Below are 112223 nucleotides of genomic sequence, written 5' to 3' on the forward strand. Positions count from 1 at the left end.
GCCGCTTGAGCCGGGGCACCTCGCCGTCGATGTACAGCAGCGCGGGGTTGCGCCCACCCAGGACGCCGGTCAGCAGGCCGCCCACTCCCCCGGCGAGGTCGTGGACAGGGGTGCGCAGCTGGGCCGGCCCGAAAGGGGTGAGGTCGCGGCTGTCCCAGTAAATCCGTGCAGTCTCCCCGGCGCTCATCTTTCCATGCTAACCGTGAGCACACTGCCCCGTCCCCGGGAGTTGAACACGCACCAAGGCCAGGGGCTTGTCCCCGGCACCATATTCAGGAAGGGTGGCAAGCACCCTTATCAAGATGATTTCCGGCAAGGAGAAACCCATGCAGATCGACAAGAACCAGATCCTTGAACTCCTGCGTTCACAGGGAGACCAGGACAAAGCCGCGCAGGCAGAATCGGAACTTCCGGACCAGGTGGACACCGAACAGCACGTGGGCCTGCTCTCCAAACTTGGCATTAACCCGGCAGAACTGCTCTCCAGGCTTCCCGGCGGACTCGGCGACAAACTTCCCGGTGGCCTGGGCGACAAGCTCGGCGGGCTGGGGCTCTAAGAGCCGGGAGGTCAACTCCTGGCCATGAACCATTCGGTAAAGGCGGCGGCCCGGCCGGACCCGTCAAACCTGATAACCCACAGGTTGTCATACGTGGGCCGGCCGCCCGAGTAGGAGGTGACGCCCTGGACAAAGGCGGTGTTGCCGTCGCATCCAAGCAGCTCCCAGCTGAACGTCCAGTCCGCTGGCTCGTCGCGTGCGGCGAGCCAGCCGTCGACGATACCCTCCTGGCCCCGCCAGGGTTCCGGATCGTGGGGACGGGTTTCATACAGCGCATCAGGGGCGAAAAGGGCCCGGATGTCGTCGGCGCCGTTGCTGGTCCATGCCGCCTGGTACTTTTCCATCCAGGCGCGGACGTATTCCCTTGCTGAAGCAGGGTCCTTTGCTGAAGGTGGCTGAGTCATCTTTTGGTTGTACCCGCGCAATGGTCCGGGGGCAATGGCGTCACCCGCTGGCGGCGGCTATCCACACCCCGATTACCCAGGTGCTGGCGGCCAGGCACGCGAGCCCGAATTCAGCGAGCATTCCCAGGCCCGTGGCCTTCAGGGCGGCCCAACTGGACCTCGCCGCCGTCGTAAAATTCCGCGTGCGGAGGAACTCGCTGGCCAGCAGCCCCGCCGCGAACCCAACGAAGAGGCCCACCACCGGGATGATGAACATCCCCACCACACCGGCCACCAAAGCCACCACCACGCTGCGGCTGGGAATGGCGTGCTGCTTGAGTTTCCGGCCGGTAAGGACGGCACCGGCCGTCATTCCAGCGGCGACAAAGATCATGGCCACCGCGAACACCACCCAACCCGCAGTCCCGGCACCGCCCCAGATGGCCCACGCCAGCAGGCTTACACCGATCAGCACGCTCCCGGGCAGGACAGGAATGATCGTGCCGGCTACCCCCACCAGGATCGCCAGGCCGCACAGGATGGTCACCACGGTTTCGGAGCTCATGCTGCCCAGTCTAGGGGGCCGGATCAGCGCCTTAACGCCCGACGGCGGTGCCTCCTTCAGCAAAGGAGGCACCGCCGTCGTGGGTTCCGGAAGGAAGGAGCCCTACTCCGCTTCCACCGCTGCGGCGACCGCCGCGGTGACTGCCGGGGCCACGCGGGGGTCCAGCGGGCTGGGGACGATGTAGTCGGCCGACAGGTCCTCGGCGGCAAGCCCGGCAATGGCGCGCGCCGCGGCAAGCTTCATGGCAGGGGTGATGCGGCGGGCGCCGGCGTCGAGGGCCCCGCGGAAGATGCCGGGGAACGCCAGGACGTTGTTGATCTGGTTGGGGAAGTCGCTGCGGCCCGTGGCCACGACGGCGGCGTACTTCACGGCAACCTCGGGCAGGACTTCGGGGTCCGGGTTGGACAGCGCGAACACGATGGCGTCCTGGTTCATGGTGGCCAGGTGGGCCTCGTCCAGCTTGGAGGAGGAGACGCCGATGAAGACGTCGGCACCGGCCAGCGCTTCGGCGGGGCCACCCGTGATGCCGCGGGGGTTGCTGCGGCCGGCAATGTCAGCCTTCTTGCCCGCCGTGTCAGCGGCCAGGTCCGGGCGGCTGCTGTTGATGACGCCGCGGGAATCGAGCAGGACCACGTCGGTGATGCCGGCTGCGAGCAGGATTTCGGCGACGGCGATCCCCGCCGCACCGGCACCGGACACCACTACCTTCAGCCCCTCAAGCCCGCGGCCGGTCACCTTGGCCGCGTTTGTCAGTGCGGCGAGGGCAACCACGGCAGTGCCATGCTGGTCGTCGTGCATGACCGGGCAGTCCAGGGCTTCGATCAGCTTTTCCTCAAGCTCGAAGCAGCGGGGCGCCGAGATGTCTTCAAGGTTCACGGCACCGAAGCTGGGACGCAGGCGGACCAGGGTCTCCACGATCTCGTCCACGTCGGTGGTGTTGAGGACCAGGGGAATGGAGTCAAGGTCGCCAAAGGTCTTGAACAGGGCGGACTTGCCTTCCATGACGGGCAGCGAGGCGCTGGCGCCGATGTTGCCCAGACCCAGGACGGCGGTGCCATCGCTGACAACGACCACCAGGCGCTCGGCCCAGGTCAGTGTGCGGGCGAGTTCGGGCTTGGCATGGATGGCGCGGCTGACCTCGGCCACACCGGGCGTGTAGGCGATGGACAGATCCCGCTTGTTGGACAGCGGAACAGTGCTGGTGACGGACAGTTTGCCGCCCTGGTGGGCGCTGAAGATCTCGTCTTCGGTCAGGGCCGTGGCTGCTGAATTGTCGGTGGCGGTGATTGCGTCAATGGACACGTCGTTGTCTCCTGGTGCTTGCCGTGGGCGCACGGCACGTGGAGCTGGGGGCCAGCATGGAAAGTAGTGCGACAGGAAACCCAGGGGTGGCGGGTCCGTGGGAACGCCGGGGATGTTTCCGCCCTGCCGCTCCGGTGCCTCCATGGTAGGCAGCCTCAAGCAGGGCTGACGGCACCTCTTGACAAGCGTAAGCGTAGAAAAAACGTTTTGGCAGCGGGTTTTGTGGTCCGCATCACGCGATTATGGCGGATTTAATCCTGTTCTGGTCTAGACCAGTTACGCAGATCGACTCACTGTTAACCCGGACTCGGCGGCAGGCGAGAGCCGGCCGCAGGCCTTTTTAAGGTCTTCCTCTGCCTCGAAGAGGGAGAGGCGGCGGTTGCGAACGGACTGGACCAGACCAGTGACTGTCAGGAGGAGCACCCGCGCTCCCACCGCGTCACCGCACGCCCCGGCCACGAGCTTTTCACTGAGTGCGTCGATCTCGCGCAGGAGTTCCGTGGTGTCCTTTTCCGGCAGGTACACGCCACGGCTGAGGCACTGCTCCACCGCGGGCTGCATGACGCGCATATGGAAAATCTCCATCAGCAGGCTGGAGAGCGCCCGTCCCCGGAAGCGGGGGGACGAACCGCGGGAGCCCGCCTGCAGTTCGTCCAGCTGCTGCCGGTACAGTGCCAGCATCAAATGGGTGGGGGAGGGGAAATACCGGTAGAGGGTGCCGAGCGGTACGTCTGCTTTTTCCGCGACCTCGGAGAGCTCCACGGCGTCGAGTCCCGTGCGGGCGAACCCCGCAGCGGTGTCGAGGATCCGTGCGTAGCGGAGGCGCTGGCGTGGAGCGGACGGCCTGGCGGCCATGGGCGGATGGTCTGAAAAAGTCTCGGGCATCAGCATTCCGGGGTTGTGTCGTAGGGACTGCGGCCAGGAGCGCCCCCACTTCCGTACCGCCCTGCAGCCCGGTTCAACTATACGGCACGGGCACGCGCCATCATTAGTCAGCGGCCTTACCTTCAGGTGCCCCAGGGGTCAGTCGACGCCCCTGATTTTCACCACGAAGACGGCGCCCAGCAGGCCAATGACCGCTGCGGTGAGGAACAGCGTCCGGTAGCCGCCCCCGTAGTTCACGGCCAGCAGCGCAAGTGCCGGAGCGACCACCTGCGGCAGGGAGTTGGCCACGTTGATGACCCCCATGTCCTTGCCCCGGCTGGCGGCAAAGGGCAGGACCTGGGTCAGCAGCGCAAAGTCCACGGCCAGGTAGGCGCCGAACCCGATGCCCAGGACGGCGGCACCGGCCAGCGCCCCGGGCCACACAGGAAAGAACGCCATGATGGCACCGGCCATGGCGATGGTTGCCGAGGATCCGATGACGAAAGGCTTCCGCCTCCCCACCCGGTCACTCCACGGTCCTGCGGCTACGGCAGTGATCATCACCATCACGGCATAGATACCGGTCAAGACCAGTACACCGGTGGCCGGATCCTCGTGACCGATGACGTCCCGCAGGAAGAAGAGCAGGTAGACAATGGTCAGCTGGTTGCCCACGTTTACCAGGAAACGGGTCAGCCAGGCCCAGGCAAAGTCCGGGTACCGCCGGGGGCTGATCCAGAAACCGCGCAGGAAACCGCTCCAGCGGAACGTGCTGCGGGCATCCTTCGGAAGTGCGGGGTCGTTCCGGTGGAACAGGTACGGCAGCACGGACAAAAGCAGCGCCCCCGCGCAAAGCCAGTAGCCCACCATGAAATTCCCTGAAACCACGGCGCCGAAGACCGCCCCTGCGAGGATGCCGAGGGTCTGGCCCATTGCCGCGAGTCCGCCCACTCCCCCGCGCTGGACCACCGGCACACGGTCCGGGACTGCTGCGGTGATGGCAGCGTAGGCGGCGTTCGCGCCCAGCTGCACCAGGCACCAGAAGAGAACCATGAGCGCCACGGCACCCGAGAAGGACATGGCCAGCAGCGCCGCGGTGGCAAGCACTGCCCCGGCCAGCACCCACGGCGCCCGCCGCCCGAACCGTGACGTGGTCCGGTCCGACAGGGCACCGAAGAGGGGGTTGGCCACCAGCGACACGGCGGCGCCGCAGGCCGTAACCAGGGACAGGATGGCTTCCTTGGAAGGTGCATCGATACTGATGGCCTGCTGGCCGATGAAGACGTTGATGGGGCCGAAGAAGGCGGCGTTGATGCCCACGTTCACCAGCACCAGCCCGGTGACCCAGCGGGCGGTGACCCTTTCAACCGGCTCGGCGAGCGCCGCCGTCGGGGTTTTGCCTGCGAAGGTGCCGTCCGGCGCGGGCGTATCGGACAGACTCATGGCGTGCTCCCCCTGGTGCGGGCCGGTTGGCGGTGCGACCAGACTATCGTGGGCGGTAAACGCGCCGCCCTCCGCAAGGCGCCGCATGTGCATATTCCACCACTACGCGAGGAGAGCCCTGTGACCGCACCATCCACCCCAGCTGTTAACACCGCCGATCTCTATGACGAGCGCGACGACGAACTGGCATCAGTGTCCCTGCAGTTCCAGTCGCTGGGCGGCCGGTCCCACTTCAGTGGTCCGGTCCGGACCATCCGCTGCTTCCAGGACAACGCCCTGGTGAAGTCCATACTGGGCTCCCCGGGGAACGGGGCGGTACTGGTGGTGGACGGCGGCGGCTCGCTGGGCACTGCCCTGATGGGGGACATGATCGCCGAAAGCGCCGTGGCCAACGGCTGGGCCGGCGTCGTCATCAATGGCGCCATCCGCGACCGGCTGGCGATCGCTGCACTGGACCTCGGGGTCAAAGCCCTCGGGAGCAACCCCCGGAAGAGCCTGAAAGCGGGCGCCGGCGAGGTGGACGTGGACGTGGTGATCGACGGCGTGACGTTCCGTCCCGGAGCCACCGTCTGGTGCGACCCGGACGGCATCCTCGTGGAGCCGTAAAGGAAGGGCAAAAGGTACCGCAGCAAAAGAGGCAGGCCGGGGAACAAAAGAACCAGTAAGATAGTTACTGAAAGCAACTATCACTGCTTATATCCTTTTTCCTTCCCCTTGGAGCACCCATGTCCAAAACCACTGCCGCGCCAGGCGCCGGAGAAGCCCTGACGCAACGCCAGATCGTCACCGTAATGGTGGGCCTGATGCTGGGCATGTTCCTGGCATCCCTTGACCAGACCATCGTCTCCACGTCCATCTACACCATTGCCAACGACCTGGACGGGCTTTCCCTGCAGGCGTGGGCCACCACCGCGTACCTGATCACCTCGACGGTCAGCACCCCCCTCTACGGCAAGCTGAGCGACATCTTCGGCCGCCGCCCGCTGTACCTGGCCGCGATCGCCGTCTTCCTGGTGGGTTCGCTCTACGCGGGCTCAGTGCATTCGATGACCGAACTCGCCGTTGCCCGCGGCATCCAGGGCCTGGGCGCCGGCGGCCTGCTGGCCCTGGCGCTGACCATCATCGGCGACATCGTCTCGCTCAAGGACCGCGCCAAGTTCCAGGGCTACTTCATGTCCGTGTTCGGCATTTCCTCGGTCCTGGGTCCGGTGGTGGGCGGCGCGTTTGCAGGCTCCGCCAACATCCTGGGCTTTGACGGCTGGCGCTGGGTGTTCTTCATCAACCTCCCCATCGGGCTGGCGGCGTTGACCGTGGTGTTCCTGTTCCTCCACCTGCCCGCCAAGCACCTGAAGCAGAAGATCGATTACTGGGGCGCCGCAGCGATCACCGTAGCCATCGTTCCCCTCCTCCTGGTGGCCGAACAGGGCCGCACCTGGGGCTGGACCTCGCTGAACTCCTTCCTCTGCTACGGCCTGGGCGTGGTGGGCATCGCTTGGTTCCTGCTGGCGGAAAAACGCGCCGGCGACTACGCCCTGATCCCGCTGCGGCTCTTCCACAACGTCACGTTCGGCCTGTCCTCGCTGCTGAACTTCATCATCGGCATCGGCATGTTCGGCGCCATCGCAATGCTCCCCATGTACCTTCAGCTCGTGAAGGGCCTCACCCCCACCGAAGCCGGCCTGATGATGATCACCTTCACAGTGGGCATCCTGTTCGGATCCATCACCGCCGGCCGCACCATCTCCGCCTCCGGCACGTTCCGCATCTTCCCCATCATGGGTACCGGCATCCTGACCGCGGCCGCCCTGGTGATGGGCTTCTCGCTGCAGGTGGACACGGACCTGTGGGTGCCGGGCCTGATTGCGGTGTTCTTCGGCCTCGGCCTGGGCTTCTGCATGCAGCCGCTCACGCTGGCCATGCAGACTTCGGTACCGCCCCGGGACATGGGCGTGGGGACCTCTTCGGCAGCGTTCTTCCGCTCCATGGGCGGTGCCGTGGGAACCGCCGTCTTCATCTCCATGCTGTTCAGCCTGGCTGCCGGCCGGATTGCCGACAGCATGAAGGCTGCCGCCACGGACCCCGCCTACCTGGCCGTCCTGAAGGACCCAGCCGTGGCGTCGGACCCAGCCAACGCCAAGCTGTACGACTTCTTCAAGAACGGTGCGTCCAACGACTCGCTGAACGACACCAGCTGGCTGCACACCGCCAACAGCACCCTGACCAGGCCCATCACCGAAGGCTTCGCCACGTCCATTGACGCGGTGATGCTGACGGCGGCAGCCCTGACTGGCCTGGCGTTCCTCATCAGCTTCGCCCTCCCCCGGAAGAAGCTGACCGACCAGAAGGCATCCCCGCAGGACAGGGACAGCATGGAGATTCCGGCGCACTAGCCAGGTGCTCCAGCCCGGGAGCGCACTGAACGGACGACGACGGCGGCACGGCCCGCCGTCGTCGTCCGGCGTTTAAGGGGACAAGGGGCGCCAAGTGGAACCTGCGGCGGTGACGTGCCACACTGTGTAGCGCGTGTGCGCCGGCCCCTTTGGCCGGTACCGCAGCCGACGACGTCCGCACCGCATCCATAAACCCCCAAACCCAGGGAGAGCCATGCCCACTGCACAGGAGCAGACCAACACCGGGATACCGCGGCGGGTGATCTGGCTGGCACTTGCGGGGGCGGTGGGCGGATTCCTCTTCGGCTTCGATTCGTCCGTGGTCAACGGTGCCGTAGACGCCCTCAAGGAAGAATTCGCGCTCTCCGAGGCCGTGACGGGCTTCGCCGTGGCCGTCGCCCTGCTGGGCTGCGCGGCCGGCGCCTTCCTGGCAGGCAAGGTGGCGGACCGCCATGGCCGCATCCCCGCCATGAAGCTGGGCGCGCTGCTGTTCCTGGTCAGCGCCGTGGGCACCGGGTTCGCGTTCGGCGTCTGGGACCTGGTGTTCTGGCGCCTGGTGGGCGGGCTGGGCATCGGCCTGGCATCGGTCATTGCCCCGGCCTACATTTCCGAGATTTCACCGCGGCAGGTGCGCGGCCGCCTGGCATCGCTGCAGCAGCTGGCCATCACCACCGGTATCTTCGCCGCGCTGCTCTCCGACGCGCTCCTGGCCACCACCGCAGGCGGCGCGGACCAGCACTTCTGGCTGGGCATTGAGGCGTGGCGGTGGATGTTCCTGGCCGCCGCCGTTCCCGCCGTGGTTTACGGCTGGATAGCCTTCACCCTGCCGGAGTCCCCGCGGTTCCTGGTGTTCAAGGGCAAGGAAGAGGAGGCCCGGAAGGTCTTCGCCTCCATCGCACCCGCCGAGGACACCGACCGGCACATCCGTGAGATCCAGGAAGCCATCGAGGAAGACAAGGTGGCCGGCCAGAAGGGCTCGCTGCGCGGCAAGACCCTGGGCCTGCAGGCAGTGGTCTGGGTGGGCATCATCCTGTCAGTGCTGCAGCAGTTCGTGGGCATCAACGTGATCTTCTACTACTCCACCACCCTGTGGAAGGCTGTGGGCTTCCAGGAAAAGGACTCCCTGGCCATCTCGGTGGCCACGTCCATCACCAACATCCTGGTCACCCTGGTGGCCATTGCCCTGGTGGACCGGGTGGGCCGCCGGCCCATCCTGCTGGCCGGCTCCGTGGGAATGGCTGTGTCCCTGGGCGCCATGGCCCTGGCGTTCTCTTCCGCCACAGGTTCCGGCGAGGACATCACCCTCCCGGGCGCGTGGGGTCCGGTGGCCCTGGTGGCCGCCAACGTTTTCGTCATCAGCTTCGGCGCCTCGTGGGGACCGCTGGTGTGGGTGCTCCTGGGCGAGATCTTCCCGTCCCGGATCCGTGCCCGGGCCCTGGGCCTGGCCGCTGCCGCACAGTGGGTGGCGAACTTCGTGATCACCCTCAGCTTCCCGGTCATGGCGTCCGCGTCCCTGCCGCTGACCTACGCCATGTACGCCCTGTTCGCCGCCGCGTCCTTCTTCTTCGTGATGTTCAAGGTCCCGGAGACCAACGGCATGTCCCTGGAGCAGGCGGAGACGCTGTTCGTGCCGAAGGGTTCTGCGAAGGCCAACTAACGCCCCATCACATCCGGCAACCTTTCCGGCGACGCCCCATCAGCTTTCGCCCGAAAACAGCAAACCCTCCATCACCTGGCGTGATGGAGGGTTTGTTGTTTACTGCTTGAGGCGCGGTTACACGACGTGCGGTTCGTGCGAGGAAAGGTAGGCCCGGCCGCCGAAGGCGATCAGGATGGCGATCACCATGGCCACTGCCCCGGCGAAGAACGGGACCTGCGGGCCGAAGTGTTCGCCGAGCTGGGCCGCCGCGAACGGTGCCAGGGCGCCTCCCATCCAGCGGACGAAGTTGTAGCCGGAGGACGCCACGGGCCGGGGAGAATCGGAGACGCCCATGGCCAGTTCGGTGTAGATGGTGTTGTTGACGCCCAGGAGCGCACCGGCAACGATGACCAGGACGACGACGGCAGGAACCGAGTGCCCGGCCGCCAGTCCCAGGCCCGCAAGGTCCAGCATGAGCAGGAACAGAGTGCCCGTCAGGACCTTCACGGCGCCGAAGCGGGCCTGCAGGGGCGGGGCCACGAAAACGGAGAACACGGCGACGGCCACGCCCCAGCCGAAGAACACGCCACCGATGCCGTACGCGTCCATGCCCAGGATGAATGGGGTGAAAGCCAGGATGGTGAAGAAGCCGTAGTTGTAGAACAAGCCGCTGGCCGCCGACGTCCGCAGTCCCTTGTGGCCCAGTGCCAGCAGCGGATCGCGCAGGCGCACCTTGCGTTCGGGCAGCGGGGTCTTGGGCAGCAGTGCAATCAGCGCGATGAAGGCGGCAGCCATCAGGACGGCGGTGCCGAAGAACGGTGCGCGCCACTGCCAGCCGCCCAGGAGGGCGCCCAGGAGCGGGCCGAGTGAAATGCCCAGGCCCAGTGCGGCTTCGTAGAGGATGATGGCGGTACCGGCGCCGCCACTGGCCACACCCACGATCACGGCGAGTGCGGTGGCCACGAAGAGGGCGTTGCCCAGCCCCCACCCGGCACGGAAGCCCACCAGCTCACTAACACTGCCGGACAGGCCGGAAAGCGACGAAAAGACGACAATGACGGCCAGGCCGATCAGCAGGGTCCTCTTGCCACCGATACGGGAGGAGACAAAACCCGTGATCAGCATGGCCAGCGCAGTGACCAGGAAGTAGCTGGTGAAGAGCAGGGATACCTGGCTGGGGCTGGCGTCCAGGTTGGTGGCGATGGCCGGGAGGATGGGGTCCACCAGCCCGATGCCCATGAAAGCGAACACCGCGGCGAGGGCGGTGGCCCACACAGCCTTGGGCTGCTTCAGGAACGAGGCCTTTTCTGCCTGCAGGGTCGATTCTGGTGCCGGCAGGGTTTCTGCGAGCTGGCCGTCCATGGAGGGTACTCCTAAATTCGTGGCGTGTTTTGCTGGTTCAGTTCTGGAGGGAAGCGTTGATTTTGTCGATAACCGGCAGCGCGTCCGCCAGGGCCTTGCGGTCCTGCTCGGTGAGGGTGCTGAGGATGTCGGCCATGACTTGGTTGCGCCGCTTGTTCGCGGCGTCGACGGCGGCCCGGCCCTCGGGGGTGAGGATCACCCGGACGGCGCGGGAGTCTGCCGGGTCCGGCTCGCGGCGGGCCAGGCCGGCGCGTTCGAGCTTGATGATCTGTTCGGTGGCGCTGGGCACCCGGACACCGAGGTTCCGGGCGATCTCACCGACGCGCTGGCCTTCGCCGAGCAGCATCTTGAGGGTGCTGAGCTGGGCGGCGCTGAGTTCGCCGTCCGCGTCGAGGCGGCGGACCAGGTAGACACTGTGGCGGAGGGCTTCACGGAATCCGCTGGCGAGTTCCTGCAGCTTGGGATCATTGGTATTCATTGTTAGGTAGCCTAACATTTAGGGCACCTAACAGTCAAGGATTTACAGCGGCAGCTTCATGCCGACATGGCTGGCCTCGAAGCCCAACTGCTCATAGAACCGGTGGGCCGCGGCGCGGCTCTTGTGGGTGGTCAGCTGCATCAGGGTACAGCCGCGCTCGCGCGACTCCCCGACCGCCCAGCCCACCATCAGCTTGCCGATGCCCTTCCCACGAAGGTACGCCGCAACCCGCACGCCCTCGAGCTGCGAGCGCCAGGCACCCTGCCGGGAGATGCCGGGGAGGAAACTCAGCTGGAAAGTGGCCACCACAGGTCCGGCGGCTTCACCTGGCGGCACCTGTTCCCCCACCACCAGCAGGTGGTTTGGGTCTGCCGCAATCGCTTCGAAGGCGCGCCCGTACGGCTCCATGTCCTGCGAGGTTTCGCGGCCGGCACCCAGGGCGTCGTCAGCCAGCAGCCGCACCATGGCGGGCAGGTCGGCGCGGGTGGCGTGGCGGAGGCGGAACGTCCCGCCGTCGACGTCGGCCGTGAACAGAGCAGGAGCAGCATCTTCAGTAGGGACCACACGCCCAGCTTTGCACAGGAAACCCACGACGCCGGCACTCGCTTGAGTGCCGGCGTCGTGGTTTAGGCAGTACGTCGGTTAGCCGGAAAGGCGGCCCGGTCAGGCGGGAGTGCTGGCCAATTCCGCCTGCCGCTCCTCCACCAGGGTGGCAACGGCATTGAACAGCGGGTGGTCCGGTTCGAGCCCGGTGATCTTCGCCGTGGCGTCGGCGGGGCTGGCCGAGCCCAGGATGCCCGCCAGCTCGGTGGCTTCCGCATCCGCGGGATCGGTGAAGCGCAGGGCTGCGGCGATGGCACCCAGCAGGGCCTCCGGCACCACGCCCCGTTCCGCCAGTTCCGCGGCCGGGCCGATGAACCGCTCATGCCGGCTCAGCTTCCGCAGCGGGGCGCGGCCCACCCGGTTCACGGTGTCCGGCAGGTACTGGTTGGAGAACCGGACCAGGATTTTCTGGACATAGGCCTCCTGCTCGTCGTTGCTGAACCCATGCTTGGCCACCAGGAGTTGCTTGGTTTCCTCCAGCACGGCCCGCACGTCCTCGGCCACATCCTGGTCCGCCATGGCATCCGAAATCTTCTCCAGGCCCGCTTCGAAGCCGAGGTACGCGGCAGAGGCATGCCCGGTGTTCACGGTGAACAGCTTCCGCTCGATGTACGGCGAGAGGTCATCCACGAAGGTGGCGCCCGGGATCACTGGAGCGGAATCGCCGAAGGCCGTGCGGTCGATGACCCACTCGTAGAAGGTCTCCACCGTGACGTCCAGCCCCTGCCCGGCCTCCTGGTTGGGTACGATCCGGTCCACGGCGGTGTTGGCAAACACCGCCTTGCCATCCAGCACGGCCGCGGTGACTCCGGGCTGGGAGGCCACCTCCTTGGCCAGGACGTCCGTGGCATTGATGGCGTTCTCGCAGGCCATCACCTGCAGGGGGGCCAGCCCCGGTTCCCTGGCAACGATGCCCTTGGCGATCACGGGCGCCACGAACTTCAGGATGTGCGGGCCCACCGCCGTGGTGACGATGTCCGCCGTCGAGATTTCCCGGACCAGCTCAGCTTCCTGGGCGTTGGAGTTCAACGCCCGGAAGTTGTCCACGGTGCGCACGGCGGGATTCTCCCCTACCTCGTGCACCGCGTAGCTGTCCGCCTGCGAGAGCCGGGTGATGAGTTCTTCGGCCACGTCCGCGAACACCACCTCGTAGCCTGCATCGTGCAGGAGCAGGCCCACGAAGCCGCGGCCAATGTTTCCGGCACCGAAATGTACTGCCTTCACTATGCGTTGACCTTTCCGAAGAGCTCCAGGACTTCGTCCTCGGACGTGGCAGCCTCCAGCCGGGCCACCTGCTCCTTGCTGGTGAACACCTTGGCGATGGAGGACAGGATGTGCAGGTGCTCGTTGTTGATGCCTGCGACGCCCACCACGAACTTGACCTGCTTGCCGTTCCAGTCGATGCCCTCCGGGTAGCGGATGACGGACACGGCCGACTTTCGGATGTGGTCCTTGGCGGCGTTGGTGCCGTGCGGGATGGCCAGGAAGCTGCCCATGTAGGTGGACACGGATTCCTCGCGCTCGTGCATGGCGGCAATGTAGCCCTCATCCACCGCGCCCCGTGCCAGCAGGAGCCGGCCGGCCTCGTCGATGGCGGCATCGCGGGTGGTGGCCGAACCGGTCAGCACCACGCTCTCGCGGGCCAGGATCTCAGCGGAGCCGTTGGCAGCGGCAGCTGTGCCGCCTCCCGCAGCCGCGGCAGCGGGCGCTGCGTCCACGGGCACGTCCGCGGCGTGGGCACCGTGGGTGGTCCCGGCGTCGGCCGTTCCGCCCTCGGTGTTGCTGTCGCGGACCAGCTCGACAATTTCGTCATAGCGGGGGCTGTTCATGAAGTTGTCCACGGAGTAGTGGACGGCGCTGGAGGTGACCGGCTTGGCGCGTTCGGTGAGGTCCTGGTGGGTGACCACGACGTCGTAGGTGTCGCTGAGGTTGGCGATGGAGGCGTTGGTGACCTTGACGTCGGGAAAGCCCGCCGCCTTGATCTTGTTCCGCAGCACCGAGGCGCCCATTGCACTGGAGCCCATGCCGGCGTCGCACGCAAACACGATGTTCCGGACGGGACCGGCCAGCACGCCCACTCCGCCGCGGCCGGCGGCTGCGGCAGTCCCCGCACCGGCACCGGTCAGGGTGGAGGCTACCGAGCTCTTCTTGCCCTTCATGGCCTCCATGCGGGACGTGGCGTCGCCCAGGTCCGCCTCGTCGCTGTGCTTGGTGGTCTTCAGGATGACCGAGGACACCAGGAAGGAGACTGCGGCGGCGAGCACCACGGAGAGGATCACGCCGAAGTAGCTGTCGCGGGAGGTCTGCGCCAGGACGGCGAAGATGGAGCCAGGCGCGGCCGGCGCCACCAGGCCGGAGTTGGTGACGGCGAGGGTGGCGATGCCGGTCATGCCGCCGGCGATGGTACCCAGGATCAGCAGCGGGCGCATCAGGACGTACGGGAAGTAGATTTCGTGGATGCCGCCCAGGAACTGGATGATGGCTGCGCCGGGGGCCGAGGCCTTGGCGGCACCGCGGCCAAAGAACGCGTACGCGAGCAGGAGGCCCAGGCCGGGGCCGGGGTTGGCTTCCAGCAGGAACAGGATGGACTTGCCCTGCTCGAGGGACTGCTGCACGCCCAGCGGGGTAAGCACGCCGTGGTTGATGGCGTTGTTAAGGAACAGGACCTTGGCGGGTTCAATGAAGATGCTGGTCAGCGGCAGGAGGCCGTTTTGCACCAGGAACTCAACGAACTTGCCGGCCTGCTCGCTGAAGGCCGTGACAACCGGCGAGATGCCGTAGAAGCCCAGCAGCGCCAGGAGGGCGCCCCAGATGCCGGCCGAGAAATTGTTGACCAGCATTTCGAAGCCGGGGCGGATCTTGCCGTCCCAGATCGAGTCGATCTTCTTCATGGTCCAGCCGCCAAGGGGGCCCATGATCATGGCGCCGATGAACATCGGGATGCCGGCGCCCACGATCACGCCCATGGTGCCGATGGCTCCCACCACGCCGCCGCGGACGTCATAGACCATCTTGCCGCCGGTGTAGCCGATCAGCAGCGGCAGGAGGTAGGTGATCATGGGGCCTACCAGGCCGATGTTGGGCTTACCTCCGGTCTCGCCGAAACCACCGAGCTGCGGAACGGGCAGCCACCCCTTCTCGATGAAGAGGGCGGTGATGATGCCCCAGGCGATGAACGCGCCGATGTTGGGCATGATCATGCCGGACAGGAATGTCCCGAACTTTTGGACGTGCACGCGCGCGCTGGTGCGGGGTTTTGCAACTGTCTCTGTTGCCATGTGATTTCCTAACCGTCATTCCTGCTGCTCCGCAGGATTGGTCCGATGATTACGACGACGTACTGCTGGGTAATGCGGGGTTGTGGGGCTAACCTGCCGGGCTGGTGGAGATCCGGTGGAGCCATTCGAGGAAAAGCTTGAGTTCCGAGCTGGAAAGCTGGTCAGAGTGCGAGGCCTGAAGTGCGGCGTTCAGGGCGATCGCTGCCACCACCACCGAGGACTTCCCGGTGCCGCCCGGCGCCGGGCCGCTGGCGGGCTCGGTGGACACCGCGAAGATCATGGCGTCCCGGGTCATGGTGGACAGTTCGAGGTTGCGTTCGGTGGCGGGCTCCGCAATCAGCATCAGCGTCACGCCCACGTTGGCTGCCAGGATGGACCTGGCCGCTTCCCGGGGCTGGACGTTCAGCTGGCCCGCCGCCGCTGCCTTGTTCAGCATCTCCTCCATGAGCGCCTCGGCGTCGGCCACGATGGCCGGCCGGCTTTCCGGGCGGATGTTTCCGAACATCACCAGGTACAGCTCGGGCTGCTTCAGTCCGAACTGGACGTGGTTGTCCCACATTCTCCGGATGTCCTCAAGAGGCTGTCCGGACGGGGCGAAATCCCGTTCGCCCGCGACATATTCTTCAAACCCTGCGGCGACGACGGCGTCGAACAGACCTTCCTTGTCACCGAAGTGGTGGTACAGCGTGGGAGCCGAAACCGCCGCCAACTGGGTGATCTGGCGGGTGGAGACCGGAGCCCCCGCAGAATTGGCCAGCAGTTCCGCGGCAGCACGAAGCAGTCGCATTTTGGGGGGAAGCTGGCCATCCAAACTCATAACCGCTACCCTAGCACCTATAGCGTTGCTATATGAACTGAATCACATACAATTTTTTCAGGCACGTTTCCTGCCCCTGGATGTAGCAGTCCTCCGGCGGACCCGGCACGGCGCCGGAGAACTTGGCGGGCCTGTCTACCGGCAGAGAATGAGGACCTTCAGTGCAGAACTTCCCAGGAGTAGGCGTCAGCCCAGGCCGCGTCATCGGCACCATCCGCCAGATGCCCAAACCGATCAGTGAGCCTCCTGCCGGTGAACAGCTGGCAACCGACACCACTGCCGAGGAAGCCACCGCAGCCCTGAAGGCAGCCGCCCAGGCCGTGCACGACGAACTGAAGGAGCGCGCCGCGCATGCCATCGGTGACGGCAAGGCGGTCCTGGAGGCCACTGCACTGATGGCCAAGGACACCATGCTGATCAAGGGGGCGGCCAAGCTGGTGGCCCGGGGCGTCTCTGCCGAACGCGCCATCTGGGAATCCGGCTCGTCCGTGTCCGAGATGCTGCACAACCTGGGCGGCTACATGGCCGAACGCGCCACCGACGTCCTGGACGTCCGCGCCCGGATCGTCGCCGCGCTGCGGGGCGTGCCCGCGCCGGGCATCCCCGCCTCCAACACCCCGTTTGTCCTGGTGGCAGAGGACCTCGCTCCCGCGGACACCGCAACCCTTGACCCGAACAAGGTCCTGGCACTCGTCACCGCAGGCGGCGGCCCCCAGTCCCACACGGCGATCATCGCCCGGTCCCTGGGACTTCCCGCAGTAGTGGCCGCCGTGGGCGTCGACGAACTCCCGGATGGCACCGAGGTGTACGTGGACGGCGCTGCCGGCAGCATCACCGCCGAACCTGACGAGACTCTCCGCGCAACGGCGGAAGCCTGGGCAGCCACGGCATCGCTGCTGGCTGAGTTCACCGGCACGGGCACGACGGCGGACGGCCACGAGGTGCCGCTGCTCGCGAACGTGGGCGGCGGCAAGGACGCCGAGGCGGCCGCCAAGCTGGGCGCCCAGGGCGTTGGCCTGTTCCGCACCGAGTTCTGCTTCCTGGAACGGGACACCGAACCTTCCGTTGAGGAGCAGGCCGCGGCCTACAAGAGCGTGTTTGATGCCTTCCCCGGCAAGAAGGTGGTCCTGCGCACGCTCGACGCCGGCGCCGACAAGCCGCTGCCCTTCCTGACGGACTCCACCGAGCCAAACCCCGCGCTTGGTGTGCGCGGCTACCGCACCGACTTCACCACCCCCGGCGTCCTGGACCGGCAGCTGGAAGCCATCGCCCTGGCCGAGCAGCAGTCCGAGGCCGATGTCTGGGTCATGGCGCCCATGATCTCCACGGCGGAGGAAGCCTCGCGCTTTGCCTCCATGTGCGCCGACGCCGGCATCAAGACCCCGGGCGTCATGGTGGAGGTGCCCTCCGCGGCCCTGACCGCCGAGGCCATCCTCCGCGAAGTCAGCTTCGCCAGCCTGGGCACCAACGACCTCACGCAGTACGCCATGGCCGCCGACCGCCAGCTCGGTCCGCTGGCCAACCTGAACACGCCGTGGCAGCCGGCGGTCCTGCGCCTGGTGGGCCTGACGGTTGAAGGATCCCGGGCGGAAGGCCACAACAAGCCCGTGGGTGTTTGTGGCGAGGCTGCCGCGGACCCGGCCCTCGCCGTCGTCCTTACCGGACTTGGCGTCAGCACCCTTTCCATGACGGCCCGTTCGCTGGCCGCTGTTGCCGCAGTCCTGAAGACGGTGACCCTGTCCGAAGCGCAGGAGCTGGCCAAGCTGGCCCTGTCCGCGCCGAGCGCCGCCGAAGCCCGCGCCTGGGTCCGCGGGAAGCTGCCGGTCCTGGAGGAACTGGGGCTCTAACGCCTCGGCGGGCACGCCGGCCGCACGGGATAGGCTACGTCCATGGCACTGATAGCCCCCCGCGTTACGGCCGGCCTGCCCGCCGATGATGCCCGCGCGCTGATTCGCGCCCTCGAGGACAGCAACGACATCACCGTCTTCGTGGACGGCACGGTCCACCGGCTGCCCGGGCAGGCGAGGGACGCCGTCGTGGATCTCCTCGCCAGGCTGGGCCGCGGCGAAACCGTGACCGTGACCAGCGTGGAGGAGATGCTCACCACCTCCCAGGCGGCCGAACTTGCCGGCATCTCGCACACCTACCTGCGCAACATGACGGACCGTGGCGAGATCCCGGTGGAGTACCGCGGATCGCACCGCCGGATCAGGACGGCCGACATCATGATGTGGCTTGAGAAGCAAAAGCCTGCGGAACAAAAGCGCAAGCATGACAGGAACGCCGGGGGCGACGCCGGCACGGGCGCCTAGTGCGGACCCGAGTGGCTTGGCCGCGCCGCCGGAAGGACCCCTTGCTCCAGTCGGCCGATGTGGAAGCCCATGGACTGCAGGGCCGGATCCTGTGGGCGGACGGGACGCCGGCGCCGGGACGGGAAATCCCGGAGGCTTCCGCCACCCCCGCCTACGTCCTCATCCACGGCATCGGCGTCTCCCACCGCTACCTTCGGCGGCTCCACCTCAAACTGGCTGCGGACGCCCCCACCTATTCGCTGGACCTCCCGGGCTTCGCCGGCACGCCCAAACCCGGCCGGCAGCTGTCCGTCGAGGACTACGGCGCCTTCATCGCGCAGGCCCTGAAAGCCAGCGGCATCAATTCCTACGTCCTGGTGGGGCATTCCATGGGGGTGCAGTTCGCGATCGAGACGGCGCTCTATGCCCCCGGCCAGGCGCAGCGCCTGGTGCTGATGGGACCGGTGGTGGACTCCCGGCACCGCACCGTCCGCCGGCAGGCGCTGGCACTGTTCCTGGACTCCATGCTCCGCGAAAGCCCCTCCTCCAACTGGATTGTGTTCACCGACTACCTCCGCTGCGGCCCGCGCTGGTACTTCACCGAGCTGCCCGTGATGATGGACTACCCCACAGAGCTGCGCCTGGCCGGGATCACCGCGCCCGTCATGGTCCTTCGCGGCAGCCATGACCAGGTGGCCGGCCCCGAGTGGTCGCTCATGCTCTCGCAGGCCGTGTCCCAGGGAAGTTTCGTGGAGGTTCCCAGGGCAGGCCACGTGGTCCAGCACCTTCGCGCGCGCCAGGTAGCGGCGGCCATCAAATCCTGGGCCGCGCCGCCCACCGCCGCATCTTGAGGGCGGCATGCAGCTCCAACCGGGGCATTCCCTTCAGCGGGTCCACCCCCAGCAACTGCCGGATCCGCCCCAACCTGTTGTAAATACTGCTGCGGTGGAGGTGGAGCTTGGTGGCCACGTCCTGCACTGAGCCGTCATTGTCATAGAGCAGCTCCAGGACTGGAATGAGCTCGCCGTTGCGGTCGTGGTCCTCCAGCATCCGGAAGTACACCGACCCGGAGTCCGCCCAGGCCCCTACCCCTCCCCCGGCGGACGCGAGCAGCTGGTACACGCCGGTGGCCCTGCAGTCCACCAGCTCGCCTAACTGCGGATCCACCGCGGCCGCCTGGGCCGCCATCCGCGACTGGCGGTACGCCTCGGAGAGCTGGCGGGTCTTTGCGAAGCCTTCGCTGATCCCCAGGATGATCCGGTGCACGGGGCGCCCGGAGCGCTTGGCCAGCTCCAATTGGTAATGCACCAGGACCTGGGCATGGTTGGCCCGGCCGGTCGATTCGCGGAACAGCACCACCGAGTGCGTCTCCGTGCCGGCGCTGAACAGTGCGGCGTCCACCCCCACGGTGGCCTGGAGCGCGGTGGACCGGTGGATCAGGGTTGACGCGATGGGATCCGGGCCGCTGGCCCAGCCGTCCGCGTCCAGCACCGTGACCATCTGCCACGGCCCCCTGCCCTGGACTTCCTTCCAGCCGGCCACCGCGGCCACCGCGTTGGGTTCTCCCGCACAGGCGGCCAGGAACTCCCGCTCACGCCCCCTTCGGAATTCGGATTCGGCCGTGTTTGAGTCGAGCAGGAGCCCGGACAGCAGCTCAAGCTCATGGTTGACAGCCGGCAACTGGGTGAGGATTGCCGTCGGGCTTTCCTCCGCCGAGTCCTGCTGCACCCAGAGGTAGCCCACCCGGAAGCCACGCACCATCAGCGGGACACAGACCCTGCCCAGCATGCCCAGGTCCGGATTGGCCGGAACCACAACGGGCCGCACGGCGGTGGCGATGCCATGCGAGAGCTGCCACGCGCTCACGTCCGCGGGGACTTTCTTGCTCAAAAGGAAGTTCACCCGGACGCGGTCAGCGTGGGACTGGTTGGAACTGTAGGCGAGCAGCAGGCCGTCGAGGTCCTCAAGGGACAGGCCACGGCCCAGCTTCTGCGCCACCTGCTCCACGAGCTGTTCCACATCCTGCTGCTGCATGGGCCAACAGTACTGCCCCCGCGGCCCCGGGGACGAACGGACACGAGGCGACACTTGACGCTTCAGGGCTCGACACGTGTCGAGGTATGAGAACGGAAAACCGCGGAATCACGCGGCTGCAGTGCGCTGGCAGCGAGCCGGTTCATGTCGCGTGGCTCACAGCGGGATTTATCGTTGAAACACGAGAATCCTTCCGCCTTTCCGGCCTACCGGCCCCCAAAAACTGGAGCAGACGATGATCATCGGCGTCCCCAAAGAAATCAAGAACAACGAATTCCGCGTGGCCATCACCGCGGCCGGCGTCCACGAGTTCCTCACCCACGGCCACACCGTGCTGGTGGAGCGCGGGGCCGGCATGGGATCGGGCATCACCGACGAGGAATACTCGATCGCGGGTGCCGAGATCGTCAACGAGGCCGATGACGTGTGGGCCCGGGCCGACATGGTGATGAAGGTCAAGGAACCCATCAAGTCTGAGTACCACCGCTTCCGCAAGGGCCTGATCCTCTTCACCTACCTGCACCTGGCCGCCGAGCCCGAGCTCACCAAGGAGCTCATCAACTCCGGCGTCACCGCCATTGCCTACGAAACCGTGCAGGACGGCCGCAACCTGCCGCTGCTGGCACCGATGTCCGAAGTTGCCGGCCGCCTGTCCGTGCAGGTGGGTGCAACCTCGCTGATGGCCCCGGCCGGCGGCAAGGGCGTCCTGCTGGGCGGCGTGCCCGGCGTCCGCCCCGCAAAGGTGGTTGTCCTGGGCGCCGGTGTTGCCGGCACCAACGCCGCAGCCATGGCCCTGGGCCTGGGCGCCGACGTCACCATCCTGGACATCAACATCAACCGCCTGCGCGAACTGGACGCCCAGTACCAGGGCCGGCTGAAGACCGTTGCTTCCAACAAGTACGAGATCGAAAAGTCAGTGGTGGACGCCGACCTGGTGATCGGTTCCGTCCTGATCCCCGGCGCCAAGGCTCCCAAGCTGGTCACCAACGAGCTCGTGGCCCGGATGAAGCCCGGCTCGGTCCTGGTGGACATCGCCGTGGACCAGGGCGGCTGCTTCGAGGACACCCACCCCACCACGCACCAGGAACCCACGTACAAGGTGCACAACACCATCTTCTACTGCGTGGCCAACATGCCCGGCGCCGTGCCCAACACCTCCACGTACGCGCTGACCAACGTCACCCTGCGGTACGCCGTGTCCCTGGCCAACCTGGGCGTCAAGGCCGCCTTTGACCGCGACCCCGCCCTCGCCGCCGGCCTGAACATCGCCGCCGGCCACGTGGCACACCACTCCGTGTCCGAGGCCCACGGCCTGCCCCTCGTCGCCGACTGGCGAGAACTGGTTTCGGCCTAGTCCTCCCCATCGATTGCTCCGTACTTGTCGTTTTGAACGCTCAGAACGACATCTACGGAGCAATCGATGAGTCATTTAACCCAGTTCCCTCGCCCTCTCGATGATTTTCAGGACCTCCACCGCGTCCTCCGGATTTACCGGGAGGGGAAGGCTTGAGGCTGCACCGCCGTCGAGGATCCTGGCTGCCAGCAGGCGGTAGAACTCCGGGTAGTTCCCGCGTTCGGTAGGGAGCCGGTCAAGGTGGCCATCGCGGCCCAGGAGCCCGGCCCACTCGGGTGCCTCCACGCCGTAGTCCCCGTCCAGCGGGCTGCCACCTGCCGCGATGTAGGGCTCCTGCGGGTCCACGCCGTTCTTGGTGAAACCGCCGATCGAGCCGAGCACCCGGAAGCGGGGCCCCTGCTGGGCGCACAGCACGTTCATGGCCAGGTGGCTGATCACTCCTGACTGGTGCCCCAGGACCAGGAAAACGTCGTCGTCGGCCCGCTCATCGGACCGCCGCGCCTGCAGCTCCGCGTGGAGGACGGTGGCCGGGCCGAACAGCTGCAGGGCCTGGTCGATCAGGTGGCTGCCGAGGTCGAACAGGACGCCTCCGCCGTCGGCAGCGGTGGCCCGCGCCTTCCAGGCTTTGGCGATGGCCGGGGACCACCGCTCGAACCGCGACTCGAAGCGGGTCACCTTTCCCAGGGCCTGGGCCGCCAGCAGCTTGCGGAGGGTGAGGAAGTCCCCGTCCCACCGGCGGTTGTGGAACACGGTCAGCACCCGGCCCAGTTGCCGGGCCAGGTCGAGGAGCTCCTGTCCCTGCACGCTGGTGACCGCGAACGGCTTGTCCACCACGACGTCCAGCCCCGCCTCCAAGGCTGCCCTGGCCAGGGGGTAGTGCGTCAGCGGCGGCGTTGCCAGGACCACCAGGTCAAGGTGGACTGCCTGCTCAAGGACGGCGGCGCCGTCGCGCACCACCTCCACGCCCGGAAGCCGTGATGAGGCAGCCGCCTGCCGCCCGGCGTCGGACGTTGCAATGACGTCCAGCGAGTAACTGGTGTTGGCTGCCAGCAGCGGCGCGTGGAAGACGCTGCCGGCAAGCCCGTAGCCGACGACGGCAGTGCGGATGGCGCGGGGGTCGCCTTCAGTTCCGGTCATGGAAGCAACGCTACCCCCGGTCCCGCGTACTTAAAAGAAGCCGGCACCCCTGGTGAACTGAGCAGTCCACCAGGGGTGCCGTCTTCTCGATCAGGCGGCGGGTGGTTACTTCTTTTCCCAGCCGATCGTGGTCCAGTCCGGCACCTGCGAGGTGCTCTGGAAGAGGGACGGCCCGTAGTTGGCCAGGCCGGTGCGGACGAAGGAGATCTGCGGTCCGTTCATGACCACGCCCATGGAGAAGTACTTCGCCATGTGTTCCTTTTCCACGTCCATGGCAGCCTTGTTGCGCGCCGCGTTGTCTTCGATCGAGGCGAGGTCCGCGATCTTCTTGTCCAGCTCGGCGTCGCCCAGCTTGTTCTCGTTGGTCTTGGAGTCGTAGTACTGCTTGACGGCGTCCGTGGCGTCCGCGCCTACCGTGTAGCCGGAAACGCTCATGTCGAACTCGCGGGAACCGAGAACCTTGCCGAAATCGGCGGAGGCACGCTGGTCGATGCCCACGTCCATGCCGCCGGCCTGAAGCTGCTTCTGCAGGGTCTGGGTGAAGGCGAGGGTGGTGGGATCGTCACCGAAGTTGCTGATCTTGAAGGCAGCGGGCTTGCCATCCTTTTCCATGATGCCATTGGCGTTCGGCGCGTAGCCGGCATCGGTGAGGACCTTCTTGGCGGCGTCCGGGCCTGTTTCCTTAACCGGGTAGTTGTCCTGGTAGTACTCGGAGAACGGCAGCAGCATCATCGATCCGGAGCTGGGTTCTTCCCAGTTAAGCCCGTTGAAGCGGACCTTGCGCAGGGCTTCGCGGTCCACGGCGGCGAAGATGGCCTTGCGGACGTTGACGTCGGTGATGCGCTGGGCGTTCAGGTTCATGCCGCCGGCGAAGAGGCGCTGGCCGCGGCGGATGTCGGAGTTCTTGGTGCCGTCCAGCTGCTTGTAGAGGGAGATGGTGTTGGCGGACATGGCGTCGATCTCGCCGTTCTTGAAGGCGGCGATCTGTGCGCTGGTTTCCAGCTGGCGGAACGTCACGTTGGCAAGGACCGGCTTCTGGCCCCACCACTTGTCGTTCGGAACCATGGTTACCGTCTTGGCGGCGGTGTCGTACTGGTCAAGCTTGAAGGGACCTGCCATCCACTCCGGGTGCAGGTTGCCGTTAAAGCCCTCGTTGAAGATCTCCGGGGTGTTGACAGCAGGGTGGATGAGGCCGAAGAAGAGCGAATCCACTGGGAAGACCGGGCGGCTGGTCTTGACGATGACTTCCTTGTCGCTGCTGCCTGCCTCGACGGAGTCAACGAACTCGTAGGCGCCCGAGCTGACGATGTCGTAGCCGGCGTCCGGGCTCTTGAGGATGTTCCAGGTGTTCTTGAAGGCCTTGACGTCGATGGGCGTGCCGTCGTTGTAGGTGGCCTTGGGGTTCACCTTGATGGTGATGGTCTGCTTGCCGTCCTTGACTTCGCTGTCCACTGATTCACAGAAGTCTGTGTTGGGCGTGACCTTGCCCTTGAAGTCGACCTTCCAGCAGCCGCCGATGCCGCCGCTGTTCATGGCGACCGGATTCATGGGGATCTGCAGGGCGGAGTTGTCAGCGCTGTTGCCGTTGTTGGAGAACCCGTTGAAGTCGGGGCCGATGTTGCCCAGCGGAAGGGTGACCTTGCCGCCCTGCTGAAGATCGGCTGCCGGCTTCTCGTTGATGCTGATCAGCTTGGACAGGTCACTTCCGGATTCCTGTCCCTTGGCTGTTTCGGGGCCGCTGGCACCGCCACCGCCGCAGGCCGTCAGCGCCAGGGCTGCAGCAACGGCTGCAGCTCCGCCGATCCTGTTCAGTTTCCTCATGGTTTTCCCTTCATTGTGATGCGAGTGGTGGTGCTTTGGGGTCGAGAAGTCTTAGGGCGCATGGTGGTCCGCCGGTTCGTGGACCACCAGCATGTCCTCGTCCAGTTCCCCGTCCGGAAAGAAACAGGCGAACTGCTGGTCCGTGGCGGAGGACGCCGTTTCCAGGGGCGGTTCCAGCGTGAGGCACTTCTCCTGCTTGGCCGGCGGCAGCGCGGCGAAGACAGGGCAACGGGTGGCGAAGTTGCAGCCTTTGGGCGCCTGCAGGGGCGAGGGCAGGTCCCCTTGGAGGATGATGCGTTCGCGGGTGCGTTCCAGCTGGGGGTCCGGCACGGGGATGGCCGAGAGGAGCGCACGGGTGTACGGGTGGCGGGGGTTGTCGAACACCCGGTCCACCGCCCCGATCTCCACAATCTTCCCGAGGTACATGACCGCCACGCGGTTGGAGATGTGGCGCACCACGGACAGATCGTGCGCCACCAGGAGGTAGCTCAGGCCGAGTTCGGCGCGCAGGTGGTCCAGGAGGTTGATGACCCCGGCCTGGACCGACACGTCGAGGGCTGAGACGGGCTCGTCCAGGACCACCAGCTTGGGGTTCACTGCCAGTGCGCGGGCAATCCCGATCCGCTGCCGCTGGCCGCCCGAGAACTGGTTGGGGAAGCGGTTGACGTGGTCCGGCTGAAGGCCCACGAGCCGCATCAGTTCCATGATCCGCTTCTTGATGGCGGAACGGTCCATGCCCGCGTTCTGCAGCGGTTCGGCAAGGACTTCGTAGACCGTGAACCGCGGATCCAGGGCGCCCGTGGGGTCCTGGAACACCATTTGGAGTTCGCGGCGCATCTTGCCTTTGGTCTTGGCGTCGGCCGCCTGCTTGTTGCTGAGGCCGCCGATCACCACCTCGCCGTCCTGGTCCGGATGGAACTCCATGATTTCCAGCAAGGTGGTGGTCTTTCCCGACCCCGACTCGCCCACGATCGAGAAGCATTCGCCTTCGCGGATGTCGAAGCTCACGCCGTCCACGGCCTTGACGGTGCCGGTCCTGCGCTTGATCAGGGCGCCCCTGGTCAGCGGGAAGTGCTTCCGCACATCCTTGAGCTGCAGCACCGTGGACCGCTCGGCCCGGGGAACCGCGTCGAAGCGGGACACCGGGACCGGCGGGGCGGCGAACACGTCGTGGACGTCCACGTCTCCGCCCAAAGCGTCTGATTTGATGCAGGCCGCCCGGTGCAGCGCCCCGCCGGGAACGGGTGCCAGCGCGGGCTCGCCATCCAGGCACGCGTCCGAGGACAGGGGGCAGCGCGGGGCGAAGGAGCAGCCGGTGGGGGTGTGCAGCAGGTTGGGCGGCATGCCCTCGATGGGAACAAGCGAGGATTTCTCCGCCACATCCACGCGGGGCACGGCGCCCAGCAGGCCCAAGGTGTAGGGCATCCGCGGGTTGTAGTAGATGTCATCTACGGCGCCGGTTTCCACCGGCTTGCCGGCGTACATGACCATGATGTCGTCTGCCATCCCGGCCACCACGCCAAGGTCGTGCGTGATCATGACGACGGCGGCGCCGGTCTCCTCCTGTGCCGTATGGAGCACCTCGAGGACCTGGGCCTGGATGGTGACATCCAGGGCCGTCGTGGGCTCGTCAGCAATGAGGACGCGGGGGTTGTTGGCGATGGCGATGGCAATCATGACGCGCTGGCGCATGCCGCCGGAGAACTCATGGGGAAACGCCTTCAGGCGTTCCTTGGGGCTGGGAATTCCCACCATGGCCAGAAGTTCGACGGCGCGGGCTTCCTTGGCTGCCCTGCTCATAGTGGGGTGGTGGATGGTCAGCGCCTCGACGATCTGCGTTCCCACGGTGAACACGGGCGTGAGGGAAGACAGGGGATCCTGGAAGACCATGGCGAGGTCGTTGCCGCGGTACTTGCACATGTCCTTGTCGCTGAGACCCAGCAGCTCCCGGCCCTTAAGCCGGACCGACCCGGATACCTGCGCCGTGGGCGGAAGCAATCCCATGATGGCCAGGGAAGTGACTGACTTGCCGGAACCCGATTCGCCCACGATGCCCAGCGTTTTGCCCGGCATCAGGTCGAAGTCGACACCCCTGACGGCGTGGACCGCGCCGTTCTCCGTGTTGAATCGGACGTTCAGGTCGCGGACGGACAGCACCGCGTCACCCGGGACCTGCAGCCCTGCCACGTGCAGGCGCTCCACGGTTGGACGTGATGGGTCCGTGGCTCCGGTGGTGGTTTCGCTGCTCATGCCGCCTTCTTTTCCGCGGTGGTGTTCCGGGCTTTGGACTTCTTGGCTTTTCCGGTGGAACTGGAGCTGGGGTCGAAGGCGTCGCGCAAGCCGTCGTTCATCATGGCCAGGGAGCCGGTCAGCAGGAACATCACGGTGAGCGGCACCCAGAACATCCAGGGGAAGGTCTGCACCTGGGAGGTTGCCTGGCCGATCAGCACGCCGAGGCTGACGTCGGGGACCTTGATGCCGATGCCGATGAAGGAGAAGGCGACCTCGGCCAGGATGGCGGCGGTGACGCCGCGGGTGATGTCCAGGATCAGCAGCGAGCCGATGTTCGGCACCAGGTGCCGCCAAACGATCCGGCGCGGCGGGACACCCATGTACTGGGCCGCCTTGACGAAGTCACGCTGCATGAGCGACATCGACATGGAGCGGATCAGGCGGGCGGTGCCCATCCAGCTGAACACCAGCAGGACGATGATGAGGAGAAGCCACGAGGGAAGGTCGCGTTTCAGGCCGGCACCGCCGCCGCTGGTGGCCACAGCTACCACCAGGAGCGCCGGCATCATGATCAGCGCCTCCAGGACGAACAGCATGACCTTGTCCACCTTGCCGCCGAAGTAGGCCATGGTGCAGCCGTAGACCGCGGCGATCAGGACCGATACCAGGCCTACCACCAGGCCGATCAGGATGGAGATCCTGGTGCCCTCAACGGTCATGGCGTACAGGTCGATTCCTGCCTGCGATGTGCCAAGGTAGTGGTCGGTCGACGGCGGCATTCCGATGTTGAAGGGGTCGATGGTTTCCTTGTCCCACTGGGTGAAGAACCCCCCGATGAACGAGAAAGCGGTCAGGGCCAGGAAGATGGCGAGGCCCGCCACTGCCGTCTTGTTGCGCAGGAAGCGGCGGAAGATGATGGTGGTCTTGCCAATGACGACGTCGGCGCTTTCCAGGTGCGCGTCCTGTGCCACTGCTGCCGGGTCAACTGCGTTCAGGTTGGTCATAACTACTGCACCCGCACTCTCGGGTCGACAAGTGTGGTGGCGAAGTCAGCCAGGATGGCGCCCAGGGCGAAGATCACGGAGCCGTAGGCCAGCGTGGCCGTGGCGGCGTTGACGTCCTGCAGCGAGATGGCATCGATACTCCACGACCCCACACCTGGCCAGGCGAAGATCTTTTCGGCGAAGAAGCCGCCGGCGAAGATCGCCGGGATGGTGAAGGCGATGCTCTGGGCCACCGGAATAAAGGAAACGCGCAATGCGTGCCGGGCAATGGCCTGGTTCCGGGTCAGGCCCTTGGCGCGTGCGGTTCGGACGAAGTCGGCGTTCACGTTGTCCAGCAGGTATTGCCGCTGGGCGATCTGGTACGCGCCCCACCCCACCAGCGTGATGGCCACCGTGGGGACTGCATAGTGGGCCAGCATGTCCACGAACTGGGCCCAGCCCGGCGCAATGCCGGGGGTGGAGATGCCGGTGACGAAGAAGATCCGGTCGCCCACTGATTCGTTGACGTTGATGGCTCCCAGCTGCACCAGGAAGTAGGCGATGGGCGCCGGCACGATGTAGGCGAGGTAGCTGTAGGACGTGATGACACGATCCTGGAACTTGTACTGGCGTGCTGCTGAATAGACGCCGAGCGCGACGCCGATGACCAGGGTCAGGATGATGGAAGCCAGGAAGAGCCGGGTGGAGATCCAGACGCGGTCCCCGAACTCGGCGTTGATGTAGGCGCCGTTGGGGCTGCGGCCCCAGTCCCAGCGGGTGACGATGCCCGTGAGCCAGTCAACGTAGCGCTCCCACGGGCTGAGGTCCGGGTCCAGGCCCTTCAGCCGCATTGAGTTGGCCACCTGCTCGGGGGTGGGGCGCGGGATCCGTTCCTGCTCCAGCAGCGCCGGCTTAAGCGAGCTGACAGCCAGGAAGTAGCCGGCGGACGTGGTGAGGAAGATCATCACCACATACGTGATGCCGCGCTTGGCGAGGTACTTGAGCATGGGCGCTGCTGGATCCTTCCGTCTTCCCCGGACGAGCACGGGTTGTGCCGCCTCACCGGGTCCTGCACCAGCGGGTAGCTGGCCTCCCGCAGCCTTGGGGGCAGGTCCTGGTGGACTATGTCGCGGGTCACATTCCAGAGGAAACTATCACAAGCCCCAAGCCGAAAAGCGCGGGAATCCACTGAAACAGGACGCGCCGTATCAGATCGTTATGAATAGTTCTGTGAAGCCCGCTTGACTGGACGCAGGAGTATGCCAGCGCGTAACCTACGCGCCCGTGACAAGGCGTGTCACAAGGTCGCTCCATGAGGTTGCCAGCCGCTCACTCGTGACGCCATGGTCACGGATGAGGTGCAGGAGCCGTTCCGGGTCAAGCGTGGCATTGAGGGATCCGGCCATCAGCCACGGCTCCGGCGAGTCGAATCCGCCTTCGCGCAGCAGTATCTCGACGTGCCGGTCCCAGAGTGCGGCAGCCGGAACTTCGAACCTTCCCCGCGAAGCATTTCCGGCCGCAAGCACCAGGTCCCCGTATTCCACCACGTAGGCGATCCGCTCGGTGCCGAAGGCGATGAGCCGGTCCAGCGGCGGGTCGCCCGGCCCCAGGGGCGGCGGCCCGAACAGGAAGCGGGCCTGGAACGCGGCCTCGGAGTCGTTCAGCAGGGTCAGCATCAAGCCGGCCCGGCTGCCAAAGCGGCGGAAGACGGTGCCCTTCCCCACGCCTGCCTGCTCCGCCAACCGGTCCATGGTGAGAGCCGCGGCCCCGCCCTGCTCGATCAGTTCCCGGGCAGCCCGCAGGAGGCGTTCCCGGTTCCGGGCAGCGTCGCTGCGTTCCGCGGCCGTTACCGGGGTCATTCCCGGCCGCACTGGGATGGAACTCACACAGACAGTGTAGCCACGGGGAATAGAACCGGACCACGGTCCGTTTAGTCTGATGAAGGCTCCAGAGCCTGACGTTTGACCGATTGCGGCCCCCGCCGCTCCCCTAGCCAGGAGTTCCCATGACCAAGAGCACAGTACTTACCCTTGTCGGCAGCCTCCGCGCCGAGTCCACCAACCAGAAGCTGGCGGAAGCCATCCAGCTCAACGCGCCGGAGCAGGTGGACGTGGTGATCCACGAGAGCCTGGGCAACATTCCCTTCTACAACGAGGACATCGACGTCGAGGGCCAGGTCCCTGCCGCTGCCGCAGCCCTGCGCGCCGCAGCCGAAGAGGCCGATACCGTCCTGCTGGTCACCCCCGAACACAACGGCACCGTTCCCGCCGCCCTGAAGAACGCCATCGACTGGCTGTCCCGCCCCTTCGGTGCCGGCGCCCTGGCAGGCAAGCCCACCGCCGTCGTCGGTACCGCGTTTGGCCAGTACGGCGGCGTCTGGGCCCAGGATGAGGCCCGCAAGGCCGCAGGCATCGCCGGTGCGCAGATCCTGGAAGACGTCAAGCTCGCCGTCCCCGGGTCCATGGTCCGCTTCGCTGAAGTCCACCCCAAGGATGACGCCGAGGTTGTCGAGCAGATCAAGGGCGTCTTCGACGCCCTTGCCGCAGCGGCTCCGGCAGCGTAACTACCAACGGCACTGCACTACCAACGGCACAGCGCCCGGCACGCACCCTGCGTGCCGGGCGCTGCTGCGTCCACCCGCCGTCGTAACCAACTCTTGTCCCAACCGGTACCGCGCAGACATCTCCGCCGGGAGGGGCCGCCGTAGCGTTAATCCCCTGGACCTACCCGATCGGATTGCGGTGCCGCATGGCTAAGAGATGGAGCCCGTACGGGCCCGGCGCCCTCGCCGCGGGCTGCGTGGCGCTGCTCCTCTCCGGCTGCAGCTTCCCGGCTCCCGAAGCGACCTCCCCGCCCGCGACGGGAGTCGGTGCCGGATCCAGCGCACCCCCGCTGGCCCTCCTGCCGGCAACGATGCCGGGCACTCCTCCCGCCGGGGAGACGGCAAAGGCAGGCAGGATGACCGACAAACCCCAGGCCTCTCCCGACCCCGACAGCAGCGCCGGGCCCGGCGTTGCTCCGGTGACGGCATACTTCGTGCTGGTGGACGACGGCGGAAGGCACGGCGTCCGTTTCGGCTGCAATGACAGCCTGGTCGGCTCCGTCCGGCCGGGAGGCGCCGGCGACGCCAGGCTCAAGGCGGCGATCACCGCACTGCTGGACGACGGGCAACACCACGGGAACACCTACAACGCGCTTGGCGCATCCCGGCTGACGTTCCTCTCCGGCAGCTTCGACGGCACCACCGTCACCGTCTACCTGTCAGGGACCCTCAACCAGGGCGGAACGTGCGACCTGCCCCGCATCGAGGCCCAACTCACCCAGACCGCCCTCGAAGCAGTTGGTGCCATCAGGGCAGACATCTACATCAACGGCGAAACCCTGGCGGATTACCTCAAGCTGAAGTAGCACCGCGAACGGCCGGACATCAATAAACAGATGTTGCTTTGCAAGCAACAACGGCCTGTATCCTGACTTTGTGACCCACGAAACACTTGACGCTTCGGCCGGAACCCTGCCCGCCGAAGCCATCGATGCCATCGAGCGCGCGGCCGCATCGGCCCACCGCCACGAGGAATTGTTTTCCGAGCGTGCGGCGAATATCCGCCAGTCGGCCGTCCGGGACGTTTTCGATATCTCGATGCGGCCAGGACTGGTTTCCCTGGCAGGAGGAAGCCCGTACCTCCAGTCGCTTCCCCTCGACCGCCTGGCAGGGACGGCAGCGAAAATAATTGCCGAAGATGGACTCACGGCCCTTCAGTACGGCGCCGGGCAGGGAACCCCGGAGCTGCGGGCGCAGATCTGCGACGTCATGGCCGCCGAGGGCATCCTGGATGCCCGGGCGGAGAACGTGGTAATTACCGCCGGCTCCCAGTCAGCGCAGGACGTGGCCACCAAACTCTTCTGCAATCCGGGCGACGTGGTCCTGGTGGAGGACCCCACCTACGTGGGAGCGCTAAACACTTTCGAGGCCTACCAGGTCCAGGTGGAGACCGTGGAAATGGACCAGTACGGCCTGGTCCCGGAGCTGCTGGAGGCGCGGATAGCGGCGCTACAGCTCGCCGGCAAGAGCATTAAGTTCCTCTACACCATCCCCAACTTCAACAACCCTTCCGGCATTACGTTGGCCAAGGAACGCCGGCAGCAGGTAGTAGACATATGCCGCAGGGCGAATATTCTGGTCCTCGAGGACAACCCCTACGGATTGCTGCGCTTCGAAGGTGAACCCTTGCCTCCCCTGCGTGCGGCCAATCCGGACGATGTCATCTACCTCGGCTCCTTTTCCAAGATCTTCGCCCCCGGCCTCCGCATCGGTTGGGCCCTGGTGCCGGAACACCTGCAGCGCCGGTACTACCTCGCCGCAGAATCGGTCACGCTCTGCCCGCCGGCCCTGAACCAGATGCTGGTCTCCGCCTACCTGCGCGACTACGACTGGAAAGGCCAGATCGAAACCTACCGCGGGCTGTACGCCGAACGCTGCCGAGCCATGCTGGCAGCGCTCAAGGAATACATGCCGGCAGGAACCACCTGGACCAGCCCGCAGGGCGGCTTCTTCGTCTGGGTGACCCTGCCCGAAGGCGTTGACACCTACCCGCTGCTGCACAAGGCGATCGATGCCGGCGTCGTGTTTATTCCCGGCGCCGCCTTCACGCCGTCGGACGAGCCGTCCAACAAGCTGCGGCTCGCCTTCAGCGCCGTTCCCCCCGACGCCATCGCCGAGGGGGTGCGCCGATTGGCGCCGGTGCTGCAGGAAGCCATGGCTGCGCTGTAGCGTAAGCCACACGAACGCCGAAAACCGAGCAAAGGAGCATGCATATGGGTGGAATCATCGTTGTAGGGGTTGACGGCAGCGAGACCGCGAAGCGGGCGGCGGAATCGGCCAAAAACCTGGCGGCAGGACTCGGCGCATCGCTGCACGTCGTTTCGGCCTTCGACAGCGACCGGACCGAGGTGTTCGGCAGCGGCAGCGACCGGTGGATCGTGTCCGATGCCGACGCCGCGGAGCAGGTGGCAAGGACGGTGGCGGAGTCGCTGGGCCGCGACGTCACGGTCACGTATTCCGCAGCCCGCGGGCGGCCCGCCGACGCCCTGATCAAGGAAGCAGTCCGGATGGACGCACGCGTCATCGTGGTGGGAAACAGGCGCATGCACGGCATCGGCCGGGTACTTGGCAGCGTGGCCAACAGCGTGGCCCACAACGCCCCGTGCGACGTGTACATCGCCAATACCTACGACGCCGACTAAGGCGGGGTCACTGCCCGGGTAACGCAGGACACCCCCCGTGGTGGCGGAGATCGCTGCGGGGGGTGTCCGTTCTCACCGCCATATCACCGTTTCAGCTGCCGGCGCAACGATAAAATTGGTGGGCCCCCAAAGGCGTGGACACTCACGAATCCACCCCCAGCGAAGGGCTCCCCTTGATCACCATGCAGCGCCGCCAGCTTGTTGGCCACGACATCCTCCTGGCCCGCCACGGCAACCACATCAGCTCCATGCGGGTGGACCGCAGCAACGACAGGGTGGTTGCGCTCCTTGATGACGGCAGCCTGGACAGTGCACCGAACCTCATCACACCGGGGCTCCAGCTCCCCCAGACCGTCCGCAGCGTCCTCCGCGAGGACTGGAAGTTCCTGGGCGCCTGGGCCGGCATGACCGCGCTCATGGGCGGCCTGATGGCAGCCGCCGCGGTTGTCGTGGGAACCACCGCTGATCCGGCCATGCTCGAGGCTTTCACCGCCTACGCCCCTTACTAGGCCGGCTTCCCCCGGGGCCCGACTGGACGTTCAGGCCACCAGCCAGCCCTGCAGCAGCCACCAGATTCCGGCCATGACCAGGCCGCCGAAGAGCGATCCGGCCACCACCTGGGCCAGGGAGTGGGCCCTGAGGACCACCCGGGACCAGCTGACCGCTGGGATCAGGACCAGCAGCGGAGCCCAGGCGGCGCCAAGCATCAGCACGGATACGACGGCGGCACAGGACACGGCTGCTGCGTGGCCGCTCATCTTCCAGAACGGACTGACGGCCGCCAACACCGCCACCCCGCCCACCACTGCCAGGACCATGGCAACGACACTCAGCGGCGCATCCACGGCTTTGAGCACCAGCAGCCCCACAGCGATGCAGCCCAGCGCCATCAGCAGGACTGGCGCCCGCTGCTTCCGGTCGCTCACATGGTGGTCCGTGACCTTCCCCAGCCGGACCAGGACCAGCAGCACAACCAGCGGCAGCACGCACACGAAGAGGGCCGCCAGCGCACCGTAGCCGATGGTCCCCGGGAACCCCGCCTGGGCCAGGGGGCTTATCAACAGCTGCAGGGACACCACCACCGGAGGCTGGAAGACCTCCGTCAGCCACTTGGCCGTGCGGTTCTTTATTCGGATTGAGCCGCTGGTTATTGTCACGGCCTAGTCCAGGAGGAGCGCGGGCTCTTCCAGGATGGCCGCGACGTCGGCCATGAAGCGGGCAGACAGATCACCATCCACCACGCGGTGGTCGAAGGATCCCCCGAGGGTGGTGATCCAACGGGGAATCACCTCGCCGTCCAGGACCCAGGGCTTCTGCTTGATGGTGCCGAAGGCAACGATGGCCACCTCGCCCGGATTGATGATGGGCGTGCCGGTGTCGATGCCCAGGGCGCCGATGTTGGTGACGGTGAGCGTGCCGCCCTGCATCTGGGCCGGCTGCGTCTTCCCGGCCCTGGCCGTGGTGGCCAGGTCATTCAGCGCGAGGGCCAACTCCTTCAGCGACAGGTCCTGTGCGTTTTTGATGTTGGGCACCATGAGGCCGCGCGGAGTGGCCGCGGCAATGCCCAGGTTCATGAAGTGCTTGACCTGGATCTCGGCGCTGCCATCCTCGTTATCCACCCAGGCAGCGTTAACGCTGGGGTTCCTTGCGGCGGCCCAGATGACGGCCTTGGCCAGGATGAGCAGCGGCGACACCTTGATGCCCTCGAAGTCCCGGGAGGCTTTGAGCCGCTTGACGAATTCCATGGTGCGGCTGGCGTCGACATCCACGAAGATGCTGACGTGCGGTGCCGCGAACGCCGATTCCACCATCGCCTTTGCCGTGGCCTTGCGGACGCCCTTGACGGGAATGCTCTCCACCCGCTGTTCCTGCGGCCTCCCGGCCTTGCCCCAGAAGCCGTCCGCCTTGTCCAGTTCGGCGTCGCGCTGCGACTGGTAGCTCACCAGGTCCTCGCGCGTGACCTCGCCGCGGGAACCGGTGGCAACGACGTCAGCGAGGTCGATGCCCAGGTCACGGGCAATCTTGCGGACCGGGGGCTTGGCCAGCACCCGGTTGACCAGGCCCGTGATGGTGCCGCCAAGGGTTGGCCGGGCGTCGACGACGGCAGCTTCGTTCCCGGAAACCTCGCCGGGCGTGCGCGGCTGGACAGGTTCAACTTCGGGGGCGTTGACGGTCACGGCGGCGGACGGTGCGGTCTTCCGGGGCCGGCGCTTGACGGCGTCGGCCTTCGGTCCGGAACCCACCAGGGGAGCGGCGGACGGGGTACCGGCACTCCCCGCGTCCCCCGCATCTGCGGACAGCTTGCCGTAAAGCGGCTGGGCGGGAAATTCAGCGGCGGGAATATCAGTGGCGGAGACGGCCTGGGGCGCGCGGACATCAGCTGGAGTGGGGTCGCCGGCAACTTCGTCGCTGACACTGATAATGGCGGTCCCGACGTCGACAGTCACCCCTTCCGCCACCAGCAGTTCGGTGACGGTCCCGGCAAAGGGGGAGGGCAGTTCCACGATCGACTTTGCCGTTTCGATCTCGCAGATCACGTCATTGATGGCCACGGTGTCGCCCGGCTTAACCTTCCAGGAGACGATTTCCGCCTCGGTAAGGCCCTCGCCGACGTCGGGCAGGTTGAACTTGTTCAGGGTCATGGTGTCCTCAGTAGGAGAGGGCGCGGTCCAGCGCCTCCAGGATGCGGTCGATGTCCGGAAGGTAGTCTTCCTCCACCTTGGCAACGGGGTAGGGCATGTGGAACCCGCCCACGCGGATCACGGGCGCCTCGAGGGAGTGGAACGCCCGCTCGCTGATCCGGGCTGCGATCTCGCCGCCGATTCCGCCGAACGTAGGGGCTTCGTGCGTCACGATCAGCCGGCCCGTCTTTTGGACCGAGGCGGTGACGGTGTCGAAGTCGACCGGGGAGATGGAACGGAGGTCAATGACCTCGACGCTCCTCCCGTCCTCCTCTGCTGCGTTGGCGGCCGCCAGCGCCACGGGCACCAAGGGTCCGTAGGCAACGATGGTGGCATCCGTACCTTCGCGGAGCACGTGGGCTTTGAATGGATCCTCGGACGGCCCGGGCGCATCGACATCAACATCGCCCTTGAGCCAATAACGGCGCTTCGGTTCGAAAACGATCACCGGGTCCTGGCATTCAACGGCCTGCTGGATCATCCAGTAGGCGTCATGGGGATTGGACGGGGTGATGATGCGCAGCCCTGCCGTGTGGGCGAACAGTGCTTCCGGGGATTCGGAGTGGTGTTCAATGGAGCCGATGCCCCCGCCGTACGGAATCCGGATGACCACGGGCACGCTGAGGTTGCCGTTGCTGCGGGAATGGATTTTGGCGAGCTGGGTGGTGATCTGGTTGAAGCCGGGGAAGACGAATCCGTCGAACTGGATCTCGCAGACCGGGCTGTACCCGCGCAGGGCAAGGCCGATGGCGGTGCCGATGATTCCGGACTCGGCCAGCGGGGTGTCCACAACACGGTCCGGGCCGAATTCGCCGATCAGCCCGTCCGTGACCCGGTAGACGCCGCCTAGGGGCCCGATGTCCTCGCCCATCAGCAGCGTTTTGGGGTTGGCGGCCAGGGTGGCGCGAAGCCCCTCGTTGATGGCCTTCGCGATGGTCATGGTGGTCATCAGTGGCCTGCCTTTGCTGCCTGCCCGGCGGACTCTTCATCGCCGGCGAATCCTGCACTGTATTCCTCGAACCACGCCAGTTCCTCGGCCACCAGCGGGTGGGCCTCCCTGTAGACGTTGGCGAAGGCCTGCCGGATATCCGGGTTTTCAAGGTCATGGGCGGTTCGCCGGACGTACGCGGCCAGCTCGTCGCCGTCGGCCTTGACCTTGGCGAAGTAGGCGTCGTCTGCAAGGCCCTCGGCACGCAGGTACTTCTCCAGCCGTGCCAGCGGGTCCTTGGCACGCCATGCGTCTTCCTCCGCCGATAGCCGGTACTTGGTGGGGTCGTCGGCCGTGGTGTGCGCCCCCACCCGGTAGGTGAAGGCTTCGATGAGGACCGGTCCGTTGCCTTGGCGGGCATGCTCCAGCGCCCATTCGGTGACGGCGTGCACGGCGATCACGTCATTCCCGTCCACCCGGATGCCCGGGAACCCGTAGCCCTTGGCGCGGTTGGACAGCGGAACGCGGGTCTGGACGTTGGTGGGCACGGAGATGGCCCAGTGGTTGTTCTGGCAGAAGAACACCACAGGGGCCTTGTAGGAGGAGGCGAACACCATTGATTCATGGACATCGCCTTCCGAGCTGGCGCCGTCACCGAAGTAGGCGATGACTGCGGCGTCCGGCTGCTTGGCCTTTGCATCCGAGGCGGCAGCGAGTTTCTGGTCGCGCTGGATCCCCATTGCGTAGCCCACTGCGTGGAGGGTCTGTGCGGCCAGGACCAGGGTGTACAGGTGGAAGTTGGTGTCCTTGGGGTTCCAGCCCCCATTGGAGACACCGCGGAACTGGCGCAGGAGCTCTGCCAGGTCCACATTCCGGGTAAGGGCCACGCCGTGTTCCCGGTAGGTAGGGAAGATATAGTCCTGCGGCTGGCTGGCCCTGCCGGAACCGATCTGCGCTGCTTCCTGCCCCGTCAACGGTACCCAGAGCGCCAGTTGGCCCTGGCGCTGGAGGGCGGTGGCTTCGACATCGAACCGCCTGATCGCCGCCATGTCGGCGTAGAGGCCGCGGAGGTCTTCCGGGGTGAGCTTGTCCGCGTAGCCACTGAAGACCGGATCAGTACCGAGCTTCCCGTCGGGACCGAGCAGCTGCACCATCTGGGCCGCGGGCTCGCCCATGACGGCTTCAGCATCGGCTTCCCGCTGGTCGTCTACCGCTGTTCCGTCGAACTCGGTGGAAGGCAGATGAGTGCCCATACCGTTCTCCTTGCTTGCCGCATCCGGATGCAATGCAATGTCGCTGGGATATATGCCGCAGGGGGAATACATTCCCGCCACGGCATACATTGGCTTATTGATCCTAACTTTATCTTCGGTAAGTAGCGGGAAGGCTACTTGATAAGTGCTAGGAAGTTGCGGGTGCCTTTGTATAGTCGGCACACAACTGGAGGAACCGGGTGTTGGCCTCGGGTTCGCCGATGCTGACCCTGACGCCCTCTCCTGCGAAGGCCCGGAGGGAAAGGGCGCGGGTTCCCGCCACCTCTGCGAAGGCGGCACTTTCAGCACCAAGGGCAAGCCAAACGAAGTTGCCTTGGGCATCGGGGACGGCCCAACCGAGGTCCTTGAGCCCGGCCAGTACCCGCGACCGCTCATCCACAAGCCTTTGTACCCTTTCCACAACCTGGGCGTAGTTCTCAAGGGAAACAATTGCTGCCCTTTCGGCTATCTGGGATACGGCGAAAGGGGTTGCGGCGACCCGCAGGTACTGGGTCAATTCGGGGTGGGAAACACTGTAGCCAATGCGGAGCCCGGCCAGGCCGTGCGCTTTGGAGAAGGTCCGGAGCACCACTACGTTCGGGTATTTCCGGTAGAGGTCGATCCCGTCCACGGCGTCCTCCGCCCTGACGAACTCCTGGTAGGCCTCATCGATGACCACCACCACGTCTGCCGGCACGGACCGGATAAAGGCCTCGGTTTCGGCAGCACTAAGGGCCGGCCCGGTGGGGTTGTTGGGCGTGCAGAGCAGGATGACCTTGGTGCGGGCGCTCACGGCGGCCGCCATGGCATCGAGGTCATGCCGCCCGTCTGCGGTGACCGGGATGCGCACGCTTTCGGCGCCTGCAAGGCCCACGCTGATGGGGTACGCCTCAAAGGACCGCCACGCATAGATGACCTCGTCCGCTTTGCCGTCCTCGTTCTGGCCGGCAAAAGCGGCCAGGATCTGGTTCAGGGCGCCCAGGCTTCCGGCTCCTGTGACGATGTCGTCCGCCGGCACGCCCAGGAAGTCCGCGAGCGCCGCGCGGAGCTTGCTGCTGAGGGGGTCCGGGTACCGGTTGATGTCTGTCTGGCCGGCGATGGCCTCCAGCACGGCGGGGATGGGCGGCAGCGGGTTTTCGTTAGAGGACAGCTTGTAGCTGGCAAGACCGCTGACGGCGGCCGGCGGCTTACCTGCCGTATAGCGGGGCAGCCGGTCCAGCACCGGGCGCGGTGCCGGACCGCCCGCCCTGGTATCAGATGAAGTCATGGCTCCTAGCCTACGTCCAAGCCCCCGGCGCGAATCCGGGGAGCGAACCGCGGAAAAATCAGGGCACGCCGCCGTCCGCCCACAAGGGACGGTATGCAAGCATGGTGCCATGGCTTCATTCTTCCTTCGGGTCATCGTCAATGCCGCAGCCCTTTGGGTGGCCAGCTGGCTCCTGCCGGGGATGGACATCTCCAGCACGGCGGCATCTGATGCGGTAGCCAGGACTGGCATTTCGCAGGACACCGGGACCATCGGGATTGTCCTGGCCTACTTGTTCATCGGCCTCATCTTCGGTGTGGTCAACGCGTTCGTGCGGCCGTTGGTCCGGCTCCTCGCACTTCCCATCACCATCCTGACGCTTGGCCTGTTCGCCATCGTCATCAATGCCGCCATGCTTTATCTGACCGCCTGGATCAGTAGTTACACCCCGGTACACCTCACCATCGATTCGTTCTTCTGGACTGCACTCCTTGCCGCGATCATCATCTCCCTGGTGTCGCTGGTGGCGGGTTTGCTGCCCGGCGGCAGGCGCTGACTCCCGGGCGCATCGCCCCCTCTTTCGACGAGTCCCTCCCCGGGGAAACCTGCCCACCTAAGTAGGAGGACGGCGGAGAACAGGTACCCATTAGGTGCCATTCCGGGGAACAGCAGCAAAAACTTCAGTACCCGCCACCCATGACCCCGGCTGGACCATCCGCCTAGGCTGCAAACCGGGCCGCGAAAGGCCCGTTGCTGCCAGTTCCGGGAAGACGGGGACCCAATGAAGCCCATAAGATCGCTCGTCGCTGCCTGCCTGCTCCTAACGTTGCAGGCAGGCCCCGCGCACGCCGAAACAGAGCCGGGGCCAGAGGGCGCCGCCACGCTGGGCAATGACATCTCCTGGCCGCAATGCGGCACTGAGCTTCCGGCTCCCCCCGCATTTGCAATAGTGGGGGTGAACGGCGGACGCCCGGAGACGGTCAACCCGTGCCTGGGGGCGCAGCTGGCGTGGGCGGACCAGAGCGCAGAGTCGGCCGGAGGCACGCCGGCGGCAGTGTATGTAAACACCGCCGCGACAGGACGTGTGGACTCATTGTGGTGGCCGGCAGACAACACCTACCGGGGCGCTGAGGTCAGCAACCCGTATGGATTATGCGACGGCGCCGCCTCTCCGGCCTGCGCATACGTCCACGGCTACGCCATGGCTGTCGCGGACGTCACCACCCTGAAGGAATCCGACGGCAGCTGGGTACGCAGACTGTGGTGGCTGGACGTCGAAACCGGAAACAGTTGGTTGTGGGACAAGGCAGTCAATGCGGCCGAACTGGAAGGCATGACCGCCTACCTGCAGGGGACGGGCGCGGAAGTGGGAATCTATTCCACTTCCTACCAGTTCGGCGAAATTGTGGGCGAGGTAAGCCCTGGCAGCAACCTGTACGCGCTCCGGAACTGGTTGGCTGGCCCCGACTCGGCATGGTCCGCCAGGGAGTACTGCGGGTCCGCCCCCCTGACCCCCGGCGGGACCGTCACCACAACCCAGTTCACCGAGAACAACCTGGACTACAACTACCGGTGCCCGGCAGCCACTCCTGTGCCCGCTCCAGCGCCCCGTCCGCAGCCTGCCCCGCAACCGTCTCCACCGGTCCCGCAACCTGAACAGACGCGCTCCACCCGGTACGCAGAATTGCACGCCGCCCAGATTTCGTAAGGGCGGCAACAGCCAGGGACAATCAGCACCTACCTGGCACCCGGCTGCGGCCGCCCGGAAAAGGGATCCCTGCGGTCCATGGGCGGAGCGGGCTGCGGAGGTTTCGACAAGGAAAAACGGGTGGCAGTGGCGGCCCCGCCGGCGCCCAGGACTCCGCCCAGTACAGCGGTGGACTGGACCAGCGACGGATCCTTGCTGGCGCCCACAAGCTCTGCCGCCTCCTCGTAACCGGTCAGGCGGTGCCCTGGGCCCAGGCCGGCGTCTTCTCCGCCACGCACGTAAAGGTCATTGGTCACGGTCACGGTGACCTGGTTCCTCGCGTCCCGGTTCGGCAGGCCATCAGTGCCCGGCACCCAGTCCGTGCGGTGTTCCAGGTGAAGCGTGCTCACCTCCGGCGCAGGCGTTATGCGGGCAACGGGAGATCCGGCAGTCAGGACATATTTCATGCGGTACTCCCTGAGGACGTCCTCATCCGCCGCCAGGTTCATGGCATGGATGCCGCCCTGGCTGTATCCCACCGCCACCACATCTGCTCCCGGTTCCGCACCGGCGGCCCGAAGCGCCTGGAGGACAGCTGCATTTACCTGCCCGGAGTTGTTGCCCATCCCGTCGACGATGCCGGAAAGATCGAAAGGATTGGTGCCGTGGTCGGCGTCGTTCATTTGTGTCCCGGGAACCACCACGACGTAGGCCTTTCCGCCGCCGGTATCCACCTCGATAATTTCGATGTAGCCGCTGCCGCGCTCCTCGATCAGCCTCACCCGCTCAAGCAGCCCCGCGGGAGTGGCGTCGAGGTCGATCTGCACGCTCTCTTCCTGCCTGGCCGTTACAGGGCCTGGGCGCAGCGATGGGACGAGCCAGCCAACCGCCGGTTTGATCACGGGAAGGGCCGTGACGGCGTTCGCCAGCACTGATTCAGTGGCATCACCGTTCAGGAAGCCCGTGCGCCAAAAGTCCACGTGCTTCTGAAGTTCCACCGCCGGTTCCGACAGACCCACCATCCACTGCATGTGGGCAGAGGATTCGGCCATTTCGTAATCCCACCTGCAGCTGCGCACCTGTCCACTGATCCGCTGCAGTTCCAGGCGGACTTTCCGGACCGCGTCCCGCGCCTCCCCAACCGCCACGAGCGCGGCGGAGCCTGTGGAGCGGGGTTGGTTCTGGAAGGGACCAAGCTCCTGCCAGGCGCTGAGCAGTTCCGACTCAACGCCGCCGAGCCGCCCGGCGAGCCCATCCAGCTTCGCAGCTCCCGCCTCCAGTTCCTCCAGCTGGACCGTGATGCCACCCACGCCGCCGGAAATTCTCAGGATGCCATCGGGGGGTGGCGCCGAGATGTGCAGCGGACCGCCTGATCCGGAAGGGGTTGCCTCCGCCATCAGAACTGTCCCTCAGCTGGACAGTCGGCCGCCAGTGCAGCGCGGGCATGGACGGCCACTGCGGCAGAAGCCTCCCGGATCCGGTCCAGGGCCCGCCGTACCGCCACCGCCTGCAGGCTCACGGAATCGCGGTATGCCTGTCCGGCCGGCGACTGCCAGTCCGCCATCTGGATCTCGTGAAATCCCGCCAGCACCTCTTCAGTGCGGTCCGAAGACTGGGACACCTTCCTGCCCACCTCCTGGACTCCGAGGCTGACGTCCAGCCCGCCACCCCATATCCCGTCCATCAGACCGTCCCCCTGCCCAGCTTCCGTCCCGGCCTCCCCGGCCGGACAGTGCGCCCCAACCTTGCCGTTCCCAACGCTAGGCACGCGTCCCTGCCCGGGTAAGGGCCGCCGTCGGCTATGTGGACAAGTAACGTGCATGGCCCGCTTAAGGGGGCGCCGGACTTCATGAAAGAATCAGCACATGCCTGAAACTGCCGCCACAGCTGATACCCGTACGCCCTCAGGACGCCTGGCCCTCGCCGCGTCATCGGAAAAAATCGCGCTTGGCCCCCTGGACGGCCGTTACCAGTCCGCCGTCGCGCCACTGGTGGACTACCTGTCCGAGGCCGCCCTGAACCGGGACCGCGTGGCCGTCGAAGTCGAGTGGCTCATCCACCTGACCAGCAACAACGTCCTCCCCGGCGCCGGACCCCTGAGCACAGAACAGCAGGCCCAGCTCCGTGCCATCGTCACCGAATTCAACGCCGCGTCCGTAGCGGAACTGGCTGACATCGAAGCCGTCACCGTGCACGACGTGAAGGCCGTGGAGTACTACATCGGCCGCCGCCTCCCGGCAATCGGCATCGAGAACCTGACCGCCATGGTCCACTTCGGCTGCACCTCCGAGGACATCAACAACCTCTCCTACGCATTGGGCGTCAAGGGCGCGGTGGAGGACGTGTGGCTTCCGGCAGCCCGCGCCCTGGTGGCTCAGATCAGCACGATGGCTGAGGAAAACCGGGCGGTCCCCATGCTGTCCCGCACCCACGGCCAGCCGGCCACGCCCACCACCCTTGGCAAGGAACTCGCCGTCATTGCGCACCGCCTGACGCGCCAGCTGGACCGGATCGCGAAGACCGAATACCTGGGCAAGATCAACGGTGCCACCGGTACCTACGCGGCCCATGTGGCTTCCGTCCCAGGAGCCGACTGGCAGCAGGTCTCCAAGTCGTTTGTGGAGGGCCTGGGCCTCGCCTGGAACCCCCTGACCACGCAGATCGAAAGCCACGACTGGCAGGCAGAGCTTTACGCTGACGTGGCCCGCTTCAACCGCATCCTGCACAATGTCTGCACCGACATCTGGAGCTACATCTCCATCGGCTACTTCGCGCAGATTCCCGTGGCAGGCGCAACGGGTTCTTCCACCATGCCGCACAAGGTCAACCCCATCCGCTTCGAAAACGCCGAGGCCAACCTGGAGATCTCCTCCGGCCTGCTGGACGTCCTGGGATCCACCCTGGTCACCTCCCGCTGGCAGCGGGACCTCACCGATTCCTCCAGCCAGCGCAACATCGGCGTGGCATTCGGCCACTCCCTGCTGGCCATCTCCAACGTTGCCAAGGGCCTGGAGCGCCTGGACGTTGCCGAGGACGTCCTGGCAGCGGACCTGGACACCAATTGGGAGGTCCTGGGCGAGGCCATCCAGATGGTCATGCGCGCCGAGGCGATTGCCGGCGTCGAGGGCATGGAAAACCCCTACGAACGCCTCAAGGACCTCACCCGCGGCCACCGCGTGGACGCCGCCCGCATGCAGGAGTTCGTCCAAAGCCTCGGCCTTTCGCCCGAGGCTGAGGCACGACTGCTTGCCCTCACTCCCGGAAAGTACACCGGCATCGCGGACCAGCTGGTGGACCACCTGAAGTAGGCCCCGCAGCCGGCTGGGAAGTACGACGGCGGCGCCGGGCTCCCAGGGGCCCGGCGCCTTCTTCGTGGCACCGGCAGCGTGACGGACGATGCCGCCGTGCGCCTGCACCCATCCAGGAGTGGGAAACTGTGAATATGAAGTTGCTCCTGATCCGCCACGGCGAAACCCCCGGCAATGTGCTGGGCCAGCTGGACACCGACCACCCCGGCCCCGGACTGACCGAACTCGGCGAACGCCAGGCAGAGGCCATGGCACGTGCGCTTGCCAACGAGCGCATCGGTGCGCTCTACGCCTCGACGTTGATCAGGACGCAAATAACGGCTGCTCCGCTGGCACGGCTGCACAGCCTCGAAATCGAGGTGCTGGAGGGACTGCACGAAATCGAGGCAGGATCACTGGAAAAGCTCACAGACCACGAATCCCACAAGCGCTACATGGGCACCGTGATCTCCTGGGCTGCCGGTGACCTGGACCGCCGCATGCCGGCAGGACCGGACGGCCACGCCTTCTTCGACCGGTTCGATGCTGCGATCGCCCGCGTAGTTGGGCGGGCGGAACAGCAGGAGCATGGGACCGTTGCTGTGGTCAGCCACGGTGCCGCAATCCGTACCTGGGCCGGGCTCCGGGCCGAGGGCGCGGACCACGAGTTCGCTGCCCGCCATGTCCTGGCCAACACCGGAATCGTGGCGCTCGAGGGCAGCCTGGCTGGCGGCTGGAACCTGATCCACTGGGACGGAAGCCCCGTGGGGGGCCTCGCCCTGGCGGACCCCACTGCCGAGGATCCGACAGGCCGGGACGTAGCCGCCCCCTGATCGTGGTGCTAGGCCTGCTGCCGGGGGCGCCCGGGAGAAAATGCCCGCATCCTGGGACAGACCGCGGCACCCGCCGGTCCTCGCCGGCTGCCGCGGTCCCCTTGCATGCTTTGGCCGCCGGACGGTACCCCGGGCATCAGCCGCGCCGCCATCCCTGCGGCGTCTGCCGCCGTCGGGCGTTCCCACGGATCCATGGCTGTCAGCGAACGCAGCAGGGGGGCCCAGTCACCGAGGTGGTCCGGGACCTCCGGCAGTCGCAGGGTCCGGGCCACAAGGGATTCGATCGCGGTGCCCGGAAATGCCTTTGAGCCCGTGAGGAGCTCCAGCAGGACCAGCCCCATGGCGTAGACATCCCATGACGGCGCCACTGCCCCGCCGGATGCCTGCTCAGGACTCATGTAATGCACTGTGCCGGACGAAATCCCCGGCTCTGGTGGCGAACCGGTTGCGGCGGCAATTCCAAAATCGACAATCCGGACGGGACTTCTCCGCAGGCCGCTCAGCATCAGGTTTGCGGGCTTGATGTCACGGTGCACAAGCCCTCTGGAGTGGAGGTGCGCGAGCGCACCAAAAAGACCGCGGGCCCAAATTGCCACATCACCGGAGCTGGGACTCTCCGCCCGGATGGTTTCGGCCAGGCTTGTCCCCAGGGCCAGTTCCTCGACGAGATACGGCCGCTCCGAATGGGCCCCGCTGCCGCCCGGGACGCCTTGGGCCACAAGCCTGACGATGGATGGATGGTTCAGGCCGGCCAGGACAGCAGCTTCGTTCCTGATCCGCTGATGCTGCTTCCGGCCGCCGGACGCCGCAATCTTGACCGCAACGGCCGGACCGCCTTCCAGGTCTACCGCACGAAAGACTTCGGCACCGGACCCCCTGCCCAGGCGCTCCCCTATCTGCCAGCGGCCGGCCAGGGGCTGCCCGCTATTCAGCGACGAATGCGTCAGCGCCGGCACTGCCGTCCCGGCGCCCCTCATGCGGGAAAAGCTGCGGACGGGCAGGCGACGCCGGGAGCCGAGGTGACCACGTGCATTGGAGAACCGCGGTGGACAACGGCCTTTCCCTGCGGCGCTGGAGTGCCGTCCAGGGTGGATCCCAGGTCCATGTGCTCATCCGGGGTGGTCACACCCATGCCGGACCCACGCGGTGGAACTTCGGTGACAGAAACCAAAACACTCACGACTCCGTTGGGAAGCAGCTTCAGGAACAATCGTAAGCTTACATATAACTAGGCGATCTAGCTAGTCCGGCTAGTGAACTTTTCTTTCTTCGCCTTCACGCGCCTGAAGCGACTCCGTCATGCGCTGGAGGAAGTCGACCACCACGCGCGCCTCCTCCGCCGTGAGGCCTTCCGCCACCGCCATCATCCGCTTGTGCATGGCGCCGAGCGTCTCCCGGACCTCCTTGTCCGACTCAGCCGTGGGGACTACCACCACCGAGCGGCGATCGGAAGGGTGCGCTTCACGGCGCACATGGCCGCTGGCCACAAGACGATCGATCAGCGAAGTGGTGGAAGCGCTAGTAATATTGAGGAACCTGCTCAGATCCTTGGGGACAACCTGCTTGCCGGACGCCTGGACCCGCAGCAGGTAACGCAGGGCTAGGATGTCCGTTTCGCCCATACCCATGGAGTCCCTGGTGCTGCGGCGGATTTCGGTCTCGGCCGCGCGGTAGTCCCGGAGGGCCTTCAGTACTGCTGCGCCGTAGTCCAGTTGCCCGTCGGGTCCGTACCAGTAGCCGGATCCCTCGTTGCCTGTAGAAACCATCCCATCATTTTAGACCAACTGGTAACTAGACCGCCAAGTAACATCCTCCCTAGCTGGCTTCGCTGCGTTATCCAGGTGCTAACCGCCGGGAAACACCTCCGTAACTCTCCGCGCCTAGCCTTATCAGGCATACCCCTCCGGCGAATCGAGGCAGATATGCAGACCAACCCCAGGCTCAACATCCGGCAAGTTTCCTGGTCCAACCCCGTGGGTGCCGACCTTCGCCGTGCGCAGCAGGCCGAACTCGACGCCCGCTTTGGCCGGCCAGACCACGAACCCGGCCCGCCGCCGTCGGGCGCTGACTGTGCCGTGTTCCTCGTGGCATACGACAAGGGGTCGGGGCAGCCCGTGGGCTGCGGGGGGCTGCGGCTCCTGGATGGAGCAACGGCGGAAATAAAACGGCTCTACGTGCTGCCGTACACCCGGGGCTCCGGCGTTGCCAGCTCCATCCTCGCGGCCCTGGAAGCGGAGGCATTCAGCCAGGGCATCACCCGCATCAAGGCCGAGGCCGGATCCGCCCAGCCTGACGGCCGGAACTTCTATGAAAACTCAGGGTTCGAGCAGATCCCCAACTTCGGGCCCTACATCGGCGTGGAGCACTCGCACTGCTACGCCAAGCGCATCAACGCCTACAGCGCCGCGCAGACCGCCATGGCCTAGCCGCAACTCCGTCACACTGGGGTTGCCCGCACCAGCTTCGGCTAATCTCGGCCTATGGAAACAGCAGACATCACCTTCCGGACCCGCAAGTGGGTCCGGCCTGAGGACCTCAACGCCAACGGGACCCTCTTTGGCGGCAGCCTGCTGAAGTGGATTGACGAAGAAGCCGCCATCTACGCCATCCTCCAGCTGGGAAACGGGCGCGCAGTCACCAAGTACATTTCGGAGATCAACTTCGTCAGCTCCGCGGTCCAGGGCGACCTGATCGAAATGGGCCTGACGGCCACCCGGTTCGGCCGGACGTCGCTGACCATGCGGGCCGAGGTCCGCAACATGATCACCAGGCAGAGCATCCTCACCATCGAGGAGATCGTTTTCGTGAACCTGAACCAGGAGGGCAAACCCGAGCCGCACGGCTACACGGAGATCACCTATGACCGGGACCGGATCCCCACCCACCACCTCAGCGGGACCGCCATCAAGGACTGACGCGGTCAAGGGCTAACGTTTCCCCCGGGTTTACGCGGCGGCCCCCAGCCGTTTCCCCGACTGGTCCAGAGTGAGCAGCCGGGCTGTTTATCGAATCGATAGCTATAACAGCCCGGTTTTCGTCATGCCCGGCTATAGGCTGTGCGGACATGCTCCGATTCCAGTCCAGAAATGAGTCCTGATCGTGCGTAAATTGAAGACTTTGGTTGCCGCCGCTGTCGCCGCCACCCTTCTCACCGGCTGTGGCGGGGGCTCCACCCCGCCCGCCGCGAGCGGTGAAGCCTCCGGAGCCCCGGCGGGTGGGTCCGGGGACACGCTGGTGATCTATACCAACTCCAACGGCGAAGGCCGGGGCGACTGGCTGGCTGCCAAGGCGGCCGAAGCCGGGTTCAAGATCGAGATCGTGGGGGCCGGCGGCGCCGATGCCACCAACAAACTCATTGCCGAAAAGAACAACCCCATCGCCGACGTCGCGTTCGGCCTGAACAACATGTACTTCTCACAGGTCAAGAACGAGGGCGCGCTGGAGGCCTACCAGCCTGCATGGGCCGGTGAGGTGGACAAGGGCCTGGGCGATGGCGAAACGTACTGGCCCCTGGTGAAGCAGGCCATCCTCCTGGGCTACAACTCGGACAAGATCTCCAAGGACGCCGCACCAAAGGACTGGCCGGACCTGTGGACCAAGGACGAATTCAAGAGCCGCTACGAGCGGGTCACCGGTCTGGGCACCGCCACGGCCCAACTGGTCTTCGCGGGCATCCTCTCCCGGTATCGCGACGACTCCGGCGATTTGGGGATTTCCGACGACGGATGGAAGCAGGTTGAGCAGTACTTCAAGAACGGCAGCCCCGCCGTTGCCAAGACCGACCTGTTCGCCCGCATCGCTTCCGGCGAAGTGGACATGGGCCAAATGCCCTCCTCGATCATCGCCGACCGCGAAAAGTCCTTCAAAGTGAACGTGGACACGGTCATCCCTTCCGTGGGCGTCCCGCTCGCAGTGGAGCAGATAGCCCTGGTGAAGGGAACCAAGAAGAAAGAACAGGCCCAAAAGTTCATTGACTGGTTTGGCAGCTCCGAGGTCCAGGGCGAATTCGCCCAAAAGTTCAACTCCATGCCGGTCAACAAGGGCGCCCAGGCAAAGGCCAATCCCGAGGTGGTGGACTTCTTTGCCGGCCTCAAGCAGCAGGACATCGACTGGGAATTCGTCCAGAAGAACATGGGCGCCTGGGTGGAGAAGATCGAACTCGAATACATGACGTAACCCGTCCTGCCAGCCGCCGTTTCCGCGTTCCATCAGACAGGGTTGCCATGATCCGCTTGGAAAACATCGAAGTTACCTTTGGCGATTTCACCGCCATTCCGCACCTGGACCTGCATGTCCAGCCAGGCGAATTCTTCACCCTCCTGGGACCCTCCGGCTGTGGAAAGACGACGGCGCTGCGCACCCTGGCCGGCTTCATCCAGCCGGCCAGGGGTACGGTCAGGGTGGACGGGAAGGACGTAACCCGCCTTCCAAGCGACAAGCGGCAGGTGGGCATGGTGTTCCAGAACTATGCCCTGTTCCCGAGCATGAGCGTGTGGGAGAACATTGCCTTCGGGCTGCGGGTCCGGAAGGAAAAACCGGCAGACAGCGACCGGCTGGTGCGGGACATTGCACGCCGCGTGGAGCTCAGCGACGAGCAGCTGGCAAAGAACGTGGCCGAGCTGTCCGGCGGCCAGCAGCAGCGCGTGGCTGTTGCCCGGGCCCTGGTGCTGCGGCCCAAGATCCTGCTGCTGGACGAGCCGTTGTCCAACCTCGATGCCAAGCTCCGCCACCAGCTGCGCCAGCAGCTCAAGGACCTGCAGAGCGAGTTCGGCATCACCACCGTGTACGTTACGCACGACCAGGACGAGGCCCTCGCCATGAGCGACCGGGTGGCGGTCTTCAACAAAGGCGTGGTGGAACAGGTCGGGACGCCCCAGGACATCTACGACCATGCCGCTACGGAGTTCGTCTGCAACTTCATTGGTGACAGCTCGGCCCTGACACCGGATTTCGTGGCGGAGGTCAACCGGCTCTCAGGCGCCGGCCTCAGCACGGATGCCAGGTCCTACCTGCGCGTGGAAAAGGCCTCCCTGGACCGGCCCGCGGACGGAGGGACCGCCGTCGGGCTTCCCGCCACCGTGGTGTCCCGGACCTACCACGGCCTGCACAGCCGGTATGTGGTCCGCAGCCATGGCGCGGACATCCGCCTCCTGGTCAGGGAAGACGGAGCCGCGCACCCTGGGGCCGGCACGGCTACAACGGTTTACGTCCAACCCGGGCACATCCTCCAGTACCATCCGGGATCCGGTGCCGCACGTGCACAGGACCAGGCGGTTGCCCTGCCATGAGCGGCAACAACGCGGTGCGCAGCATGGCCCGCTCCCCGTTCGTCCTGGTGGTGGGGGTCATCCTCACCTGGTTCATAGCCGCGTTCCTGGTATGGCCCAACGTGAACATCCTGATCGCCACTTTCTTCCCGGACGGCAGCTTTTCGGGCCGCGCCGCAGAGAAGTTGTTCTCCTCCCAGCGGGCAATGAAGGCACTGGGCAACAGCTTCCTGCTGGCCGTGGCGCTGTCCGTCACGGTCAACCTGGTGGGCGTCTTCATCGTCCTGGTGACGCATTACTTCAGGATCCGGGGTTCAAGGATCCTGTTCCTGGGCTATGCCTCCACCTTCATCTATGGCGGCATTGTGCTGGCGGCGGGGTACAAATTCATCTACGGGGACAAGGGCATTGTCACGTCGCTGCTGGTCCGGGTTGTCCCCGGCATGGACCCCGGCTGGTTTTCCGGATTCTTTGCCGTGCTGGTGGTCATGACCTTTGCCACCACCACCAACCACATGCTGTTCGTTGCCAACGCCCTCAAAGGCATCGACTACCAGACCATCGAGGCCGCGCGGAACCTTGGCGCCTCCACGTGGACCATCCTGCGCCGCATCGTCCTGCCGATGCTCAAGCCCACCCTGTTCGCCGTCACCATCCTGTCCTTCCTCACCGGCCTGGGCGCCCTCAGCGCCCCGCAGGTGCTGGGCGGCCGCGACTTCCAGACCATCACGCCGATGATCCTGACGTTCACCAACAGCCCCACCTCGCGTGACCTGGCGGCACTGCTGGCCGTGATCCTTGGCGTGGCCACCATGCTGATGCTCGCCGTCATGTCGCGGCTGGAGAAGGGCGGCACGTACTTTTCGGTGTCAAAGGTGTCTTCCGAGCTGCAGAAACAGGACATTGCCAACCCCGCCGCCAACGTGGCCGTGCACGCCGCGGCCTATCTCCTCTTTGCCATCTACACGCTTCCCGTGGTGCTGATCGTGCTTTATTCATTTGCCGACGGCGCGGCCATCCAGACCGGACAGCTTTCGTTTTCCAACCTGACGCTGGACAACTATGTCCGCGTCCTCACCCAGCAGTCCGGGCTCCGGCCGTTCATCGTCAGCGTGGTGTACAGCGCCCTGGCGGCGGTAATCGCCGTCGGCGGCCTGCTCTTCGTGGCCCGGCTCCTGCAGAAGTACAAAAACTGGGTGGCCTCAGCCTTCGAGTACCTGCTGCACATCCCGTGGATCCTGCCCTCCGCGCTGCTGGCCCTGGGCCTGATCGTCAGCTACGACCACCCCAATCCCCTGGTGGGCGGCGCTGTCCTGACGGGAACAACGGTGATCCTGCTCATCGCCTTCGTCACGGTGAAGATCCCGTTCACGCTCCGGATGCTCAAGGCGTCCTTTGCCGCCGTGAACTCTTCCCTGGAGGAGGCCGCCGCCATCATGGGCGCCAAGACGCTGTACGTCTTCCGCCGGATCCTCCTGCCGCTGGTCCTCCCGGCGGCTGCAGCCATCACGGCCCTGAACTTCAACAGCCTGCTGGACGACTATGACACTGCCATCTTCCTGGCCCATCCGCTGGTGCAGCCGCTGGGCCTGGTGATCAAGGCCAACACCGACGGGGCGGAAGGCACTGAGGGCATAGCGAACACCTTCGTTTACACGGTGCTCCTCATGGTCATCACCGGGGTGACGATGTATCTGGTCTACGGCAGGTCCGGGCGGCGGAGGAACCGGAAGCGGCTGCCCGCCGCTCCGCGCGGTCCGCAGGCCCCCGCGCCGGGACTTCCCGGTGCCCAGGCCCCGGGTGAGGACGACGCCACGCGCCCGGCAGCTGCCGTCCGCTGACTATCGCCCCGAACCGCTGCCGACGGCGGCCCGTGAGTTCCGCCGTCGGGCCAGGTTGAGCATGCGGTCACGCAGCGGCTGGGCACGGTCAGCGAGGGCGGCACGCCCCAGCGCTGAGGACGCCAGACTCACGGCCTGGGTGCGAAGTCTCCGTTGCCGGTCATAGGCGCGCAGCGCCTGGTCCTGGCCGCGGCCTTCAGGCGTGTTGTTGAAGAGGTCGGCCAGTGTCACCGCATCCACCAACGATTCACAGGCACCGCGGCCAAGGGTTGGCATCATGGCATGCGCGGCATCACCAATGAGCACCGTCCGGCCGCGGACATACGAGCGCAGATGGGGCACCGTCCACAGCCGCTGGACCAGGCATTCCTCCGGCGTGGCAGCTGCGAGGGTTCGCCGGATGGCAGGTGCGTGGCCCGCAAAGCGCTCCCGGGCCTGTTCCAGCGCTGACGGAACGTCGATTCCGTAGGGGCCCAGTCCGGACCGGAAACTCGCGTACCAGAAAGACCCGCCCCGGGCGGCGGCCATGCCGAAGAGATCACCGCGGCCCCAGTACTCGCCCACCTCGTCCGGAGCGACCGGCGTCGGGAGGGTTCCCCGGAGGGCAAGGTAGGGCGTCAGGCGGGCATCCGCGCCGGGGCCCCGTCCCGCACGGCGAACCATGCTATGGACGCCGTCGGCGCCCACTACCAGGCTGCCGTCCGCGGGGACTGCCTGCACGGTGTCGGTGACACGGCGGACGGCGGCGGGCACGGCGCCATCCAGCAGCCGGAGCAGGTCGATCCGGGAAATGCCGAACATCTCCCCGGCGTCGACGGTCACCCACGGCTCACCCTGGGCGTTCCGGACCGATCCGCTCCCCAGCACCGGGCTCACGGCCCGCGCCTGGTCCAGTATCCCCAGCCGGGCCAGGGCGCGTTGGGCGTTGGGCCACATCCCAAGGGCGTTGCCGACGGCGGGCAGTTCCGGCCGTTTCTCGTACACCGTCACGTGGAAGCGGCTGGTGTCCAAAGCAGCCGCGAGGGCCAGGCCGGCGATGCCGCCGCCAACGATCGTAATCGTTTCCATGCGCGCCATTTTACTACTTTTGTAGTGAACCGGAAGAGGTCCCACTACACTGAATCCCATGCCGGACCGACGCACCCTCTTGCTCGACGCCGCCCTGGCCGTGGTGGCGGACAAGGGCATGAAGGGGCTCACCCACCGGGCCGTGGACACTGCCGCAGGCCTATCGGAAGGCACTACATCCAACTACTACCGGAACCGCGCAGCCCTGGTTGACGCCGTCCTGGACCGGCTGCTGGAACTGGACGCCGCCCTCCTCCGGGAACAGGGTCCTGCCGGCCCGCCGAAGGACTTGGGTGAACTGGCAGGCCAACTCGCTTCCATGGTGGTGCTGCTTGCCGGCCGGCACGCCGGCCTGACCCGCGCCCGGCTGGCACTGTCCCTGGACAAGCCGGAGTCCGTGACGGCCGGCCACTTCCAGTTGGTGGGAGGCCTCGAACAGGCCCTTGCCGGACTGGGAGTGCCGGACGCGCGGGCCCGGGCACGGGACGTGGCCGACTACGGCGACGGCGTGCTGCTGCACCTGCTCACCGTGCGCCGGGATGAAGACCCCGACCCCAAGGCCATCGCGGCGGCTGTCCGGCGGCTGGCGACCCCCTGAACCAACCCGGCCAGCCGGCGTCGTACTTCTCCAGCCGCGTTAGGCCGAGGCGGGCCAGCCCGTGTACGCCTCTGCCAGGTAAGCCCGGCCGTGGCGGGAGGAGACCACGGAGTTCAGTTCACCGAGCTGGCGGGCGCGGGAGAAATCGTCCGCATCAGCCGGAGTGTGCAGCATCGTGGTCATCCAGTAGGAGAACTGCTGCGCCTTCCACACCCGGTCCAGGGCGCGGTCGCTGTAGGTCTCCAGGAGCCGGTCCGAGCCGGAGTTGTAATGGCTGTCCAGCCCCTCGAAGAGGACCTTGACGTCGTTGATGGCCAGGTTGAGGCCTTTGGCACCGGTGGGCGGCACGGTGTGTGCGGCGTCCCCCGCCAGGAACAGGTTGCCGTAGCGCATGGGGGTGTGTACGAAGCTGCGGAACGGCAGGACCATCTTCTCTAGGACCGGGCCTTCCTTGAGCTCGAAGCCGTTGCCGTTGACGCGGCTGCGGAATTCGGCCCAGATCCGGTCGTCATCCCATTCCGCCACGTTCTCCTTGGGATCGCACTGGAAGTACATCCGCTGCACAGTCTCCGTGCGCTGGCTGATCAGGGCGAAGCCGTTGGCCGAGTTGGCGTAGATCAGTTCGTCGGAACTGCGCGGCGCCTCGGCCAGGATGCCGAACCAGGCGAAGGGGTATTCGTGGAAGTACCACTTGCGGTGGGCCTCCGGAATCTGGAACCGGCAGTGGCTGCGCGAGCCGTCTGCACCCACCAGGAAGTCGGCCTGGATCTCGAACTCGGCGCCGTCGGCATCGGTGAACCAGACTTTCGGCTTGCCCTCCAGGTCGTGGACGGTGGTGTCAGTGACGCTGTAGCGGACGTCGCCGCCGTCGTCCTTCCTGCGCGCGGCGAGGTCCAGGAAGACGTCCGTCTGCGGGTACAGCCACACCGACTCGCCCACGAGGTCCTTGAAGTCGATGCGGTGGCTTTCGTTGTTGAAGCGCAGCTCGATGCCGTCGTGCCGGTCGCCGTCGCGCAGCACCCGGTCCGAGACGCCGCTGTCCACCAGCAGGTTGACGGTTCCGTGCTCCAGGATGCCGGCGCGCACGGTGTGGGAGATTTCCTCGTGGCTGCGGATCTCGATCACGGTGGATTCGATGCCTGCCTTGGCCAGCAGATGGGAGAGCATCAGCCCTGCCGGACCGCCTCCCATGATGGCTACTTGGGTGGTGATGACTTTTCGTGCCATGGCTTTGTCTCGCTTCGTTGCGGGGCCCGGGAAAGGGCCGGAATGGTTGCCTGGATTCAGTGTGCGGCAGGCACGGTGACCGGCGTTACAGCTATTCCGTTGAACGGATTGGCAGGGACATTCCGGGCCGGATCACGCCTCGGCCAGGCCGCGCGCAATGCCGCGGGCCGCCGTCTGCAGCGCGGGAACCAGCGCCTGAAGCCGCATCTCCCGGAGCGGAACCACGACGCCGAGGGATGCCACCGCGCGCTGGCGGCGGTTAAGGACGGGCACGGCTATGCCCCAGGTGTCCGGATCAACCACGCCTTTCAGCTGCGCGAAGCCCTGATGCGATGTATCCGCGAGCAGGGTCCTCACGTCATCGGCTGCCAGCTTTCCGTAGGGGTCGTGGAACTGGCTGAGGTACTCATGCTGCAGCGCCCTGTCCTGGTGGGCCATGAGCGCCAGCCCTGCGGACGAGATGTGGATGGGCATCCGGCCTGCCACCTGGGCGCGGTTGGCCACCGAGCCGCGCCGGGAGAGCCGTTCCACGAAGAGCGCCTCCCAGCCGTCCAGGACTGCCAGGTTCACGTTTTGGTTCAGGACCTGCTGGATATCCTCCATGAAGGGCATGGCCGCCTGCCGGAGCGCCAGCGCCGGGGAGGCGCGGTTCACCAGCTCCCAGAGCCGGAGTCCGGGCCGGACCATTCCCCCGGGGGCAGTCTCCAGCAGGCCATGCCCGGCAAGCTGGGCCACCAGCCTGTGCGTGGTGGTCAGTGGCAGGCCGGCACGCTCGGCAAGCTCCGACAACCGGAGGTCGGTGACGTCCTGGGGGAAGGCAGAGATCAGCCGCACAATCCGGTCCACCACCGAATCGCCGGAGCTTGAGTTCGCCACGGCCGCACACCCTTCCGTTGAATGGGAAGTCCAGCGTACCGCCCTGGACGAACGAAAAGGCTTGGCGAACGAAAGGCCGGGCGCACCCAGAGCGGCTGTCCCGGACGGCGGTCAGGCCGCCGTCGTACCCTGCTCCTGCCTTTGCCGGACCCGGCGCCACGCGCCCGGGGTTAGTACCACGGCAATGCCGACGGCGGCACCAATGACGGTCTCGATGATGCGGTCGCGCAGCAGGATGGACGCGGAAGCGGGGACCACCAGGAGCGTGGACACCAGCGCCAGGGGCGTCACGAACACCTGGGCCACCAGGTATTGGCGGATGATGAACATCTCCGCGCCGAACTGGCAGAGCGCCATCACCAGCACCGTCTGCCAGGGCTGCAGGCCCACGAGCAGGACCGCAGCCAGGACCAGCAGGCCCAGCACGGTACCGATGATCCTCTGGATGCCGCGGCGCACCCGGTGCCTGGTGGTGTGGCCCACCAGGGGAACTACGGCAGCCACCATGGCCCAATAGTTGTGGCCGAATCCAAGCCGCCCTCCCGCCCACGTGGCCAACGAACCGGCCAGGCCCGCCGCCACAAGGTAGCCGAACCCCTCAAGCCACGCCGTCCGCTTCTCCGCCGGGGTGCGCCGGATGCGCGGAGGCCTGGTCCAGGGCGTGCGGTGGCTGGGAAGGACCCGGGACGAGAAGCCGATGAGCAGGGAGAACACCGTGGTGAGGACCGCGACCAGCATGCCCTGCCGCAGCGGCGGCTGGTTGGGAATGGACGCGATGGCGGCAAAGGCGAAGATGTGGAAGAGCGACCCTGCCGGGCGCAGCCGCAGCCAGGAGATCGCCACCGAGCAGACGCCTGCCACCAGGGTGGTGGCCAGGACCAGCAGCCAGGTGTGCGCGGCGGCATCCAGGCCCCAGGCAGGACCCATCCGGGCGGCGAGCGCGGCGAGGAGGATTACCAGCAGCATCAGCAGCCCGGCCCGGAGCTGCAGCACAAAGCGGACGGCGTGCGGCTCCCCACGGCCGTAGATTCCGGTGAAGGCACCGAACGACGCGAAGATGGCCAGGTCCAGCCGGCCCAGCAGCACCAGGGTGATCAGGGGTACGAAGACGCCTACGGCGCACCTCAGCGCCGGGTGGTGGTCCTTGTTGCCGGGGGCGATGCTGAACATCTCAGCAAGCATCTTCACGGGGGCAGCGCCTTCCTTGGGGGTGGATTCCGGGGTGGCGGCCGCGCTGACGTTCCTGGTAAATCCTACGGCCAGGACCCCCGGGACCGCCCGGTACGTTCCCATGAACGGAATCGGGGGGCAATGCGGCGGAAACAACGCCCCGTGATGCTTGAGACATGAAGCGCCCTCCGCACAACACGCCCGCCGCCGACCTGAGCTGTGAAGTCTGCGGCCAAATGCCGGAACCGACCAAGGCGCGGCTGACCCTGGCGAACGTGGCCGCGATGCTGCCCATCGAGCTTCTGGTCCATGCACTCGTGGTGGAGACCCACCTCCCCTACGTGGCGAAGGTGCTGGTGCTGACCCTCACCGCCACGGTCCTGGTGATCTGGGTGGCCGAGCCGTCCGCTGCCCGGATCCTGCGCGGCTGGCTGCACGCGCCCGCGTTGCGGCACCGCAGGCAGCTGGCCTCAGCCCCGTCCCTGTGGCGGGCGCGGACGAGGCTCCAGGACCACCCCGGCTCGCTGCAGCGGATCACGCGGGCGCTGGCCCGGCTCGATACGAACATCCTCGGCATCCACGTGCACCCGGCGCCGGGAGGCGTGCTGGACGAGTTCGTACTCTCGGCTCCGGGCACCGTGGGTGAGCGTGAGCTACTGGCTGCGCTTTCCGACGGCGGCGGGAGCGGTTCGCACGTTTGGCCCACTACTGCGCTTGCCATGGCAGACGGACAGACCAGGGCACTGAGCCTTGCCTCGAGGATCGCTGCTGCCCCGGACGAACTGCCCCTGGCGGTGGCCGAGCTGCTGCACGCGACGATTGTGCCGCCGTCGGACGCCCTCGATGAAGCGCCCGACGACGGGACCCGCCTCAAGATCCCGACCGCATGGCATGGTCCCATCACCTTTTCGCGTGCGGGCGAGCCGTTCACTCCGGCCGAATCGGCCCGGGCACACCGGCTGGCGGAGCTTGCCGAGATCCTGTCCCACCGGCGCAAGGACTCCCTGGCCTAGGTCCGGGGGCAGTCACAATCCGCTTGCAGGCCATCTGGGCCCCTTCGGACCACTAAAACCCTTGACAGTGGCGGGAGTCACTTCTACCTTTGATTTTGGGATCCCAAATTGGGATCCCAACTGAGTACCCGCTCCACGCTCCGGATCGTCCAGCGGCTGCTCCCTCCGCAGGCAGTCCCAATCCTGCCCACGACGCACCACGCATCTTTTCGAACCCTCCCCATCCGTAAACTTCCCCGTGAAGGAGAAGCTGTGTCCATCCCAAACACTGAAACAACGGCCACGTCCGACGAGGCCGCACCCCAAACCGCCGAACAATCCGGAAAGGACGGAAAGCAACGGCGCACCTCCGTCCGCTGGAAAATGTTCCTGCTCCTGCTCGTTCTGGTTTCCGTCAACTACATCGACCGCGGCTCCATCTCTGTCGCGCTGCCCATCATCCAAAAGGAGTTCAATCTGGCCCCTGAGCTAGTGGGCTTACTGCTCTCCGCCTTCTTCTGGACCTACGCCCTGATGCAAATCCCTGTGGGCCTGCTGATCGACAAGTTCGGTCCCCGCAAGGTGATGACCGCCTCCTGCATCGGCTGGGGCGCGGCAACGGCCGCATCCGGCATGGCCGGCGGCTTCCTGAGCATGTTTATCGCCCGACTCGGCATCGGCGTGACCGAAGCCGGCGTCATGCCAGCCGGCGGCAAGCTCAACGCCATCTGGATGCACAAGTCGGAGCGCGGCCGCGGCGCCACCATTCTGGACGCCGGCGCCCCGCTGGGTGCAGGCCTTGGCGGCATCCTCATCGCCGGCCTCATCGCCGCAACGGGCAGCTGGCGCAGTTCGTTCGTCATCGCCGGCGCGGCAACGGTCCTGATGGGCCTGGCCGTCTGGTGGTACGTCCGCGACAACCCGCGGCAACATCGCGGTGTCAATGCCGCCGAAGCCGAGTACATTGAAGCGTCGCACGCAGCCGAGGACGCCGAAGCCGAACTCGACGGCAGCCAGGGCAAGCGCGCGCTGCTCCCCTACCTTAAGTTTCGTTCCTTCTGGGCGATGTGCTTCGGCTGGCTCGGCTTCAATGGAGTGTTCTATGGGCTGCTGACCTGGGGCCCGCTGTACCTCGCCCAGGCCAAGGGCTTCGATTTGAAGACCATCGGCTGGTCGACGTTCGTCATCTTCGGTGCCGGCTTCGTAGGCGAAATCCTGGGCGGAACCATTGCGGACAAGTGGCGCGCCTCCGGCGCCTCAGCCAACAAAGTGATGCGCACCCTCCTGGGCATCTCCAGTGTCGTGGTGATCGGCGGCCTGGTGGGCGTCACCGTGGTCCCGGACCCCACCACCGCAGTGGTCCTGCTCTCCCTCGTCATGTTCTTCCTGCGCTGGGTGGGCCTGTTCTGGAGCATCCCCTCCATCCTCGGCGGCCGCACCAACGCGGGCGTCCTGGGCGGCGCCATGAACTTCAGCGGCAACATCTCCGGGTTCGTCACTCCGATCGCCGTCGGCCTGATCGTCGGGGCCACTGGCTCCTACACCTGGGCGCTGCTGTACTTCGTCGGTTCCGCGGTGATCATGGGCGCCTCAGTCCTGACCCTGAACTACAACAAGCGGCTTCCTGTCTAAGCTGACCCTCGCAGGGAAACTTGCTACCAATGACGCCCCCGCAGCCGGGAGCCGTGCCACACAAGAATCCGAATGGAGCAGCATGCTGACCGCAGAAGAGACCCAGGACAAGGACCGCCCCCTCCGCGAGACTGTCCGGGACACCCTCCGCACCCGGATTTTCGAAGGGCACTACGCTCCCGGCACGCGGTTGGTGGAACGCGACCTGGCAGCCGAATTCTCCGTATCCCGGCTGCCGGTCCGCGAGGCGCTCCGCATGCTCCGCCAGGAAGGCCTCATCAGCGACCGCGGTGCGCGCGGGGCAGAAGTCAGCAGCCTCAGCCCCAAGGACGTGGAGGACCTCTTCGACGTCCGCCAGTCCCTGGAGGTGCTGGCCTGCAGGCTCGCCGCCAAGCGGGCCACCAAGGACGACCTCTCCTACCTCAAGCGGCTGCTGGACAACGCGGAGGCGTTCCTGGCCAAGGGGGCGGTGATGGAGGCACACCGTTCCAACAGCGAGTTCCATGACGCCATCACCGCCATCGCAGACAACAACTTCCTCAAGTCCGCCCTGGAACCCCTCCAGGGCCGCATGCACTGGCTGTTCCGGCACGTCAGCGACCTGCCCGAGCTCATCCGCGAACACCGCGAGCTCTACGCGGCCATCGCCAGCGGTGATCCGGACAAAGCAGCCGCCCAGTCCGCCTCCCACATTGGAAAGTACCGGGAGCAGTTCCCTGAGGACTTCCAGAAGACCGAACCAGAATTCCACCGGAAGAGAAAATGAAACTCCTGGTCATCAACCCCAACATCAGCGCCGATGTCACAGCGCTGATCGAATCCGAGGCGCTCCGATCCGCCTCCCCCGGCACTGAACTGCTGGTCCGGACGGCCGGCCACGGCGTCGAATACATCGAGACCCGCTTCGAATCCCTCATCGCCGCCGGTGCGGTGGCCGAAATCATCGCCGAACACACCCGCCCCGGAGCAGACCCGGTGGATGCGGTGGTGGTGGCAGCCTTCGGCGATCCGGGCATGCCTGCCCTCAAGGAACTCGCGGACGTCCCCGTCATCGGCATCACCGAGGCGGCACTGTGCGCAGCCGCCCTGCAGGGCCACCGTTTTTCCATCATCGCCATCTCGGACCGGATCAAGCCCTGGTACCGCGAGTGCGTGGAGCGGTTCGGCCTGTCCGGCCGGCTGGCTTCCATCCGCTCCATCAACGACTCCCTCACCAGCATCGCTTCCGTCCAGCAGGACTTCCGGGAAACCCTGCTGGCGCTCAGCCGGCAGGCCGTCGCCGAGGACGGCGCCGACGTCGTCATCCTTGCCGGCGCCCCGCTCGCCGGGCTGGCCCGCGAACTCAAGGGACAAATTCCCGTCCCGGTGGTTGACGGCATCTCCGCCGGCATCCGCATGGCGGAGGCGGTGGCCGCACTGCAGTCCGGAACCCACCGCGCCGGCGCCTTCGCCCCGCCCCCGGCCAAGGACCGCAAGGGCCTGTCAGGCAACCTGGACGCGGCCCTCGCCGCCCGCCAGGAACGCGCCGGCACACCCCAGCCCACCGCCTAAGCCAAAGCCAAAGCCAAAGCCAAAGCCCACCAATTGTAGGAGGACACCGATGTCCCAGCCAGAACTTGTCATCGCCAACGCCACCATGGTCAACAGCACGGGCCGGCGCGAAGCCCACATCGTGGTTTCCGGAGGCCGGATCGCAGCCCTTGTGGACGCCGCCCAACCCGCCCCGGCGGCGGACCGCACCATCGACGCCACGGGCAAGCTCGTGATACCCGGCGGCGTGGACGGACACTGCCACGTGGCGCAGGTGACCGGCCGCTTCCGCACCCTCGACGACTACCGCACCACCTCCACCGCAGCGCTGTGGGGCGGAACCACCACCATCATCGACTTCGGCATCCCCCGCGATGCCCAGGAAACACCGCTCGCCGCCGTCCTGCACAAGAAGGAACTCGCCACCCAGTCACGCTGCGACGTGGCCCTGCACGGCGCCGTGGTCAGCTGGGACGAAACCGTGCCGTGGCAACTGGAGCAGCTGGCCGCCGAGGGCGTCCGGTCGGTAAAGATGTACACCACCAACCGCGGCACCACCATGGCCGACGGCGGCACCATCCTGAAGGTGATGCGCGAAATGGTGCGGCTGGACGGACTGGCCTACATCCATGCCGAGCACGATCCGATCATTGCCGACTGCACCGAACAGCACGCCCAGGACGGCCTGATCGGGATCGAACACCTGCACCGGACCCGGCCCGAACTGGCCGAGGAGATCTCGGTCAAAGAAACCCTGGCCATGGCTGAATACACGGGGGCACCGGTCTACTTCGTCCACCAGTCCACGCCCGGAGCGGTGGACCTGGTATCCCAGGCACGGGAACGCGGGCTCGAGGCGTACTCCGAGACCTGCCCGCACTACGTCACGCTGGACGACACCGTCTACGCCTCCACCTTCCCCGAGTGGTTCGCCTGCTGCCCGCCCATGCGCAACGCGGAAACCGTGGCCGCCCTCAGGGAGCGGCTGGTGTCCGACGCCATCCACACCATGTCCTCGGACCACTCCTGCTACGACCTGTCCCAGAAGCTCGAGCGCACAGATGACGTGCGCGCCATGCCGCACGGACTGCCCGGAGTGGAGACCCGCATGCCCGTCACGTTCACCGCGATGACATCCGCCGGCGCAACCGTGGAACAGTTCGTCAGCGCCTTCGCTGCGGAGCCCGCCCGGATCAATGCCGTCCCCGGCAAAGGCCGCATCGCCGAGGGCTTCGACGCCGACCTGGTCATCTTCGATCCCGCCGAGGAACGCACGGTCAACGGCGCTGCCCTGCACATGGGGACCGACTTCTCACCCTTCGACGGGCAGGCACTCACGGGCTGGCCCGCCGTCGTGGTTTCCAACGGCCGCGTGGTCCTGGACGCAGACGGCTTCCACGACCCCGGCGCCGCCGGCCGTTTCATCAACCGCAACGGCTTCCGGGAGCACCAGTCCGCCGCTGCCGACGCCTCCCACCTGCCTGCCGCCGTCCTCTAGGAGCCCCCATGCCCGCAACCACACGCCCCCGCAGGATTGGCATGATCGTGCCGTCCTCCAACACCTGCCTGGAGCCCCAGACCTACCGCATCCTGGGCGATCGCACGGACGTCACAGTGCACTTCACCCGGATCCCGGTCACCCGCATCGCCCTGGACGACTCCTCCAACCGCCAATTCGACCCCGCCGTCATGGCGGACGCAGCCAAGCTGCTGGCGACGGCGGATGTGGACGTGATCGCCTGGAACGGCACCTCGGGTTCATGGCTGGGGTCAGCGCACGACCAGGAACTGGCCGGCGGGATCACGGCCGCCACCGGGATCCCGGCCACCACCTCCACGCTGGCCTACCTTGCGGCCTTCCGGGCCTTCGGCACCGAGCGGATCGGCCTCTTCACGCCCTACACCGGGGACGTGAACCACCAGGTCATCGCGTCCTACGAGCGTGAAGGCATCAAGACCGTGGACCACCGGGCGCTGGGCCTGAGCGACAACGAGTCCTTTGCCCGGGTCACCGACGACGAGATGCGCCCCGGATCCCTGGAACTCGCCGCCGCGGCTCCCGACGCGCTGGTGTACCTGTGCACCAACCTATACGGAGCCAACATAACGGCCGAGATCGAGCAGGCCACCGGGGTGCCGGTGCTGGATTCAGTGGCAGTCACGCTCTGGCACGCCCTGAAACTGGCCGGCGCGCCGCTGCTGGACGCGCGCTGGGGCAGGCTGCTGGGGTAGCGAACGTACCGCACGGCCCTACATCCGCAGGGTCAGGGCACCGGGCTCCATGGTCATGAGGACGTGCTTGCCCTCGCCCTCGTGGTCGCCGTCCAGCTGGTAGTCGTCCTTGTGCTCCAGCGTGATCTCAACGGTCTTGCCCTGGAAGTACTCCACGGCGGTGTCCCTGTTTTTGCCTTTGCCGATGATGCCCGCCAGCACGGACAGCCAACCCAGCTTGCCGTGGTGGGGCGCCAGGACGGCGATATCCAGCAGGCCGTCGTCCATCTTGGCGTCAGGGAAGATCTCCAGGCCGCCCTGGACCTTGCCGCAGTTGCCCACCATGACGCTCCGGACGCCGCGGTGCACCACGGACTTGCCGTCGATCACCACGGTTGCCTTGACGGGTTTGCCGGGCAGGTTCCGGATCCCGGCGTCCACGTAGGCAAGCCAGCCCACCTTGTCCTTCAGGTCCTCGTTGGTGTCCGCCATGATGGTGGCGTCATAACCCATGCCGGCCATGACCAGGAACAGCTGTTCCTTGTCCGGGTCGCTGCGGCGGGCGCGGACCACGTCGATCTTCCGTTCGGTCCCGATCAGGGCGCCAGCCATGGCACCGTCGTAATCGGTGACGTCCATGCCCAGGTTGCGCGCCAGCAGGTTCCCGGTTCCCAGGGGCAGCAGGCCCATGGGGGTGTCGCCGCCGGACAGGACCTCGGCAACGCAGCGGACGGTACCGTCGCCGCCGGCCGCGATGACGATGTCCGCGCCCTGCGCCAGCGCTTCCTTCGCCTGGCCGACGCCCGGGTCCTCCTTGGTGGTTTCCAGCCAGATGGCTTCGCCCCAGCCGTTTTCCACGCAGTGCTTGGCCACCAGGCCGCGCACGTCGATGTCCACCGGCTTGGCGGGATTGACGATGATGGCGGCCCGTTTGGGCGAAGTTGAGCTGGTCTCAGTCATGGCGTCCTCTAGTGGCGGATGGAAAGCAGGCTTCTGAAAGAAGGGTAACCCGCCGCGGGGGTGGTCAGACGCAGTGTGGCGGGCTACAGCGCCTTGACCGCGCCCAGCACCTGGGCCAGGGAGTCCTTGGCGTCACCAAACAGCAGTGAGGTCTGGGGCTCGTACAGCAGGTCGTTTTCGATGCCGGCGAAGCCCGGGCGCATCGAGCGCTTCAGGAAGACCACCTGCCGCGCCTCGGCCACTTCCAGGATGGGCATCCCGTAAATCGGGGACCCGGAGGACGTCTTGGCGGCCGGGTTCACCACGTCGTTGGCGCCCACCACCAGGGCCACGTCCGTGGTCTTGAACTCCGGGTTGATCTCGCCCATCTCCTTGAGCGACTCGTAGGGCACGTTGGCTTCCGCCAGGAGCACGTTCATGTGCCCGGGCATCCGGCCGGCCACGGGATGGATGGCGAAGTCCACCTCGATGCCCCTGGCCTCCAGTGCCAGGGCCAGTTCGGCGGCAGTGTGCTGGCCCTGAGCCACCGCCAGACCGTACCCGGGGACGATGATCACCCGCTGGGCGTACCCCAGCAGAACCGCCACGTCCTCCGCTGAGGACGAGCGGACGGGACGCTCGCTCACGGCCGTGGACCCCGCCGTCGAACCTCCGCGGAAGGCACCGAACAGGATACCCGCCACGCTCCGGCCCATGGCCGCCGCCATGGCCCGGGTGAGGATGGTGCCCGAAGCTCCCACCAGGGTGCCTGCCACCACGAGCAGGACGTTGCCCAGCACCAGGCCGGACGCCGCGACGGCCAGGCCGGTGAAGGCGTTCAGCAGCGAAATGACGATAGGCACGTCGGCGCCACCCACCGGCAGCACCAGCAGGACACCGGCGGCCAGGCCCAGGACCAGCAACAGCACCGCAAGGGGCAGCGAACTGGTGATGACCACGGCCACGGCCGCAGCCACGGCGGCGAGCAGGACCACCGCCATCACCACCGGGAGGCCGGGGAACACAACGGGCCGGGTGGTCATCAGCTCCTGCAGCTTGGCGAACGTGACGCCGGAACCGGCGAAGGAAACGGCCCCCACCAGGAGCGTGAAGACGATCGCCACCCGGACCCAGGGATTGCCGGCGTGGCCCAATTCCAGGAGCGCCACCAACGCTGCCGCGCCGCCGCCAACGCCGTTGAACAGCGCCACCAGCTGCGGCATCTGCGTCATTTTCACTCGGCGCGCCACCGGGGCCGCCACCGCCGAACCAATGGCGATGGCGGCCAGGATCCAGGGGATGTTCTCCAGCCGGGCGGACAGGAAGACGGTGACGACGGCGATCAGCGCCCCGAGTGCCCCCACCAGGTTTCCGCGGCGGGCCGTGCGCGGGGAACTGAGTCCGCGCAGGGCCAGGATGAAGCAGACCGCCGCCGCGAGGTAGAGCAGGGAGGTCCAGACGGGGTCGAGGAGGCTCATTTGCTGCCTGCCTCGGGGTGGGCGCCAGCCTTAACAGGGTCCTTTTTCGCGTGGAACATGTGCAGCATCCGGTCCGTCACCACGAAACCGCCCACCAGGTTGGCGGTGGCAAGGACGACGGCGAGCAGCGCCACCGCGAGCACCCATGGGTCAGCTGCCTGGCCGGCGACAATAATGGCCCCCACCAGGATGATCCCGTGGATGGCGTTGGCGCCGGACATCAGGGGCGTGTGCAGGGTGCTGGAGACCTTGGAAACCACCTCGAAACCGACGAACACCGCCAGCACGGTGATGGTCAACAGCGCGGTTCCATCCATCAGAGCACTCCTTCCGGGCCGGCCGCAGCCGTGGCCGTCCGTGCCGCGAGCAGGTCCGCGGTGGGCTGGTGCCGCACCTCCCCGGCGTGGGTGAGGCAGGCGCCGGCCACTACTTCGTCGTCGAAATCCAGGGTGAGGGTCCCGTCGCGGACCAGCAGGGCCAGCAGGTTGGCCACATTCTTGGCGTAGAGGCGTGAGGCGTCCGATGCCATCGCGGAGGCGGGGTCCTTCAGTCCCACCAGGGTGATGCGGCCCGTTCCGTCCGCGGTGGGGATGGGGATGTCCTGGCCCGGCACGGAGCCCTCCACGTTGCCGCCGGACTCGGCGGCGAGGTCGACGACGACCGATCCCGGGCGCATGCCCTGCACCATCTCCCGTGTCACCAGGAGGGGCGCCGGCCGCCCGGGGACGGCCGCCGTCGTGATCAGGACGTCCGATTGCGCCACGTGGGGTGCCAGCAGCTGCCGCTGCCGGGTGCCGGCGTCGGAACTCAGCTGGCGGGCGTAGCCGCCGGCTGCTTCCGCCGTCTCAAGGTCCAGCCGGATGAACGTTCCGCCCATCGAGGCGACTTCGTCGGCTGAGGCGGGGCGGATATCGTTGGCGAAGACCCGCGCCCCCAGCCGTTTGGCGGTGCCAATGGCCTGCAGCCCTGCCACGCCCGCACCGAGCACCAGGACGCGGGCCGGCGGGACGGTTCCCGCAGCGGTCATGTACAGCGGGAAGAACCGGGGCAGCCTGATGGCGGCTTCCAGGACGCAGCGGTACCCGGCCACCAGGGCCTGGGAGGTCAGGGCGTCCATGGACTGGGCACGGGAAATCCGGGGCACCAGCTCCAGCGCGAAGGAGGTCACTCCGTTGTCCGCGAGCGCCTGCACCGCGGGCAGTTCGGACGACGGCGACGCGAGCCCCACCGTCACGGTTCCCCTTTGCAGGGACGCGGCAGTGTGCGGGTCAAGGGGCCGGACGTGGGCCAGGACGTCCAGGGCTGAGGTGTCCAGTTCAGGGACGATGGTGGCGCCGGCCTGCTGGTAGGCGGCATCAGCGTGCCCGGCGCCGTCCCCCGCCCCGGTTTCCACCAGGACGTCCAGCCCCATTGCCGCGAGCTGCCTGACGGTATCCGGTGTGGCGGCGACGCGCCGCTCACCCTCCCTGCGTTCCCGCGGAATCCCCAGTTTCACCCGCCGACTCCTCTTCCTGACGAGCTGTGCAGCGGCTCTGCTGCACGCAGTTGGCTTGAGTCTAGAGCGCGGCGGCGCGCGGCGGGAGTAGGCGGCGGGGAGGTTGTGGGTAACGATTCACCTGTCAGCCCGCGTCCTTCGGGCTGCGGGGCCCCTTCACGGGCGGGGTAGGGCTACTAGTTGCTGGCGCGGGCGGCGGGGCCGCCGTAATCGAGTGCAATGCGCCGTGCGGCCTCCGTCAACTGCGGAAGGACCGTTGCCTCGATATCCCTGGCCGCCGCACGGTGGGTCTGCAGGGACACATTGGTGGCGGCAACCACCTCGTTTCCACGGCACACGGGGACGGCCACACCGCGCAGGCCCTCCTCGAGTTCCTGGGAGACCATTGACCAGCCCCTGGTCCTCGCCGCTTCCACCTCTGCCCGCAGGTCCTCCACGCTGCCGATCGAGCGGTCGGTGAAACGGCGCAGCTGGACCGACCGGAGGTACTCCTCCAGCTGCGGGGCCGGCAGCCCGGCAAGCAGGACGCGGCCCATCGAGGTGGCCCACGCCGGGAAGCGGGTCCCGACGGTAATGGAAACGCTCAACAGGCCGGGAGACGGCACGCAGGCCACGTAGACCACATCCCCGCCGTCGAGGATGCACAGGGCAGTTGTTTCATTCAGCTCCGCCGCCAGATCCCTGAGATGGGGCTCCGCCACCTTGGGCAAGGTCAGGCCCGCAAGGTAGGAACGGCCCACATCCAGCGACCGGGCGGTGAGTTCGAAGGCCGGCCCCTCGGCGCGGATGTATCCAAGGTCCGCCAGGGTCAGCAGGAAGCGGCGGGCGGACGCGCGGGTCATGTCCGTCCGGGCAGCAACCTGCGAGACGGTAAGCCGCGGCTGCTCCGGGGTGAAAGCGAGCAGGACGTCGAATGCCTTCTCAACCGACTTCACAAAGTAGGCAGCCTGCTCCTCCATTGACGTTGCTGTTCCTCTCTGAACGATTGGCTACCTGCACCGGCCTGCCGGTCTTCGGCGCCTGTTCGATCTTATCGTTCGGCCGCTTCCCCTTCAGTGCCTTTCCCGGAGGATTCCAAGGGACCGCTGGAGCAGTTCGCTGGCCCGCCCGTCAAGGCCAAGGAGGGGCACCATGGCTAGGGCCTGCTCACGGAGATGGTCCCACCCGTCGATGCACCGGACGCCCAACTCCCTGGCGCGCTCCACACTGGCGGTGACATGGCGTGCGTACACGTAGTCATAGAGGACCGCACCAGGGGCCAGCGGCGCGCCGCCCCAGACCGGCATGTCGGAGGCGCTTTTTCCGACCGGAGTCGCATTGACAATCAGGGATGCCTTGGGAGCCAGGTCCTGCGCCTCGTGCCAGGTGACGGCCTGTGCCTCGATCCCGAAGCCCCGGGCCAGGTCCAGCAACTCCTTTGACGCGTGGGGATCGCGGTCCGCAATGGACACTCTTCCCACGCCGCCCCGGAGCGCGACCAGTGCTGCCCTGGCGGCTCCCCCGGCACCCAGCAACAGCGCGTGCTGCTGGTACCCGCCCCCGAGCAGGACTTTCACAGCCGTAACGTCCGTGTTGTGGCCCGCCAGCCTTCGGCCCTGCCGTACCAATAGGTTGCAGGCGCCGCTGAGCTGGACGGGCGCGGTGGCTTCATCAGCAGTTTCCGCCGCCCAGTGCTTGTGCGGCATTGTCACGTTCGCCGTCACGATGTCGGGGTTCAGGAGCCTGCGGCGGACCGCTTCCAGGTCTCCGTCACCAGCCACGTCCCAGGACTCGTAGGTCCAGCCGTTGCCAAGCTCCCGCAGAACAGGATTCCACAGGCCGGGAGACATGGCCTGTGATGCGGCCGAGCCGATGAGGACCAGACGGGATGCTTGCTGGTTGCCTTCGGTCATGATGCACCTTTCTCAATGACGTTGTGATTGGCGTCACCGGCTAGTATCCTCTTTCTAGGCGCATTTCGCACACATGTTCGCATTGCGTACAAATAGACGACAAGATCCCCGCCTTCAGCGTGGAAGGAACCAGAAATGACCGACATCGCAGCAGGAGCCCAGGCCCAGTCAACGCCTGAAGCACAGCGCCAGCTCAAGCGTGCCAAGAAGGCCGCACTGGCCGCCTTCCTCGGCGGCGCGCTGGAATACTACGACTTCTTCATTTATGCCACCGCAGCGTCGCTGGTGTTCTCGAAGATCTTCTTCCCCGCCGGCGACCCTACAGTGGCGCTCATCGCCTCCTTCGCCACGTTCGGAGTGGCCTACGTCGCGCGGCCCTTCGGCGCCGTGGTGTTCGGACACCTCGGCGACAAGATTGGCCGGAAGAACACCCTGGTACTCACCCTGGTGCTCATGGGCAGTGCCACGTTCCTGATCGGCGCGCTGCCCGACTTCAGCCTTGCCGGCTACTGGGCGCCGGCGCTGCTGGTGCTGCTGCGCCTGATGCAGGGCCTGTCCGCCGGGGCCGAAACCGCCGGGGCCTCGGCGCTGTCTACCGAGGAAGCCCCGGAGGGCCGCCGCGGCTTCTTCGCCAGTTTCGCCATGAGCGGCATCTCCGCCGGCATCGTCCTGGCGTCCCTCGCCTTCCTGCCCGTGGCCGCCATGAGCGAGGCGGACCGCCTCGCCTGGGGCTGGCGGATCCCGTTCTGGCTCTCCCTCGTCGTGCTCATCGTCGCGTACCTGGTGCGCCGCTCGCTGGACGAGCCGGAGGTCTTCGAGGAAAAGCATGACCATGGTGAACTGGTGAAGCTCCCCTTCGCCAAGATGTTCCAGACGCACCCGGCGCAGTTCTTCCAGGTGGCGCTGATGTCCTTCGAGACCGTCACCAACACCTTCATGCAGTCCTTTGGCCTTGCCTATGCGGTCTCGGTGGGTGTCCCCGCCTCGACGATGCTCTGGGTGAGCATCGTGGGTAACGTCCTGGCCATCGTCACGCAGCCCTTGACGGCCCGCCTCTCCGACACCTTCGGCCGCCGTCCGGTCTTCATCATCGGTGTCCTCGGTTCCGGCATCATGATCTTCGTGTACTTCTCGGTGATTGCCACCGCCAACGTCCCCATGATCTTCCTGACCAGCACCTTGATCACGGCGGGAACCTACGCCATGTCGAATGCGATCTACCCGGCCTGGTTCGCCGAACTGTTCAACGTCAAGGTCCGCTACTCGGGTATGGCGATCGGGCTCCAGATCGGCATCCTGTGCGCCGGCTTCACCCCGCTCCTGGGCACCGCGCTGGTGGGTGCGGACAAGGCCAACTGGGGACCCGCAGCCTGGATCGTGGCAGGTTCCTCGATCCTCGCGGTGGCAGGCGCGTGGTGGGCGCGCGAAACCGCCAAAACCCCGCTCCGGCAGCTTGGCAACCCGGTGAAGTAGGACTGGGCGGCCACACACCCAAGCCAGGAGGACGACGGCGGGAAGCACCCGCCGTCGTCCTCCCCGCCTTTGCACCCCGCGCGTTTGGCCAGCTCAAGGCGCTGTTGTGTGAGAATGAGCGGGATTCACAGACAACAAAATATTGGGGGACCCATGTCAGAGCGCGCAGAATTCGAGGCAACACCATCCGGGCCGGAGGGCAGTCACGGAACTCCGGTTCCGCAGTACGGCCAGCGGTCTTCGGAACCACAGGTGCCGCCCGCAGGCCAGTTCCAGCTCCCGGTGCCCGAGCCGACAGCCCCGCGGGAGGATGTGGTGCGCGGTGCCGTCTACGCTCTGGCGGCGGTTCCAGTAGGCATCGCAGCCTGGCTGGTGCTGTGGAACATGGGCTGGATGGCCTCCATCGTTGCCTTTATCGCCGCAGCGCTGGCAGCGCGCCTGTACGTCATGGGAACCGGCGGCATCATCAGCCGGCGGGGCGCATGGGTGGTTGTGGCAATAACGGCGGTGACGGTGCTGCTGTCTTTCTGGGGCGGCATGCTGGTGGACGCCGCGAAGTACCTTGGCGGGGGCTCTCCCCTGCTGATGCTGGCAGATGCCCAGACCTGGGACCTGCTCCTCTTCAACCTCTCGACGAACCGGGAACTGATCGACGGGTACGGCGGGGACTTCCTCGTTGCTCTGCTGTTCAGTGGCCTGGGCTGCTTCTTCACACTCCGCCGGCTGTTCGCCCAAACCAAGATCAGCTAGCGAGAAGCAACTTGCGCAGACCACGGTCAGCTAAGCGCGACTAAACAGTCACCCTGACCGGGCCCGTCTTAGCCGCCTGCCAAGCGGCAGGAATCCCCGCAGTGAAGTATGGGTTGGCTGCGCAGCGGCAGTCCCTGCGCACTGAGAACCGGGTTCGCTGCGCAGGAACAGTCACTGCACTCAGGGAAAGAAGCTGACCACGGAGCCGGTCAAGCGGCTACCCGCGGGCAGTGAGGTCCGCGGAAATGAGTTTTGCCGTGGCCACGATCTCCTGCGCCACTGACGCCAGGTAGGCCTGTGGGTCCGGTTTGGCCTCCACGGACTGGGCCTGCAGGGACACGTTCACGGCCGCCACCACCTTGGCCCCGTCGTACACGGGCGCGGCGACGGACATGAGGCCCAGCTCCAGCTCCTGGTCCAGCAGGCACCAGCCCTGCGCCCGGACGGTGTCCAGCACCTTCAGCAGCTCCGGTACGGTGCCCAGGGCGCGGGGGGTGAGTGGTTTGATGTCCGCCGCTGCCAGGTAGGCCTTGAGGTCCGCGGGCGGAAGGTGCGCAAGCAGGACCCTGCCCATTGAGGTGGCGTAGGCCGGGAAGCGGGTTCCCACGGTGATGCCGATGGTCATGATGCGGCGGGTGGTGACCCGCGCGATGTAGGCGATGTCGGTGCCGTCCAGCACGGCGGCGGACGTGGACTCACCCAGTTTCAGGGACAGTTCCTCAAGGTGCGGCTGCGCCAGCTGCGGCAGGGACAGCCCCGAAAGGTAGGCATACCCCAGCTGGAGCACCTTGGCCGTCAGGGCGAAGGTTTTTCCGTCAGTGCGCACGTAGCCCAGTTCCACCAGGGTGTGCAGGAAGCGGCGGGCCGTGGCTCGGGTGAGCCCGGTCCGGACGGCAACCTCGGACAGCGTCATGACCGGGCGCTCGGCGTCGAAGGCGCGGATCACGGCCAAACCCCGGGCCAGCGACTGGACGTACTGGTCGCTGGCTTGCGGGGCGGCTTGGGTATCTGTGCCTGCGTCAATCATGGTTACCAATCCTAGGTGCGGTACCGGGCGCAGGCTCATCCGGCGGCGGGTGTGGCCTTCAGCGGGACCTGTACCAGTTCCTGGAGTTCCTCCAGGGTGCAGCCGAAGGTTTCACGGACGGTGACGCCGTCCGGACCGATGAGGAAGACGGCCTTGTCCGTGTACACCCGGGTGACGCAGCCGACGCCGGTGATCGGGTAGCTGCAGGCCTCCACGATTTTCGAGGCGCCTTCGCGGGTCAGAAGCGTCATCATGACGAAGACGTCCTTGGCACCCGTGGCCAGGTCCATGGCACCGCCGACGGCGGGAATCGCCCCGGGTGCCCCGGTGTGCCAGTTTGCCAGGTCACCGGTGGCCGAGACCTGGAAGGCGCCCAGGACGCAGATGTCCAAGTGCCCGCCGCGCATGATCGCGAACGAGTCGGCGTGGTGGAAGTAGGACGCACCCGGGAGCTCGGTGACGGGGATCTTGCCGGCGTTGATGAGGTCGCCGTCGATCTGGTCGCCCTTGGCTTCCGGGCCCATGCCGAGCATCCCGTTCTCCGTGTGGAGGGTGATGTTCTGTTCCTCGGTGAGGTAGTTGGACACCAGGGTGGGCTGGCCGATGCCCAGGTTCACGAAGGACCCGGGTGCGATGTCCCTGGCCACCAGCCGGGCCAGGTCGTCGCGGCCCAGCGGCGTCTCAGAGGTCTGGAGGGACTTTTCGTTGGACTGCACGCTCATGTCAGGCCGCCTTTTCTGCTGTGCTGCCGCTGCCGGCTACTTTAACGATGCTGTTGACGTAGATTCCCGGGGTGACCACGTTCTCCGGGTCCAGCCCGCCGGTCGGCACGATTTCGGACACCTGCACGATGGTGTGCTTCGCGGCCGCTGCCATGATGGGACCGAAGTTCCGGGCGGTCTTGCGGTAGACCAGGTTGCCCTTGCCGTCGGCTTTGAGGGCCTTGACCAGTGCGACGTCGGCGTGGATGGGGGTTTCGAAGACCTGCCACTTGCCGTCCAGGAACCGGGTTTCCTTGCCCTCGGCGAGCATGGTGCCGTAGCCGGTGGGAGTGAAGAACCCGCCGATGCCGGCCCCCGCGGCGCGGATCCGCTCGGCCAGGTTGCCCTGCGGGACGAGTTCGAGTTCGATTTCGCCGGCCTTGTACTTGGCGTCGAAGTGCCAGGAATCGGACTGCCGCGGGAAGGAGCAGATCATCTTCTTCACCCGGCCCTCCTTGATCAGCAGCGCCAGGCCCTGGTCGCCCTGTCCTGCGTTGTTGTTCACCACGGTCAGGTCCGTGGCCCCGCATTCCAGCAGCGCGTCGATCAGTTCGAACGGCTGCCCGGCGTTGCCGAACCCGCCGATCATCACGGTGGAGCCGTCCTTGATGCCGGCGACGGCGTCCTGGACCGAATCTACGAAGTTCAGCATTACTGGTCCTTTCCAGCGGTGACGTTTTCAAGTACGACGGCCAGGCCCTGGCCCACTCCGATGCAGATGGCAGCAACGCCCCAGCGCTCACACGAGGCCTGCAGGGACCTGGCCAAGGTGCCCAGGATCCTGGTCCCGGAAGCACCCAGCGGGTGTCCCATGGCGATGGCGCCGCCGTGCCGGTTCACGATCGAGTGGTCGATGCCCCAGGCGTTGATGCAGGCCAGGGACTGCGCTGCGAAGGCTTCGTTAAGTTCGACGGCGCCCACCTGGTCCCAGCCGATGCCCGCCTTGGCGAGGGCTTTGTTCGCCGCCTCCACGGGGGCGTAGCCGAAGTACTGCGGATCGTTGGCGTGCGCGCCACGCCCGGCAATGCGGGCCAGGGGGTCGAGCCCCAGCAGCCCGGCGGCGGTCTCGCTGCCGATCCAGGCTGCGGAGGCGCCGTCGGACAGCGGGGACGCGTTGCCCGCGGTGACCGTGCCGTTCTCTGTCCGGAACACGGTCTTGAGGCCGGCGAGCTTCTCGGCCGAGGAGCCGGGGCGCACGCTCTCGTCACGGACCAGGTCGGTGCCGGGCACGGGGGCCACGAGGTTGTCGTAGAAGCCTTCATCCCAGGCGGCGGCGGACAGGTTGTGCGAGGCGGCGGCGAATTCGTCCTGTGCCTCGCGGGTCACGCCATACTTTTCGCGGAGCCGCTCGGTGGCTTCGCCCAGGGAGATGGTCCACTCCTTGGGCATGGCCTTGTTCACCAGGCGCCAGCCCAGGGTGGTGGAGGCCAGGGTCATGTCCCCGGCCGGGTAGGGCTTCTCCGTCTTGGGCAGCACCCAGGGGGCACGGGACATCGATTCGGCGCCACCCACGAGCATCAGGTCAGCATCACCGGCGTTGATCTGGCGGGAAGCGATGATGGCGGCATCCAGGGAGGACCCGCACAGCCGGTTCACCGTGGTGCCCGGGATCGAGACCGGGAGCCCGGCCAGCAGCGTGCCCATCCGGGCGATGTTGCGGTTCTCCTCACCGGCACCGTTCGCGTTACCAAACACCACCTCGTCGATCCGTTCGACGTCGAGCCCCGGTGCGCGCCGCACGGACTCCTTGATCACGTGCGCAGCGAGGTCGTCCGGACGGACGGCGGCAAGGCCGGAGCCGAACTTGCCGAACGGGGTGCGCACGGCGTCGTACACAAAAGCCTGGTTCATGGTTCCTCTTGGTTCTCTGGGGACCCAACTGACTGGCAATTGATGTCGTTTCGGAGGCTCAAAACGACAACAACTGCGAGCTAGTTGGGAGGGGTGGAGTTGGTGTTGGTGCCCGCCGGGTCTTCGTGGGTGGTATCCATTTCCCGAAAGACCTGCTGGGCGGTCTTGAAGGCGGTGTTGGCGGAGGGGACTCCGCAGTAGATGGCGGTCTGCAGCAGGATTTCCTTGATCTCGTCCCTGCTGAGGCCGTTCCGGAGGGCGGCGCGGATGTGCATGGCCAACTCCTCCCAGTGCCCATGCGCCACCATGGCGGTAATGGTGACCGCGGAGCGCATCTGGCGGGTCAGGCCGGGCCGGGTCCAGATTCCGCCCCAGGCGATGCGGGTGATCATGTCCTGGAAGTCGTCGGTGAAGTCATCCTTGTTGGCGTTGGCCCGGTCCACGTGCGCGTCGCCCAGCACTTCGCGCCGGACCACCATGCCGCCGTCGTAAATCTCCTGGCTGGTGGCGCCGGGCTGGACCACGCCGTGGCGTTCTGCGCTGCTCATTTGGCGGCCTGCCGTGATTCGGCCCAGGTGGCCAGGCTGCGCATCAGGTCCGCAACGTGTGCCGGTGCTTCCGCGGGTGCCAGGTGCGAAATGCCCTCGATCGTGACGGCCGTCGCGGTGCCGCCGCCAGCCGTGATGCCGCCCGCGACCTCCTCGGCCATCTCCGGCGTGGCTACGCCATCCAGGGCCCCGGCGATGACCTGGGTGGGGACTGTGATGTTGCCCAGCTCCTGCCGGACATCGAAGGCGGCCAGCGCTTCGCAGCAGAAGGCGTAGCTGAAGCGGTCGGCATCGCGCAGCGAGTGCAGGAGCCTGCTGCTGAACTCGGGTTCCCTGTCCATGAAGCCGGGTGCGAACCAGCGCTGCGCGGACCCCTGGATCATGACCGGCGTGCCCTGCGTGCGGACGGTTTCAGCGCGCTCCAGCCATCCTTCGGGGGTCCCGATCTTGGCGCCGCTGTTCTGCACGGAGAGGCTCTTCAGCCGTTCCCCGTGCTTGATGCCCAGCTGCAGGCCCACGGCGCCGCCCAGGGAGACTCCTGCGTAGTGGAAAACCTCGCCGGGGGCAATGGAATCCACCAGGTCCACCACGGCGTCGGTGAGCACGGGGACGTCGAACGTTTCGGTGGCGGCGGGCGAGACGCCGTGGCCGGGAAGATCCCAGGCCACCACGTCGTAATCGTTGCCGAGCAGGGTGGCGACGCGGTTCCACAGGATGGATGAGGTTCCCAGAGAGGGACCGACAACCATCAGGGGGTGGTCGCCCAGGGGACGTTGGGGGGACAGCAGCGCTGCCTTCAAAGCCGGCTTAGCCACGGGAAGCTCCATTCGCGTCGGTGGTAGGGGAAGTGAATTCGGGAAAAGCGGCCAGGACGCGGCGGGCGATCTCCGCCGCCTGGCCCAGGTAGCTGGCGGGGTCCAGGAGCTCCTCCAGCCGTGCGTCTGGAACGACGGCGGCGGCGACGGCGTCGCGGAACAGCTTGCGGTATGTGGCGGCCTGCTCCGGGGGAGGCGCCTGCAAGGTCCGGTCCACCACGTCCTGCAGTTGTTGCTTGCCGCTGCGGCCGTCCTTCTCCCCAAGGAGGGGGGCCACCGCGGCGCTGACGCCCTCAGCCAGCAGCAGCGGGCCGGACAGGTCAAGGTTGCGGCGCATGGCGTCCGGGAAGACCCGCAGCCCCCCGGCGAGTTCGTGGATGTGGCCCGCGGCCCCGAGGGCCAGGGCAAGCAGCTGGCGCAGGGCCGGCCATTCGGTGTGCCAAGCGCCGTCCGGGCGTTCGTCGTTGAAGTTGGCGGCTGCAACGTGCAGCTGGGCGGCCAGCTGGGGTGCCTGCAGTGCGGCGCTGCGGACCATGACGGACAGCACCGGGTTCTGCTTCTGCGGCATGGCGGAGGACACCCCCCGCCCGGCCGCCCGCGGTTCGGCGAGTTCCGCCACCTCGGGCCGGCTCAGGAACAGGATGTCGGCAGCAATCTTGCCGAAGGCGTCCAGCACAGATGCCAGCGCATGCCCCAGGGATGTGATGGCCAGGCGGTTGGTGTGCCAGGGAGCCGCGGCCGGGGCCAGGCCCAGCTGGGTAGCCAGGGCATCGGCCAGAGTGAACGGCGTGGACTGGGAGCCGTCCGTCAGCACGGTCCCGGCAGCGAGCGTTCCCGCCGCCCCGCCGAACTGCACCGGGAACTCCAGGCTTTCCAGTTGCCGGCCCGCGGCGGCCACGCCCTGGAACCACTGCGCGGCCCGCAGCCCGAAGGTATAGGGAAGCGAATGCTGCGTCAGGCTCCTGCCCACGCACAGCGTGTCCGCATGCTGCCCGGCAAGGTGCGCGAGCGCCGTCGTGGTGCCTTTCAGGTCCGCCAGCACCGCGTGGACGGTGTTGCGGGCAAGCAGCATCAGGGCAGTGTCCAGCACGTCCTGGCTGGTCAGGGAGGTGTGCACGGCCTTCGCGGCACCAACTCCGGCGGCATCGAGCGGCGCCACGTTCTTCCGGAGGTCCGCCAGCAGCGGGATCACCGGGTTGCCGCCGCCCTGGGCGCGCAGCGCAATACCGGCCAGGTCGTAGCGCCCCGCCTCGGCGGCGGAGGCGACGACGGCGGCCGAACCGGCGGGTGCCAGCCCGGCCCGCTGCAGCACGGCGGCCCAGCCCGCTTCGACGGCGAGGATGGCCGCCAGCACTGCCCGGTCCCCTGTCAGCGCCGCCACCAACGGCGACGCTGAGACGGGGGTAAGCAGGCCGGCGTCGGCCTCTTCCGCGAAGGCGCGCAGGTCTCCCAAAGCGGCGGCGTGGGTCACTGGAAGTCCAGGAAGACCGTCTCGCCCTCACCCTGGAGGCGGATGTCCCAAGTAAGGCCACCGTCGGGGTCGCGGCGGGCGATGAGCGTCTTGCGGCGCTCAGGCTCCAGCGAGGCCAGCAGGGGGTCCTTGGCCAGGGCCTCGGTGTCCTCCGGCAGGTAGATGCGGGTGAACAGCCGGTTGGTGAGGCCGCGGGCGAAGAGTGCCACGGAAATGAACGGTGCCGCGCCCGGCTTGGTGGGGCCGGGGTTGACGGTGGTGAAGGTGAAGACGCCGGAGTTGCCAACGGCGCCGCGGCCCCAGCCGGTGAAGGTGTAGCCGTCACGGACCAGGGAACCGGTGCGCTGGACAACTTTGCCGTCCGCGTCAGGCTGCCAGATCTCCAGGATGGCGTCAGGGATGGGGTGGCCGGCGCCGTCATAGACGGTGCCCTGCAGGCGGATGGACCCGGGGAAACCGGGTGGCAGCAGCTCGTTGTCCTTCTCGAACGGAAGCGCGTAGCCGTAGAACGGGCCCACGGTCTGGCCGGGGGTGGGTACCAGTTTGGTGCTCATCTTTCCTACTCCTCGTCGCCTGCGGCGCCCAGCGCCTCGTTTTCCGTCCAGGTCCGCTTGGGGCCGGTCAGGACGATGTCCCAGTTGTAGCCCAGCGCCCACTCGGGCTCGGTGAGGCTGTGGTCGTAGGTGGCCACCAGCCGGTCGCGGGCGTCCTGGTCCACGATGGTCTGGTAGATCGGGTCCAGCGGGAACAGCTGGTCGCCGGGGAAGTACATCTGGGTGATGATCCGCTGGGTGAATTCGGTGCCGAACAACGAGAAGTGGATGTGCGCCGGCCGCCACGCGTTCAGGTGGTTCTTCCACGGGTAGGCGCCGGGCTTGATGGTGATGAACCGGTACGAGCCGTCCGGGCCGGTGATGCAGCGGCCAATGCCCGTGAAGTTGGGGTCGATGGGCGCGGGGTGCTGGTCACGCTTGTGGATGTAGCGGCCGGAGGAGTTGGCCTGCCAGATTTCCACCAGCTGTCCCGCCACCGGGCGGCCGTCGCCGTCCAGGACCTTGCCGGAGACGATGATCCGTTCGCCCAGCGGTTCGCCGTTGTGCTGGATGGTGAGGTCCGATTCCAGGGCGTGCACGTCCTGGTGCCCGAACGCCGGCGAGAACAGCTCGATGGTTTCCGGGTCCGCGTGCTGCAGGCTCTTGGTGGGGTGGCGCAGGATGCTGCTGCGGTACGGCGGGTAGTCCAGGCGCGGCTGGATCTCCGGCTGGCCGCCGTCCTTGAGGGCGCGGCGGTATGCCTCGCCGATGGCGCTGATCTCTGCACTGAGGTCCGCCTGCGACTCGATGGCCTTGTCCAGGGGCTGGTGGGCAGCCTTGGGTTCGGCCGGGGGCACGAGCTCCTCCGACTCCAGCTCGGCGTTGATGTCTTCCTTCACGGCTGGCTCCTTTCTGGTTGTTGGGTTTGGTGCGTCTGGGTTTTGGGTGGTGCTGGTCTAGGTGGTGCGGTGCAGCGAGTCGTACTGGACTGCGTGCCGCACCGGGGCATTCGGGGCACCGTATCCGTCGTAACGGCCGCGGCGTTCCACCATTTCGAAGAACACGCTGCCCACGGTTGCGGTGTAGAAGTGCAGGAACTCGCCGTCGGCATCCCGGTCAAACAGCAGGTTGAGCTCCTGGAGCGTGGCCAGGAACCCTGGCTCGAGATCAAACCGGGCGTCCAGGTCCTCGTAGTAGTTGGCCGGAATCTGCAGGAACTCCAGTCCCCGCTCCCTGGCAGCACGGGCGGTGGCCACCAGGTCCTCCACGGCGAAGGCAATGTGTTCCTGGTAGGTTTTGCGGGCCTCATTCCTTGCCTGCTGTATCGGGGCGAGGTTCAGGACCAGCCGCACCGCGCCGTCGGAGGTCTGCATGACCTGCGAGCGCACCAGGCCGCTGGGGCTTGGGACTTCCGCGAACGGCTGCGGTTCGAGGGCGAGCGCGCTGGTGTAGAAGAGCACGGCTTCATCGAAGTGCTGCCACGGCTGGGCCAGGTTCACGTGGTCGATGACCGCGCTGGCTCCTCCCGAAGGGTGTTCCAGCCCTTCCCCGAATTCGTGCGTCCACGCGGCGGTGCCGTCCGGGCTGCCCTGGCAGAGGAAGATCTCGGTGGAGTCCGGCGCGGCGATGCCCTGGAACACTTCCTCGTCCGCCTGGACCTTGCGGGCTACCACGGGGGCCTTGAGCTGCTGGGCGCGGGCTGAGGCGATCACGGGGGAATCGACGTCGAACCCCAGCGCGGCGATGGCCGGGTCGGCGTGCCGTGCGGCCTGTTCGTTGATGATGACCCGGGCCTGGCCCATGGTCCAGAGCTGCACGTCCTTGGTGCGGTGCCGGCCCTCGAACTGGAACCCGAGCTGGCCCAGGAGCTTCTCCAGCTGGGCGGTGTCGTCCGCCTTGACCTCGGCGAAGTTGAAACCTGCGGGCTCGTTCACCTTGGGCAGGGTGGCAAGTTCCATGGGATAACGACGGCGGAGCGCGCCTGCGTTGCCGGGCGCGGCTTCGGCGCCGGCGAGCCATTTGGCGCTTTGCTCCTCCAGCCAGATCAGCGAGCGTATGGCATCCACGGCGGTGCGTTCGACGTCGGACTGGCGGAAGACGTCGTTGAACACCTCCAGGGAGACCGGGCCCGTGTAGCCGGCGCGGACCACGTGGCCCATGAACTTGGCCAGCTCAAACTGCCCTTCACCCGGGAACACGCGGTAGTGCCGGCTCCAGGACAGCACGTCCATGGAAAGCTTGGGGGCATCCGCCACCTGGACGAAGAAGATCTTGTCCGCGTTGATGTTCTCTATAGGCGCGGTGTCCCAGTCGCGGGAGAGGATGTGGAAGGAGTCCAGGCAGGTGCCCAGGTTGGGGTGGTCCACCATTTCCACCAGGCGGTAGGCGTGCTCGTAATCGTTGACGTACTTGCCCCAGGCCAGGGCCTCGTAAGCAACCTTGACGCCGTGGTCCCCCGCCAGGTTTGCGAGCTGTGCCAGTTGTTCGGCGCGGACGGCATCGTCGTCAATGGTGGCTGTGGCAACGTTGGAGCACACCAGGATGGTGTCCATGCCAAGGCGGGCCATGAGCTTGAACTTGGCCTCCGCGCGGCGCAGGTTGGCCTTCAGCAAGTCCGGCGTGACGCCGTCGAAGTCCCGGAACGGCTGGTACAGGTCCAGGCCAAGCCCCAGGTCGGCGGCCATCTTCCGCACGTCCTCAGGGCTGAGCGGGGAGGTGACCAGGTCCTGTTCGAAGATCTCGATGCCGTCGAAGCCGGCGATGGCGCAGGCCTGCATCTTTTCCTTCAGGGTGCCGGAGAGGCAAACCGTGGCGATTCCGGTGCGCATCAGGCGGCCACCTCCTCGGCGGCCACAAGCTCCAGGAAGTGGCTGCGCATGCGCGCCGGGTCCGCCTCGAGCCCGGTGAAGATCCGGAAGGCGTCGGCGGCCTGGCCCACGGCCATCCGGCCGCCGTCCAGCACCTCGCAGCCCTTGGCGCGGGCGCCGCGGACCAGTTCGGTGTCGATGGGGCGGTAGACGATGTCCGCCACCCAGTGCCGGGGCTCGAGCAGGTCCAGGTCCATTGGGACGCCGGGGTGCGCCACCATGCCTACGGGGGTGCAGTGCACCAGGCCGTCGGCAAGCGGCATCAGTTGCGGCAGCTCCGCCGTCGTGCGTGCCGTGACGGTGCTGTCGGGGAAAAAGCCCTGCAGCTCGGCGCCCCGCGCCGCAGCGCGTTCGGGGTCCATGTCCACCAGGTCCAGCGATTTCACTCCCGCACTGAGCAGGGCGTAGGCGACGGCGGACCCGGCACCGCCCGCGCCGAGCTGCACCACGCGGTCCAACCGGGCGTTGGGGAGGCCGGACGCGAGGGCTGCTGCGAAGCCGGAGAAGTCTGTGTTGTGGCCGATAAACCGGCCGTCGCGGATGACCACGGTGTTGACGGCGCCCAGCCGGCGCGCGTCAGGTGAGATCTCGTCAAGGTGTTCCAGGACCAGCTGCTTGCAGGGGTGGGTGATGTTCAGTCCGTTGAAGCCCAGGGTGCGGGCGCTGTGCAGGATGGCGCCCACGGATTCCCCGGTCAACCCCAGGTCCAGCAGGTCGATGGGCCGGTACAGGTAGCGCAGGCCCTGCACGTCGCCTTCCCGTTCGTGCATGGGCGGCGTGAGCGATGGCGTAACGCCATCACCAACCAGTCCTACCAGGTAGGACTCAGTTCGATTGCTCATGCGTGCAGCTCCTTTGGTACGGCACCAGGCGCGGAACTCAGCCGCATTGCAGGTGGTAGGGATTACGGTACAACAAATGTTCACTTATCGCACTCATGTTCTACATACGAACAAAAGTAGTTTTCGGGCCGGTCCTGATTTCGGGTTCTGCTACCGCTGCGGCAGCCTGGCCGCCAGTTCGGCAGCGGCTTCCTGCAGCAGGGGAACGTGCGCCACCAGCCCCTCAAGGTCCAGCCGGAAGACCGGCACTGCAGTTGCCAGCGAGGCAAAGGCGTGCCCCTGGTCATTGAGCAGCGGAACGGCCACAGCGCGCATTCCGGCCTCGTTCTCCTCGTCCATGACGGCGTATCCCTGCCGACGGACCTTTTCGATTTCGGTCTTGAACGCTTCGCGGTCCGTTATCGATTTGTCAGTGAGCGCTTCGAGCGGGACCTCGGCCAGCAGTTTTTCGCGTTCCGCGTCCTCGGCAAATGCCACCAGGGCCTTGCCCACCGCGGTGGACGAGAGCGAGCCCAGGTGGCCGGGGTCGCTGGTCACGCGGAAGGTCTGCGGTCCATCCACCTTACTGACGGTCAGATGGTGCAGTCCGTCGCGGACGCTGAGGATGGTGGCCTCACCGGTCTGTTCGGTGACCCGGCGGAGGATGGGCATGGCCGTGCCCGCGAAGCCGTGGTGGTTGGAGACGCGCTGTCCCAGCTGGAAGATCCGTAGGCCCAGGTGGTAGCGGCGGCCATCCGGCTCGTAGTCGACAAAGCCGTCGCGGGTGAGAGAGCCCAGCAGGCGGTAGGTGGTGCTGAAGGGAAGCTCGGCACGGCGCGAGATCTCCGCGGCACTGGCGCCGCGGGGTTCATCGCCCAGAAGGACCAGCAGCCCCAGGGCCTTGCCCACCATATCCGTGCGCTCCGCGGGACGGGCGCCAACCTTGCCTTCGGGCGGCATGGCATTTACGGGCCCTCCTGGGCGGCCGGCAGCAGCGGATTCTTCATCGGCCGCTGTGGTTTGGTTCACACTCATAGTGACGATGTTGCCACAATGTGAGAACTATTTCTAGATAGTGATTATTTTCTTGACAGGTGACTGCCCTCACAGGCATAGTTTCTGTATCGCAAAAGTAGCTCCCACCATGTGGCTACTATGGCCGGGTCTTCCGACCGGACTCCAGCCGCATCCCCCGCCCGCATCAAGGCATGGGCGGCCGCGCCCCAGATCCATCAGCGACAATGTCGTCACACCAAAGGAACACCATGAGCAAGACACTTCCGGCAGCAAGGGCGGGTGCCCTCACCTCCGCGGGGACTCCCAAGAAGGCCGCCCTCGCCAGCTTCCTGGGCAGCGCCGTGGAATACTACGACTTCTTCATCTTCGGCTCCGCCGCAGCGTTGATCTTCCCCACGGTTTTCTTCCCCAATGCCGATGCGAACGCCGCCATCATGTCCTTCGCAACCTTCGGGTTCGCCTATGTGGCGCGGCCCATTGGCGCCGTCATCCTGGGCCACTTCGGTGACCGGGTGGGCCGGCAGAAAGTCCTGATGTTCACCCTGGTGCTCATGGGTGCTTCCACCTTCGTCATCGGCTGCCTGCCCGACTTCCGCACGGTCGGCTGGTGGGCTCCGGCGCTGCTGGTGCTGGCCCGCCTGTGCCAGGGCCTCTCCGCTGCAGGCGAGCAGGCCGGCGCCTCCTCCATGACCCTGGAGCACGCTCCGGACAACCGCCGCTCGTTCTTCACCTCCTGGACCCTCACCGGCACCCAGGGTGGCCAGATCCTCGCGGCCCTGGTGTTCATCCCCGTCCTGGCACTGCCGGACGAGATCAAGTTCGGCATCGGCTGGCGCATCCCGTTCTGGCTGAGCGCCGCGGTGGTTGTGGTGGCGTTCCTCATCCGCCGCACCCTGCACGAGCCGCCCGCCTTCGAGGAAGCACGGAAGAACGCCCAGATCGCCAAGCTGCCCGTGGCCGACCTGCTCAAGGGCCACTGGCGCGACGTGCTCCGCGTGATCTGCTGCGCCTTCATCGCCGCCGTCTCCACCGTGTTCGGCACCCTGGCCATCAGCTACGCCAAGACCGTGGCCGGCGTGGACGGCACCACTACCCTGTGGCTGGTGGTTGCTGCCAACGTCGTGGCCCTGGGCACCCAGCCGCTCTTCGGAATGCTGGCAGACAAGATCGGCCGCAAGCCGGTCTTCATCTACGGCGCCCTGGCCAGCGCGGTCCTCACCCCCGTGTTCCTGCTGAGCCTTGAGTCCCACAGCGTCCCGCTGATGTTCCTGGCCGCCATCGGCTACTTCTCGTGCGGCTACGCAGCGGCCAACGCCGTCTGGCCTTCCTTCTACGCTGAAATGTTCAGCACCAAGGTCCGTTTCTCCGGCCTGGCCATCGGCACACAGCTGGGCTTCCTGATGGCGGGGTTCGCCCCGGCCATCGTGGCTGCCATGGGCGGCATCAAGCCCGGCGGCTGGGTGCAAATCAGCATCTTCACTGCCATCATTTGCGCCGTTGCAGCCGTGTCCGCCCTGACCGCCAAGGAATCCTTCCGGGCCCCCACCAAGCAGCTCGGCCTGAAGTAGCGGCGGTCCACCCCGAGTCACGCAACAGGCAAAGCCCGCCACCCCTGGAATGGCCAGGGATGGCGGGCTTCGTCGTGACATCCGGAAGGACCAGTGAAAAGCAGGCTAGATCGTGGTTGGCGATGCCTCCATGTCGCTGGCTGTCTCAAAATTCCGGCGCTTCCTCATCAGAACTGCGAAGTAACCGGCAGCCGCCGCGCCAACCAGCCCGATGCCGGCAGTGACAAGGAAGAACAAGTTGTTTGCTCCTGCCACATCGTCACCGAAGGCGGTATAAATCGCGCCGCTGATCTGCGGAATAAAAATGTCAGGCAGATAACCCACAAATGAAATGATGCCGATGGCGATACCAGTCGCCGCGGCAGGGACACGGCAATCATCAAGCAGCGACCAGTAGATCCCGCGGATTGCGTACAGGAAGAGGCCAACAACCACCACCAGCACGTAGGCCAGGGCATTCGAACCGCTTGGCAGGAGGCTCAGGCTAATGAACCCGAGAGCTGCGACAACCATTGAGACCGCCAGTACCCGGCTCTTGCCGAGCCTGTCTGCGAGGAACCCTCCTCCGAACCCACCGATTGGACGCATCCACAGGACGATTACCGTCACTACACCCGCATTCACCGGGCTCACGGCGTGATTCACATTGAGGAACCCGGAGAAGTAGTAGTGTCCCCAGAACAGCGTGTAGCCACAGAAGAGAACCAGGCTCATCACCCACACCTCGCGGATTTTCAGGATTCGCCGTACCGCGGCCAAAGTCGACTCAACCGGTTCTCCTTGGGACCTGGCGTCCTTTTGCTGACCGTCGGAAAGTACGAAGAAGACCAGGACGGCGATAACGACGAGCACTGCACAATACATATAGACCACAGCTTGGAAGCCTGCCTTGGTCTGCGTGATGTCGGAGGTGCCATCTCCGGCAAACAGTGCGAAAAGACCGACTGCGCAGCTGGCCAGAATTGCCTCCACCAGTCCCCGACCGCCGTCAAGCGCACCAAAGTAAGTACCTTCCTCGTTCTTATCCGCGAGAAGGCTGACAGTTTTAAGGATTGCACTCCAGAATGTAAAGACTGTGGCAAATCCCCAGACAAGGTATACGTAGACGAGAGTGGATTTGTCCGGTACCTGCGCGTAGAACAGGCCAGTCACTGCGGTGAGAACCAGCGAAAATGTGATGAGGTAACGCACCGGGACCTTATCGGCCAACCATCCGCTTGGTATGTAGCCGATAACGAAGATGATCCCGAGCATCGAGTAGAGGCCCGCCAATTCTGAGTTGCTGAGATGAAAGACGGACAGGATAGTGGATTCAAAGTTTTGTCGAAGGTACACAAGCGGATAGATTGAGCCCGCCGCGAGTATGAGCAATACAAGCTGAAAAATCTTCTTTGATTTGCCGAGCTTGAGCATGGAGCAGCTCCTTATTTGTCAGATAGTATTTTGTGGATTTTTTCCAAAATGGGGTCTGTGTGCATCGGTATTTCGGCCGCAACTGTGCACAACTGCTCGTACAGCGCGGCGTTCTGCGGGTCGGGTTCGAATCGGTCCTCTCGCCGAACCATATGGGCAGATGCGTCGTCGAAGTCCGGGTAAATTCCACAGGCCACGGCAACGCAGATGGCAGCACCGAGACCGGCGGCGTTCCGGACAACATTCCGGACCACTGGCATATTGAAGACGTCGGCGAAGATCTGCATGATGAGATCGCTGTTTGAGCCGCCACCTGAGATAACCAGCGTCCTAAGATCCATGTCTCGTTCGGCGGTCATGGCAGCCATGTTTCGCTTCATTGTGAAGGCGATGCCTTCCAGGACGGCGCGGTACATGTGCGCGTAACCATGCCGTTCGTCGAAGCCGATGAACATTCCCTTTTTAAAGGGCTTGTTCGGCGGTGCGAGCCAGTCGAGAACGCACAGCAGGCCGTCACTTCCTGCGGGAATGTCAGAAGCCAACCTGTTTAAGCGCTCCTCGGCACTGGTGCCGGCCTCCGCCGCAGCAAGGGCGTTCTCCGCACCAAACAGGTCCCGTAGCCAGGAGACGGTCCACATGCCCCGCCGGATGCCGCCGCATTCGTATATGTAGCGGTACGGCTCTGACGCGAAGTTCGAGAAGTATGTCCGCGGCTCGGCCGCAAATTCCTTCCCAACGACCATGCCGGCAATGTACGTGCCCAGCGAGACCAGGCCGGTTGCGTCGTCGCGGAGGCCGGAACCCAATGCCTCGGCAGCCTTGTCGTTTGCGGTGTGGACCACAGGTATCCCCTGTGGGATCCCTGTGAGCTCCGCAAAGGTGGTGTTCACAAAGCCGCCGACGTCGCCCGGCATCTGCAACCGGTACAACATGTCACGCGGCACATTGAACGACTCGAACTTTTCCCGATCGTCAAACCAGTCCCATGTCCGGCCATCCATGGGCCAGGGTCCAATGTAGTTGGCCGCGGTGTCCGTTAGCCCCCCAGTGAGCCGGCCCATGAGATACCCCGAAGCGGTGGTGACGTAAGCGACGTCGTCGTTGTTGTGTTCATACGCTTTGGAGAGCCGATGGTCCATCCAGCTTTGGACAGGCTCGGCCAGGGTCCCGTCGCTGCGAACCAGTGCCCGGCAACACCGGATGGTGCACAACCCCACGCCAATGATGTCCTTGCGATTTCCAGGAAAAGCCCTCATCGCCCGGGCGGCCGCGGCAACGATGGAGTCATAGAGGTCGTCGTTCGGGTGTTCCGCAATACCCGCCCCGGGCGTGTGCATGGGGGCCAGGGGCTCACTTGCCTCGCACACGACCCGGCCGTTGGTGTCGAAGATGACTACCTTTGAGCTTTGGGATCCACCATCAAGTCCGATGATGTAGTTGGTGGTCATGTCATGTTCCTCATCTGCGTTGCCGGCGCCTAGCGCACCAGGTAACCGCCGTCGACGCTCAGGATGTGACCGTTGACGTAATCGGACGCCCGGCTGGCCAGGAATACTGTCGCGCCCATGAGGTCCTGGGTTTGCCCCCAGCGGTTCGCCGGGATATGGTCCAGGACCCGCCGGTTGGCTTCAGGATCAGCTCTGGTCGCAGTGGTTAGTTCTGTGGCGTAGTAGCCGGGTGCAATGCCGTTAACCTGCACACCAAACTGGGCCAACTCGTCGCAGTAGGCCTTGGTGAATCCTGCAATACCGTGCTTTGTGGCTGCATAGGCCGGCGACCATTGCCCTCCGAGGAATGTGAAAACCGAGCAGATGTTGATGATCTTGCCGCTGCCCTGCGGAACCATGTACTTGGCGCACTCGTGTGACATTTCGAAGGCGGCTGTCAGGTTCAGCGCCACCATGGGGTCCCATTGCGCACGGGTGTAGTTGAGGACGTCGGGTTCGTTGATGCTTCGCCCCGCACAGTTGACGAGAATATCCACGCTCCCAAATTCGGATATACAGGCATCCACAACCTTTTTAGGGTTTCCCTCCACCGTGATGTCGGACTTGACGTAGGCGTATTTTGCGCCGGCTTCCTCGACCATGGTCCCCGTGCTGCCATCATCAGGCATGATGCTGGCAGCCAGCACATTGGCGCCTGCCTTGGCCAGCGCAAGTGAAAAGGCCTGACCGAGACCGGTGTTGCCTCCGGTTACGATCGCATTCTTGCCTTTCAATGAGAAGAAACTCATTTGAAATTCGGCAATGTTCAAATCGGGCATACAAACTCCCTGGTTCTGAGTTGATTCTGGGCTGGATCAGAGCGGGAAGATTGTCCCTGGATTCATGATGCCATTCGGGTCAAAGGCAGACTTGAGGGTCTCCAGCATGTACAGCGAGGAACCGTATTCTTCTGCGAGAAAGTGCGTCCGGTGCTTTCCCACGCCATGGTGATGGCACATTGAACCGCCGAGCTTGAGCGTTTCCTCCACGATTATGTTCTGGATGGGGTCGTGGTAAACCGTGCGTTCCTCGGTGGGGTCCACGTCAATTTTGTAGTAATAGACGAAATACATATTTGTTCCGTTGAGATAGCTGTGGCTGGAGTGGCCGCCCAAGAGGCTGAATTGCGCCGGCACTTCGTTCCGGATTCTTGTGAGCGCATTAATGTAGATGTCGTTGATGACACTCCAGTTTCCGGAGATCTCTGTGGTGAAGCCGTTATTCAGGGTCTCGCGAATTTCCACCCTTTCCTCTTCGATCTTGGAGACGTCCCAGTTCAGGTGGTTAAACCAGTCCTCGATCAGCGAGTCTGCAACCCGATCTGCAGCAGTGAAGGAGGAGACAATTTGCTCAATGGCTTTACCGGTGGCATCGGCGATGAGTTGGGGGCCCTCCGCCATGAAAATCAGTACGCAACGGCCTTCGGAGAAGTGCCCGAAGTGGTACAGCCCATCTTCTTTGTCGTAAAGGCGGGCAACAGAAGGCTTGTAGCCCTGCGTGACTACTTCCCGGAGGATTTCGAAGCCCGTCTTCATGTCGTCCAGCAGATATCCGTAGAACCGATTGTTTTCGGGGAAGTAGCGGAAGATCTTGACGCTTACCTCCGTGATGAAGTTGAGGGCACCCTCGTTTCCCAGCACCAGGTGACGGATATCCGGGCCGGCCGCCCGCCGCGGAACATTCTTGATTCGGCAAATCTCACCATTGGCAAACACCGTCTCAACGCCGACGAGCATGTCCTCGATGCCACCGTAGAGAGTCGAGAACTGTCCAATGGATCGCGTTGCAACGAGCCCTCCGAACTGTGCAATTGGCTTCGACTGGGGGGAGTGGCCGGTCGTGTAGCCGATCTTTCGAAGTTCGTCCTCAAGATCCTGCAGCCGAACGCCGCACTGGACGGTCGCCAGCATATTTTCGGTGTCAATGTTGATGATCTCGTTCATCAATGACCCGTCAACAACGACAGAATTTTCAACGACGGTTTCAAGGCCGCCCTCCGTTGCTGAGCCTCCAGTCTTGGGGACGATACTGATTCCATATTCGTTCGCGAGCTTTAGTACTGATGAAACTTCTTCCGGAGTACCCGGCTTTACGACTGCCGCAGGCAGAGGCAAGGAATAGATACCAAAGATATTTTCGACCTTGTAATAGCGGTCGACGCTGTTCTCCCGCAGCGTCTGCTCATCGGTAATTACGCGGTCGCTGCCCAGGATATCGGCGTAGGCGCTGACGATCTCTTCGCGTTTGAGGGTTGTCAATTCTTATGTTTCCGTTCGTGTTAGGCGTTCGCGCTTTTGCGGGCTGACTCAACCTCCACCTTGTTCAGGAAAGGCACAAAAAAAGAGAACAGCGATCCCCTTGGAATTGGGGGTCGCTGTTCTCTAGTTTTTGAGCAACCGTCACGGGCAGAGCCCGGAACAAGTATGAAGTTTTAAGTTGAAAAGGACTCTAGCATGTGGCCGGAGGTCTGCCTAGGGGCAGTTTTGTTTTTCGCTACATGAGCCACACATCCCGGTTGGACGAAGCCACTGCTGTGGCACCAGCACCCAGCGCGCCGATCACGTCCTCCTTGTCACATACCAGTCCACCAGCAATCAGCGGGAGATCTATGTCTTCGCAAACCCATGAGATTACTCGGGGCATGCATCCCGGCAGGATCTCGATGGCGTCTGCGCCCGATACGGAGACCTGTTTGGGCAGATTGTTGTAGCTGAACGAATCGATCAGGAAGAGACGGTGAATTGACAGGAATCCCGCCGTCTTTGCCGCACGTACCATGGCAGCCTTTGAGCTGAGAATGCCGTCGACATGCGTGTTCGCCCTCAGAAAATCGACCACGACCGGCTTGCTGGCGAAACCATCAAGGAGGTCCACATCGACAAAGACCGTCTTGCCGGCCGCCTTGAGCGTCTCCACGATCCCTCTGATCGACATCACGGATCCAAAGAGGACAAAGACAACAGGGCATGGGGCTGTCAGAACCGCCCGCAAACCGTCCTCATCCTTGATGCTTGCGATCACTGGGTGATCCGACAGCAGGGCATTTATCTTGGCAGATTCATCCCGCGCAAAGCGGCTCTTGGTCGGTGATTCTGCCACAGCACTTATCTCCTGGTGTAAGGATCCGTCTCGTTGCGGGAAGCCAAACGGTGCCATCTTCGAGAACGCTTCAACAATGGTATCCCCGGTCCATGGCGTCCGTATCTGGTTGGATACGAACCGCGGCGGACCTGCCGTGTGGACACGCAGTCTGCGGCTACCGGCCGGTCTCCAGCACCGAGGCGAGGTCGAAGTTCACCGGCTCTTCCAGCTGCGCGTAGGTGCAGGATTCGGGGTCCCGGTCCGGCCGCCAGCGGTTGAACTGCGCGGTGTGGCGGAACCGGTCGCCCTCCATGTGGTCGTAGCGGACCTCCACCACCAGTTCGGGCCGGAGCGGAACGAAGGACAGGTCCTTGCCTGCGCTCCAGCGGCTGCCCTCGGCGTTGCGGGGCGTCCGTTCGCCTTCCTCCTGCTTGGCCCAGGCCCAGGGGTGGTTATCGAAGTCGGTGACCAGTGGCTGGAGTTCCTGGAACAGCTCCTGCCGCCGCTTCATCGGGAAGGCGCCGATCACGCCCACGCTCGCCAGGCCGCCGTCGTCCTTGTACAGGCCAAGCAGCAGCGAGCCGATGGCGTCGGGCCCGCTCTTGTGGAGGCGGTAGCCGGCCACCACGCAGTCGGCGGTGCGCTCGTGCTTGACCTTGAACATCACCCGCTTGTCGGGTTCGTACCGGCCGCCCAGCCGCTTGGCCACGATGCCGTCCAGTCCGGCCCCCTCGAACTGTTCAAACCAGTGCGCGGCCGTTTCCTTGTCCGTGGTGGCGGCGGTGAGGTGGACGGGCGCCTTGCTGGCCGCGAGCGCCTTCTCCAGCGCGGCCCGCCGCTCCGAGAAAGGCCTGCCGGTGTAATCCTCATCGCCCAGTGCCAAGAGGTCGAAAGCCACAAAACTGGCCGGGGTTTGTTCCGCCAGCAGCTTCACCCGGCTGGCGGCGGGGTGGATGCGCTGCTGGAGCGTGTCGAAATCCAGCCTGTCCCCGGACGCCCCCACCAGGATGATCTCGCCGTCCACCACGCAGCGCGGCGGCAGGTTCTCCTTGAGCGCGGCTACGAGTTCCGGGAAGTACCGGGTCATGGGTTTTTCGTTGCGGCTGCCGATCTCCAGGTCATCGCCGTCGCGGAAAATGATGGATCGGAAGCCGTCCCACTTGGGTTCGTAGCTGAGGTCCCCGCCTCCGGGGATTCCGTCGATGCCGCTGATGGCCTTGGCGAGCATGGGCGGGACGGGCGGCATCACGGGAAGTTCCATGTGCCCATTCTTGCCCGGCCGGTGGCCCGCGCGGTAGGGCGGCGCGCCCGGCGTCAGGCCGCCAGCAGCCAAACGATCAGCACCAGCACCGGCGCGGCAGCCGCCGTGGAGAGCAGGATCGTTTCGCGCGCCACAGCCACGCCGCGCCCGTATTTGCTGGCGAACAGGAACACGTTCTGGGCCGACGGCAGCGCCGCCATGAGCACCACGCCCAGGAGCATGCGGTGGTCCAGGTCGAACAGGAAACGTCCGACGACGAACGCCACCGCCGGCATCACGGCGGACTTCAGCGCCGTGGCAGTGAGGATCTCAGCCGTGTGCCCGCCGCTCCGGAGCATCCTGGTGCCCTGCAGCGACATGCCGAAAGCCAGCAGCACCACCGGGACGGCCGCTCCGCCCAGGAGCGTCAGCGGTGCCATCACCGGGTCCGGCAGCTTCACGTGGAACGCCGCGAGGACCACGCCCAGCAGCGAGGCGATGATCATGGGGTTGCGGAAGGGCTGCGTCAGCATCAGCCGCGGTGAGAACCGCCCGGCCGCGGAAAGGTCCAGCAGGGTCAGGACCAGCGGGGCGAACAGGAGCAGCTGGACCAGCAGGACCGGGGCCACGGGGGTGGCGTCGCCAAGGGCATAAAGCGTGATCGGGATGCCGATGTTGTTGGCGTTGACGTAGGAGCCCGCCATCGCACCCACCGCCGTCTCGGCGAGCGGCCGCCGGAACCAGATCCGGCTGGCAGCCACATACAACAGCGCGGTGACGGCTGCGGTGATCATGGCCAGCGGAACAAAGGCCGAGAAAACCACGGACAGGTCGGATTTCAGCACCACCGTGAAGAGCAGCACCGGGTTGGTGATGAAGAAGGCGGTACGGGTCAACGCCGAGATGGTGGGTTCATCGCCCAGGCCGCAGCGCGCGGCGACATAACCAACGGCAATGACGACGCCAATCACCGCCAGGCCGATCAGCACACCGCCCATCGAGGTACTCCCCTTCCCGTCCCACGCGTTCCGCCGCGAGCCGGAATGCAGTACCACAAGTCTCTAACTTATCTGACAAGCAGCCCCTGCCCGCACCGGTTTTCCGGCGGACCCTCGACAGGGCAGGGTGCGGGACGGTAGAGGTTATCGATGGTCACTGTCGGTTTTCACGCATCGCACGAACAGATCAGCCCCGGCCAACTGCTGAAGGACGTCCAGCACGCCGAACGCGCCGGTTTCGATGCGGCGATGTGCTCGGACCACATCGAGCCGTGGTCCGCGCGGCAGGGGCACTCCGGCTTCGCCTGGTCCTGGCTCGGAGCAGCGCTGGCCACCACCGGCCTGCGGTTCGGAGTGGTGACCGCGCCCGGCCAGCGGTACCACCCGGCGATCATCGCGCACGCGTCAGCAACGCTGGCCGGCATGTTTCCGGGCAGGTTCTGGTTCGCGCCGGGCAGCGGGGAAAACATGAATGAGCATGTCACGGGTGATCCCTGGCCACCGAAAGACATCCGGCAGCGCCGGCTTGAGGAGTGCGTGGACGTGATCCGCCGGTTGCACCGCGGCGAGGAGGTCACCCACCGGGGCCTGGTGACGGTGGAGCAGGCGCGGATCTGGGATGTCCCTGAAACCCCGCCGCCGTTGATCGCACCGGCCATCAGCGTGGACACGGCGCGCCGGGCAGCGGCCTGGGCGGACGGCCTGGTCACCGTCAACCAGCCCGCACCGAAGCTGCGCGATATGCTGGCCGCCTACCGTGACAGCGGGGGCAGGGGGAAGGCCGTGCTGCAGGTGCATTTGTCCTGGGCCGGCACAGAGGATGAGGCCCTTGATATCGCATTGGACCAGTGGCGGACCAACACGTTCGCGCCGCCCATCCCTTGGGACCTGCCCACGGCAGGACATTTCGACAGCGTGGGCGAGCATGTGCACGAGGAGCAGGTCCGCAGCACGGTCAACGTTTCCGCCAGCCTGGAGCAGCACGTGGAGTGGCTGGGCGGGTATGCGGAGCTGGGCTTCGACGAGCTGTACCTGCACTTCGTGGGCCAGGAGCAGGCGTCCTTCATCGATGCGTTCGGCGCGGACGTCCTGCCGCAGCTGCGCACCCTTGGAACCACGGCTGCCGGAGCCCCCGCTGAACCGCAACTGGTCCGTGCAAGTGCCATACCGGCGTCGGACGCTCCGGCATGAGGATCGCGGAGACGTCGGACCTGTGGTGGAAGAACGCCGTCATCTACTGCCTGGACGTGGAGACATTCTTTGACGACGACGGCGACGGCACCGGTGACTTTGCCGGCCTGACCCAGCGGGTGGACTACCTCGCCGCGCTTGGCGTGACGTGCATCTGGCTGATGCCGTTCTACCCGTCCCCGGACCGCGACGACGGCTACGACGTGACGGATTTCTTCGCGGTCGACTCCCGGCTGGGGACCCTTGGCGACCTGGTGGAGTTCATCCGTGCCGCACAGGACCGCGGCATGCGGTTGATCGCGGACTTCGTGGTGAACCACACCTCGGACCAGCACCCCTGGTTCGTGGAGGCGCGGAAGTCCACCGACAACCCGTTCCGGGACTTCTACGTCTGGCGGCAGGACACGCCCCCGGACACGTCCTCCGAAGTGGTGTTTCCCGGGGAGGAAAACTCGCTGTGGACCCTGGACGAGGCCACTGGCGAGTGGTACCTGCACATGTTCGCCAAGCACCAGCCCGACCTGAACGTGATGAACCCGCAGGTCCGGGACCAGATTGCCAAGGCGATGGGGCTGTGGCTGGAGCTGGGGCTGGACGGTTTCCGGCTGGATGCCGTGCCGTTCTTCCTGGAGACGCGCGGGCAGCCAAAGGACGAGGCGGCGAACATCGATCCGCACGCCTACCTGGCGGCGCTGCGCAGTTTCGTAAGCCGGCGCAACGGCAGTGCCGTGCTGCTGGGCGAAGTGAACCTGCCGTACAAGGAGCAGCTCGAGTACTTCGGCGGGCCGGAGGGCAATGAGCTGAACATGCAATTCGATTTCATGTCCATGCAGCACATCTACTTGTCGCTGGCCCGCCAGGACGCCCGGCCGCTGGCGGAGACGCTCAAGAGCCGGCCGGCCATCCATCCGGACAACCAATGGGCCATGTTCGTCCGGAACCACGACGAGCTCACCCTGGACAAGCTCAGCGACGGCGAGCGCCAGGAGGTGTTCGCCGCGTTCGGGCCGGAGAAGAACATGCAGATCTACGGCCGGGGCCTGCGACGGCGGCTGCCGCCGATGCTGGGCGGGGACCCGGAGCGCCTCCGGATGGTGTATTCGCTGATGTTCTCCCTGCCCGGCACGCCCGTGTTGTTCTACGGCGAGGAGATCGGCATGGGCGAGGACCTCCGGCAGAAGAGCCGGGCCGCGGTCCGCACGCCGATGCAGTGGAACAGCGAAAAGAACGGCGGCTTCTCCAGCGCCAAGGCGTCGGACCTGGTGGCCCCGCTGGTGCGGGGCCAGTACGGGCCGGAGAACGTCAACGCGGCGGCGGGCAAGCGCGACCCGGCATCGCTGTTCACCTTCATGGCCACGCTGATCGCGCGCTACCGGGAGGCGCCCGAGTTGGGCTGGGGCGTCTTTGGGGTCATCGACCAGCCCGAGCCTGCGGTGTTCGCCCACACCTGCAGTTCCGACGGCGGCACGCTGGTGCTGCTGCACAACTTCGGCGAGGACCCGGTGAAGGTCAGCGGGAAGGTGGGGCCGGGGGACGGGCCGCAGGCATTCCGGGGTGCCATGCTGCTGGACCTGTTCGACGGCGGCAACGCCGCCCTGGATCCCGATGGCGGCTTCCAGGTGGAGCTGGGACGCTACGGCTACCGCTGGTTCCGCGTGCACCGGAAAGGCGACCGGCTGGCCCCGTAGCCTCCGCCGCCGTCGTGCTTTGTGAAAAGATCAACCATGCGCGCCATGCAACACTCCAGCAAACTCCGGAACGTCCGCTACGAACTCCGCGGGCCGATCCTTGAGGCCGCCAAAAACATGGAGGCCGAAGGGCACCGGATCCTCAAGATGAACCTGGGGGACACGGCACCTTTCGGGCTGGAGGCACCGGAGTCCGTGGTGGTGGACATGATCCACCACCTTCGCGGCGCCCAGGGCTACAGCGATTCAAAAGGCATTTTCACGGCCCGGACGGCCATCTCGCAGTACTACCAGACCCGCGGCCTGATGAACATCGGGGTCGAGGACATCGTGGTCGGCAACGGCGTCAGCGAACTGATCTCCATGTGCCTGCAGGCCTTCATGGAAAACGGCGACGAAATCCTGGTCCCGGCACCTGACTACCCCCTGTGGACTGCCGCCGTGACCCTGACCGGCGGCAAGCCCGTGCATTACGTCTGCGACGAGGCAGAGAACTGGTGGCCGGACATGGCCGATGTGGAAGCGAAGATCACCACCCGCACCAAGGGCATTGTGATCATCAATCCGAACAACCCCACAGGGGCTGTCTACCCCCGGCACATCCTGGAACAGTTCGCCGGCCTTGCCCGGAAGCACAACCTGGTCCTGTTCTCCGACGAGATCTACGAGAAAGTGCTTTACGACGGTGCGACGCACATCCACACCGCGGCCGTGGCCGAGGACGTTTGCTGCCTGACCTTCAGCGGCTTGTCCAAGGCCTACCGGATGCCCGGTTACCGGGCCGGATGGGTGGCCATCACCGGTCCACTGGCCGCCACCGCCGCTTACCGTGAAGGCCTGGAACTGCTGGCCTCGCTGCGCCTGTGCGCCAATGTTCCCGCCCAGCACGCCATCCAGACATGCCTGGGCGGCTACCAAAGCATCGATGCGCTGGTGAAGCCGGGTGGCCGGCTGCGTGAGCAGCGGGACCTTGCCCACAAACTGCTGACGGCCATTCCCGGCGTCACGTGCGTCCCGGCGTCGGGCGCAATGTACCTGTTTCCGCGGCTGGACCCGGAGCTGTACCCGATCGAGAGCGACGAGAAATTCGTCCTGGACCTGCTCCGGGACCAAAAGATCCTGGTCTCCCACGGCTCGGCCTTCAACTGGCCGGCGCCGGACCACTTCCGTTTTGTCATCCTTCCCTCGGTGCTGGACATCGAGGAAGCCGTCCGGAGGATTTCCGCCTTCCTTGCGGCCTACCGGAGCGGGGCAACAGCCTGAAACCGGGGCGGCGCGAAGAACTAACCGCGCCCTAACCGCGGGGAAACCAGTACGCAACATTGCCGGGCCAGACTTGGTAGTGCAGGCAAGAGCCGGCATCAGCTCCAGCCAGGAGGGCCCCGCGATGTTGAAGAAAGCGACCACGCATGTAACAAGAGTCCGTGCCCTGGACCAGCTCCACCGCGGCGATGAAATCGAAGCCCGCCTGTCGGTGGGGCCCTCCTATGACGACGTGGTGATCCGCCGCGGCAGCGTCCAGGAAACAGCGCCCGGAATCGGCGTGGTCTGGATCCTGGACCGCATCAGCGGCGTGCGCAAGGCAGTCAATACGGACGAGTGCAGCGTCTGGCGGGTGGCATAGCCGGTGCGGGGAGGGGGTGGCGGGCGTAGTCAGGAAGGACTGTCCGCAACCCGTCCCTAATTTTGGTCCTGCCAATGATGTACCGGCGAATGCAGCCACTCGACGGTGGCGTCCGTGATGCTTTGGATTGGTTTGCGATCAGGGCTCCATGGGCAGCTCAGCCTCCCGCAACGGACTGGATGACCAGCACCTCCTGGCCGGGTTGGACCTCGGTCTCCAGGCCTTGCAGCCGCCGCACCTCGTCGCCGTCGACGTAAATGTTGACGAATCTGCGCAGCGCCCCGGTTTCGTCACGGAGCCGCCGGCCCAGCACGGCATAGTCCGATGCCACCGCGTCGAGCAGGCGCCTTACCGTTACCGGCCCGTCGGCTGGGGTGGACAGTACCGACTGGCCGCCGGCCAGGGGCTGCAGGACACTGGGAAGCAGCAACGAGATCTCAGGCACCGGCCACCACTGCTGCCCGGACGCAGAGGACGTCCGGCAGGTGCGACGCCACTTCCCTGAAGGTGTCCCCTTCGTCCGCACTGGCATAGACGGTGCCGCCCCGCGTGCCGAAGTAGACGCCGGCGGGTTCGGCGGTGTCCACCGATGCGGCGTCCCTCAGCACGCTGTTGTACTCGTGCTCGGGGAGACCGGCGCTGAGCCGGGTCCAGGTGGTCCCGGCGTCGTCCGTGCGGTGGACGGCGAGCTTTCCGTCGGGAGGGATGCGTTCGCCGTCGGCCTTCAGCGGAACCACCCAGGCGGTGCCGTCCCGGCGCGGATGCGTCAGCATCACGAAGCCGAAGTCCGCGGGCAGGCCGTCGGCGATCGAGCTCCAGCTGTCGGCGTTGTCGTCCGTCCGGTAGACCCCGTGGTGGTTCTGGGCGTAGAGGCGTCCTGACACGGCGGCATCGGCGGCGATCTTGTGCACGCACTGGCCGAACTCCGGGTTGGGGTCCGGCATGAAGTAGGCCGAGATGCCCTTGTTGCGCGCTTCCCAGGAGGTGCCGCCGTCGAGCGAGCGGTAAACCCCGCCGGTACTCATGGCGACGTGCACGGTTTCGCCCACCGGGTCCACGACGATGGAATGGGCCGCCGCACCGCCATAGCCCGCTCCCCATTCACTGCGGTGCGGGTGGTCCCACAGGCCCCGGTTCAACTCGAAGTGCTCGCCGCCGTCGGTGGATTTCCAGACGGAGATGGGCTCGGCCCCCGCCCACACAACTCCGGGACGGGACTCTGCGTCCGGGTAGATCTGCCATACGCGGTCGAGGGCGGCGCCGGTGTCCTCGGGAAACGTGATGGCGCCATGCTCGGGCTCGGACCAGGTGGCGCCCAGGTCATCGGAGTGTGCAACCGTTGGCCCCCAGTGCGGGCTGCGGACCCCCACCAGGATCCGCGTGCGGCCCTCCCGGGTATCGATCCCGATGCTGGGGATTTCAGCCATGAGGAAATGCGGGCCGGTGAAGGACCATTCCCGCCGGTCGCGGCTGGTGGCGAGCCACAGCCCTTTCTTGGTGCCGATTGCCAGGATGAAGGATTCTGCCGCCGTTGCCATGCGGACCATGCAACCACCGTCAGGGGCCAAGGCGCAACGGTTTCCGCCCCCTGCGTTTCCCCAATCGCAGACCGGGAGGGATCAGTCCACGAATTCCGACTGGGTCTCGATGAAGTCCCAGTCAGCGGCGGTCAGCACGGCGGCCGGATTGCCCGGATGCGGACCGCCCGCCTCCGCGATCCCCTGAAGCACCGGGAGCGGCAGTTCCTCCGCATGGAGGTTTTGCCGCAACCACTCCTTGCTGGCCAGGTCCAGGTCCAGCCACCACATGAAGATTTCCACGATTTTCCCTCCTTGCTGCACTTAAAACGTTAGGCGCGGCCCAAGCGGCGGACAAGGTCCTGGCGCGGAAGCAGGTGGCCAAGGCCGGCTTTAGGGTACCGGCAGGTAACTTGGCCGGCAGGTGCCCGGGAAAGACGAGTATCCCCTACTGGCGACTGCGTCAAGCGGTCCCCCTAGCCTGAAATCTCAAAGCAAGCTGACCGTGTTGCTGGGGCATAGGGCGCTACTGCTGGCCAGTCCTCGCCATGGTCCGTTTCACACATATATGGGGAGAAATCATGAAACGCACCTTAGCCACACTGGGGGTGGTTGGGCTCGGCCTGATCAGCCTCACAGCGCCTGCCATAGCCGCCCCTGACCAGGTGGTGGCCTGCCACTGGGACGGAAAGACCCTCACCCAGATGTCATTCAACGCCAACGGGACCGGCGGCCACGACCAGCACCCTGATGACATCATTCCTCCAACCACCAAACTGCCGGAGGGAAAGAACTGGACCAACGAGGGAAAGCTTCGTTACGTCAACGAGTGCGGTGCGACACTGCCGCCCGGCGAAGTGATTGACCCGCCCGTTGTGGTGGATCCTCCTGCCACAACTCCGGCGACACCGCCTGCCGAGCAGCCGCCGGTCGTCGTCGAACCTCCCGCCGAGGAACCTCCTGTGGTGACTCCGCCGGCCGAGGAAACGCCCGTCGTCGTCGACCAGCCTGTTCAGGAACCGCCCGCTGTCCAACCGGAAACCACTGCGGTGGAACCGCCGGCGGTGGCACCGGCCGCTGTCTCGGGCCAGGCCGCACCCGCCAAACAGGCTGCCGCTGCTCCCAAGGCAGCCCCCCAAGCAGCTCCCGCCGCAACTCCCGTCAGCGTGGGAACGAACCAGGGGTACAACGCCCAGACGGCAGTGGGTGCCGCCGACGGCGGGCCCGGCTGGCTCGCAGGCCTGGGAGCGCTGGCGGCCGCAGGAGCAGCGGTGGCCGTCCGCCGTCGGCCACGTTTGCTGCACACCGACGGCTAGCCCATAACCCGCCACTTCCAGTGGCTCCAGACAAGGAAGGCGTCCTGCCAGTGCCCGGCAGGACGCCTTCCTTCCAATCCAGCCCGGCCCGGGAGGACATGCCATGCCACAGGATCGACGCCGGCACGCGGCGCCCAGGCGACGCGTCACGGGACGCCCGGGCTGGCGGCGGTGGAACCGGGGCGACCTCGCCATCCTTTGGTGTGGTGTCCTCACTTTCCTGTCCTTCACCATTGGCGCTCCCCTGTTCCATCCCTCACCGCTGCTGGCTGTCCCCGTCAGCTCCGCTTCGGCTCCCGGCACTGCTGGGTCCGCCGGCGCGGCCCCCATGGCGGAGACCGGTGTGCCGCACGCTGCGGCAGCCGCTGCACAAAGCCCGGCCCGGCCGGCAGTGGAGGCACCTGACCTTCCACCGGCTGCCCCTCCACTGCACATCCGTTATCCGGCCGCCGCCTTCGACGTCGCTATCCAGCCCCTGGACCTGGACGGCGAAGCCCAATCCAGCCGCACCATCGAGCCCCCTGCCACCAAGGACGGATACTGGCTGACGGCCTTCGGCACGCCAGGGAAAGGCTCTGGCAACACCACCTACGTCATCGGCCACAGCTGGGAAGGCGCGGACGCTCCCTTCAACCATCTCAGTTCCGCGGCGGCCGTTGGTGACCGGCTTGATGTTGAGACTCCGGCCGGAACCATCAGCTACCGGGTGGACAGCGTCACCACCTATCTGAAGTCAAGCCTCAAGGACAGTCCGGTCTGGGACATGGTGCCCAACCGCCTGGTCCTCATCAGTTGCTACACGGAGGATCCGTGGGGCAAGAACGTGGTGGTGACCGCGTTCCCCGCAGTTCCCTAGCGACCCGGTCCGGCAGTCAAGGGGCTGCCCGGGCCTAACGTACCTGTTCACCCCGCCGTGGGCGGGCGGACAATGGGCAGCATGATGTGGGAACACTTCGACGGGGCCCCGCTGCTGGTGGGACTCATGCCCAAACAGCACCCGGAGGTGATCGAGGCCGCGGCCGCCCTGGCTGCCCGGCTGGCCGCACCCCTGGTCTGCGCGTACGTAGATGAAGCCAGCTACCTTGTGGAGTGGGACCCCGCCCGCTCCGCCCACCGCCTTTCGCGGCACCCCGACGCTGATGATGACATGCCTGCACTGGCCGCGGAGTTGAAGGCACAGGTCCAGGCCACGGTGGACAAGCTGCCGGCGGGCGGCGGTCGCCCCGAGTGGTCTTTCCGTACCCTCACCGGGGATCCGGCCCGTGCCCTTGGGCAGCTGGCAGCCGAAGTGGACGCCACCATCATCATTGTGGGCACCTCGGAACGGGGATTGTCCCACCGGCTCTCGGAGGCCCTGGGTGGATCCGTGGGGGCCTGGCTCAGCCACCATCAAAGCCGGCCGGTGCTGGTGGTTCCCTATCGGATGGCCGCCCACGAGGACCGGCCATGAGCAGCGGGCAGGGACGCGGATGCCTCCCTGCGGGGCCCGGCTAAAGTAAAGCGAAAGTAGTTATTCTCGGTGCTGGCGCAGTGCCGTACCTGCCAGTAAGCTAATTTCAGCAAGGCCGATCCAGAGAGATGGAAGCCGGAATTGCCCAAAAGCTGCTCCGGAGTGCGTATCCCCCAATAACGCACTCCGGAGCTTTTTTGTGCCCTGAAGGAAACCTGGGTGAGTCGGACCCCACCGCGCCAATGATACCCCCTAGGGGTACTTGCCAAGATACCCCACCCGGGTATAAGTTGACTGCATGAACGCTATGGAAGAAGCCGTTTCCGCGGCCGAGCGGCCGGCCACCGAGGATGGCACCGCCCCGCAACATGGCTACACGGGAAACAAGGATGCGTACCTGCGCCGCCTGAAGCGCATCGAGGGCCAGGTGCGCGGCATCGCCCGGATGGTGGATGAGGACAAGTACTGCATCGACATCCTCACCCAGGTTGCCGCCGTCACCAAGGCCCTGCATGCTGTCAGCCTCGGCCTGGTCGAGGAACACATCGGCCACTGCGTGGTGGGGGCAGCCTCCGAACCGGACCCCGACGCACGCGCAGAAGCCATTGATGCCAAGGTCAAGGAAGCTGCCGACGCGATCGGCCGGCTGCTTCGCTGACACCACCCCATCCCACCCCGGCCACCGCCGGCCCCACTGAAGGAGCAAGCCATGAGCACCACCTCCCCCACCACCACAACCATCAGCGTCTCCGGCATGACCTGCGGACACTGTGTGTCGGCAGTCAGCGAAGAACTCGAAGCCCTTGAAGGCGTCGAAGCAGTGAACGTGGACCTGAACGCCGGCGGCGTTTCCACCGTGACCATCACCTCGGGCAAGGAACTCTCCCCTGCGGAAATCGGCGAAGCCGTAGCCGAGGCCGGCTACCTGGTGGTAGCCAACGAAGCCTAGAAACCCTTCCACTACCGGAAAGCCGACCATGAGCCACCAGGAACTGCTCCGCCCGCCGGGCACCCGCATCGTCGAACTCGACATCGAAGGGATGACGTGCGCATCCTGCGTCAACCGGGTGGAAAAGAAGCTCGGCAAGCTCGACGGTGTGGCCGCAACGGTCAACCTGCCACTGGAGTCCGCATACGTCACGGTCCCGGAGGGCGTCACCGACGAACAGCTCACAGCAACGGTGGAAGCGGCCGGCTATAAGGCAACGGTCCGCGCCCAACACCCTAAGGGTCCGGAAGCCGGGCCTGCCACTGAAGCCGCTGCGGTCCCCGCATCGCTGCTCCGCCCGCGCCTCATCCTCGCCGCAGCCCTGACGGCCCCGGTATTCCTGGTCAGCATGGTCCCGGCGTTCCAGTTCCCCAACTGGGGGTGGGTGGCGGCAGTGCTGGCGCTGCCGGTGGTCACGTGGGCTGCATGGCCCTTCCACCGTGCCGCGGCCATCAACGCCAGGCATCTCGCCTCCACCATGGACACCCTGGTGTCGCTCGGGGTGGCGTCAGCGTACCTGTTCTCGGCCTGGCAGCTGCTGGCGGACCCGCGGATGACCGAGCACCCGGGCATGGAGGGCATGTCCGGCGGCCTGTACTTCGAGGTGGCATCCGTCGTCACCACTTTCCTGCTCCTGGGCCGGTACCTGGAGGCCAATGCCAAGCAGAAGGCCGGTGATGCCCTCAAGGCCCTGCTGAACCTGGGTGCCAAGGATGCCACTGTCCTGCGCAACGGCAACGAGGAGAAAATTTCCGCCGACAAGCTCCAGGTGGGCGACGTCCTGGTGGTCCGGCCGGGAGAGAAGATCGCCACCGATGGCGTAGTGGTGGACGGGGCCTCGGCCGTTGACGCCTCCCTGGTGACCGGTGAATCGGTCCCCGTGGAGGTGGGACCGGACAGCCGCGTCACCGGCGCCACCATCAACACCTCCGGCCGCCTCCTGGTCAGGGCCACCCGGGTTGGTTCCGAAACCACTCTCGCCCAGATGGCGCGGCTGGTGTCGCAGGCCCAGACCGGCAAGGCACCCATCGCGCGGCTCGCAGACCGGATCAGCGCGGTCTTCGTGCCGGTGGTCCTGGCGCTTGCCGTCCTGACGTTCGTGCTCTGGCTCCTCCTCGCCGGCCCGGCCGCTGACGGGGACCACCTGCGGCAGGCGTTCACGGCCGCCGTCGCCGTGCTGGTCATTGCCTGCCCCTGCGCACTCGGCCTGGCCACCCCGGTGGGCCTGCTGACGGGCACGGGCCGGGGAGCCCAGCTGGGCATCCTGATCAAGGGCCCCCAGGTCCTTGAAGACACCCGCACCGTTGACACCATCCTGCTGGACAAGACGGGCACCGTCACCACGGGCGTGCTGGCCGTGGATGCGACGGCAGCGTTCCCCGGGTTCCAGGACCAGGACGTCCTCCGGCTGGCCGGAGCCGTCGAGGCCGCCTCCGAGCACCCGGTGGCCCGCGCCATCGCGGCGGCAGCAGTTGCCGGGGCGCCGTCGATGGGCGCAACGGACGACGCCGGCCCGTTGCCATCCGTGCAGGATTTCAGTTCCGCCCCGGGCGGCGGAGTCTCGGGAACCGTCGGGGGCCGGGCCGTGATGGCAGGGCGGAGCGGCTGGCTGGAGCAGAACGGGATTGTCCTGGATGCCGGCCAGCGGGCCCTGCTGTCGTCCGCTGAGGAGGGTGGAGCGACGGCCATCTGCGTTGCCATGGATGGGAAAGCCGCCGGAATCATCAGCCTCCGGGACACCGTCAAGGAAGGGTCCGCAGCCGCCGTCGACCGGTTGAAGGCACTGGGCCTGCGGCCCATCCTGCTGACCGGGGACAACGCCGCCGTCGCCGCCCGGGTGGCTGCCGCCGTCGGCATCGCCCCGGACGACGTCTACGCCGGCGTCCTGCCGGAAGGGAAGGTCGAGGCAGTCCGGAAGCTCCAGGCGGGGGGCGCCACGGTGGCCATGGCCGGGGATGGCGTCAACGACGCCGCGGCGCTGGCGCAGGCCGATCTGGGAATTGCGATGGGGTCCGGCACGGATGTGGCCATCGAAGCCGCTGACCTGACGGTAATGGGCAACGACCTCGCCCAGGTGGCACAGGCCATCGAGCTGTCCCGGAAGACCCTGGGCACCATCAAGACCAACCTGTTCTGGGCGTTCTTCTACAACGCGGTGGGCATCCCGGTGGCCGCCCTGGGGCTGCTCAATCCGATGATCGCCGGCGCTGCCATGGCCGCCAGTTCCGTCCTGGTGGTGGCCAACTCGCTGCGCCTGCGCAGCTTCGGGAAATAGCAGCAGTGCGTCGGCCGAGGCTCAGGCCGCGCCGTAACGCACTGCGGCGCGCGCCTTGGCCTTGGCCGCTTCCGCGTCCCGGTCCTTGGGCGGCGCCTGCGTTACCAGCGCATCCAGCAGGTGCTGTGTGATGTGGGCGATCTCATGGACGGCGTCGTCAAAGGCCTCCTGGTTGGCCTTTGACGGCTTGGTGCTGCCGCTGATCTTGCGGACATACTGCAGGGCGGCTGCGTGCACTTCCTCGGACGTGGCGTGCGGCTCGAAGTTGTGGAGGGTTCGGATATTCCGGCACATACCGCCATGCTAGGCTCTTCCAACGCCTGGGATCGACCCCTTTTTCATGGCCTCCGCCCGGCGTCCATGGGGAGCCCGGCATGGGCAGGGCTGCCCATCGACACTTTTTTGGGGTCCGGGATAGGTTTTAGGCAATGGATCTTCCGGATGAGCCGGGGGGCCGCTGGGGATGCCGATCTGGTTCGGATCCACGATTTCAACAAGGAGAAACTGATGGCTATTTGGGGTGCAGACGTTGAGCAGCTTCGCCAGCTCGGCAGCAAGCTTCAGGCAGGGGCGTCCGAGATCGAGACGCAGAAATCCACTCTCACCAAGGTCCTGAGCAGCACCAACTGGGAAGGCCCGGACGCCACCAAGTTCCGCAACGAATGGTCCGGCACCCACACGGCGATGCTCACCAAGGTTGCCGAGGCACTGAAGGAAGCGGGCGCGCAGGCCAAGCGCAACGCCGAAGAGCAGAGCCAGGCCTCCCACTAGGCTTACCGCAGCGGGCGGGGCAGGGACACCAACCGGTGTCCCTGCCCTTTTTTGTTGGCGTCCGACGGCGGCGCCTGGGGGTGCAGGGCCACCGGCAAGGCGGCGGCCCGCCTTGCCGGTGGCCGGCTTCCCGGGCGGGTACGGCTAAGGCACGGGCGAAGCGCAGGTGACGGGCGTGGCTAAGGGACGGGCTCGACGTCGTTCGCGTGTTCCAAGGGTGACGCCGTGACACCTGCACCTTTTTCGCCGGGGGATGCGGCGGCACGCAGCTCGTCCACCCGGACCAGGATGACCCCGCCGACGATCAGCACACCGCCCAGGAGCTGGATGGCGCCGGGCAGTTCGCCGAGCAGCAGCCATGCCCACAGCACTGCGAACAGGACCTCCGTCAGCGACACGAAGGATGCCACTTTGGAACCGAGGGCCCGCGCGGCCATGATGCCCGAGACGTACGCCAGCACGGTGGCCAGCACCACCAGTCCCGCAAGGGACACCCACCAGGGTGTGGTCCAGGGGCCAAGCGTGGTGTCCGCGGCACTGAATGTCATGGGCAGCAGGCCCGTTGCGGCAGCAAGCCACATCACGGCAGCGCCAGTCATGAGTCCCCCTGACGCAAGGACAATGGGGGGCAGGGTGTCATTTTCCCTGGCGGTGATGAAGAAATAAATGGCCAGGCAGACGGCGGCCGCCATTCCCCAAAGGACCCCGATGAGGTCCACCTTCACGGCGCCGGTAAGGTCAAGGACCAGCACCAGCCCGGCGAGGGACAGCAGTGTCCCGCCGGCCGTCAGCAGCCTGGGACGCCGCCGGCTCGCGGCCCAGAGCCACAGGACGATGATCACCGGGGCCAGGTACTCCAGCAGGAGGGCCACTCCCACGGACAACCGGGCCACCGCGTTGAAGTAGAACAACTGGCAGGCCGCCACACCAATGAGCCCGAACAACACGATCGTGAGCCAGTTGTCCCGCAATTTGTGCCAGCGGCCCTTGAGCGCAAAGGCAGCGGGCAGTGCAAGGATCAGCGCCGCACCAGTCAGGCGGGCGGTGACGGCAGCTCCCGGCGACCAGCCGGCCTCAAGCAATGACTTGGCGAAGGACCCGGACAGGCCAAAAACCGCGGAAGAGAACAGTGCGGTTCCGAGCCCGGACGCCAGGAAGCCAGGGCGCCCGGTGCGCAGTTCCGGGGTGGGGGTGATGTTGTTGGCGGCAGGCACCGTCGCCTCCTGTCAGGAGTAAAGTGGGGTAATGCTCATGACACTACGCTTGGGTGCTGTAAGGAGTCAACATGGTTTTCGCCCCTGACACTGAAGTGGCGCTGCGTACGGTGGTGAACCTCATCAACACTTCCGCGAATGGCAGGGAAGGACTGGCTTCCGTGGCAGATCTGGACGCCTTCCTGGCCGCTGAAGGGTTCTCCGGCGGCCGGAGCCGCGATGCCGCGGAATTGGAAAGCGTGCTGCAGTTGCGACGTGAACTGGCAGCGGTTTGGACCGCGGATGAGGATGCCGCCGTTGAAACGGTTAACCGGCTGCTGCGGGACGCGAATGCGCTGCCTCAGCTGATGAAGCACGACGGCTGGGACTGGCATCTGCATGCAACGGCGCCGGAAGCTCCCCTGTCGGACCGGATGAGCACCGAGGCGGCAATGGCCCTTGCTGACGTGATCCGCAGCAAGGAGATGGAGCGGCTGCGCATGTGCGAGTCGGAAGACTGCGATGCGGCGGTGCTGGACCTGAGCCGGAACCGGTCAAAGCGGTATTGCGACACGGGAAACTGTGCCAACCGGGCGCATGTTGCGGCCTACCGTGCCAGGCAGGCGGCCGCGAATTAGCAGGGTCTTCCTGCGCTTGGCCCTTAACGCTGGTTTGCCGCTAGCGCTGGGGCGTGCCGTCACTGCCGTTGCCGGATGCCGGCGGGTTCTCGCGGCCGGGAGCACCGAAGCCGTGGCCGGACCCTCCGTGGGGAGATGCTTTGGGCGCGGAGCTCAGGTTCACGCCCGACCCCTTGCCGAGGTGTTCGGCGTTCTCCTTGTAGCTCATCGACAGCATGGCGGCGATCACCAGGGTCACGATGAAGGCGATGCCGGCGGCCGTGAAGGCGAGGTCGAAGCGGGGCGCCCGGGCGCTCCCCCCGGAGGCGAAGATCAACACTGCCACGAAGGCGACGACGGCCCAGAATGCCGAAAACATCAGCGGCCCCTTCACCGAGGTCCGCAGCTTGCGCGGTTTTCCTTGATGCTGGTCAGCCACAGTGGTTCCTCCCTGCAGGCGGCGCGCGGCCGGCCTGGTTTACGAATTGCGGTTTCGCGCCGGATTTTCTACAGAAAGTAGAAGGGCGCTCCTCCTAGTTTACGGCTTTCCTGCGCCGGGGCGGGCATCGTGCCGCAGCGTCAGGCCGGACAGGACCCACAGGACGCCCGAAATGATGGCTCCTCCCCCGGCTACGCCGAGCAGGGCGTGGGCTCCGAGGTTGATGAAGAACGGCAGCAGCACGGCCGTTCCGATGCCGATGACTCCGGACGCCATCCAGTCGCGGGCCAGGACGTGGCGGCCCCTGTTCTGCAGGCCGCAGGCGAGTTCGAGGACACCGGCAACGCCCAGCCCCAGGGCCGCGATCACCCCGAACAACAGGTCACTGTGCAGCAGGATCACCGCAAAACCGGCACCGGCCAGGACGGCGCCGCCGGCGGAAAGCAGCTTTCCGGGCGTGGAATTCTGCGCGAAACCCGCTGCGGGGACAGTCCGGAGGGACACCACACCGGCCGCCAGGAGGTAGAGGCCGCCGGCCCAGCCCATGACCTCCACGGAAGGCGAAGTCCAAAACACCGTCATCGCGCCGAATGCCAGCGCGGCAGCCGCGCGCAGCAGGACCGGCTTCCAGAGGTCGTTGCGGGGGGCAGTTCCCGGGGCTGCGCCCGCGGGAGTGGATGGTTGCGTCACCGGTCCAGTTTAGTGCCGGCTGCCGGAAGGTCGAACCCGGCCACCGTGCCGGCCTGGAATGCCGCCTCAGGCGGACCCCAGCACTATCCAGCGGTCAGACCGGGCACGAAGGCCAAGGGTCAGGGCGCGGGCGGCCATGTATCCCACGCCGAAGGCGGCCCAGAGCCAGGCCAGCCCTGCGGCGCCGGTGGCACCGGAGAGCGCCACCCCGGCCAGCAGCGGCACGTAGACGGCGAGGTTCACCAGCCCGGCGAGAGCGAGGTACCGTGCGTCCCCGGCACCTATCAATACACCGTCCAGGACAAAGACATATCCGGCGATGGGCTGTCCGGCAGCCAGGACCCAGAGCGCAACGGTGAGCACTGACTGCACTTGCGGATCCGGAGTGAACACGGCCCCCACCCAGGGGGCAACTGCGGCCAGCAGCAGGCCCGTGACCACGCCGAACCCTGCGCCCCACTTGGTCATGGTGCCGGTGAGAAGTCGGGCCCTGCCGGCATTCGAAGCACCCAACTCCTTCCCGATCAGCGCCTGCGCGGCGATAGCCAGGGCATCCAAGGCGAAAGCCAGGAAGGAAAAGATGGTCATGGCCAGCTGGTGGGCGGCGAGGTTGACCTCACCCTGGGCCGTCACCACCAGCACCGTGGCCAGGATGGCTGCCCGCAGGCTGAGTGTACGCAGCATGAGCCAGGATCCAACACGGGTCATGCCAAGAATGCCCCGCCAGCTGGGCAGAAGACTGACGGCGTGCCGCACCGCGTTCCGGCGCACCATCACGACGTAGACGGCAGCCATGGCCCACTGGGCCAGGCTGGTGCCGATCGCCGATCCGGCCACAGACAAGCCCAGGCCGTAGACAAGCCACAGGTTCAACAAAATGTTGACGCCGAATCCGGCCGTTGCCACCACCAGCGGGGTCCGGGTGTCCTGCAGTCCGCGAAGCACGCCGGTGCCGGCGAAGATCAGGAGCATCGCCACCAGGCCCGGCATGGACCAGCGGAAATATTCGACGGCAAAGGTGCGCACGCTGCCTTCCGCGCCCAGCAGGTCAATGAGCGGCTCTGCAGCGGCGAAGCCGGCCATCGCAAGGAGCACACCAAGCAGCGTTGCCAGCCACACGCCGTCGCGCCCTGCGGCGAGGGCCTTGCCCAACTGGCCGTCGCCGATGGCACGGGCCACGGCAGGCGTCGTGGAGTACGCCAGGAAGACCATCAGCCCGACGGCGGTCTGCAGCACAGCGGACGCCAGTCCCACCCCGGCAAGCTGGGCGACGCCAAGATGCCCCACGATGGCAGAGTCAGCCAGCAGGAAGAGGGGTTCAGCCACCAGCGCCCCGAAGGCAGGGACGGCGAGGCGGAGGATTTCGCGGGCTGGGCCGCGGGTCCCGGCCGCGGGGGCAAGCGCAGGTTGTTGGGGCACGTTGCCAGCCTAACCGCGGCTGCCAGCCGACGAGGCCCGGGCATGACAAAGCCCACACTTTCAGCATATTAGTTGACAGTTCAACTATTGCTCGGGGACAGTGGATCCATGAACAAGTCAGCACTGACCACCACCGCCCTTGCCGCCCTTCGCATCATCCTCGGCTTCCTCTTCGCAGCCCACGGCTGGCAGAAGTTCAATGAATGGACCATCGCCGGCACCCAGGCCTCCTTCGCCAAGATGGGCGTTCCGGCGGCCGACGTCGTGGCCCCCGCCATCGCCGTCCTCGAACTGGCAGGCGGCATTGCCCTGATCCTGGGGATCCTCACCCGCGTGGTGGCCGCCCTGCTTGTCCTGGACATGCTGGGCGCCCTGTTCCTGGTGCACGTCCAGGCCGGCGTTTTCGCGGCAAACGGGGGGTACGAACTCGTGCTCCTGCTGGCCGCGGCTTCCTTCGCCCTGGCCCTCACCGGAGCGGGGCGGCTCTCCCTGGACCGTGCCCTCTTCGGCCGCCGTCCTGAGTCCCGGCTCGCGGTCCTCGCGTAACCCCCCATGCCCCAGCCCGACGGCGGCAGCTCACCCAAGGTGACCTGCCGCCGTCGGACTTTAAGCGGCGCTTCGCTTTGTTGCGGCACCAACCGGCCGGTAACCGGGGCCGCCAGTAGGATCGCAGCATGACTGAGACCCGCCGGCCCAACTCGGTAACCCTCCGCTTCCTAGCCGCCCCCACCGACGTGGGACACAGTGGTTCAGTCGATGCCGGCACGGTGCTCGAGTGGGTGGACAAGGCCGCTTACGCCGCAGCGGTGGGCTGGGCCAAGTCCTACTGCGTGACCGCGTACGTGGGGAACATCCACTTCGCTGACCCCGTCAACAGCGGAGACATGGTGGAAGTTGAGGCCACCATCGTTTACACCGGCCGGTCCTCCATGCACATCCACACCGTGGTCTCCTCCGGCGATCCGAAGGGCGGGCCAGCCACCATGCGCAGCCAGTGCATGGTGATCTTCGTGGCGGTGGGCGCGGACGGCAAGCCCATCCCGGTGGAGCAGTTCGAACCCACAACCCCTGCGGAGATTGAGCAACGGGACCACGCACTGGCCAGGATCAAGGTCAGGGAGCAGATCGTGGAAGCCATGAACCGGCAGGAATATACCGACGCGGGTACGGCCGAACGCGTGACACTGCGGTTCATGGCCGCCCCTACCGACGTGAACTGGGGCGGCAAGGTCCACGGCGGCATCGTCATGAAATGGATCGACGAAGCCGCGTACGTGTGCGCCTCCCGCTACTGCGGCAGGGACACTGTGGCCGTCTTCTCCGGCGGCGTGCGCTTCTACCGGCCCCTGCTCATTGGCCATGTGGTGGAGGTCGAGGCCCGTCTGGTGTACACCGGGACCAAGGGCATGCACATCGCCGTCCACGTCCGTTCCGGCGACCCCAAGGGCCGGGAACTGAACCTCACCACCTACTGCCTCACGGTGATGGTGGCGCGCGACGACGAAGGCACCTCCGTGCCCGTTCCGGCCTGGGTGCCGGTCAGCGAGGAAGACAAGCGGCTCCACGCCCACGCCCGCGAACTCCTTGAAATCCGGGGCACGGCCCCCGGGAACCGCCTGCCGAACCATCTGCTGGCCGCAGCAGGACCTGCCGGCAGCGCCGCGTCCCAGTCAGGAGGCGAGGGCGCCTAGAAGCCTCCGCCACCGGCGTCGCCGGCCATGTTGGCAAAGCGGGAGTAGTGGCCCTGGAACGCCACCACGATGTCCTTGGTGGGGCCGTTACGGTGCTTGGCCACCAGGATGTCCGCCTCCCCGGCGCGGGGTGATTCCTTGTCATAAACGTCTTCACGGTGGAGCAGGATGACCATGTCTGCATCCTGCTCGATGGAACCGGACTCACGGAGGTCCGACACCATGGGCCGCTTGTCCTGGCGCTGTTCAGATCCACGGTTCAGCTGGGACAGGGCGATGACGGGGACCTGCAGTTCCTTGGCGAGGAGCTTCAGCGCACGGGAGAACTCGGAAACCTCCTGCTGGCGGGACTCCACCTTCTTGCCCGAGCTCATGAGCTGCAGGTAGTCGAGGATGACCAGCTTGAGGTCATGCTGCTGCTTCAGGCGCCGGCACTTGGCCCGGATTTCCATAAGGGACATGTTGGGGCTGTCGTCGATAAACAGCGGGGCATCATTCATACGGCCCATCGTGGTGGCAATCTTGGACCACTGCTCGTCCTTGATGGTTCCCTTGCGGAGGTCCTGGAGCCCAATGGTGGCTTCGGCGGACAGAAGGCGCATGGCGATCTCGTTCCGGCCCATTTCCAGGGAGAACATCACCGTGGAGAGGTTGTTCTTGATGGCCGCGGACCGGGCGAAGTCAAGGGCAAAGGTTGACTTACCCACGGCGGGGCGCGCAGCGAT

General features: G+C 66.1%; 113 protein-coding genes (2 of these 113 cut by a window edge). 46 read left to right on the forward strand and 67 right to left on the reverse strand.

Translation table 11 applies throughout. The features are described 5' to 3' along the window. Positions 1–187, reverse strand: the 5' end (the start) of a protein-coding gene (locus ACR65J_RS15705) for a hypothetical protein (protein ID WP_440170736.1). The gene continues 791 nt to the left of window position 1, outside the view; 187 of the gene's 978 nt are visible here — the first part of the coding sequence; the start codon lies at positions 185–187; the stop codon falls past the left edge of the window. 94 nt (positions 188–281) lie between these two features. Here ACR65J_RS15705 and ACR65J_RS15710 point away from each other — a divergent pair, with 94 nt between their 5' ends. Continuing rightward, positions 282–557, forward strand: coding sequence for a hypothetical protein (locus ACR65J_RS15710; protein ID WP_440170738.1), 276 nt, complete (start codon positions 282–284; stop codon positions 555–557). Positions 558–568: 11 nt separating this feature from the next. Here ACR65J_RS15710 and ACR65J_RS15715 read toward each other — a convergent pair whose 3' ends face one another. The 5 genes from ACR65J_RS15715 to ACR65J_RS15735 all read right to left on the reverse strand — a co-directional run bounded on the left by ACR65J_RS15715 (position 569) and on the right by ACR65J_RS15735 (position 5114). After that, positions 569–961, reverse strand: coding sequence for a nuclear transport factor 2 family protein (locus ACR65J_RS15715; protein WP_440170741.1), 393 nt, complete (start codon positions 959–961; stop codon positions 569–571). A 40-nt stretch (positions 962–1001) separates the two neighbouring features. Next, on the reverse strand, positions 1002–1505 hold the full coding sequence (locus ACR65J_RS15720; RefSeq protein ID WP_440170743.1) for a DUF456 domain-containing protein: 504 nt from the start codon (positions 1503–1505) through the stop codon (positions 1002–1004). 102 nt (positions 1506–1607) lie between these two features. Continuing rightward, positions 1608–2807: an NAD(P)-dependent malic enzyme gene (locus ACR65J_RS15725; protein ID WP_440170746.1), complete on the reverse strand. Its 1200-nt coding sequence runs from the start codon at positions 2805–2807 to the stop codon at positions 1608–1610. A 276-nt stretch (positions 2808–3083) separates the two neighbouring features. After that, positions 3084–3692 carry a TetR/AcrR family transcriptional regulator gene (locus ACR65J_RS15730; protein ID WP_440170748.1) on the reverse strand — a complete coding sequence of 203 codons (609 nt, stop codon included), beginning with the start codon at positions 3690–3692 and terminating at the stop codon, positions 3084–3086. 138 nt (positions 3693–3830) lie between these two features. Then, positions 3831–5114, reverse strand: a complete 1284-nt coding sequence (locus ACR65J_RS15735) for an MFS transporter (RefSeq protein WP_440170751.1) — start codon at positions 5112–5114, stop codon at positions 3831–3833. Between the two features lie 120 nt (positions 5115–5234). On the opposite strand from ACR65J_RS15735, the gene rraA reads away from it, so the two are divergent. From rraA to ACR65J_RS15750, 3 genes are all read left to right on the forward strand, one after another. Continuing rightward, positions 5235–5720 carry a ribonuclease E activity regulator RraA gene (gene rraA, locus ACR65J_RS15740; RefSeq protein ID WP_440170754.1) on the forward strand — a complete coding sequence of 162 codons (486 nt, stop codon included), beginning with the start codon at positions 5235–5237 and terminating at the stop codon, positions 5718–5720. 119 nt (positions 5721–5839) lie between these two features. After that, complete coding sequence (locus ACR65J_RS15745; RefSeq protein WP_440170756.1) at positions 5840–7504, forward strand: MDR family MFS transporter; 1665 nt, start codon at positions 5840–5842, stop codon at positions 7502–7504. Between the two features lie 214 nt (positions 7505–7718). Beyond that, positions 7719–9161 carry a sugar porter family MFS transporter gene (locus tag ACR65J_RS15750; RefSeq protein WP_440170758.1) on the forward strand — a complete coding sequence of 481 codons (1443 nt, stop codon included), beginning with the start codon at positions 7719–7721 and terminating at the stop codon, positions 9159–9161. A 117-nt stretch (positions 9162–9278) separates the two neighbouring features. Here ACR65J_RS15750 and ACR65J_RS15755 read toward each other — a convergent pair whose 3' ends face one another. The 6 genes from ACR65J_RS15755 to ACR65J_RS15780 form a co-directional block, all read right to left on the reverse strand. Further along, positions 9279–10505, reverse strand: coding sequence for an MFS transporter (locus ACR65J_RS15755; RefSeq protein ID WP_440170761.1), 1227 nt, complete (start codon positions 10503–10505; stop codon positions 9279–9281). Positions 10506–10542: 37 nt separating this feature from the next. Continuing rightward, positions 10543–10983: a MarR family winged helix-turn-helix transcriptional regulator gene (locus ACR65J_RS15760; protein ID WP_440170764.1), complete on the reverse strand. Its 441-nt coding sequence runs from the start codon at positions 10981–10983 to the stop codon at positions 10543–10545. A gap of 42 nt (positions 10984–11025) precedes the next feature. Then, positions 11026–11517: a GNAT family N-acetyltransferase gene (locus ACR65J_RS15765; protein WP_440170994.1), complete on the reverse strand. Its 492-nt coding sequence runs from the start codon at positions 11515–11517 to the stop codon at positions 11026–11028. Positions 11518–11646: 129 nt separating this feature from the next. Continuing rightward, positions 11647–12810 carry a mannitol-1-phosphate 5-dehydrogenase gene (locus ACR65J_RS15770; protein WP_440170767.1) on the reverse strand — a complete coding sequence of 388 codons (1164 nt, stop codon included), beginning with the start codon at positions 12808–12810 and terminating at the stop codon, positions 11647–11649. Then, on the reverse strand, positions 12810–14864 hold the full coding sequence (locus ACR65J_RS15775) for a PTS mannitol transporter subunit IICBA (protein ID WP_440170769.1): 2055 nt from the start codon (positions 14862–14864) through the stop codon (positions 12810–12812). The genes ACR65J_RS15770 and ACR65J_RS15775 overlap by 1 nt, the downstream gene beginning before the upstream one ends. Before the next feature lie 88 nt (positions 14865–14952). Further along, a complete protein-coding gene (locus tag ACR65J_RS15780; RefSeq protein ID WP_440170771.1) occupies positions 14953–15681 on the reverse strand; it encodes a TetR/AcrR family transcriptional regulator in 729 nt (242 codons plus the stop codon). A 161-nt stretch (positions 15682–15842) separates the two neighbouring features. On the opposite strand from ACR65J_RS15780, the gene ptsP reads away from it, so the two are divergent. From ptsP to ACR65J_RS15795, 3 genes are read left to right on the forward strand one after another with little or no spacing between them, the layout of a single operon-like run. After that, positions 15843–17528, forward strand: a complete 1686-nt coding sequence (ptsP, locus tag ACR65J_RS15785) for a phosphoenolpyruvate--protein phosphotransferase (RefSeq protein ID WP_440170773.1) — start codon at positions 15843–15845, stop codon at positions 17526–17528. Between the two features lie 42 nt (positions 17529–17570). Continuing rightward, positions 17571–17993, forward strand: a complete 423-nt coding sequence (locus ACR65J_RS15790; RefSeq protein ID WP_440170776.1) for a helix-turn-helix domain-containing protein — start codon at positions 17571–17573, stop codon at positions 17991–17993. 41 nt (positions 17994–18034) lie between these two features. Next, positions 18035–18823, forward strand: coding sequence for an alpha/beta fold hydrolase (locus ACR65J_RS15795; protein ID WP_440170778.1), 789 nt, complete (start codon positions 18035–18037; stop codon positions 18821–18823). On the opposite strand, the gene ACR65J_RS15800 is transcribed toward ACR65J_RS15795, so the two are convergent. Further along, complete coding sequence (locus ACR65J_RS15800) at positions 18786–20006, reverse strand: PucR family transcriptional regulator (protein WP_440170780.1); 1221 nt, start codon at positions 20004–20006, stop codon at positions 18786–18788. The genes ACR65J_RS15795 and ACR65J_RS15800 overlap by 38 nt on opposite strands. A gap of 235 nt (positions 20007–20241) precedes the next feature. On the opposite strand from ACR65J_RS15800, the gene ald reads away from it, so the two are divergent. After that, the gene (gene ald, locus ACR65J_RS15805; protein ID WP_440170783.1) at positions 20242–21360 is read left to right on the forward strand and encodes an alanine dehydrogenase; all 1119 of its coding nucleotides are present in this window, start codon (positions 20242–20244) and stop codon (positions 21358–21360) included. 75 nt (positions 21361–21435) lie between these two features. Here the strand turns inward: ald and ACR65J_RS15810 are convergent, their stop codons facing one another. The 6 genes from ACR65J_RS15810 to ACR65J_RS15835 all read right to left on the reverse strand — a co-directional run bounded on the left by ACR65J_RS15810 (position 21436) and on the right by ACR65J_RS15835 (position 29419). Next, positions 21436–22497 carry a Gfo/Idh/MocA family protein gene (locus ACR65J_RS15810; RefSeq protein WP_440170786.1) on the reverse strand — a complete coding sequence of 354 codons (1062 nt, stop codon included), beginning with the start codon at positions 22495–22497 and terminating at the stop codon, positions 21436–21438. Between the two features lie 105 nt (positions 22498–22602). Then, entirely contained in the window at positions 22603–24318 is a 1716-nt protein-coding gene (locus ACR65J_RS15815; protein ID WP_440170788.1) for an ABC transporter family substrate-binding protein, read from the reverse strand. 51 nt (positions 24319–24369) lie between these two features. Then, positions 24370–26568, reverse strand: coding sequence for an ABC transporter ATP-binding protein (locus ACR65J_RS15820; RefSeq protein ID WP_440170790.1), 2199 nt, complete (start codon positions 26566–26568; stop codon positions 24370–24372). Next, positions 26565–27554 carry an ABC transporter permease gene (locus tag ACR65J_RS15825; protein WP_440170792.1) on the reverse strand — a complete coding sequence of 330 codons (990 nt, stop codon included), beginning with the start codon at positions 27552–27554 and terminating at the stop codon, positions 26565–26567. The genes ACR65J_RS15820 and ACR65J_RS15825 overlap by 4 nt, the downstream gene beginning before the upstream one ends. 2 nt (positions 27555–27556) lie before the next feature. Further along, positions 27557–28540 carry an ABC transporter permease gene (locus ACR65J_RS15830; RefSeq protein WP_440170795.1) on the reverse strand — a complete coding sequence of 328 codons (984 nt, stop codon included), beginning with the start codon at positions 28538–28540 and terminating at the stop codon, positions 27557–27559. Between the two features lie 267 nt (positions 28541–28807). Further along, positions 28808–29419 carry a TetR/AcrR family transcriptional regulator gene (locus tag ACR65J_RS15835; protein ID WP_440170797.1) on the reverse strand — a complete coding sequence of 204 codons (612 nt, stop codon included), beginning with the start codon at positions 29417–29419 and terminating at the stop codon, positions 28808–28810. Positions 29420–29538: 119 nt separating this feature from the next. Between ACR65J_RS15835 and ACR65J_RS15840 the strand changes: the two genes are divergently transcribed. From ACR65J_RS15840 to ACR65J_RS15860, 5 genes are all read left to right on the forward strand, one after another. Continuing rightward, positions 29539–30096 carry an NAD(P)H-dependent oxidoreductase gene (locus tag ACR65J_RS15840; RefSeq protein WP_440170800.1) on the forward strand — a complete coding sequence of 186 codons (558 nt, stop codon included), beginning with the start codon at positions 29539–29541 and terminating at the stop codon, positions 30094–30096. 185 nt (positions 30097–30281) lie between these two features. Continuing rightward, positions 30282–30941, forward strand: coding sequence for a GerMN domain-containing protein (locus ACR65J_RS15845; RefSeq protein WP_440170803.1), 660 nt, complete (start codon positions 30282–30284; stop codon positions 30939–30941). Positions 30942–31011: 70 nt separating this feature from the next. Beyond that, entirely contained in the window at positions 31012–32304 is a 1293-nt protein-coding gene (locus ACR65J_RS15850; protein WP_440170805.1) for an aminotransferase-like domain-containing protein, read from the forward strand. Positions 32305–32348: 44 nt separating this feature from the next. Next, the gene (locus ACR65J_RS15855) at positions 32349–32777 is read left to right on the forward strand and encodes a universal stress protein (RefSeq protein ID WP_440170808.1); all 429 of its coding nucleotides are present in this window, start codon (positions 32349–32351) and stop codon (positions 32775–32777) included. A gap of 173 nt (positions 32778–32950) precedes the next feature. Next, a complete protein-coding gene (locus tag ACR65J_RS15860; RefSeq protein WP_440170996.1) occupies positions 32951–33286 on the forward strand; it encodes a hypothetical protein in 336 nt (111 codons plus the stop codon). Positions 33287–33316: 30 nt separating this feature from the next. On the opposite strand, the gene ACR65J_RS15865 is transcribed toward ACR65J_RS15860, so the two are convergent. The 5 genes from ACR65J_RS15865 to ACR65J_RS15885 all read right to left on the reverse strand — a co-directional run bounded on the left by ACR65J_RS15865 (position 33317) and on the right by ACR65J_RS15885 (position 38906). Then, positions 33317–33934, reverse strand: coding sequence for a phosphatase PAP2 family protein (locus ACR65J_RS15865; RefSeq protein ID WP_440170810.1), 618 nt, complete (start codon positions 33932–33934; stop codon positions 33317–33319). Between the two features lie 3 nt (positions 33935–33937). Beyond that, positions 33938–35419: a dihydrolipoamide acetyltransferase family protein gene (locus tag ACR65J_RS15870; protein ID WP_440170813.1), complete on the reverse strand. Its 1482-nt coding sequence runs from the start codon at positions 35417–35419 to the stop codon at positions 33938–33940. Positions 35420–35426: 7 nt separating this feature from the next. Next, positions 35427–36407, reverse strand: a complete 981-nt coding sequence (locus ACR65J_RS15875; RefSeq protein ID WP_440170815.1) for an alpha-ketoacid dehydrogenase subunit beta — start codon at positions 36405–36407, stop codon at positions 35427–35429. Further along, positions 36407–37639, reverse strand: a complete 1233-nt coding sequence (pdhA, locus tag ACR65J_RS15880) for a pyruvate dehydrogenase (acetyl-transferring) E1 component subunit alpha (RefSeq protein ID WP_440170817.1) — start codon at positions 37637–37639, stop codon at positions 36407–36409. Before pdhA ends, ACR65J_RS15875 begins: the two co-directional genes overlap by 1 nt. A gap of 148 nt (positions 37640–37787) precedes the next feature. Continuing rightward, positions 37788–38906 carry a histidinol-phosphate transaminase gene (locus ACR65J_RS15885; RefSeq protein WP_440170819.1) on the reverse strand — a complete coding sequence of 373 codons (1119 nt, stop codon included), beginning with the start codon at positions 38904–38906 and terminating at the stop codon, positions 37788–37790. Between the two features lie 109 nt (positions 38907–39015). On the opposite strand from ACR65J_RS15885, the gene ACR65J_RS15890 reads away from it, so the two are divergent. Both ACR65J_RS15890 and ACR65J_RS15895 read left to right on the forward strand, forming a co-directional pair. Further along, positions 39016–39441: a phage holin family protein gene (locus tag ACR65J_RS15890; protein WP_440170821.1), complete on the forward strand. Its 426-nt coding sequence runs from the start codon at positions 39016–39018 to the stop codon at positions 39439–39441. 399 nt (positions 39442–39840) lie between these two features. Beyond that, complete coding sequence (locus tag ACR65J_RS15895) at positions 39841–40593, forward strand: glycoside hydrolase family 25 domain-containing protein (RefSeq protein WP_440170822.1); 753 nt, start codon at positions 39841–39843, stop codon at positions 40591–40593. A gap of 29 nt (positions 40594–40622) precedes the next feature. On the opposite strand, the gene ACR65J_RS15900 is transcribed toward ACR65J_RS15895, so the two are convergent. Continuing rightward, positions 40623–41969: a hypothetical protein gene (locus ACR65J_RS15900; protein ID WP_440170825.1), complete on the reverse strand. Its 1347-nt coding sequence runs from the start codon at positions 41967–41969 to the stop codon at positions 40623–40625. Next, the gene (locus ACR65J_RS15905) at positions 41969–42256 is read right to left on the reverse strand and encodes a hypothetical protein (protein WP_440170828.1); all 288 of its coding nucleotides are present in this window, start codon (positions 42254–42256) and stop codon (positions 41969–41971) included. The genes ACR65J_RS15900 and ACR65J_RS15905 overlap by 1 nt, the downstream gene beginning before the upstream one ends. A 181-nt stretch (positions 42257–42437) precedes the next feature. Here ACR65J_RS15905 and purB point away from each other — a divergent pair, with 181 nt between their 5' ends. Next, positions 42438–43880 carry an adenylosuccinate lyase gene (gene purB / locus ACR65J_RS15910; RefSeq protein ID WP_440170830.1) on the forward strand — a complete coding sequence of 481 codons (1443 nt, stop codon included), beginning with the start codon at positions 42438–42440 and terminating at the stop codon, positions 43878–43880. A gap of 134 nt (positions 43881–44014) precedes the next feature. Further along, positions 44015–44692, forward strand: coding sequence for a histidine phosphatase family protein (locus ACR65J_RS15915; protein ID WP_440170832.1), 678 nt, complete (start codon positions 44015–44017; stop codon positions 44690–44692). Positions 44693–44700: 8 nt separating this feature from the next. Here the strand turns inward: ACR65J_RS15915 and ACR65J_RS15920 are convergent, their stop codons facing one another. The 3 genes from ACR65J_RS15920 to ACR65J_RS15930 form a co-directional block, all read right to left on the reverse strand. Then, positions 44701–45669 carry a serine/threonine-protein kinase gene (locus ACR65J_RS15920; protein ID WP_440170834.1) on the reverse strand — a complete coding sequence of 323 codons (969 nt, stop codon included), beginning with the start codon at positions 45667–45669 and terminating at the stop codon, positions 44701–44703. Continuing rightward, positions 45666–45872 carry a hypothetical protein gene (locus ACR65J_RS15925; RefSeq protein ID WP_440170836.1) on the reverse strand — a complete coding sequence of 69 codons (207 nt, stop codon included), beginning with the start codon at positions 45870–45872 and terminating at the stop codon, positions 45666–45668. The genes ACR65J_RS15920 and ACR65J_RS15925 overlap by 4 nt, the downstream gene beginning before the upstream one ends. Before the next feature lie 70 nt (positions 45873–45942). Further along, the gene (locus tag ACR65J_RS15930; RefSeq protein WP_440170838.1) at positions 45943–46458 is read right to left on the reverse strand and encodes a MarR family winged helix-turn-helix transcriptional regulator; all 516 of its coding nucleotides are present in this window, start codon (positions 46456–46458) and stop codon (positions 45943–45945) included. A gap of 156 nt (positions 46459–46614) precedes the next feature. Here ACR65J_RS15930 and ACR65J_RS15935 point away from each other — a divergent pair, with 156 nt between their 5' ends. The 5 genes from ACR65J_RS15935 (at position 46615) to ACR65J_RS15955 (ending at position 51800) form a co-directional block, all read left to right on the forward strand. Then, positions 46615–47118 carry a GNAT family N-acetyltransferase gene (locus tag ACR65J_RS15935; protein WP_440170840.1) on the forward strand — a complete coding sequence of 168 codons (504 nt, stop codon included), beginning with the start codon at positions 46615–46617 and terminating at the stop codon, positions 47116–47118. A gap of 54 nt (positions 47119–47172) precedes the next feature. Next, positions 47173–47607: an acyl-CoA thioesterase gene (locus ACR65J_RS15940; protein WP_440170842.1), complete on the forward strand. Its 435-nt coding sequence runs from the start codon at positions 47173–47175 to the stop codon at positions 47605–47607. A gap of 184 nt (positions 47608–47791) precedes the next feature. Then, complete coding sequence (locus tag ACR65J_RS15945; protein ID WP_440170844.1) at positions 47792–48868, forward strand: extracellular solute-binding protein; 1077 nt, start codon at positions 47792–47794, stop codon at positions 48866–48868. Positions 48869–48915: 47 nt separating this feature from the next. Beyond that, positions 48916–49980: an ABC transporter ATP-binding protein gene (locus ACR65J_RS15950; protein WP_440170846.1), complete on the forward strand. Its 1065-nt coding sequence runs from the start codon at positions 48916–48918 to the stop codon at positions 49978–49980. Then, positions 49977–51800 (forward strand): ABC transporter permease, encoded by a 1824-nt coding sequence (locus tag ACR65J_RS15955; RefSeq protein WP_440170848.1) that lies wholly within the window; start codon positions 49977–49979, stop codon positions 51798–51800. The genes ACR65J_RS15950 and ACR65J_RS15955 overlap by 4 nt, the downstream gene beginning before the upstream one ends. On the opposite strand, the gene ACR65J_RS15960 is transcribed toward ACR65J_RS15955, so the two are convergent. Continuing rightward, positions 51801–52868, reverse strand: coding sequence for an FAD-dependent monooxygenase (locus tag ACR65J_RS15960; protein ID WP_440170851.1), 1068 nt, complete (start codon positions 52866–52868; stop codon positions 51801–51803). Between the two features lie 58 nt (positions 52869–52926). Here ACR65J_RS15960 and ACR65J_RS15965 point away from each other — a divergent pair, with 58 nt between their 5' ends. Further along, positions 52927–53466, forward strand: coding sequence for a TetR/AcrR family transcriptional regulator (locus ACR65J_RS15965; protein ID WP_440170854.1), 540 nt, complete (start codon positions 52927–52929; stop codon positions 53464–53466). Between the two features lie 39 nt (positions 53467–53505). On the opposite strand, the gene ACR65J_RS15970 is transcribed toward ACR65J_RS15965, so the two are convergent. From ACR65J_RS15970 to ACR65J_RS15980, 3 genes are all read right to left on the reverse strand, one after another. Next, positions 53506–54693, reverse strand: coding sequence for a 4-hydroxybenzoate 3-monooxygenase (locus tag ACR65J_RS15970; protein ID WP_440170856.1), 1188 nt, complete (start codon positions 54691–54693; stop codon positions 53506–53508). Between the two features lie 132 nt (positions 54694–54825). Continuing rightward, the gene (locus ACR65J_RS15975; protein ID WP_440170859.1) at positions 54826–55569 is read right to left on the reverse strand and encodes an IclR family transcriptional regulator; all 744 of its coding nucleotides are present in this window, start codon (positions 55567–55569) and stop codon (positions 54826–54828) included. A 111-nt stretch (positions 55570–55680) separates the two neighbouring features. After that, positions 55681–56757: an FUSC family protein gene (locus ACR65J_RS15980; protein WP_440170998.1), complete on the reverse strand. Its 1077-nt coding sequence runs from the start codon at positions 56755–56757 to the stop codon at positions 55681–55683. Between the two features lie 158 nt (positions 56758–56915). Here ACR65J_RS15980 and ACR65J_RS15985 point away from each other — a divergent pair, with 158 nt between their 5' ends. The 6 genes from ACR65J_RS15985 (at position 56916) to ACR65J_RS16010 (ending at position 63125) form a co-directional block, all read left to right on the forward strand. Continuing rightward, positions 56916–57752, forward strand: coding sequence for an ACT domain-containing protein (locus ACR65J_RS15985; protein ID WP_440170861.1), 837 nt, complete (start codon positions 56916–56918; stop codon positions 57750–57752). Positions 57753–58004: 252 nt separating this feature from the next. Beyond that, positions 58005–59363 (forward strand): MFS transporter, encoded by a 1359-nt coding sequence (locus ACR65J_RS15990; protein ID WP_440170864.1) that lies wholly within the window; start codon positions 58005–58007, stop codon positions 59361–59363. Positions 59364–59445: 82 nt separating this feature from the next. Further along, positions 59446–60129, forward strand: coding sequence for a GntR family transcriptional regulator (locus tag ACR65J_RS15995; protein ID WP_440170866.1), 684 nt, complete (start codon positions 59446–59448; stop codon positions 60127–60129). Beyond that, positions 60126–60914, forward strand: a complete 789-nt coding sequence (locus ACR65J_RS16000; RefSeq protein ID WP_440170869.1) for an aspartate/glutamate racemase family protein — start codon at positions 60126–60128, stop codon at positions 60912–60914. Before ACR65J_RS15995 ends, ACR65J_RS16000 begins: the two co-directional genes overlap by 4 nt. Positions 60915–60963: 49 nt before the next feature. Then, the gene (locus tag ACR65J_RS16005; RefSeq protein WP_440170872.1) at positions 60964–62391 is read left to right on the forward strand and encodes an amidohydrolase family protein; all 1428 of its coding nucleotides are present in this window, start codon (positions 60964–60966) and stop codon (positions 62389–62391) included. A gap of 8 nt (positions 62392–62399) precedes the next feature. Beyond that, complete coding sequence (locus ACR65J_RS16010; RefSeq protein ID WP_440170874.1) at positions 62400–63125, forward strand: maleate cis-trans isomerase family protein; 726 nt, start codon at positions 62400–62402, stop codon at positions 63123–63125. A gap of 18 nt (positions 63126–63143) precedes the next feature. Here the strand turns inward: ACR65J_RS16010 and ACR65J_RS16015 are convergent, their stop codons facing one another. From ACR65J_RS16015 to ACR65J_RS16040, 6 genes are all read right to left on the reverse strand, one after another. Further along, on the reverse strand, positions 63144–64064 hold the full coding sequence (locus ACR65J_RS16015; protein WP_440170877.1) for a diacylglycerol/lipid kinase family protein: 921 nt from the start codon (positions 64062–64064) through the stop codon (positions 63144–63146). A gap of 83 nt (positions 64065–64147) precedes the next feature. Further along, positions 64148–65521 (reverse strand): NAD(P)(+) transhydrogenase (Re/Si-specific) subunit beta, encoded by a 1374-nt coding sequence (locus tag ACR65J_RS16020; RefSeq protein ID WP_440170879.1) that lies wholly within the window; start codon positions 65519–65521, stop codon positions 64148–64150. Further along, positions 65518–65838 (reverse strand): NAD(P) transhydrogenase subunit alpha part 2, encoded by a 321-nt coding sequence (locus tag ACR65J_RS16025; protein ID WP_440170881.1) that lies wholly within the window; start codon positions 65836–65838, stop codon positions 65518–65520. The genes ACR65J_RS16020 and ACR65J_RS16025 overlap by 4 nt, the downstream gene beginning before the upstream one ends. Continuing rightward, positions 65838–67016: a Re/Si-specific NAD(P)(+) transhydrogenase subunit alpha gene (locus ACR65J_RS16030; RefSeq protein ID WP_440170884.1), complete on the reverse strand. Its 1179-nt coding sequence runs from the start codon at positions 67014–67016 to the stop codon at positions 65838–65840. The genes ACR65J_RS16025 and ACR65J_RS16030 overlap by 1 nt, the downstream gene beginning before the upstream one ends. 176 nt (positions 67017–67192) lie before the next feature. Continuing rightward, the gene (locus ACR65J_RS16035) at positions 67193–67975 is read right to left on the reverse strand and encodes an IclR family transcriptional regulator domain-containing protein (RefSeq protein WP_440170887.1); all 783 of its coding nucleotides are present in this window, start codon (positions 67973–67975) and stop codon (positions 67193–67195) included. Positions 67976–68068: 93 nt separating this feature from the next. Further along, positions 68069–68908 carry a shikimate dehydrogenase family protein gene (locus tag ACR65J_RS16040; RefSeq protein WP_440170889.1) on the reverse strand — a complete coding sequence of 280 codons (840 nt, stop codon included), beginning with the start codon at positions 68906–68908 and terminating at the stop codon, positions 68069–68071. A gap of 135 nt (positions 68909–69043) precedes the next feature. On the opposite strand from ACR65J_RS16040, the gene ACR65J_RS16045 reads away from it, so the two are divergent. Both ACR65J_RS16045 and ACR65J_RS16050 read left to right on the forward strand, forming a co-directional pair. Next, on the forward strand, positions 69044–70381 hold the full coding sequence (locus tag ACR65J_RS16045; protein ID WP_440170891.1) for an MFS transporter: 1338 nt from the start codon (positions 69044–69046) through the stop codon (positions 70379–70381). A gap of 153 nt (positions 70382–70534) precedes the next feature. Then, the gene (locus tag ACR65J_RS16050) at positions 70535–71131 is read left to right on the forward strand and encodes a hypothetical protein (protein ID WP_440170893.1); all 597 of its coding nucleotides are present in this window, start codon (positions 70535–70537) and stop codon (positions 71129–71131) included. Between the two features lie 217 nt (positions 71132–71348). Here the strand turns inward: ACR65J_RS16050 and ACR65J_RS16055 are convergent, their stop codons facing one another. From ACR65J_RS16055 to ACR65J_RS16110, 12 genes are all read right to left on the reverse strand, one after another. Continuing rightward, a complete protein-coding gene (locus tag ACR65J_RS16055) occupies positions 71349–72158 on the reverse strand; it encodes an IclR family transcriptional regulator domain-containing protein (RefSeq protein ID WP_440170895.1) in 810 nt (269 codons plus the stop codon). Positions 72159–72193: 35 nt separating this feature from the next. Beyond that, positions 72194–72880 (reverse strand): 3-oxoacid CoA-transferase subunit B, encoded by a 687-nt coding sequence (locus ACR65J_RS16060; RefSeq protein ID WP_440170898.1) that lies wholly within the window; start codon positions 72878–72880, stop codon positions 72194–72196. 1 nt (position 72881) lies between these two features. Next, positions 72882–73571 carry a 3-oxoacid CoA-transferase subunit A gene (locus ACR65J_RS16065; protein WP_440170901.1) on the reverse strand — a complete coding sequence of 230 codons (690 nt, stop codon included), beginning with the start codon at positions 73569–73571 and terminating at the stop codon, positions 72882–72884. Next, positions 73571–74770 (reverse strand): thiolase family protein, encoded by a 1200-nt coding sequence (locus ACR65J_RS16070; protein ID WP_440170904.1) that lies wholly within the window; start codon positions 74768–74770, stop codon positions 73571–73573. Before ACR65J_RS16070 ends, ACR65J_RS16065 begins: the two co-directional genes overlap by 1 nt. Before the next feature lie 80 nt (positions 74771–74850). After that, on the reverse strand, positions 74851–75318 hold the full coding sequence (gene pcaC, locus ACR65J_RS16075) for a 4-carboxymuconolactone decarboxylase (protein WP_440170906.1): 468 nt from the start codon (positions 75316–75318) through the stop codon (positions 74851–74853). Next, on the reverse strand, positions 75315–76133 hold the full coding sequence (locus ACR65J_RS16080) for an alpha/beta fold hydrolase (RefSeq protein WP_440170908.1): 819 nt from the start codon (positions 76131–76133) through the stop codon (positions 75315–75317). Before ACR65J_RS16080 ends, pcaC begins: the two co-directional genes overlap by 4 nt. Next, the gene (locus ACR65J_RS16085) at positions 76126–77604 is read right to left on the reverse strand and encodes a lyase family protein (RefSeq protein ID WP_440170910.1); all 1479 of its coding nucleotides are present in this window, start codon (positions 77602–77604) and stop codon (positions 76126–76128) included. The genes ACR65J_RS16080 and ACR65J_RS16085 overlap by 8 nt, the downstream gene beginning before the upstream one ends. Beyond that, complete coding sequence (pcaG, locus tag ACR65J_RS16090) at positions 77601–78158, reverse strand: protocatechuate 3,4-dioxygenase subunit alpha (protein WP_440170913.1); 558 nt, start codon at positions 78156–78158, stop codon at positions 77601–77603. Before pcaG ends, ACR65J_RS16085 begins: the two co-directional genes overlap by 4 nt. A 5-nt stretch (positions 78159–78163) precedes the next feature. Then, entirely contained in the window at positions 78164–79036 is an 873-nt protein-coding gene (pcaH, locus tag ACR65J_RS16095) for a protocatechuate 3,4-dioxygenase subunit beta (RefSeq protein WP_440170915.1), read from the reverse strand. A gap of 57 nt (positions 79037–79093) precedes the next feature. Further along, positions 79094–80965 (reverse strand): bifunctional sugar phosphate isomerase/epimerase/4-hydroxyphenylpyruvate dioxygenase family protein, encoded by a 1872-nt coding sequence (locus ACR65J_RS16100; protein ID WP_440170917.1) that lies wholly within the window; start codon positions 80963–80965, stop codon positions 79094–79096. Beyond that, positions 80965–81846, reverse strand: coding sequence for a shikimate dehydrogenase (locus tag ACR65J_RS16105; RefSeq protein ID WP_440170919.1), 882 nt, complete (start codon positions 81844–81846; stop codon positions 80965–80967). Before ACR65J_RS16105 ends, ACR65J_RS16100 begins: the two co-directional genes overlap by 1 nt. A gap of 150 nt (positions 81847–81996) precedes the next feature. Further along, entirely contained in the window at positions 81997–82860 is an 864-nt protein-coding gene (locus ACR65J_RS16110; RefSeq protein WP_440170921.1) for an IclR family transcriptional regulator, read from the reverse strand. A 230-nt stretch (positions 82861–83090) separates the two neighbouring features. Between ACR65J_RS16110 and ACR65J_RS16115 the strand changes: the two genes are divergently transcribed. Further along, complete coding sequence (locus tag ACR65J_RS16115; RefSeq protein WP_440170923.1) at positions 83091–84410, forward strand: MFS transporter; 1320 nt, start codon at positions 83091–83093, stop codon at positions 84408–84410. A 105-nt stretch (positions 84411–84515) separates the two neighbouring features. On the opposite strand, the gene ACR65J_RS16120 is transcribed toward ACR65J_RS16115, so the two are convergent. The 7 genes from ACR65J_RS16120 to ACR65J_RS16150 form a co-directional block, all read right to left on the reverse strand. Then, a complete protein-coding gene (locus tag ACR65J_RS16120; protein ID WP_440170925.1) occupies positions 84516–85823 on the reverse strand; it encodes an MFS transporter in 1308 nt (435 codons plus the stop codon). Positions 85824–85834: 11 nt separating this feature from the next. Further along, positions 85835–87271 (reverse strand): FGGY-family carbohydrate kinase, encoded by a 1437-nt coding sequence (locus tag ACR65J_RS16125; RefSeq protein WP_440170929.1) that lies wholly within the window; start codon positions 87269–87271, stop codon positions 85835–85837. Positions 87272–87300: 29 nt separating this feature from the next. After that, the gene (locus ACR65J_RS16130) at positions 87301–88089 is read right to left on the reverse strand and encodes an SDR family oxidoreductase (RefSeq protein ID WP_440170930.1); all 789 of its coding nucleotides are present in this window, start codon (positions 88087–88089) and stop codon (positions 87301–87303) included. 36 nt (positions 88090–88125) lie between these two features. After that, the gene (locus tag ACR65J_RS16135; protein WP_440170932.1) at positions 88126–89568 is read right to left on the reverse strand and encodes an FAD-binding oxidoreductase; all 1443 of its coding nucleotides are present in this window, start codon (positions 89566–89568) and stop codon (positions 88126–88128) included. A 235-nt stretch (positions 89569–89803) separates the two neighbouring features. Beyond that, entirely contained in the window at positions 89804–90409 is a 606-nt protein-coding gene (locus ACR65J_RS16140) for a glycerol-3-phosphate responsive antiterminator (protein ID WP_440170934.1), read from the reverse strand. A 157-nt stretch (positions 90410–90566) separates the two neighbouring features. Further along, positions 90567–91652 (reverse strand): ATP-dependent DNA ligase, encoded by a 1086-nt coding sequence (locus ACR65J_RS16145; protein WP_440170937.1) that lies wholly within the window; start codon positions 91650–91652, stop codon positions 90567–90569. Between the two features lie 53 nt (positions 91653–91705). Next, positions 91706–92629, reverse strand: a complete 924-nt coding sequence (locus ACR65J_RS16150; RefSeq protein WP_440170939.1) for an AEC family transporter — start codon at positions 92627–92629, stop codon at positions 91706–91708. 150 nt (positions 92630–92779) lie between these two features. Here ACR65J_RS16150 and ACR65J_RS16155 point away from each other — a divergent pair, with 150 nt between their 5' ends. The 4 genes from ACR65J_RS16155 (at position 92780) to ACR65J_RS16170 (ending at position 97132) form a co-directional block, all read left to right on the forward strand. Further along, positions 92780–93820, forward strand: a complete 1041-nt coding sequence (locus ACR65J_RS16155) for a TIGR03885 family FMN-dependent LLM class oxidoreductase (RefSeq protein WP_440170942.1) — start codon at positions 92780–92782, stop codon at positions 93818–93820. Next, positions 93817–95508 carry an alpha-amylase family protein gene (locus tag ACR65J_RS16160; RefSeq protein WP_440170944.1) on the forward strand — a complete coding sequence of 564 codons (1692 nt, stop codon included), beginning with the start codon at positions 93817–93819 and terminating at the stop codon, positions 95506–95508. Before ACR65J_RS16155 ends, ACR65J_RS16160 begins: the two co-directional genes overlap by 4 nt. A gap of 36 nt (positions 95509–95544) precedes the next feature. Then, entirely contained in the window at positions 95545–96771 is a 1227-nt protein-coding gene (locus ACR65J_RS16165) for a pyridoxal phosphate-dependent aminotransferase (RefSeq protein ID WP_440170946.1), read from the forward strand. Positions 96772–96895: 124 nt separating this feature from the next. Beyond that, the gene (locus ACR65J_RS16170; protein ID WP_440170948.1) at positions 96896–97132 is read left to right on the forward strand and encodes a hypothetical protein; all 237 of its coding nucleotides are present in this window, start codon (positions 96896–96898) and stop codon (positions 97130–97132) included. A gap of 157 nt (positions 97133–97289) precedes the next feature. On the opposite strand, the gene ACR65J_RS16175 is transcribed toward ACR65J_RS16170, so the two are convergent. From ACR65J_RS16175 to ACR65J_RS16185, 3 genes are all read right to left on the reverse strand, one after another. Then, the gene (locus ACR65J_RS16175) at positions 97290–97577 is read right to left on the reverse strand and encodes a MoaD/ThiS family protein (RefSeq protein ID WP_440170949.1); all 288 of its coding nucleotides are present in this window, start codon (positions 97575–97577) and stop codon (positions 97290–97292) included. Further along, positions 97570–98679 carry a WD40/YVTN/BNR-like repeat-containing protein gene (locus ACR65J_RS16180; RefSeq protein WP_440170952.1) on the reverse strand — a complete coding sequence of 370 codons (1110 nt, stop codon included), beginning with the start codon at positions 98677–98679 and terminating at the stop codon, positions 97570–97572. The genes ACR65J_RS16175 and ACR65J_RS16180 overlap by 8 nt, the downstream gene beginning before the upstream one ends. A 72-nt stretch (positions 98680–98751) precedes the next feature. Next, a complete protein-coding gene (locus ACR65J_RS16185) occupies positions 98752–98952 on the reverse strand; it encodes a hypothetical protein (RefSeq protein WP_366367305.1) in 201 nt (66 codons plus the stop codon). A gap of 278 nt (positions 98953–99230) precedes the next feature. On the opposite strand from ACR65J_RS16185, the gene ACR65J_RS16190 reads away from it, so the two are divergent. The 6 genes from ACR65J_RS16190 (at position 99231) to ACR65J_RS16215 (ending at position 104678) form a co-directional block, all read left to right on the forward strand. After that, positions 99231–99965: a hypothetical protein gene (locus ACR65J_RS16190; protein WP_440170955.1), complete on the forward strand. Its 735-nt coding sequence runs from the start codon at positions 99231–99233 to the stop codon at positions 99963–99965. A 103-nt stretch (positions 99966–100068) separates the two neighbouring features. Continuing rightward, a complete protein-coding gene (locus ACR65J_RS16195; RefSeq protein ID WP_440170957.1) occupies positions 100069–100821 on the forward strand; it encodes a class F sortase in 753 nt (250 codons plus the stop codon). Positions 100822–100902: 81 nt separating this feature from the next. After that, positions 100903–101415: a universal stress protein gene (locus ACR65J_RS16200; protein ID WP_440170959.1), complete on the forward strand. Its 513-nt coding sequence runs from the start codon at positions 100903–100905 to the stop codon at positions 101413–101415. A gap of 307 nt (positions 101416–101722) precedes the next feature. Next, the gene (locus ACR65J_RS16205) at positions 101723–102073 is read left to right on the forward strand and encodes a metal-sensitive transcriptional regulator (protein ID WP_440171001.1); all 351 of its coding nucleotides are present in this window, start codon (positions 101723–101725) and stop codon (positions 102071–102073) included. A 51-nt stretch (positions 102074–102124) separates the two neighbouring features. After that, a complete protein-coding gene (locus ACR65J_RS16210; RefSeq protein ID WP_440170961.1) occupies positions 102125–102364 on the forward strand; it encodes a heavy-metal-associated domain-containing protein in 240 nt (79 codons plus the stop codon). A 28-nt stretch (positions 102365–102392) separates the two neighbouring features. Continuing rightward, a complete protein-coding gene (locus tag ACR65J_RS16215; protein ID WP_440170963.1) occupies positions 102393–104678 on the forward strand; it encodes a heavy metal translocating P-type ATPase in 2286 nt (761 codons plus the stop codon). 21 nt (positions 104679–104699) lie between these two features. On the opposite strand, the gene ACR65J_RS16220 is transcribed toward ACR65J_RS16215, so the two are convergent. Next, the gene (locus ACR65J_RS16220; protein ID WP_440170965.1) at positions 104700–104972 is read right to left on the reverse strand and encodes a DUF2277 domain-containing protein; all 273 of its coding nucleotides are present in this window, start codon (positions 104970–104972) and stop codon (positions 104700–104702) included. Positions 104973–105185: 213 nt separating this feature from the next. Here ACR65J_RS16220 and ACR65J_RS16225 point away from each other — a divergent pair, with 213 nt between their 5' ends. Further along, positions 105186–105449 carry a WXG100 family type VII secretion target gene (locus ACR65J_RS16225; protein ID WP_043448478.1) on the forward strand — a complete coding sequence of 88 codons (264 nt, stop codon included), beginning with the start codon at positions 105186–105188 and terminating at the stop codon, positions 105447–105449. Between the two features lie 179 nt (positions 105450–105628). On the opposite strand, the gene ACR65J_RS16230 is transcribed toward ACR65J_RS16225, so the two are convergent. Then, entirely contained in the window at positions 105629–106663 is a 1035-nt protein-coding gene (locus tag ACR65J_RS16230) for an EamA family transporter (protein ID WP_440170967.1), read from the reverse strand. A gap of 71 nt (positions 106664–106734) precedes the next feature. On the opposite strand from ACR65J_RS16230, the gene ACR65J_RS16235 reads away from it, so the two are divergent. Next, positions 106735–107280, forward strand: coding sequence for a CGNR zinc finger domain-containing protein (locus tag ACR65J_RS16235; RefSeq protein ID WP_440170970.1), 546 nt, complete (start codon positions 106735–106737; stop codon positions 107278–107280). Between the two features lie 40 nt (positions 107281–107320). On the opposite strand, the gene ACR65J_RS16240 is transcribed toward ACR65J_RS16235, so the two are convergent. The 3 genes from ACR65J_RS16240 to ACR65J_RS16250 all read right to left on the reverse strand — a co-directional run bounded on the left by ACR65J_RS16240 (position 107321) and on the right by ACR65J_RS16250 (position 109807). Then, complete coding sequence (locus ACR65J_RS16240) at positions 107321–107698, reverse strand: hypothetical protein (protein ID WP_440170972.1); 378 nt, start codon at positions 107696–107698, stop codon at positions 107321–107323. A 99-nt stretch (positions 107699–107797) separates the two neighbouring features. Next, positions 107798–108388, reverse strand: coding sequence for a hypothetical protein (locus tag ACR65J_RS16245; RefSeq protein ID WP_440170974.1), 591 nt, complete (start codon positions 108386–108388; stop codon positions 107798–107800). Positions 108389–108454: 66 nt separating this feature from the next. Beyond that, positions 108455–109807, reverse strand: a complete 1353-nt coding sequence (locus ACR65J_RS16250) for an MATE family efflux transporter (protein WP_440170976.1) — start codon at positions 109805–109807, stop codon at positions 108455–108457. Positions 109808–109915: 108 nt separating this feature from the next. Between ACR65J_RS16250 and ACR65J_RS16255 the strand changes: the two genes are divergently transcribed. Then, the gene (locus ACR65J_RS16255; protein WP_440170978.1) at positions 109916–110353 is read left to right on the forward strand and encodes a DoxX family protein; all 438 of its coding nucleotides are present in this window, start codon (positions 109916–109918) and stop codon (positions 110351–110353) included. A 128-nt stretch (positions 110354–110481) separates the two neighbouring features. Next, positions 110482–111498 carry an acyl-CoA thioesterase gene (locus ACR65J_RS16260; protein WP_440170980.1) on the forward strand — a complete coding sequence of 339 codons (1017 nt, stop codon included), beginning with the start codon at positions 110482–110484 and terminating at the stop codon, positions 111496–111498. On the opposite strand, the gene dnaB is transcribed toward ACR65J_RS16260, so the two are convergent. Beyond that, positions 111495–112223, reverse strand: the 3' portion of a protein-coding gene (dnaB, locus tag ACR65J_RS16265) for a replicative DNA helicase (RefSeq protein WP_331323972.1). It continues 654 nt past the right edge of the window; only the last 729 of its 1383 coding nucleotides appear in the window; its start codon lies off the right edge, out of view — the gene reads right to left on this strand; the stop codon is at positions 111495–111497. The two genes, ACR65J_RS16260 and dnaB, sit on opposite strands and share 4 nt — an antisense overlap.

This window comes from Arthrobacter sp. SAFR-044 (assembly GCF_059414985.1).

Excerpts from the sequence above, each read along its gene's own strand:
- ACR65J_RS16015 (WP_440170877.1), bottom strand. The coding sequence starts at position 64,064 with ATGACTGAGACCAGCTCAACTTCGCCCAAACGGGCCGCCATCATCGTC.
- ACR65J_RS16190 (WP_440170955.1), top strand. The coding sequence starts at position 99,231 with ATGAAACGCACCTTAGCCACACTGGGGGTGGTTGGGCTCGGCCTGATC.
- ACR65J_RS15730 (WP_440170748.1), bottom strand. The coding sequence starts at position 3,692 with ATGCCCGAGACTTTTTCAGACCATCCGCCCATGGCCGCCAGGCCGTCC.
- ACR65J_RS16120 (WP_440170925.1), bottom strand. The coding sequence starts at position 85,823 with ATGCTCAAGCTCGGCAAATCAAAGAAGATTTTTCAGCTTGTATTGCTC.
- ACR65J_RS15995 (WP_440170866.1), top strand. The coding sequence starts at position 59,446 with ATGCTGACCGCAGAAGAGACCCAGGACAAGGACCGCCCCCTCCGCGAG.
- ACR65J_RS15905 (WP_440170828.1), bottom strand. The coding sequence starts at position 42,256 with ATGGACGGGATATGGGGTGGCGGGCTGGACGTCAGCCTCGGAGTCCAG.
- pcaG (WP_440170913.1), bottom strand. The coding sequence starts at position 78,158 with ATGAGCACCAAACTGGTACCCACCCCCGGCCAGACCGTGGGCCCGTTC.
- ACR65J_RS16255 (WP_440170978.1), top strand. The coding sequence starts at position 109,916 with ATGAACAAGTCAGCACTGACCACCACCGCCCTTGCCGCCCTTCGCATC.
- ACR65J_RS16215 (WP_440170963.1), top strand. The coding sequence starts at position 102,393 with ATGAGCCACCAGGAACTGCTCCGCCCGCCGGGCACCCGCATCGTCGAA.
- pcaC (WP_440170906.1), bottom strand. The coding sequence starts at position 75,318 with ATGAGCAGCGCAGAACGCCACGGCGTGGTCCAGCCCGGCGCCACCAGC.
- ACR65J_RS15875 (WP_440170815.1), bottom strand. The coding sequence starts at position 36,407 with ATGACCACCATGACCATCGCGAAGGCCATCAACGAGGGGCTTCGCGCC.
- ACR65J_RS15955 (WP_440170848.1), top strand. The coding sequence starts at position 49,977 with ATGAGCGGCAACAACGCGGTGCGCAGCATGGCCCGCTCCCCGTTCGTC.
- ACR65J_RS15810 (WP_440170786.1), bottom strand. The coding sequence starts at position 22,497 with ATGACCGGAACTGAAGGCGACCCCCGCGCCATCCGCACTGCCGTCGTC.
- ACR65J_RS15820 (WP_440170790.1), bottom strand. The coding sequence starts at position 26,568 with ATGAGCAGCGAAACCACCACCGGAGCCACGGACCCATCACGTCCAACC.
- ACR65J_RS16110 (WP_440170921.1), bottom strand. The coding sequence starts at position 82,860 with ATGAGTGTGAACCAAACCACAGCGGCCGATGAAGAATCCGCTGCTGCC.
- ACR65J_RS16235 (WP_440170970.1), top strand. The coding sequence starts at position 106,735 with ATGGTTTTCGCCCCTGACACTGAAGTGGCGCTGCGTACGGTGGTGAAC.
- ACR65J_RS15815 (WP_440170788.1), bottom strand. The coding sequence starts at position 24,318 with ATGAGGAAACTGAACAGGATCGGCGGAGCTGCAGCCGTTGCTGCAGCC.
- ACR65J_RS16010 (WP_440170874.1), top strand. The coding sequence starts at position 62,400 with ATGCCCGCAACCACACGCCCCCGCAGGATTGGCATGATCGTGCCGTCC.
- ACR65J_RS16125 (WP_440170929.1), bottom strand. The coding sequence starts at position 87,271 with ATGACCACCAACTACATCATCGGACTTGATGGTGGATCCCAAAGCTCA.
- ACR65J_RS16115 (WP_440170923.1), top strand. The coding sequence starts at position 83,091 with ATGAGCAAGACACTTCCGGCAGCAAGGGCGGGTGCCCTCACCTCCGCG.
- ACR65J_RS16165 (WP_440170946.1), top strand. The coding sequence starts at position 95,545 with ATGCGCGCCATGCAACACTCCAGCAAACTCCGGAACGTCCGCTACGAA.
- ACR65J_RS16160 (WP_440170944.1), top strand. The coding sequence starts at position 93,817 with ATGAGGATCGCGGAGACGTCGGACCTGTGGTGGAAGAACGCCGTCATC.
- ACR65J_RS15960 (WP_440170851.1), bottom strand. The coding sequence starts at position 52,868 with ATGGAAACGATTACGATCGTTGGCGGCGGCATCGCCGGCCTGGCCCTC.
- ACR65J_RS16180 (WP_440170952.1), bottom strand. The coding sequence starts at position 98,679 with ATGGTCCGCATGGCAACGGCGGCAGAATCCTTCATCCTGGCAATCGGC.
- ACR65J_RS15930 (WP_440170838.1), bottom strand. The coding sequence starts at position 46,458 with ATGGTTTCTACAGGCAACGAGGGATCCGGCTACTGGTACGGACCCGAC.
- pdhA (WP_440170817.1), bottom strand. The coding sequence starts at position 37,639 with ATGGGCACTCATCTGCCTTCCACCGAGTTCGACGGAACAGCGGTAGAC.
- ACR65J_RS15985 (WP_440170861.1), top strand. The coding sequence starts at position 56,916 with ATGAAGCGCCCTCCGCACAACACGCCCGCCGCCGACCTGAGCTGTGAA.
- ald (WP_440170783.1), top strand. The coding sequence starts at position 20,242 with ATGATCATCGGCGTCCCCAAAGAAATCAAGAACAACGAATTCCGCGTG.
- ACR65J_RS15900 (WP_440170825.1), bottom strand. The coding sequence starts at position 41,969 with ATGGCGGAGGCAACCCCTTCCGGATCAGGCGGTCCGCTGCACATCTCG.
- ACR65J_RS15720 (WP_440170743.1), bottom strand. The coding sequence starts at position 1,505 with ATGAGCTCCGAAACCGTGGTGACCATCCTGTGCGGCCTGGCGATCCTG.
- ACR65J_RS16195 (WP_440170957.1), top strand. The coding sequence starts at position 100,069 with ATGCCACAGGATCGACGCCGGCACGCGGCGCCCAGGCGACGCGTCACG.
- ACR65J_RS15800 (WP_440170780.1), bottom strand. The coding sequence starts at position 20,006 with ATGCAGCAGCAGGATGTGGAACAGCTCGTGGAGCAGGTGGCGCAGAAG.
- ACR65J_RS15965 (WP_440170854.1), top strand. The coding sequence starts at position 52,927 with ATGCCGGACCGACGCACCCTCTTGCTCGACGCCGCCCTGGCCGTGGTG.
- ACR65J_RS16210 (WP_440170961.1), top strand. The coding sequence starts at position 102,125 with ATGAGCACCACCTCCCCCACCACCACAACCATCAGCGTCTCCGGCATG.
- ACR65J_RS15845 (WP_440170803.1), top strand. The coding sequence starts at position 30,282 with ATGGCTAAGAGATGGAGCCCGTACGGGCCCGGCGCCCTCGCCGCGGGC.
- ACR65J_RS16020 (WP_440170879.1), bottom strand. The coding sequence starts at position 65,521 with ATGAGCCTCCTCGACCCCGTCTGGACCTCCCTGCTCTACCTCGCGGCG.
- ACR65J_RS16145 (WP_440170937.1), bottom strand. The coding sequence starts at position 91,652 with ATGGAACTTCCCGTGATGCCGCCCGTCCCGCCCATGCTCGCCAAGGCC.
- ACR65J_RS15840 (WP_440170800.1), top strand. The coding sequence starts at position 29,539 with ATGACCAAGAGCACAGTACTTACCCTTGTCGGCAGCCTCCGCGCCGAG.
- ACR65J_RS16025 (WP_440170881.1), bottom strand. The coding sequence starts at position 65,838 with ATGGATGGAACCGCGCTGTTGACCATCACCGTGCTGGCGGTGTTCGTC.
- ACR65J_RS16205 (WP_440171001.1), top strand. The coding sequence starts at position 101,723 with ATGGAAGAAGCCGTTTCCGCGGCCGAGCGGCCGGCCACCGAGGATGGC.
- ACR65J_RS16220 (WP_440170965.1), bottom strand. The coding sequence starts at position 104,972 with ATGTGCCGGAATATCCGAACCCTCCACAACTTCGAGCCGCACGCCACG.
- ACR65J_RS16105 (WP_440170919.1), bottom strand. The coding sequence starts at position 81,846 with ATGAGCAATCGAACTGAGTCCTACCTGGTAGGACTGGTTGGTGATGGC.
- ACR65J_RS15950 (WP_440170846.1), top strand. The coding sequence starts at position 48,916 with ATGATCCGCTTGGAAAACATCGAAGTTACCTTTGGCGATTTCACCGCC.
- ACR65J_RS16130 (WP_440170930.1), bottom strand. The coding sequence starts at position 88,089 with ATGCCCGATTTGAACATTGCCGAATTTCAAATGAGTTTCTTCTCATTG.
- ACR65J_RS16035 (WP_440170887.1), bottom strand. The coding sequence starts at position 67,975 with ATGGAGGAGCAGGCTGCCTACTTTGTGAAGTCGGTTGAGAAGGCATTC.
- ACR65J_RS15940 (WP_440170842.1), top strand. The coding sequence starts at position 47,173 with ATGGAAACAGCAGACATCACCTTCCGGACCCGCAAGTGGGTCCGGCCT.
- ACR65J_RS16155 (WP_440170942.1), top strand. The coding sequence starts at position 92,780 with ATGGTCACTGTCGGTTTTCACGCATCGCACGAACAGATCAGCCCCGGC.
- ACR65J_RS16040 (WP_440170889.1), bottom strand. The coding sequence starts at position 68,908 with ATGACCGAAGGCAACCAGCAAGCATCCCGTCTGGTCCTCATCGGCTCG.
- ACR65J_RS15715 (WP_440170741.1), bottom strand. The coding sequence starts at position 961 with ATGACTCAGCCACCTTCAGCAAAGGACCCTGCTTCAGCAAGGGAATAC.
- ACR65J_RS16070 (WP_440170904.1), bottom strand. The coding sequence starts at position 74,770 with ATGAACCAGGCTTTTGTGTACGACGCCGTGCGCACCCCGTTCGGCAAG.
- ACR65J_RS15750 (WP_440170758.1), top strand. The coding sequence starts at position 7,719 with ATGCCCACTGCACAGGAGCAGACCAACACCGGGATACCGCGGCGGGTG.
- ACR65J_RS16065 (WP_440170901.1), bottom strand. The coding sequence starts at position 73,571 with ATGCTGAACTTCGTAGATTCGGTCCAGGACGCCGTCGCCGGCATCAAG.
- ACR65J_RS15760 (WP_440170764.1), bottom strand. The coding sequence starts at position 10,983 with ATGAATACCAATGATCCCAAGCTGCAGGAACTCGCCAGCGGATTCCGT.
- ACR65J_RS15735 (WP_440170751.1), bottom strand. The coding sequence starts at position 5,114 with ATGAGTCTGTCCGATACGCCCGCGCCGGACGGCACCTTCGCAGGCAAA.
- ACR65J_RS16000 (WP_440170869.1), top strand. The coding sequence starts at position 60,126 with ATGAAACTCCTGGTCATCAACCCCAACATCAGCGCCGATGTCACAGCG.
- ACR65J_RS15780 (WP_440170771.1), bottom strand. The coding sequence starts at position 15,681 with ATGAGTTTGGATGGCCAGCTTCCCCCCAAAATGCGACTGCTTCGTGCT.
- ACR65J_RS15830 (WP_440170795.1), bottom strand. The coding sequence starts at position 28,540 with ATGCTCAAGTACCTCGCCAAGCGCGGCATCACGTATGTGGTGATGATC.
- ACR65J_RS15885 (WP_440170819.1), bottom strand. The coding sequence starts at position 38,906 with ATGACTTCATCTGATACCAGGGCGGGCGGTCCGGCACCGCGCCCGGTG.
- ACR65J_RS15870 (WP_440170813.1), bottom strand. The coding sequence starts at position 35,419 with ATGACCCTGAACAAGTTCAACCTGCCCGACGTCGGCGAGGGCCTTACC.
- purB (WP_440170830.1), top strand. The coding sequence starts at position 42,438 with ATGCCTGAAACTGCCGCCACAGCTGATACCCGTACGCCCTCAGGACGC.
- ACR65J_RS16150 (WP_440170939.1), bottom strand. The coding sequence starts at position 92,629 with ATGGGCGGTGTGCTGATCGGCCTGGCGGTGATTGGCGTCGTCATTGCC.
- ACR65J_RS16050 (WP_440170893.1), top strand. The coding sequence starts at position 70,535 with ATGTCAGAGCGCGCAGAATTCGAGGCAACACCATCCGGGCCGGAGGGC.
- ACR65J_RS16170 (WP_440170948.1), top strand. The coding sequence starts at position 96,896 with ATGTTGAAGAAAGCGACCACGCATGTAACAAGAGTCCGTGCCCTGGAC.
- ACR65J_RS15935 (WP_440170840.1), top strand. The coding sequence starts at position 46,615 with ATGCAGACCAACCCCAGGCTCAACATCCGGCAAGTTTCCTGGTCCAAC.
- ACR65J_RS16225 (WP_043448478.1), top strand. The coding sequence starts at position 105,186 with ATGGCTATTTGGGGTGCAGACGTTGAGCAGCTTCGCCAGCTCGGCAGC.
- ACR65J_RS15790 (WP_440170776.1), top strand. The coding sequence starts at position 17,571 with ATGGCACTGATAGCCCCCCGCGTTACGGCCGGCCTGCCCGCCGATGAT.
- ACR65J_RS16260 (WP_440170980.1), top strand. The coding sequence starts at position 110,482 with ATGACTGAGACCCGCCGGCCCAACTCGGTAACCCTCCGCTTCCTAGCC.
- ACR65J_RS16100 (WP_440170917.1), bottom strand. The coding sequence starts at position 80,965 with ATGCGCACCGGAATCGCCACGGTTTGCCTCTCCGGCACCCTGAAGGAA.
- ACR65J_RS15745 (WP_440170756.1), top strand. The coding sequence starts at position 5,840 with ATGTCCAAAACCACTGCCGCGCCAGGCGCCGGAGAAGCCCTGACGCAA.
- ACR65J_RS16060 (WP_440170898.1), bottom strand. The coding sequence starts at position 72,880 with ATGAGCGTGCAGTCCAACGAAAAGTCCCTCCAGACCTCTGAGACGCCG.
- ACR65J_RS15915 (WP_440170832.1), top strand. The coding sequence starts at position 44,015 with ATGAAGTTGCTCCTGATCCGCCACGGCGAAACCCCCGGCAATGTGCTG.
- ACR65J_RS15920 (WP_440170834.1), bottom strand. The coding sequence starts at position 45,669 with ATGAGGGGCGCCGGGACGGCAGTGCCGGCGCTGACGCATTCGTCGCTG.
- ACR65J_RS15855 (WP_440170808.1), top strand. The coding sequence starts at position 32,349 with ATGGGTGGAATCATCGTTGTAGGGGTTGACGGCAGCGAGACCGCGAAG.
- ACR65J_RS16055 (WP_440170895.1), bottom strand. The coding sequence starts at position 72,158 with ATGATTGACGCAGGCACAGATACCCAAGCCGCCCCGCAAGCCAGCGAC.
- ACR65J_RS15755 (WP_440170761.1), bottom strand. The coding sequence starts at position 10,505 with ATGGACGGCCAGCTCGCAGAAACCCTGCCGGCACCAGAATCGACCCTG.
- ACR65J_RS15775 (WP_440170769.1), bottom strand. The coding sequence starts at position 14,864 with ATGGCAACAGAGACAGTTGCAAAACCCCGCACCAGCGCGCGCGTGCAC.
- ACR65J_RS16005 (WP_440170872.1), top strand. The coding sequence starts at position 60,964 with ATGTCCCAGCCAGAACTTGTCATCGCCAACGCCACCATGGTCAACAGC.
- ACR65J_RS15825 (WP_440170792.1), bottom strand. The coding sequence starts at position 27,554 with ATGACCAACCTGAACGCAGTTGACCCGGCAGCAGTGGCACAGGACGCG.
- ACR65J_RS15890 (WP_440170821.1), top strand. The coding sequence starts at position 39,016 with ATGGCTTCATTCTTCCTTCGGGTCATCGTCAATGCCGCAGCCCTTTGG.
- ACR65J_RS16200 (WP_440170959.1), top strand. The coding sequence starts at position 100,903 with ATGATGTGGGAACACTTCGACGGGGCCCCGCTGCTGGTGGGACTCATG.
- ACR65J_RS15970 (WP_440170856.1), bottom strand. The coding sequence starts at position 54,693 with ATGGCACGAAAAGTCATCACCACCCAAGTAGCCATCATGGGAGGCGGT.
- ACR65J_RS16045 (WP_440170891.1), top strand. The coding sequence starts at position 69,044 with ATGACCGACATCGCAGCAGGAGCCCAGGCCCAGTCAACGCCTGAAGCA.